This is a genomic window from Micromonospora sp. NPDC023644 (genome assembly GCF_040640115.1).
GTDB lineage: Bacteria > Actinomycetota > Actinomycetes > Mycobacteriales > Micromonosporaceae > Micromonospora.
In genome coordinates this window covers 1-111947 of the sequence record NZ_JBFABA010000010.1, presented here as the reverse complement: position 1 = coordinate 111947, position 111947 = coordinate 1, and the positions used below count along the sequence as shown (strand labels likewise).

Annotated in this window: 113 protein-coding genes, 1 tRNA gene, 1 pseudogene and 2 riboswitches (1 of these 117 running past the window's edge); of the genes and pseudogenes, 64 read left to right on the top strand and 51 right to left on the bottom strand. The window is 72.5% G+C overall.

Annotation, left to right across the window (positions count from 1 at the left end):
* The 5 genes from AB0G08_RS11070 to AB0G08_RS11050 form a co-directional block, all read left to right on the top strand.
* A protein-coding gene (locus AB0G08_RS11070) for a bifunctional glycosyltransferase family 2 protein/CDP-glycerol:glycerophosphate glycerophosphotransferase (protein ID WP_358086125.1) crosses the window boundary here: on the top strand, window positions 1-923 show its end. It extends 1339 nt beyond the left edge of the window; 923 of the gene's 2262 nt are visible here — the last part of the coding sequence; the start codon falls outside the window, past its left edge; the stop codon is at window positions 921-923.
* 136 nt (window positions 924-1059) lie between these two features.
* A complete protein-coding gene (locus tag AB0G08_RS11065) occupies window positions 1060-2358 on the top strand; it encodes an ABC transporter ATP-binding protein (RefSeq protein ID WP_358086123.1) in 1299 nt (432 codons plus the stop codon).
* 46 nt (window positions 2359-2404) lie between these two features.
* Window positions 2405-2869: a DUF4442 domain-containing protein gene (locus AB0G08_RS11060; RefSeq protein ID WP_358086121.1), complete on the top strand. Its 465-nt coding sequence runs from the start codon at window positions 2405-2407 to the stop codon at window positions 2867-2869.
* Between the two features lie 61 nt (window positions 2870-2930).
* A complete protein-coding gene (locus AB0G08_RS11055; protein ID WP_358086119.1) occupies window positions 2931-3683 on the top strand; it encodes an HAD-IA family hydrolase in 753 nt (250 codons plus the stop codon).
* Window positions 3680-6052, top strand: coding sequence for a glycosyl hydrolase family 65 protein (locus AB0G08_RS11050; RefSeq protein WP_358086117.1), 2373 nt, complete (start codon window positions 3680-3682; stop codon window positions 6050-6052). The genes AB0G08_RS11055 and AB0G08_RS11050 overlap by 4 nt, the downstream gene beginning before the upstream one ends.
* 199 nt (window positions 6053-6251) lie before the next feature.
* Here the strand turns inward: AB0G08_RS11050 and AB0G08_RS11045 are convergent, their stop codons facing one another.
* A complete protein-coding gene (locus AB0G08_RS11045; RefSeq protein ID WP_357878014.1) occupies window positions 6252-6431 on the bottom strand; it encodes a hypothetical protein in 180 nt (59 codons plus the stop codon).
* A 170-nt stretch (window positions 6432-6601) separates the two neighbouring features.
* Between AB0G08_RS11045 and AB0G08_RS11040 the strand changes: the two genes are divergently transcribed.
* A complete protein-coding gene (locus tag AB0G08_RS11040) occupies window positions 6602-7261 on the top strand; it encodes a dienelactone hydrolase family protein (protein WP_358086115.1) in 660 nt (219 codons plus the stop codon).
* Between the two features lie 119 nt (window positions 7262-7380).
* On the opposite strand, the gene AB0G08_RS11035 is transcribed toward AB0G08_RS11040, so the two are convergent.
* Window positions 7381-8511, bottom strand: coding sequence for an AI-2E family transporter (locus AB0G08_RS11035; RefSeq protein ID WP_358086113.1), 1131 nt, complete (start codon window positions 8509-8511; stop codon window positions 7381-7383).
* A 203-nt stretch (window positions 8512-8714) separates the two neighbouring features.
* Between AB0G08_RS11035 and AB0G08_RS11030 the strand changes: the two genes are divergently transcribed.
* The 3 genes from AB0G08_RS11030 (at window position 8715) to AB0G08_RS11020 (ending at window position 10540) form a co-directional block, all read left to right on the top strand.
* Complete coding sequence (locus AB0G08_RS11030; protein ID WP_357878023.1) at window positions 8715-8897, top strand: antitoxin; 183 nt, start codon at window positions 8715-8717, stop codon at window positions 8895-8897.
* 196 nt (window positions 8898-9093) lie between these two features.
* The gene (locus tag AB0G08_RS11025; RefSeq protein WP_358086111.1) at window positions 9094-10299 is read left to right on the top strand and encodes a cytochrome P450; all 1206 of its coding nucleotides are present in this window, start codon (window positions 9094-9096) and stop codon (window positions 10297-10299) included.
* 4 nt (window positions 10300-10303) lie between these two features.
* Entirely contained in the window at window positions 10304-10540 is a 237-nt protein-coding gene (locus AB0G08_RS11020) for a ferredoxin (RefSeq protein ID WP_358086109.1), read from the top strand.
* A gap of 227 nt (window positions 10541-10767) precedes the next feature.
* On the opposite strand, the gene AB0G08_RS11015 is transcribed toward AB0G08_RS11020, so the two are convergent.
* The 9 genes from AB0G08_RS11015 to eccB all read right to left on the bottom strand — a co-directional run bounded on the left by AB0G08_RS11015 (window position 10768) and on the right by eccB (window position 18460).
* Entirely contained in the window at window positions 10768-11370 is a 603-nt protein-coding gene (locus tag AB0G08_RS11015; protein WP_358086107.1) for a hemerythrin domain-containing protein, read from the bottom strand.
* 178 nt (window positions 11371-11548) lie between these two features.
* Window positions 11549-12262, bottom strand: coding sequence for a C39 family peptidase (locus AB0G08_RS11010; protein ID WP_358086105.1), 714 nt, complete (start codon window positions 12260-12262; stop codon window positions 11549-11551).
* Between the two features lie 426 nt (window positions 12263-12688).
* Complete coding sequence (locus AB0G08_RS11005; RefSeq protein ID WP_358086103.1) at window positions 12689-13096, bottom strand: TIGR03618 family F420-dependent PPOX class oxidoreductase; 408 nt, start codon at window positions 13094-13096, stop codon at window positions 12689-12691.
* Window positions 13097-13127: 31 nt separating this feature from the next.
* Window positions 13128-13451 carry a YkvA family protein gene (locus tag AB0G08_RS11000; protein ID WP_358086101.1) on the bottom strand — a complete coding sequence of 108 codons (324 nt, stop codon included), beginning with the start codon at window positions 13449-13451 and terminating at the stop codon, window positions 13128-13130.
* A 47-nt stretch (window positions 13452-13498) separates the two neighbouring features.
* Complete coding sequence (locus AB0G08_RS10995) at window positions 13499-14320, bottom strand: hypothetical protein (RefSeq protein WP_358086099.1); 822 nt, start codon at window positions 14318-14320, stop codon at window positions 13499-13501.
* Window positions 14321-14547: 227 nt separating this feature from the next.
* Window positions 14548-14916, bottom strand: a complete 369-nt coding sequence (locus AB0G08_RS10990; protein WP_358086097.1) for a hypothetical protein — start codon at window positions 14914-14916, stop codon at window positions 14548-14550.
* Window positions 14917-15097: 181 nt separating this feature from the next.
* Window positions 15098-16402: a WXG100 family type VII secretion target gene (locus AB0G08_RS10985; RefSeq protein WP_358086095.1), complete on the bottom strand. Its 1305-nt coding sequence runs from the start codon at window positions 16400-16402 to the stop codon at window positions 15098-15100.
* The gene (locus AB0G08_RS10980; protein WP_358086093.1) at window positions 16395-16763 is read right to left on the bottom strand and encodes a hypothetical protein; all 369 of its coding nucleotides are present in this window, start codon (window positions 16761-16763) and stop codon (window positions 16395-16397) included. Before AB0G08_RS10980 ends, AB0G08_RS10985 begins: the two co-directional genes overlap by 8 nt.
* A gap of 107 nt (window positions 16764-16870) precedes the next feature.
* Entirely contained in the window at window positions 16871-18460 is a 1590-nt protein-coding gene (gene eccB, locus AB0G08_RS10975) for a type VII secretion protein EccB (protein WP_358086091.1), read from the bottom strand.
* 259 nt (window positions 18461-18719) lie between these two features.
* On the opposite strand from eccB, the gene AB0G08_RS10970 reads away from it, so the two are divergent.
* Window positions 18720-19793, top strand: a complete 1074-nt coding sequence (locus tag AB0G08_RS10970; RefSeq protein WP_358086089.1) for a type VII secretion protein EccE — start codon at window positions 18720-18722, stop codon at window positions 19791-19793.
* Between the two features lie 9 nt (window positions 19794-19802).
* Here the strand turns inward: AB0G08_RS10970 and eccD are convergent, their stop codons facing one another.
* On the bottom strand, window positions 19803-21200 hold the full coding sequence (gene eccD / locus AB0G08_RS10965; protein WP_358086087.1) for a type VII secretion integral membrane protein EccD: 1398 nt from the start codon (window positions 21198-21200) through the stop codon (window positions 19803-19805).
* A 168-nt stretch (window positions 21201-21368) separates the two neighbouring features.
* Between eccD and eccCa the strand changes: the two genes are divergently transcribed.
* From eccCa to AB0G08_RS10915, 10 genes are all read left to right on the top strand, one after another.
* Window positions 21369-25331, top strand: coding sequence for a type VII secretion protein EccCa (gene eccCa, locus AB0G08_RS10960; protein ID WP_358086085.1), 3963 nt, complete (start codon window positions 21369-21371; stop codon window positions 25329-25331).
* An 83-nt stretch (window positions 25332-25414) separates the two neighbouring features.
* Complete coding sequence (locus AB0G08_RS10955) at window positions 25415-25837, top strand: YbaB/EbfC family nucleoid-associated protein (RefSeq protein WP_358086083.1); 423 nt, start codon at window positions 25415-25417, stop codon at window positions 25835-25837.
* Between the two features lie 18 nt (window positions 25838-25855).
* Complete coding sequence (locus AB0G08_RS10950; protein WP_358086081.1) at window positions 25856-26149, top strand: hypothetical protein; 294 nt, start codon at window positions 25856-25858, stop codon at window positions 26147-26149.
* Window positions 26150-26180: 31 nt separating this feature from the next.
* Window positions 26181-26906 carry a hypothetical protein gene (locus AB0G08_RS10945; protein ID WP_358086079.1) on the top strand — a complete coding sequence of 242 codons (726 nt, stop codon included), beginning with the start codon at window positions 26181-26183 and terminating at the stop codon, window positions 26904-26906.
* Between the two features lie 27 nt (window positions 26907-26933).
* The gene (locus AB0G08_RS10940; protein WP_358086077.1) at window positions 26934-27197 is read left to right on the top strand and encodes a hypothetical protein; all 264 of its coding nucleotides are present in this window, start codon (window positions 26934-26936) and stop codon (window positions 27195-27197) included.
* Between the two features lie 163 nt (window positions 27198-27360).
* A complete protein-coding gene (locus AB0G08_RS10935) occupies window positions 27361-27669 on the top strand; it encodes a WXG100 family type VII secretion target (RefSeq protein ID WP_121396950.1) in 309 nt (102 codons plus the stop codon).
* Window positions 27670-27697: 28 nt separating this feature from the next.
* A complete protein-coding gene (locus tag AB0G08_RS10930; RefSeq protein WP_089002279.1) occupies window positions 27698-27976 on the top strand; it encodes a WXG100 family type VII secretion target in 279 nt (92 codons plus the stop codon).
* Between the two features lie 118 nt (window positions 27977-28094).
* Entirely contained in the window at window positions 28095-29615 is a 1521-nt protein-coding gene (locus AB0G08_RS10925; RefSeq protein ID WP_358086244.1) for a S8 family serine peptidase, read from the top strand.
* 33 nt (window positions 29616-29648) lie between these two features.
* The gene (locus AB0G08_RS10920) at window positions 29649-30230 is read left to right on the top strand and encodes a hypothetical protein (RefSeq protein ID WP_358086074.1); all 582 of its coding nucleotides are present in this window, start codon (window positions 29649-29651) and stop codon (window positions 30228-30230) included.
* 17 nt (window positions 30231-30247) lie between these two features.
* Window positions 30248-31591, top strand: coding sequence for a hypothetical protein (locus tag AB0G08_RS10915; protein WP_358086072.1), 1344 nt, complete (start codon window positions 30248-30250; stop codon window positions 31589-31591).
* A gap of 116 nt (window positions 31592-31707) precedes the next feature.
* Here the strand turns inward: AB0G08_RS10915 and mycP are convergent, their stop codons facing one another.
* Window positions 31708-32955, bottom strand: coding sequence for a type VII secretion-associated serine protease mycosin (gene mycP, locus AB0G08_RS10910; protein ID WP_358086070.1), 1248 nt, complete (start codon window positions 32953-32955; stop codon window positions 31708-31710).
* A gap of 237 nt (window positions 32956-33192) precedes the next feature.
* Entirely contained in the window at window positions 33193-33534 is a 342-nt protein-coding gene (locus AB0G08_RS10905; RefSeq protein WP_358086068.1) for a MarR family winged helix-turn-helix transcriptional regulator, read from the bottom strand.
* A 223-nt stretch (window positions 33535-33757) separates the two neighbouring features.
* On the opposite strand from AB0G08_RS10905, the gene AB0G08_RS10900 reads away from it, so the two are divergent.
* On the top strand, window positions 33758-34510 hold the full coding sequence (locus tag AB0G08_RS10900; protein ID WP_358086066.1) for a carbonic anhydrase: 753 nt from the start codon (window positions 33758-33760) through the stop codon (window positions 34508-34510).
* A 243-nt stretch (window positions 34511-34753) separates the two neighbouring features.
* On the opposite strand, the gene AB0G08_RS10895 is transcribed toward AB0G08_RS10900, so the two are convergent.
* Complete coding sequence (locus AB0G08_RS10895) at window positions 34754-35770, bottom strand: hypothetical protein (protein ID WP_358086065.1); 1017 nt, start codon at window positions 35768-35770, stop codon at window positions 34754-34756.
* A gap of 3 nt (window positions 35771-35773) precedes the next feature.
* Window positions 35774-35905: riboswitch (cyclic di-AMP (ydaO/yuaA leader) on the bottom strand.
* Window positions 35906-36071: 166 nt separating this feature from the next.
* The gene (locus AB0G08_RS10890) at window positions 36072-37424 is read right to left on the bottom strand and encodes a YibE/F family protein (RefSeq protein WP_358086063.1); all 1353 of its coding nucleotides are present in this window, start codon (window positions 37422-37424) and stop codon (window positions 36072-36074) included.
* A gap of 360 nt (window positions 37425-37784) precedes the next feature.
* Between AB0G08_RS10890 and AB0G08_RS10885 the strand changes: the two genes are divergently transcribed.
* Together AB0G08_RS10885 and AB0G08_RS10880 are read left to right on the top strand one after the other, a co-directional pair.
* A complete protein-coding gene (locus AB0G08_RS10885) occupies window positions 37785-38333 on the top strand; it encodes a hypothetical protein (RefSeq protein ID WP_358086061.1) in 549 nt (182 codons plus the stop codon).
* Between the two features lie 80 nt (window positions 38334-38413).
* Window positions 38414-39043 carry a DUF305 domain-containing protein gene (locus AB0G08_RS10880; protein WP_358086059.1) on the top strand — a complete coding sequence of 210 codons (630 nt, stop codon included), beginning with the start codon at window positions 38414-38416 and terminating at the stop codon, window positions 39041-39043.
* A 200-nt stretch (window positions 39044-39243) separates the two neighbouring features.
* Here AB0G08_RS10880 and AB0G08_RS10875 read toward each other — a convergent pair whose 3' ends face one another.
* The gene (locus tag AB0G08_RS10875) at window positions 39244-39546 is read right to left on the bottom strand and encodes a metal-sensitive transcriptional regulator (protein ID WP_358086057.1); all 303 of its coding nucleotides are present in this window, start codon (window positions 39544-39546) and stop codon (window positions 39244-39246) included.
* A 150-nt stretch (window positions 39547-39696) separates the two neighbouring features.
* Here AB0G08_RS10875 and AB0G08_RS10870 point away from each other — a divergent pair, with 150 nt between their 5' ends.
* From AB0G08_RS10870 to AB0G08_RS10850, 5 genes are all read left to right on the top strand, one after another.
* The gene (locus AB0G08_RS10870) at window positions 39697-39906 is read left to right on the top strand and encodes a heavy-metal-associated domain-containing protein (RefSeq protein ID WP_358086055.1); all 210 of its coding nucleotides are present in this window, start codon (window positions 39697-39699) and stop codon (window positions 39904-39906) included.
* A gap of 29 nt (window positions 39907-39935) precedes the next feature.
* On the top strand, window positions 39936-40934 hold the full coding sequence (locus tag AB0G08_RS10865) for a hypothetical protein (protein WP_358086053.1): 999 nt from the start codon (window positions 39936-39938) through the stop codon (window positions 40932-40934).
* A 9-nt stretch (window positions 40935-40943) separates the two neighbouring features.
* On the top strand, window positions 40944-43199 hold the full coding sequence (locus tag AB0G08_RS10860; RefSeq protein WP_358086051.1) for a heavy metal translocating P-type ATPase: 2256 nt from the start codon (window positions 40944-40946) through the stop codon (window positions 43197-43199).
* 164 nt (window positions 43200-43363) lie between these two features.
* Window positions 43364-43537, top strand: coding sequence for a CsbD family protein (locus tag AB0G08_RS10855; RefSeq protein WP_121396938.1), 174 nt, complete (start codon window positions 43364-43366; stop codon window positions 43535-43537).
* 182 nt (window positions 43538-43719) lie between these two features.
* Window positions 43720-44217 (top strand): hypothetical protein, encoded by a 498-nt coding sequence (locus AB0G08_RS10850; protein WP_358086049.1) that lies wholly within the window; start codon window positions 43720-43722, stop codon window positions 44215-44217.
* Window positions 44218-44376: 159 nt separating this feature from the next.
* Here AB0G08_RS10850 and AB0G08_RS10845 read toward each other — a convergent pair whose 3' ends face one another.
* The 3 genes from AB0G08_RS10845 to AB0G08_RS10835 all read right to left on the bottom strand — a co-directional run bounded on the left by AB0G08_RS10845 (window position 44377) and on the right by AB0G08_RS10835 (window position 47338).
* Window positions 44377-45636, bottom strand: a complete 1260-nt coding sequence (locus AB0G08_RS10845) for a sigma-70 family RNA polymerase sigma factor (protein ID WP_358086047.1) — start codon at window positions 45634-45636, stop codon at window positions 44377-44379.
* Entirely contained in the window at window positions 45633-46001 is a 369-nt protein-coding gene (locus tag AB0G08_RS10840; RefSeq protein ID WP_358086045.1) for a YciI family protein, read from the bottom strand. The genes AB0G08_RS10845 and AB0G08_RS10840 overlap by 4 nt, the downstream gene beginning before the upstream one ends.
* Before the next feature lie 98 nt (window positions 46002-46099).
* Window positions 46100-47338, bottom strand: a complete 1239-nt coding sequence (locus AB0G08_RS10835) for a DUF2786 domain-containing protein (RefSeq protein ID WP_358086043.1) — start codon at window positions 47336-47338, stop codon at window positions 46100-46102.
* A gap of 209 nt (window positions 47339-47547) precedes the next feature.
* On the opposite strand from AB0G08_RS10835, the gene AB0G08_RS10830 reads away from it, so the two are divergent.
* Entirely contained in the window at window positions 47548-48033 is a 486-nt protein-coding gene (locus AB0G08_RS10830; protein ID WP_358086041.1) for a DUF2243 domain-containing protein, read from the top strand.
* On the top strand, window positions 48030-48887 hold the full coding sequence (locus AB0G08_RS10825; RefSeq protein WP_358086039.1) for a cytochrome c oxidase assembly protein: 858 nt from the start codon (window positions 48030-48032) through the stop codon (window positions 48885-48887). Before AB0G08_RS10830 ends, AB0G08_RS10825 begins: the two co-directional genes overlap by 4 nt.
* On the opposite strand, the gene AB0G08_RS10820 is transcribed toward AB0G08_RS10825, so the two are convergent.
* The 3 genes from AB0G08_RS10820 to AB0G08_RS10810 all read right to left on the bottom strand — a co-directional run bounded on the left by AB0G08_RS10820 (window position 48847) and on the right by AB0G08_RS10810 (window position 51267).
* The gene (locus tag AB0G08_RS10820; protein ID WP_358086037.1) at window positions 48847-49806 is read right to left on the bottom strand and encodes a sensor histidine kinase; all 960 of its coding nucleotides are present in this window, start codon (window positions 49804-49806) and stop codon (window positions 48847-48849) included. The two genes, AB0G08_RS10825 and AB0G08_RS10820, sit on opposite strands and share 41 nt — an antisense overlap.
* The gene (locus tag AB0G08_RS10815; RefSeq protein ID WP_358086035.1) at window positions 49803-50636 is read right to left on the bottom strand and encodes an MEDS domain-containing protein; all 834 of its coding nucleotides are present in this window, start codon (window positions 50634-50636) and stop codon (window positions 49803-49805) included. Before AB0G08_RS10815 ends, AB0G08_RS10820 begins: the two co-directional genes overlap by 4 nt.
* Window positions 50637-50811: 175 nt before the next feature.
* Entirely contained in the window at window positions 50812-51267 is a 456-nt protein-coding gene (locus tag AB0G08_RS10810; protein ID WP_358086033.1) for an ATP-binding protein, read from the bottom strand.
* Window positions 51268-51515: 248 nt separating this feature from the next.
* On the opposite strand from AB0G08_RS10810, the gene AB0G08_RS10805 reads away from it, so the two are divergent.
* The 4 genes from AB0G08_RS10805 to AB0G08_RS10790 all read left to right on the top strand — a co-directional run bounded on the left by AB0G08_RS10805 (window position 51516) and on the right by AB0G08_RS10790 (window position 55656).
* Window positions 51516-51923 carry a four-helix bundle copper-binding protein gene (locus tag AB0G08_RS10805; protein ID WP_358086031.1) on the top strand — a complete coding sequence of 136 codons (408 nt, stop codon included), beginning with the start codon at window positions 51516-51518 and terminating at the stop codon, window positions 51921-51923.
* A gap of 324 nt (window positions 51924-52247) precedes the next feature.
* On the top strand, window positions 52248-54218 hold the full coding sequence (locus tag AB0G08_RS10800; protein WP_358086242.1) for a heavy metal translocating P-type ATPase: 1971 nt from the start codon (window positions 52248-52250) through the stop codon (window positions 54216-54218).
* A 69-nt stretch (window positions 54219-54287) separates the two neighbouring features.
* Complete coding sequence (locus AB0G08_RS10795) at window positions 54288-54896, top strand: helix-turn-helix domain-containing protein (protein ID WP_358086030.1); 609 nt, start codon at window positions 54288-54290, stop codon at window positions 54894-54896.
* A gap of 1 nt (window position 54897) precedes the next feature.
* The gene (locus AB0G08_RS10790) at window positions 54898-55656 is read left to right on the top strand and encodes an SRPBCC domain-containing protein (protein WP_358086028.1); all 759 of its coding nucleotides are present in this window, start codon (window positions 54898-54900) and stop codon (window positions 55654-55656) included.
* Between the two features lie 152 nt (window positions 55657-55808).
* On the opposite strand, the gene AB0G08_RS10785 is transcribed toward AB0G08_RS10790, so the two are convergent.
* Window positions 55809-56741 (bottom strand): NADP-dependent oxidoreductase, encoded by a 933-nt coding sequence (locus AB0G08_RS10785; protein ID WP_358086026.1) that lies wholly within the window; start codon window positions 56739-56741, stop codon window positions 55809-55811.
* Between the two features lie 76 nt (window positions 56742-56817).
* Between AB0G08_RS10785 and AB0G08_RS10780 the strand changes: the two genes are divergently transcribed.
* The 10 genes from AB0G08_RS10780 (at window position 56818) to AB0G08_RS10735 (ending at window position 66302) form a co-directional block, all read left to right on the top strand.
* A complete protein-coding gene (locus tag AB0G08_RS10780; protein ID WP_151455135.1) occupies window positions 56818-57222 on the top strand; it encodes a helix-turn-helix domain-containing protein in 405 nt (134 codons plus the stop codon).
* 247 nt (window positions 57223-57469) lie between these two features.
* Entirely contained in the window at window positions 57470-59065 is a 1596-nt protein-coding gene (locus AB0G08_RS10775; protein ID WP_358086024.1) for an ABC transporter substrate-binding protein, read from the top strand.
* Window positions 59062-60105 (top strand): ABC transporter permease, encoded by a 1044-nt coding sequence (locus AB0G08_RS10770; RefSeq protein ID WP_358086022.1) that lies wholly within the window; start codon window positions 59062-59064, stop codon window positions 60103-60105. The genes AB0G08_RS10775 and AB0G08_RS10770 overlap by 4 nt, the downstream gene beginning before the upstream one ends.
* Window positions 60098-60967 (top strand): ABC transporter permease, encoded by an 870-nt coding sequence (locus AB0G08_RS10765; protein ID WP_357875034.1) that lies wholly within the window; start codon window positions 60098-60100, stop codon window positions 60965-60967. Before AB0G08_RS10770 ends, AB0G08_RS10765 begins: the two co-directional genes overlap by 8 nt.
* The gene (locus AB0G08_RS10760) at window positions 60964-62106 is read left to right on the top strand and encodes an ABC transporter ATP-binding protein (protein ID WP_358086020.1); all 1143 of its coding nucleotides are present in this window, start codon (window positions 60964-60966) and stop codon (window positions 62104-62106) included. The genes AB0G08_RS10765 and AB0G08_RS10760 overlap by 4 nt, the downstream gene beginning before the upstream one ends.
* Window positions 62107-62128: 22 nt before the next feature.
* Window positions 62129-62800, top strand: coding sequence for an ATP-binding cassette domain-containing protein (locus AB0G08_RS10755; protein ID WP_358086018.1), 672 nt, complete (start codon window positions 62129-62131; stop codon window positions 62798-62800).
* A 64-nt stretch (window positions 62801-62864) separates the two neighbouring features.
* A riboswitch (cobalamin riboswitch) is annotated at window positions 62865-63046 on the top strand.
* A gap of 28 nt (window positions 63047-63074) precedes the next feature.
* Window positions 63075-64088 (top strand): ABC transporter substrate-binding protein, encoded by a 1014-nt coding sequence (locus AB0G08_RS10750; RefSeq protein WP_358086016.1) that lies wholly within the window; start codon window positions 63075-63077, stop codon window positions 64086-64088.
* 5 nt (window positions 64089-64093) lie between these two features.
* Entirely contained in the window at window positions 64094-65173 is a 1080-nt protein-coding gene (locus AB0G08_RS10745; protein WP_358086014.1) for an iron chelate uptake ABC transporter family permease subunit, read from the top strand.
* Window positions 65173-65940, top strand: coding sequence for an ABC transporter ATP-binding protein (locus tag AB0G08_RS10740; RefSeq protein WP_358086012.1), 768 nt, complete (start codon window positions 65173-65175; stop codon window positions 65938-65940). Before AB0G08_RS10745 ends, AB0G08_RS10740 begins: the two co-directional genes overlap by 1 nt.
* Window positions 65937-66302, top strand: a complete 366-nt coding sequence (locus AB0G08_RS10735) for a hypothetical protein (RefSeq protein ID WP_358086010.1) — start codon at window positions 65937-65939, stop codon at window positions 66300-66302. Before AB0G08_RS10740 ends, AB0G08_RS10735 begins: the two co-directional genes overlap by 4 nt.
* Window positions 66303-66309: 7 nt before the next feature.
* Here AB0G08_RS10735 and AB0G08_RS10730 read toward each other — a convergent pair whose 3' ends face one another.
* The 4 genes from AB0G08_RS10730 to AB0G08_RS10715 all read right to left on the bottom strand — a co-directional run bounded on the left by AB0G08_RS10730 (window position 66310) and on the right by AB0G08_RS10715 (window position 70729).
* The gene (locus AB0G08_RS10730; RefSeq protein WP_358086009.1) at window positions 66310-68535 is read right to left on the bottom strand and encodes a bifunctional copper resistance protein CopD/cytochrome c oxidase assembly protein; all 2226 of its coding nucleotides are present in this window, start codon (window positions 68533-68535) and stop codon (window positions 66310-66312) included.
* A 126-nt stretch (window positions 68536-68661) separates the two neighbouring features.
* Complete coding sequence (locus AB0G08_RS10725) at window positions 68662-69237, bottom strand: copper resistance CopC family protein (protein WP_358086008.1); 576 nt, start codon at window positions 69235-69237, stop codon at window positions 68662-68664.
* 81 nt (window positions 69238-69318) lie between these two features.
* Window positions 69319-70074 (bottom strand): zf-HC2 domain-containing protein, encoded by a 756-nt coding sequence (locus tag AB0G08_RS10720; RefSeq protein WP_358086007.1) that lies wholly within the window; start codon window positions 70072-70074, stop codon window positions 69319-69321.
* Between the two features lie 88 nt (window positions 70075-70162).
* The gene (locus AB0G08_RS10715) at window positions 70163-70729 is read right to left on the bottom strand and encodes a sigma-70 family RNA polymerase sigma factor (protein WP_358086005.1); all 567 of its coding nucleotides are present in this window, start codon (window positions 70727-70729) and stop codon (window positions 70163-70165) included.
* Window positions 70730-70930: 201 nt separating this feature from the next.
* Between AB0G08_RS10715 and AB0G08_RS10710 the strand changes: the two genes are divergently transcribed.
* The 12 genes from AB0G08_RS10710 (at window position 70931) to AB0G08_RS10655 (ending at window position 83673) form a co-directional block, all read left to right on the top strand.
* Window positions 70931-72538: an amidohydrolase gene (locus AB0G08_RS10710; protein WP_358086003.1), complete on the top strand. Its 1608-nt coding sequence runs from the start codon at window positions 70931-70933 to the stop codon at window positions 72536-72538.
* Between the two features lie 119 nt (window positions 72539-72657).
* Complete coding sequence (locus tag AB0G08_RS10705; protein ID WP_358086001.1) at window positions 72658-73137, top strand: TrkA C-terminal domain-containing protein; 480 nt, start codon at window positions 72658-72660, stop codon at window positions 73135-73137.
* 123 nt (window positions 73138-73260) lie between these two features.
* Window positions 73261-76098, top strand: coding sequence for a Na+/H+ antiporter subunit A (locus AB0G08_RS10700; protein WP_358085999.1), 2838 nt, complete (start codon window positions 73261-73263; stop codon window positions 76096-76098).
* A complete protein-coding gene (locus AB0G08_RS10695; protein ID WP_358085997.1) occupies window positions 76095-76571 on the top strand; it encodes a Na(+)/H(+) antiporter subunit C in 477 nt (158 codons plus the stop codon). Before AB0G08_RS10700 ends, AB0G08_RS10695 begins: the two co-directional genes overlap by 4 nt.
* Window positions 76568-78145, top strand: a complete 1578-nt coding sequence (locus tag AB0G08_RS10690; RefSeq protein WP_358085996.1) for a Na+/H+ antiporter subunit D — start codon at window positions 76568-76570, stop codon at window positions 78143-78145. The genes AB0G08_RS10695 and AB0G08_RS10690 overlap by 4 nt, the downstream gene beginning before the upstream one ends.
* On the top strand, window positions 78142-78768 hold the full coding sequence (locus AB0G08_RS10685) for a Na+/H+ antiporter subunit E (protein WP_358085994.1): 627 nt from the start codon (window positions 78142-78144) through the stop codon (window positions 78766-78768). Before AB0G08_RS10690 ends, AB0G08_RS10685 begins: the two co-directional genes overlap by 4 nt.
* Window positions 78765-79028, top strand: coding sequence for a monovalent cation/H+ antiporter complex subunit F (locus AB0G08_RS10680; protein ID WP_089002241.1), 264 nt, complete (start codon window positions 78765-78767; stop codon window positions 79026-79028). Before AB0G08_RS10685 ends, AB0G08_RS10680 begins: the two co-directional genes overlap by 4 nt.
* Window positions 79025-79387, top strand: coding sequence for a monovalent cation/H(+) antiporter subunit G (gene mnhG, locus AB0G08_RS10675; protein WP_358085992.1), 363 nt, complete (start codon window positions 79025-79027; stop codon window positions 79385-79387). Before AB0G08_RS10680 ends, mnhG begins: the two co-directional genes overlap by 4 nt.
* A gap of 186 nt (window positions 79388-79573) precedes the next feature.
* Window positions 79574-80116, top strand: a complete 543-nt coding sequence (locus AB0G08_RS10670; protein WP_358085990.1) for a hypothetical protein — start codon at window positions 79574-79576, stop codon at window positions 80114-80116.
* A gap of 241 nt (window positions 80117-80357) precedes the next feature.
* Window positions 80358-81569 (top strand): low temperature requirement protein A, encoded by a 1212-nt coding sequence (locus AB0G08_RS10665; RefSeq protein WP_358085988.1) that lies wholly within the window; start codon window positions 80358-80360, stop codon window positions 81567-81569.
* Window positions 81570-81714: 145 nt separating this feature from the next.
* Complete coding sequence (locus AB0G08_RS10660) at window positions 81715-82947, top strand: serine protease (RefSeq protein WP_358085986.1); 1233 nt, start codon at window positions 81715-81717, stop codon at window positions 82945-82947.
* A 129-nt stretch (window positions 82948-83076) separates the two neighbouring features.
* Complete coding sequence (locus tag AB0G08_RS10655) at window positions 83077-83673, top strand: hypothetical protein (protein ID WP_358085984.1); 597 nt, start codon at window positions 83077-83079, stop codon at window positions 83671-83673.
* Window positions 83674-84415: 742 nt separating this feature from the next.
* Here the strand turns inward: AB0G08_RS10655 and AB0G08_RS10650 are convergent.
* Window positions 84416-85807, bottom strand: coding sequence for a reverse transcriptase family protein (locus AB0G08_RS10650; protein ID WP_358085982.1), 1392 nt, complete (start codon window positions 85805-85807; stop codon window positions 84416-84418).
* Window positions 85808-86787: 980 nt separating this feature from the next.
* Here AB0G08_RS10650 and AB0G08_RS10645 point away from each other — a divergent pair.
* Window positions 86788-87084 carry a helix-turn-helix domain-containing protein gene (locus tag AB0G08_RS10645; RefSeq protein WP_043326983.1) on the top strand — a complete coding sequence of 99 codons (297 nt, stop codon included), beginning with the start codon at window positions 86788-86790 and terminating at the stop codon, window positions 87082-87084.
* Window positions 87085-87565: 481 nt separating this feature from the next.
* Here AB0G08_RS10645 and AB0G08_RS10640 read toward each other — a convergent pair whose 3' ends face one another.
* Window positions 87566-88021, bottom strand: coding sequence for a hypothetical protein (locus tag AB0G08_RS10640; protein ID WP_358085980.1), 456 nt, complete (start codon window positions 88019-88021; stop codon window positions 87566-87568).
* A gap of 113 nt (window positions 88022-88134) precedes the next feature.
* Here AB0G08_RS10640 and AB0G08_RS10635 point away from each other — a divergent pair, with 113 nt between their 5' ends.
* Window positions 88135-88338 (top strand): cold-shock protein, encoded by a 204-nt coding sequence (locus AB0G08_RS10635; RefSeq protein ID WP_013283833.1) that lies wholly within the window; start codon window positions 88135-88137, stop codon window positions 88336-88338.
* A 908-nt stretch (window positions 88339-89246) separates the two neighbouring features.
* On the opposite strand, the gene AB0G08_RS10630 is transcribed toward AB0G08_RS10635, so the two are convergent.
* Window positions 89247-89807: a hypothetical protein gene (locus AB0G08_RS10630; protein ID WP_358085978.1), complete on the bottom strand. Its 561-nt coding sequence runs from the start codon at window positions 89805-89807 to the stop codon at window positions 89247-89249.
* Between the two features lie 528 nt (window positions 89808-90335).
* Between AB0G08_RS10630 and AB0G08_RS10625 the strand changes: the two are divergent.
* The 3 genes and pseudogenes from AB0G08_RS10625 to AB0G08_RS10615 form a co-directional block, all read left to right on the top strand.
* Window positions 90336-90749 (top strand): annotated as a pseudogene (locus AB0G08_RS10625) (IS110 family transposase); the annotation flags it as partial.
* A gap of 103 nt (window positions 90750-90852) precedes the next feature.
* Window positions 90853-91524, top strand: a complete 672-nt coding sequence (locus tag AB0G08_RS10620) for a transposase (protein WP_358085977.1) — start codon at window positions 90853-90855, stop codon at window positions 91522-91524.
* Between the two features lie 195 nt (window positions 91525-91719).
* Window positions 91720-91795 (top strand) — tRNA-Arg (locus tag AB0G08_RS10615).
* Between the two features lie 21 nt (window positions 91796-91816).
* Here the strand turns inward: AB0G08_RS10615 and AB0G08_RS10610 are convergent.
* The 15 genes from AB0G08_RS10610 to AB0G08_RS10540 form a co-directional block, all read right to left on the bottom strand.
* Window positions 91817-92965 carry a tyrosine-type recombinase/integrase gene (locus AB0G08_RS10610; protein WP_358085976.1) on the bottom strand — a complete coding sequence of 383 codons (1149 nt, stop codon included), beginning with the start codon at window positions 92963-92965 and terminating at the stop codon, window positions 91817-91819.
* Complete coding sequence (locus AB0G08_RS10605) at window positions 92965-93171, bottom strand: excisionase family DNA-binding protein (protein ID WP_358085974.1); 207 nt, start codon at window positions 93169-93171, stop codon at window positions 92965-92967. Before AB0G08_RS10605 ends, AB0G08_RS10610 begins: the two co-directional genes overlap by 1 nt.
* Before the next feature lie 16 nt (window positions 93172-93187).
* A complete protein-coding gene (locus AB0G08_RS10600) occupies window positions 93188-94966 on the bottom strand; it encodes a replication initiator (protein ID WP_358085972.1) in 1779 nt (592 codons plus the stop codon).
* Entirely contained in the window at window positions 94966-95229 is a 264-nt protein-coding gene (locus AB0G08_RS10595) for a hypothetical protein (RefSeq protein ID WP_358085971.1), read from the bottom strand. The genes AB0G08_RS10600 and AB0G08_RS10595 overlap by 1 nt, the downstream gene beginning before the upstream one ends.
* Window positions 95226-95984 carry a hypothetical protein gene (locus tag AB0G08_RS10590; RefSeq protein WP_358085969.1) on the bottom strand — a complete coding sequence of 253 codons (759 nt, stop codon included), beginning with the start codon at window positions 95982-95984 and terminating at the stop codon, window positions 95226-95228. The genes AB0G08_RS10595 and AB0G08_RS10590 overlap by 4 nt, the downstream gene beginning before the upstream one ends.
* Window positions 95981-96142 (bottom strand): hypothetical protein, encoded by a 162-nt coding sequence (locus tag AB0G08_RS10585; RefSeq protein WP_358085967.1) that lies wholly within the window; start codon window positions 96140-96142, stop codon window positions 95981-95983. Before AB0G08_RS10585 ends, AB0G08_RS10590 begins: the two co-directional genes overlap by 4 nt.
* Window positions 96139-96516 (bottom strand): RRQRL motif-containing zinc-binding protein, encoded by a 378-nt coding sequence (locus AB0G08_RS10580; RefSeq protein ID WP_358085965.1) that lies wholly within the window; start codon window positions 96514-96516, stop codon window positions 96139-96141. The genes AB0G08_RS10585 and AB0G08_RS10580 overlap by 4 nt, the downstream gene beginning before the upstream one ends.
* Window positions 96513-96812: a hypothetical protein gene (locus AB0G08_RS10575; RefSeq protein WP_334607469.1), complete on the bottom strand. Its 300-nt coding sequence runs from the start codon at window positions 96810-96812 to the stop codon at window positions 96513-96515. Before AB0G08_RS10575 ends, AB0G08_RS10580 begins: the two co-directional genes overlap by 4 nt.
* Window positions 96809-97243, bottom strand: coding sequence for a hypothetical protein (locus AB0G08_RS10570; protein ID WP_358085963.1), 435 nt, complete (start codon window positions 97241-97243; stop codon window positions 96809-96811). The genes AB0G08_RS10575 and AB0G08_RS10570 overlap by 4 nt, the downstream gene beginning before the upstream one ends.
* 87 nt (window positions 97244-97330) lie before the next feature.
* Window positions 97331-97540: a hypothetical protein gene (locus tag AB0G08_RS10565; RefSeq protein WP_358085961.1), complete on the bottom strand. Its 210-nt coding sequence runs from the start codon at window positions 97538-97540 to the stop codon at window positions 97331-97333.
* On the bottom strand, window positions 97537-98397 hold the full coding sequence (locus AB0G08_RS10560; protein ID WP_358085959.1) for an FtsK/SpoIIIE domain-containing protein: 861 nt from the start codon (window positions 98395-98397) through the stop codon (window positions 97537-97539). The genes AB0G08_RS10565 and AB0G08_RS10560 overlap by 4 nt, the downstream gene beginning before the upstream one ends.
* An 83-nt stretch (window positions 98398-98480) precedes the next feature.
* Complete coding sequence (locus tag AB0G08_RS10555) at window positions 98481-99419, bottom strand: hypothetical protein (RefSeq protein ID WP_358085957.1); 939 nt, start codon at window positions 99417-99419, stop codon at window positions 98481-98483.
* Window positions 99420-99529: 110 nt separating this feature from the next.
* Window positions 99530-99712, bottom strand: a complete 183-nt coding sequence (locus AB0G08_RS10550) for a hypothetical protein (RefSeq protein WP_334607474.1) — start codon at window positions 99710-99712, stop codon at window positions 99530-99532.
* Between the two features lie 28 nt (window positions 99713-99740).
* Window positions 99741-100169, bottom strand: coding sequence for a DUF3307 domain-containing protein (locus AB0G08_RS10545; RefSeq protein WP_358085955.1), 429 nt, complete (start codon window positions 100167-100169; stop codon window positions 99741-99743).
* Between the two features lie 227 nt (window positions 100170-100396).
* The gene (locus AB0G08_RS10540; RefSeq protein ID WP_089003163.1) at window positions 100397-100717 is read right to left on the bottom strand and encodes a hypothetical protein; all 321 of its coding nucleotides are present in this window, start codon (window positions 100715-100717) and stop codon (window positions 100397-100399) included.
* A 177-nt stretch (window positions 100718-100894) separates the two neighbouring features.
* On the opposite strand from AB0G08_RS10540, the gene AB0G08_RS10535 reads away from it, so the two are divergent.
* Window positions 100895-101653, top strand: a complete 759-nt coding sequence (locus AB0G08_RS10535) for an XRE family transcriptional regulator (RefSeq protein WP_334607476.1) — start codon at window positions 100895-100897, stop codon at window positions 101651-101653.
* Window positions 101654-101657: 4 nt separating this feature from the next.
* On the top strand, window positions 101658-102128 hold the full coding sequence (locus tag AB0G08_RS10530) for an NUDIX domain-containing protein (RefSeq protein WP_334607477.1): 471 nt from the start codon (window positions 101658-101660) through the stop codon (window positions 102126-102128).
* Here AB0G08_RS10530 and AB0G08_RS10525 read toward each other — a convergent pair.
* The 5 genes from AB0G08_RS10525 to hsdR form a co-directional block, all read right to left on the bottom strand.
* Window positions 102116-102682, bottom strand: a complete 567-nt coding sequence (locus tag AB0G08_RS10525; RefSeq protein ID WP_358085953.1) for an HD domain-containing protein — start codon at window positions 102680-102682, stop codon at window positions 102116-102118. The genes AB0G08_RS10530 and AB0G08_RS10525 overlap by 13 nt on opposite strands.
* A 106-nt stretch (window positions 102683-102788) precedes the next feature.
* Window positions 102789-103736: a hypothetical protein gene (locus AB0G08_RS10520; protein WP_358085951.1), complete on the bottom strand. Its 948-nt coding sequence runs from the start codon at window positions 103734-103736 to the stop codon at window positions 102789-102791.
* Window positions 103737-104569: 833 nt separating this feature from the next.
* Window positions 104570-106204, bottom strand: coding sequence for a restriction endonuclease subunit S (locus AB0G08_RS10515; RefSeq protein ID WP_358085949.1), 1635 nt, complete (start codon window positions 106202-106204; stop codon window positions 104570-104572).
* A 20-nt stretch (window positions 106205-106224) separates the two neighbouring features.
* The gene (locus AB0G08_RS10510; protein ID WP_358085947.1) at window positions 106225-107682 is read right to left on the bottom strand and encodes a class I SAM-dependent DNA methyltransferase; all 1458 of its coding nucleotides are present in this window, start codon (window positions 107680-107682) and stop codon (window positions 106225-106227) included.
* A 2-nt stretch (window positions 107683-107684) separates the two neighbouring features.
* The gene (gene hsdR / locus AB0G08_RS10505) at window positions 107685-110138 is read right to left on the bottom strand and encodes an EcoAI/FtnUII family type I restriction enzme subunit R (RefSeq protein WP_358085945.1); all 2454 of its coding nucleotides are present in this window, start codon (window positions 110136-110138) and stop codon (window positions 107685-107687) included.
* A gap of 1064 nt (window positions 110139-111202) precedes the next feature.
* On the opposite strand from hsdR, the gene AB0G08_RS10500 reads away from it, so the two are divergent.
* On the top strand, window positions 111203-111616 hold the full coding sequence (locus tag AB0G08_RS10500) for a hypothetical protein (protein WP_358085943.1): 414 nt from the start codon (window positions 111203-111205) through the stop codon (window positions 111614-111616).
* Window positions 111617-111947: the final 331 nt, after the last annotated feature.

Sequence of the window (111947 nt, the reverse complement as noted above, 5' to 3'; positions counted from 1 at the left end):
TCCCGGACTTCGTGCGCAAGCGGCCGGGCACGGTGCACGTGCAGACCCACCACGGCACGCCGGTGAAGGTGATGGGCCTCGACCAGCAGCGGTACCCGATCGGCGCGGTCGGGATGGACTTCGCCGGGCTGCTGCGCCGGGTGGACCGGTGGGACTACAGCATCAGCGCGAACAGCTTCTCCAGCCAGATGTGGGAGCGCGCGTACCCGGCCGCGTACACCACGTTGGAGGTCGGCTACCCGCGCAACGACCGGCTGGTCACCGCGACCGCCGAGGAGGTGGCCCGGCTGCGCGCCGGGTTCGGCCTCGGGCCCGGCGAGCAGGTCGTCCTGTACGCCCCGACGCACCGCGAGCACCTGCCCGGCTACCGGCCACCGTTCGACCCGGAGCGACTGCTCGACGTGCTCGGCCCGGCCGGCCGGCTGCTGGTACGCAGCCACTACTTCCACGACCGGGACCGCCGCGCCCGACGCCCGGCGGACCGCGACCGGGTACGCGACGTCAGCGGCCACCCGCGCGTCGAGGACCTCTACCTCGTGGCGGACGTGCTGGTCACGGACTACTCCTCGGCGATGTTCGACTACGCCGTGCTCGACCGGCCGATCGTCGTCTACGCGCCCGACTGGGAGGCGTACCGGCTGGCCCGCGGCGTCTACTTCGACGTGACCGCGGAGCCGCCGGGCGCGGTGGCGACCAGCTTCGCCGACCTGCTGGACCTGTTCCGCGCCGGCGGGGTCGACTCCGAGGCGGCGCGCAAGGCCCGGCAGCGGTTCCGGGCCCGGTTCTGCGCGCTCGACGACGGCCACGCCGCCGAGCGGGTGGTCCGTCGGGTCTTCCTCGGCGAGGAGTCCCCGGACGGCCGGCCGGCGCGCGGAGTCGGCATGCGGACCCCGTGGCGGCGGGCGGAAGGAAGTATTCCCTGACGGAGGGCCTCGTCCCGCCGGGTGGGCGTCACAGGGCCGTCACAAGCCGAACATGGAACGTTTACCCGATGTGCGAACCGGATGATCCTCGTCACAGTCATTCGGGGTTCGGCCGACGAGCTGGGGGGAGGGCACGGTGACAACCGTCGCGCTCAAGGATGTGACGAAGGTGTTCAGGGACGGCACCCTCGCCGTCGACAGCGTCAATCTCGACGTCAACGACGGCGAGTTCATGGTGCTGCTCGGCCCGTCGGGCTGTGGCAAGTCGACGGTGCTGCGGATGGTCGCCGGGCTGGAGGACCCGACGTCGGGCGCGGTGATGCTCGACGGCGAGCTGGCCAACGACCTGCCGCCGCGCGACCGGAAGATCGCCATGGTCTTCCAGGACTTCGCGCTCTACCCGCACATGACCGTCGGCGACAACATCGCCTTCCCGCTCAAGCTGGCCGGGTTGGAGCCCGAGCCGCGCGGCGAGCGGGTGACCGACGTGGCCAGCGCGCTCGGCATCGGCGACGTGCTCGGCCGCAAGCCCAGCCAGCTCTCCGGCGGGCAGCGCCAGCGGGTCGCGATGGGCCGGGCGATCGTGCGCCGTCCGGGCCTGTTCCTGATGGACGAGCCGCTGTCGAACCTCGACAGCGGGCTCCGGGCCGAGCTGCGCGCGGAGATCTCCGGCCTGACCCGGGAGCTGGGCGTCACCACCATCTACGTCACCCACGACCAGGCCGAGGCGCTGACCATGGCCGACCGGGTCGCGATCATGCGCAAGGGCGTCCTCCAGGACGTCGGCACCCCCACCCAGGTCTACGGCCGCCCGGCCACCCTCTACGTGGCCGCGTTCCTCGGCAGCCCGCGGATGAACCTGCTGGAGGCCTCGGTCTACGTCCACCTCGACCGCTACGTCACCCTCACCCTCGGCGACCAGTCGCTCCACCTGCCGTGGGACGACATCCGCAGCCGGGCGGTCGCGCACTACCACGGGGAGCGGATCGTGGTCGGGATGCGGGCCGAGGCGCTCACCCCGGTGGCGCCGGACACCCAGGGCGCGGTGCTGCACGGCCGGATCCGCTACCTGGAGCACCACGGGCACGAGTCGCTCGCCTTCCTCGACATCGGGGCCACCGCGATCGTGGTGGACGAGATGGGCGCCCGCGTCGACGCGCCCACCGGCCAGCGCGGCCTGCGCCGCTTCGGGCAGGTGATGCAGCGGCTGACCGGGCGCGCCGGCCAGGAGGAGGAGGCCACCCCGGCCGCCGCCAACCGCACGAGCGTGCTCAACGACCCGGGCCGGCACCACCGGCGCCCCGCCGAGCTCGCGGTCCGGCTCGCGCCGTACCCGGGGGTCGCCGCCGGCCACCCCCTGGCCATCTCCGTGCGCATGGACGCGCTGCACTTCTTCGACGAGCGCGGCGATCGCATCGACGTGGGCTGGCGCTGACGGGGGCGGCCTTGCCGGCGAAGTTACCGACTAGTAACGTCGGGTCATGACCATCGACTCGCGCCAGGTGGCGGCCGGCATCCTGGAGGCCGTGCCGTTCGCCCGCACGCTCGGCATCGAATTCGTCGAAGTGGCCCCCGAGGCGGAGGGCGGGGTGCGGGTGACCGTCCGGCTGCCCGACTCGCCGGCCACCCACAACCACGTCGGCGGCCCGCACGCCGGGGCCATGTTCACCCTCGGCGAGACCGCCTCCGGCGCGGTCGTGCTGGCCGCGTTCGCGCCGCTGCTCGACCGGGCCACGCCGCTGGCGGTGCGGGCCGAGATCGCGTACCGGAAGCTGGCGATGGGTCCGGTGCGGGCCACCGCGCGGCTCGGCCGACCGGTCGACGAGGTGGTCGCGGAGCTGGAGTCCGGCAGGCGGCCGGAGTTCCCGGTGCGGGTGGAGATCGCCACCGAGGAGGGCAAGCCGACCGGTGAGCTGACCGTGGTCTGGACGCTCCGCCCGAACTGAGCCGCGCGGCAAGCGGGCCGAAAGCGGTTTGCGGGCGCGGAGGTCTGGATAGATTCGTACCGTGTTGGGCCTGCCTGCTCACGTGACCGCCTGTCTCTTCGATCTGGACGGTGTGCTGACGCAGACCGCCCGGGTGCACAACGCCGCCTGGACCGAGACGTTCGACGACTTCCTGCGTCGACGCGCCGCGGCCACCGGCGAGGAGTTCCGCCCCTTCGACCCGGGGCCGGACTACAACCGCTACGTCGACGGCCGGCCGCGCGCCGACGGGGTGCGCACCTTCCTCGCCTCCCGGGGCATCGTGCTGCCCGAGGGGTCGCCCGACGACCCGCCGGACGCGGCCACCGTCAACGGCGTCGGCAACAGCAAGAACGTGCTGCTGCTGGAGCGGCTGCGCACCCACGGCGTGGACGTCTACCCCGGCTCCGTCGCCTACCTGGAGGCGGCGGTCGCCGCCGGCCTGCGCCGGGCGGTCGTCACGGCCAGCGCGAACGGCCGGGAGGTGGTCGCCGCCGCCGGGCTGGAACCGCTGCTGGAGGGCCGGGTGGACGGGCTCGTCGCCCGCGCCGAGGGGCTGCGCGGCAAGCCGCACCCGGACACCTTCCTGGCCGGCGCGAGGCTGCTCGGGGTCGACCCGCGCAACGCCGCCGTCTTCGAGGACGCCCTCGCCGGGGTCGCCGCCGGGCGGGCCGGCGGATTCGGGTACGTGGTGGGCGTCGACCGGGTCGGCCAGGCCGCCGAGTTGCGCGCCCACGGCGCCGATGTCGTGGTCACCGACCTCGCCGACCTGCTCGACTCCGGGCGGCCCGCGTGATCCGGGAACGCGCCTATCCGGTCGAGCCGTGGCACGTCCGGGAGACGCGGCTGGACATGGACGTCCTGGCTCAGTCCGAGTCGGTCTTCGCCCTCTCCAACGGGCACGTCGGGCTGCGCGGCAACCTGGACGAGGGGGAGCCGCACGGCCTGCCCGGCACGTACCTGAACTCGTTCTACGAGCTGCGCCCGCTGCCGTACGCGGAGGCCGGCTTCGGGTTCCCCGAGTCCGGCCAGACGGTCGTCAACGTGACCAACGGCAAGCTGATCCGGCTGCTGGTCGACGACGAGCCGCTCGACGTCCGCTACGGCGAACTCCTCGCCCACGAACGGGTCCTCGACCTGCGCGCCGGCACCCTGTACCGGGAGCTGCACTGGCGCTCCCCGGCCGGCCGCGAGGTCAAGGTCCGCAGCACCCGGCTGGTCTCGTTCACCCAGCGCGCCGTCGCCGCGATCAACTACGAGGTGACGGCGGTGGACGTCCCGCTGCGGCTGATCCTCCAGTCGGAGCTGGTGGCGAACGAGGCGCTGCCCCCGCAGAGCCGGGATCCGCGGGTCGCGGCCGTGCTGGAGTCGCCGTTGCAGGCCGAGGAGGAACTGACCACCCGCGACGGCGGGCTGCTCATCCACCGGACCAAGCTCTCCGGACTGCGGGTCGCCGCCGCGATGGAGCACGAGGTGTACGCCCCGGCGCGGAAGACCATCGAGTCCGAGGGGTACGAGGACTGGGTGCGTACCACGATCGGGTGCGTGCTCCAGCCCGGCGAGACGCTGCGCGTGGTCAAGTACCTCGGCTACGGCTGGTCGAGCCGCCGGTCCCTGCCGGCGATGCGCGACCAGGTCGAGGCCGCCCTGACGGGGGCGCGGCTGGACGGCTGGGACGGGCTCCGCCGCGAGCAGCGCGAGTACCTCGAGGAGTTCTGGGACGCCGCCGACGTGGTGGTGGAGGGCGACCCGGAGATCCAGCAGGCAGTCCGGTTCGGCATGTTCCACGTCCTTCAGGCGGGCTCCCGGGCGGAGCGGCGGCCCATCGCCGCGAAGGGCCTGACGGGCCCGGGGTACGACGGGCACGCGTTCTGGGACACGGAGATGTTCGTCCTGCCGGTGCTCACCTACACCCACCCGGCCGCCGTGCGGGACGCGCTGCACTGGCGGCACGGCACCCTGGCCGCCGCGCACGAGCGGGCCAGGACGCTCAACCTGGAGGGCGCGGCGTTCCCCTGGCGCACCATCGAGGGACCGGAGTCGTCGGGGTACTGGCCGGCGGGCACCGCGGCCTTCCACATCGCGGCCGGCGTCGCCGACGCGCTGCGGCGCTACGTGCAGGTCACCCAGGACACCGAGCTGGAACGGGAGATCGGGCTGGAGCTGCTGGTGGAGACCGCCCGGCTGTGGCGGTCGCTGGGCCACCACGACCGGCACGGCCAGTTCCACATCGACGGGGTCACCGGCCCCGACGAGTACACGGCGGTGAAGAACGACAACATCTACACCAACCTGATGGCGCAGCGGAACCTGATCAGCGCCGCCGACGCGGTGATGCGCTACCGGGACGAGGCGTTCCGCCTCGGCGTGACCGACGAGGAGGCGGCGGCCTGGCGGGACGCGGCGGCGTCCATGCACGTCCCGTACGACGAGGAGATCGACGTCCACGAGCAGGTCGAGGGCTTCACCCGGCTCCAGGAGTGGGACTTCGCGCACACGCCGCCGGAGAAGTACCCGCTGCTGCTGCACTACCCGTACTTCGACCTCTACCGCAAGCAGGTCGTCAAGCAGGCCGACCTGGTGCTGGCCATGCACTGGCGGGGCGACGCGTTCACGCCGGAGCAGAAGCTGCGCAACTTCCTCTACTACGAGCGGCGCACGGTGCGCGACTCCTCGCTGTCGGCGTGCACCCAGGCGGTGCTGGCGGCCGAGGTGGGCCATCCGGAGCTGGCACACCTCTACCTGCGCGAGGCCGCGCTGATGGACCTGCACGACCTCAACGAGAACACCCGCGACGGCGTGCACATGGCCTCGCTCGCCGGCGCGTGGATCGCCCTGGTGGCCGGGTTCGGCGGGCTGCGCGACCACGACGGCAACCTCTCCTTCGCGCCCCGGCTGTCCAGCCGGCTCGAGCGGCTGGAGTTCTCGCTCCAGTGGCGCGGGATGCGGCTGCGGGTCGACGTCCGGCCGCACGAGACCACGTACGCGCTGCGCCGCGGCGACCCGGGCGACGTGCTGGAGCTGCGTCACCACGGCGAGACGGTCCAGGTCACCTGCCGGGAGCCGGTGACGATGCCGATCCCCCCGGCGGAGGTGTCCGGGCCGGCCCCGGAGCAGGCCGCAGGACGCGCTCCGCTGCTCCGCCTGCCCGAGAACGAGCCGTGACCGGCCGCCGGCCCGCCGTGACGGAGGCGGGCCGGCGGCGTCGCTCAGCCCGGCCCACCCCGTGACGGGCGGCCGGCGGTGCGGTTCGGAGCGGCCTGCCCCCGTGCGGGGCGGCCGGCGGTGCGGGCGGGTCCGTCCCGCCCGGCGCGGGGCGGACCGGTTCGGCCCGTTCCCCGTGCGGTGGGGCCGGCGGTGCCGGTCAGAGCGGCCTGCCCTGCGACGGCCGGCCGGCCGCGTCGCGGGGCGCCATCGCCCGCGGGTCGTCGGCCGTGCGCGCCTGGGCCGCGTCGTCCGCCCAGTCCCGGCCGCGTTCGGTGTCCTGTTCCCGCCGGTCCCGGTCGGTGGTCTGCTGCCGGGTCTCCCGCTGCTGCTGCGCCATGGCGATCCTCGCGATCCGTCGGGGGCGCGGTTGCGCCGGTACGGTCTGCGGTCACCCGCCGCCTACCCGGGCCCTCCGGCGGCAAACGCCGGTGCGCCGGGGCCGCTTGCCGGCGCCGGGGGCGGGTATGCGGCCGGGACGCGGGACGACCGAGGACGTACGGAGGCGAGATGGACGCGCGCAGCAGTGCGGTGACGATCCCGGCGGGGGACGCCGAACTCCCGGCCGACCTGCTGGTCCCGGCGGAGCCGGCCGGCGTGGTGCTCTTCGCGCACGGCAGCGGCAGTTCCCGGCACAGCCCGCGCAACACGGCCGTGGCGCACGTGCTCAACCGCAGCGCCCTCGGCACCGTGCTGGTCGACCTGCTGACGCCCGCCGAGGACCGGGTGGATGCCCGGACCGCCGAGCTGCGCTTCGACATCCCCCTGCTCGCCGGTCGGCTCGCCGCGGTCGTGGACTGGCTGGCGGCGGAGCGGCCCTTCGGCGCGGTGCCGATCGGGCTGTTCGGGGCCAGCACCGGGGCCGCCGCCGCCCTGGTGGCGGCGGCGACCCGACCGGACCTCGTCGGCGCGGTGGTCTCCCGGGGCGGCCGGCCCGACCTGGCCGGCCCGGCCCTCGGTCAGGTGCGCGCGCCCACTCTGCTGCTGGTCGGGGGCCTGGACGAGCAGGTGATCACGCTCAACGAGCAGGCGCAGGAGGCGCTGCCGGAGACGGCCGAGCTGACGGTGATCCCGGGGGCGACCCACCTCTTCGAGGAGCCCGGCACCCTGGAACAGGTCGCCAACTGCGCCGCCGACTGGTTCACCACCCACCTCCCCACCCCCCACTGACGCCCGCCCCGCCCGGCCCGCCCCCACCTGGGCGATCATGAGGTTGGCGGCGGTAATGGAGATCCACTTCGCCGCCAACCTCATGATCACGCAGCCTGGACCGGGCGGGACCGGGTGGGTCAGGCGGGGGTGGGGGGTGGGGGCGTGGTCGTCGGGCGCTGGCGGTGCTGCTGGATGGTGTCGACGACCCGCCAGACGACGGCGGTGATCGGCACCGAGACGAAGGCCCCGGCGATGCCGGCGATCAGGGTGCCGGCGGTCACCGCCACCAGGATCACCGCCGGGTGCAGGCGCACCTGACGCTTCATGATCAGCGGCTCCAGCAGGTTGCCCTCGATCTGCTGTACGGCGATCACGGCGGCCAGGACGAGCAGCGCGGTCACCGGCCCCTTCGCCGCGAGCGCGACCAGCACCGCCACGGCGCCGGCGACGGTCGCCCCGATGATCGGGATGAAGCCGCCGAAGAAGGTGATGAGCGCGAGCGGGAAGGCCAGCGGCACCCGGAGCACCACCAGCGCCAGGCCGATGCCGATCGCGTCGATCGCGGCGATCATCATCGTGCCCCGGCTGTACGCGCCGAGCGTGCGCCAACCGACCCGGCCCGCCTCGGCGGTCACCGCCCGGTTCGGTCCGGTCGTCCGGGACAGCGTCCAGTGCCACATGGACCGGCCGTCCTTGAGCAGGAAGAACAGCAGCACGAGCGCGAGCAGCGCCGAGCCGACCACCTCCGCGGCCGTCCTGGCGCCGGAGACCGGGTCGACTGAGCCCTGCCCGACCCCCTGGCGGGCCTGCTCGAGCAGCCGGTCGAGCTGTTGGTCGCTGACCGGCAGCGTCGAGGTCACGAACTCCCGGGTCCGTCGCAGGCCCTGCCCCAGCTCCTGGCTCAACTCGCTGAACTGGCCCGCGGTGAGGCTCCACACCAGCGCGCCGACGCCGAACAGCAGGCCGAGCAGCAGCAGGACGGTGAGCAGGGCGGCCAGTGCGGCGGGCAGCCGGAGCCGGCGCAGCGCGAGCTGCACCGGGTCGAGCAGCGCGGTGAGGAAGATGGTGGCGGCCAGCGCGATGGCCAGCGGCGCGAGCAGCACGGCGATCTTCCCCAGCAGGTACAGCCCGGCGACGATCACCACCAGGCAGGCGCTCCACACCACCGCCGAGCGGACCAGCCAGGGAAGCGCGGCCCAGCTCTGTCGGGGACCCGTGCCCCGGCCCGTCGTCCCCTCGGGCGTACGCCCGGCATCGTCTGCGACCACGTCGGCCCTCCTCGATCTCCGGCGAGTCGGTACCCGGCCGGCGTCCCTCCGACACCCGCGTCCCCTTTCACGCTAGATGGGTGGCCGACGCCTCGGAGGGCTACCGACCGTTTCCCGGTCGCCCTCCGGCCGCCTCTCCGTCGCGTTTGCGCCCCCGACCTCAGGGAAGGCAGAGATCGGACCCGGATTCGAGGAGGACCCCGATGAGTGACTTCATGGACAAGGCCAAGGACTTCGCCGACAAGCACGACAAGCAGGTCGACCAGGGCCTGGAGAAGGGCGGCGACATGGCCGACCAGCGCACGGGCGGCAAGTACGACGAGCAGATCGACAAGGGCGTCGACCAGGCCCAGACCCGCACCGGGGAGGGCGACCAGGTCCGCTGAGCCCGTCGTGCCGTCCCGGGTCGCCGCGCGGTCGGTGGCCCGGGACGTTCGCTTCCTGACGGATCGACGCGTACCGCTAGCCAAGGATCGACCACTCTCGCTACTATCCGCAGTCGGAACATGACTCAAAGTGGAGTCGTCCCCGACCGGACCGGTGCCCACCCCTTGGGGTGCCGTGACGAGAGGAAGTCATCCGGTGACCGAGGCCCCCGAGACGACCGCCCCCCAGCGCTATCCGTTCAGCGACCCCGACCGGCTCAACCTCGACCCGCGCTACGCCCGGCTGCGCCGGGACGAGCCGCTCACCCGGATCCGGATGCCCTACGGCGAGCCGGCCTGGCTCGCCACCCGCCACGCCGACGTCCGCACCGTGCTCGGCGACCCGCGGTTCAGCCGGGCCGCCTCGGTGGGCCGGGACGAGCCCCGCAACACGCCGCGGCAGCAGGAGGGCGGGATCCTGTCGATGGATCCGCCGGAGCACACCCGGCTGCGTCGGCTGGTGGCGAAGGCGTTCACCGCCCGGCGGGTGGAGCAGCTGCGACCCCGGACCAGGGAGGTGGCCCACGAGCTGGTCGACGGCATGCTCGCCGCCGGCCCGCCGGCCGACCTGGTGGCGCACCTGGCGACCCCGCTGCCGATCCGGGTCATCTGCGACCTGCTCGGCGTCCCGGTGACCGACCAGGACCGTTTCCACACCTGGTCCGAGGCGATCGTGTCGACCACCTCGCTGAGCCCGGAACAGGCCCAGGAGTACATCGACAACCTGCTCGCGTACATGGGCGAGCTGATCGCGCGGCGACGTGAGCAACCCACCGACGACCTGATCGGCGCGATGGTCCGGGCCCGGGACGCCGACGACCGGCTCGCGGAGGACGAGGTCGTGCGGCTGGCCGCCGGGCTGCTCGCGGCCGGGCACGAGACGACCGTGACCCAGATCCCCAACTTCGTGTACGCCCTGCTCACCCACCCCGACGAGTGGGCCCGGCTGCGGGCGCGGCCGCACCTGGTGCCGGCGGCCGTCGAGGAGCTGATGCGGTTCGTGCCGCTCGGCGCGTCCTCGGCCTTCGCCCGCTACGCCACAGAGGACATCGAGTTCGGCGGCGTGCTGGTGCGGGCCGGCGAGCCGGTGGTGGTGTCGATCCCCTCGGCGAACCGGGACGAGACGGTCTTCGCCGAGGCGGACCGGCTCGACCTGACCCGGCAGGTGAACCCCCACCTGGGCTTCGGGCACGGGGTGCACCACTGCGTCGGCGCGCAGCTCGCCCGGATGGAGCTCCAGGTCGTCCTGGAGACGCTGATCGCCCGCACGCCCGACCTGCGGTTGGCCGTGCCGGAATCCGAGCTGACCTGGAAGAGCGGCCTGCTGGTCCGGGGGCTCGTCGCCATGCCGGTGAGTTGGTGAAGGGATGAGTGGGATGGACGAGCAGTGGCGGGTGCACGTGGATCCGACCCGGTGCATCGGGTCCGGGATCTGCGCGGGCACCGCGCCGGAGCACTTCGTGCTGGTGGGCGGGTTGGCCCGGCCGCTCGCCGAGCGGGTGGCGCCGGACGACGCGTTGGTGGACGCCGCGGACTCCTGCCCGATGGAGGCGGTCATCGTCTCCGAGGCGGACGGCCTGCGCCGGATCGCGCCGGAGCCCTGAGCCGGCCCGGCAACCGGAGACCCCTCGGCAGGCGCCGCGCGGGCCGGCAGGGGCCGCCCGAGGCGGCAAGGGCCTCCCGAGGCGGCAGGCGCTGCCCCAGGCGGCCGGCGCCGCGCGGGCCGGCAGGCGCCGCTCCGAGGCGGCAGGGGCCGCGGGCCGGCGTCGGCCGGTGGGTACGCCGGTGGCCACGCCCCGGGCCGGGCGTGGCCACCGTTGGTAGGGGCGGGTCAGCGCTGCTTCTCGCCGAGCTCCGCCATCGACGTGGTCCGGCCGCTCAGCGCGTCCCGCATCCGGTCCACCAGGCCGGCACCGGGGTTGAGCAGCTTGTTCGCCGGCGGTCGGTCGGGCGCGGCCGGGTGCGGTCGGGTCGGGGCGGTCTTCTTGGTCGCCTCCACCTTCCCGGCCAGCTCGACCATCTCCTCGTGGGCGACCGCGGCGCGCAGGCGGGGGAAGAGGTCGGACTCCTCGTCCTTGACGTGGTGCCGGATCGTGCTGGTCAGGTGCGCCAGCAGCTCGTCGAAGCGCGGGTCGGACGGGTCGAGCGACTCCAGCTCCTTCATGGTCCGCTCGGCGTCCGCGTGCTCGGAGATCTCGTGCTCGGCGATCTGGTCGCCGTCGGGCAACGCCTTGCGGGCGGTCGGATAGACGTGCATCTCCTCGGCGACGGCGTGGCGGACCAGCTCGGCGATCACCACGTCGGCCAGCTGCCGGCGGTGCTCGGGGGTGCCCTGCCGGCTCTCCAACTGCACGAAGAGTGACTCGACCTCACGATGGTCGGCGGTCAGGACGTCCACCACGTCCTGCCCGGCGGTGTCTTGTGGGTTGGTCATGTCTGCCCCTTACCGGTTGCGGAACGGTCGGCTGTGGGCCTGGTACCCGAGAACCGGCGACCGAACCCACCGCGCGCGATCGACGTGGCTCACCGTCGCGCCGGTCGCCGCCCCACCCGGCCGGACAGGACGCGCGAGGGCCGGCCCCCGCGCGGGGGCCGGCCCTCGTCGGGTCGGATCAGGACGAGTAGCCGCGCTCGGCGATCCAGTTGGCGACCTTCTCCAGGGTCATCCAGTACTCGCCCTCGGGGGCGGCCGGGTCGGCGATCCGGATCAGGTCGCCGCCGTCCCGGTAGCCCACCAGGGTCAGGTAGTGCCCACCCTCGTACGAGTGCGGGTTGCCGACGGTGTCGACCGCGGTGCCCTTGATGTTGGCCACCACCGGCCGGCCCTCGTCCAGGGCCGCGACGACGTCGGCCCGCAGCCGGTCGACCTGCTCCGGCGTGGCCACCGAATCCGGGATCTCGGTGGTCCGGTACCCGCGGTCGGTCAGCTCGTTGAGCACCCGGGTGGTGTCCAGGGCCGAATCGGTGCCGGCCTCGGTGGTGCCCAGCTTCCTGGCGACCTCGTCCTGGGGGAGCGCCTTGCCCAGCGCCGACAGGGCGATCCGGGTCGCGGCGGGGCCGCAGTAGTAGAAGTTGGGCTGCGCCTGGTACTGGATGCCCACCGTGCGCTCGGCACGCCGGTCGGTGCGACCGTTCTTGTCGGCACGGCCCTCCTTGGCGGCGCGACCGTTCTTGTCGGCGCGGCCGTCCTTGTCGGTGTGCACCGAACCGACCGGGGTGGTCGCCGGCGGCGCCGCCTGGGCGGCCACCGCCGGACCCGCGAGGCATCCGCCGGCCACCAGCAGGCCGGCGACGGAAAGGCCACTCTTCTGGACGATCGAATTCATGGTCGGGCTCCAATCGGGGGTCGGCGCCTCCGGGGGGACCGGGGGCGCGCAGCACCGGGAGAGGCGCTCGGCTCGGGGACTCGACAGGCCCGCAGCGGTCGGCCCACGGGCGTACTCGGGGATGCAACGGCCCTGCTCCGACGGGCATTCCGGGCCCTCGGCCGGGGCGTACCGGCCGCACGTCGAGGTTCAACCGGGCCACGGTCGGCAGGATTCCGGCGTACGGATGCCCCACGTCACACGCCCCGCGGGTGCCGTCCGCGCCGGGCCGGCCCGCCCACCGCCGGTCGCGCGGGGCGGGATGGACCGATCAAGGGCATCCGGCGGGCGTGGCGCGGGACGGACCGGTCGAGGGCACCCGGGGGCGTGGGACGGACCGGTCGACGGCGCCCCGGGGGCGTGCCGAGGGACGAACCGGTCAGACGGTTACAGGCTGCCCAGCAGGCGGGTGATCGCGATCTCGATGACCACCCGGTCCGGATTCGGGCGGGGCGTCCGGTAGCGCTCGGCGTACCGCCGTTCGGCCTCGGCGACGACGGGCCGGTCGGAGCGCACGACGGCCCGCCCCTCGATGGTCAGCCAGCGTCGCCCGTCGACGTGACACACGGCCACCGGGGCGCCCCCGGGGCCGGCGGCGGCGACGTGCCGCGCCTTGCGGGACGCCCCGCCGGTGATCACCCGGGCCAGGCCGGCCGACGCGTCGAAGGTGACCCCCACCGGTACGACGTGCGGGGTGCCGTCCGCGCGCAGGGTGGTCAACGTGGCCAGGTGCCGTTCCCGGCAGAACGCCACGACCCGCTCGTCGTGGGCCGTCAGCCGATGGTCGCCGGGCATGTCCGTCCCCTGTCTCGCGGTGCGGCGCCGGTCACGGCACGCGGCGGCGGGCCGGGTCGGGGTCGGCCGGTGCGCCGGGCAGCGGTGCGCTCGCGGCGCGGTGCTGCCGGACCAGCCGGCCGAGGTAGAGCAGCGCGCCCGTCAGCACCGCCATGTCGTCCAGGTAGATCGGGTCGGGCAGCAGGTCGATCGGCAGGACGGTGTAGAGCAGCGCGCCGTAGAAGGCGACCTTGCCGTTCACCCCGAGCGTGCCGAGCAGCCGGCGGGTGCGGATCACGCGGACGGCCAGCACCACCGCGCCGACCAGCGTGGCGACCGCCACGACGCCGACGACGACCCACGCCTCCCTGGACACACCGTCACGCTAGCCCAGCGGGGCCGGTTTCGCCCGGCTCCCGCCGGTCAGTACGCGGCGACCGCCGCCCGGCCCCGGGCCACCGCCGGCACCTCCCGGCCGGTCACCGTCGGGAACTCCCGGGTCTGCTCCGCCGCCGCGGCGCCCTCGATCAGCGGCAGCAGCGACTGCGACTCCTCGGGGCGGCGGTTGACCGCGGCGAACGCCTCGTCCCGCAGGCTGCGCGCCGCCTCGGCGGCGGTCTCGGCGGCCCGCCACGCGGCCTGCTCCCGCTCCCGGGCCGCCCGCTGCCGGGCGAGCAGGTTGTCCCGTACCGCCCGGCGCAGCACCAGTTCCTGCTCGACGGGGTGCAGCCGGGGGTCCCAGCCGTTGCGGTGCGCGAAGACGTCGCTGAGCTGCTCGACCGACAGCTCCTTCCGCCAGTACGCGTCGAGGGCGGCCCGGTGCAGGAAGCGCTCGCGCTCGGCGTACTCGGCGGGCGTCCGGACGGTACGCGGAAGGGGCATCGCCTCGGCGACCGCCAGCCGGTGGACGTCCGCCTCGGCGGCCTCGTACGCCTGCCAGGCCGCCTCCACCTCCTCCTGCGCGGCCAGCCAGTCGGCCCGCAACCGGGCGGCGGTGGCGGCGGCCCGTTCCGCGGCGACCGAGACCTCCCCGGCGTACCGGGACCGTTCGCGCGCCTCCTCGACCCGTTCCAGCTCGCTCGGCATCGCGGCGCGCCGGATCCGGGAACCGGCGTCGAACCGGAGGCGGCCGGGCCGCAGCAGCAGCAGGCCGGCCACGGCGACGGCGACGACGCCGAGCAGGCTCAGCCAGATCACGGCGGCCCGGGGCACGTCCAGCAGGACGGAGGAGAACACGTTTTGCATGGTCAGCACCTCGCGGTCGATCGAGGGGAATCGACAGGGTCTGTGCCCGGCGTACGGGCGGGTGGGCATCGTGGGCGCGCGTGCGGGGCGTACCAGCGGCGGCGGGCCGACGGGTGGACGCCGGTGACGTGGCGACCGGAGCACGGGGACCGGGCGGAGGGAACCGCGTCGCGCGACGGCGGCCCGTCGCGCCGGCGCCTCTGGGGTGCGAAACCGGTGGCCGACGGTCAGGCGGCGGGCGGACCGCGTCGGGCGGGGACGCCCCGGCCGGGATCGCGGGCGGGGCCGTCCGGACGGGTGACCGGAACGGCGGAGGTGTCGGCCCGACGGGCCGCCGGCGGGGCCGCGGAGTCGCTGGCCTGCTCGGCCACGGGCTCCCGGCGCGGCAGCGGCTGTGCGACCCGGGCGCTCGCGACGGCCGGAAGGGCGGCGGTGACGGCGGCCGGACCGGCGGCGGACGGCGTCGGGGCCGGGGCGGCGGTCGCGCCGCCGAGGCCCACGGCGAGCACCAGCGCGGCGACCGCCAGTCGGGTCAGCTCGCGCAGCGAGCGCAGCGTGACCGACCAGAACGGGTCGACGGACGCTACGGACGGCACCCGTCCAACCTATCGCCCGGGCCCGGGTCGTGCAGCGCGGCGACGGCCCGGGATCGGGTGACCGCCGCCACGATGTCCGAAGTGGATCGCGGCGGGCGCGTCCGCCGGGAACGACGCCGGACGTGCGACGGCCCACCCGGTGGTACGCCCGCCGGGTGGGCCGTCGTCGTGCGGGTGTGCGTCAGGCGTCGGTGCCGAGCACGGGTGGAGCGGCAGCCGCGCCGTCCCCCCAGACCATGTCGTCCTCCGTTAGCCAGGTCAGCCGGCCGTCGGCGGTGTCGTCGTCGTGCACTCCGTGGCCGCCGCCCAGGATGCCGGGGCGGTTCGCCCCGCCGGCCGCGCCGCGCGCGCCGCCGGCACGTCCGGTCCCGCTGGCCGCGCGGTCACCGGCGGTGCCCTGTCGTGCCCCGTCCCGGGCGTTGTCGAAGCGCCGGCCCATCCCGGTCGCGGACCGGTTGTCCGCCACCGGAGTGCCGCCCGCGGTCCGGACCGTCGAGGTCGGCGCGTTGCCGCTCGCGGCGAGGGCTCCGGTGCCGAGCACGCCACCCGTCGGGCCGCCCTGCGGGCCGAACTGGAGGCCCGTCCCGGCCGAGGCCGTCGAGGTGCCGCCCAACCCGGCGGGACCTGTCGTGGCGGTCGGGCCGGTCAGCAGCGTGGCGCCGGCGAGGGAGGTGCCGGCCACGACGCCGCCGGGAGTGCCGACGACCGTGCCGCCGGTTCCGCCGCCGCCCGGGTGCCCGCCGCCGACGGCGCCCGGGATGACCGTCCCGGTTCCGCCGCCGCCCGGTCCGGAGCTCGGCCGGTCGGGGGCCGCGACGGTGGCGCCGCCCGGCTGCCCGGCGAGGCCGGTGGTGCCCGGCGCGGCCGTCGGCGTGCGGGCGCCCGGGCCGCTGCGCGGGGTCGTCGAGGAATCGCCACTGGTCGTGCCCGGGGTGTCCGGGTGCGGTGGCGGCGGCGCGACGAGCCGGCCGTACGCGGAGAGGTCGTAGCCGGCGGCCAGCTCGGCCACCACCTTGACCATGCGCTGGTGCGCCTTCTCCTGCTCGGCCTTGTCCTGCTGGTGGCCCAGCAGCCCGCCGACGACCATGCCCGGCACGCCGAACACGGCGCCCTTGGCCGCGCCGGAGACCGCCTGGTCGTGGTCGTCGGTCTCGGCCGGGCTCTCCGCCTGCTCGCGGGCGGTGCGCAGCTCGCCGGCCATCAGGGTCAGGCCCCGGCTCACGTCCGCCATGCCCTCGCCGAGCTTGTCGGCGTATTCGGTGACGAGCGTCAACCGCCGCTGGAACTCCTGCGAGGCCGAGCCCGTCCAGGTGTTGGCGAGCTTGTCGAGGTCGCCGCTGAGCTCGCGGGACAGCCCGTCGAGCATGCCCTTGAGCGCCGTCCACTGCGCGGCGACGCCGTCGATCTGGCCCGGCTGGCCGGCCATCACGGAGTCGTAGAGCTGCTGGTGGCTGACGTGCTGGTAGCGCTGGGTGTACTCAGACACGCGGATCCTCCTTCCGCTTCAACGCGTCGTCGACCCCGTTCAGCGCGGCGGCGATGTCGGCGGAGTTGGCCGCGTTGCGCTCCTCGGCGGTGCGGTAGTTGGCCAGGATCGTCGCGGTGGCGCTCTGCGCCGCCTTCACGGCGGCACGCAGCCGGTCGACCTGGTCCACATAGGACTGGTGGATGTCGGAGTAGCGGCGGGAGTTCTCGGTGGCGTCGGCGAACGAGCCCAGCGCCGGAGGCCGGCACTGCATCTCGGTGCTCAGCTTCCGCAACGCCTTCTCCGCCTCGGTCAGCCGGTTGGCCAACTTCAGGTGGAAGTCTTCCAGGGACAGCAGGTCGACTGTCGTGCGCCCGGTCATGGCAGCATCCCCGTACGTCATCGTCGATAACCGTTGGCAGGGCTCAGGTTAGTCGACCGGCGCGACTCGGGCGACCCGCCGTCGGCGTCGATCCACGACGTGCCCGCTCAGCCGTCCGCCTCCGGGGTGGGGGACGACGAGTCGGACGAGTCGGGAGCCCCCGACGCGGGCTCGTCGGAGGGCGTCGCGGACGCGCCGGACCGGTCCGGCGCGGGGCTTTCGGTCGGCTTCGCGGGGCTTTCGGTCGGCTTCGCGGGGCTGCCGGTCGGCTTCGCCGGGCCGCCCGCCGGCGCCGACGGCGCGGGGCCGGGCGCGAAGTGGGAGAGCGCGTCGTCCCGTGAGAGGGTCGGCCCCGTGGGCACGAGGGCCAGCAGCGACGCGGGTACGGCCAGCGGGGTGACCCCCTCGTAGCCCAGCGCCGACATGGCGCCGACGCCGAGCGGGTAGCGGACGCCCTGCGCGCTGATCAGGTAGACGGTGGCGCCGGGGGCGGCGGTGCCGCTCTCGCCGGACCCGGGCGTGGCCTGCACGAGCACGCCCTTGCCGCCGGGCAGCAGCACGCCCTCGGCGGTGCGCACGCCGTCGCGCGCGCTCTGCCGCACCGGAACCGCGCCGGGGGCGGCCAGCTCCGCCGGCACGCGGTCGAAGACCTCCAGCGTGGTGGTGGGCGGCCCGCCGTCGGTGCCCGCCCGGTAGGTCGCGCAGACCGCCGTCCGGCCCTCGGTGACCGGGTGCAGCGCGGGCAGGGCCTGCGGCATCCCGGCCTCCTCCGCCCGCTGGTCGGTCAGCAGCTTGCCGGCCTGCGCCGGCGTGATGTCGGTGACCTGGCCGCCGTCGCGCAGCAGCAGCAGCGCGCTGATCTCGCCGATCGCGGAGAGGCCCTCCCGGGTGAGCACGTAGTGCTGGCCCGCCGCCCGGAAGACCTGACCGACCTTGGCCGGGCGCTCGGTCAGGGTGCTGGCCTCGTCCTCGCCCGTGATCGCCGGTTTGCGCAGGACCGGCCCGGCCGGCACGGCGTTGAGCAGTTGCTGCCCCACGGGCAGGCGGGGCGCGTTGGCCATCCGCAGCGCGGCGAGCGCGGAGTCGCCGCCCGTCACCTGCAACCGCGTGTCGCCGGTGAGCAGGTGCCGCTGGCCGTCGGCCTCCACCAGCACGGCCCGGTCGCCGAGCGGCGCACCGCCGGGCAGGGGGCGGTCGATCACCACGCGGGTGCCGGACCGGCGGGGATCGGCCGGGTCCGGGACGTCGCAGACGGACCAGGGCAGGCCCGTCAGGGACTTCCGGTCCGGCAGCGCGTCCGGGGCGCCGACGATGCCGACCGTACGCCCCCGGGGCCGGTCCCGGATCGACGCCTGGGACATCGTGCGCACCTGCGGGGCGGGCTCGTTGATGATCAGCCGGGCCGAGGCGTAGTTGAGGGTGGGGTGCAGCTGCCCGTCGACGAAGACGTACGTCGCCCCGGTCTCCCGCTCGATCACCAGGGTGTTCGGCTCCAGCGGCGCCGTGTTGCCGGTGAACTGCCCGTACGCGCCCACGCCACCGAGCACCACGGCCGCGGCGATGACGCTGCCGAACACCGCCATGCCGAGCCGCCGCATCGGCAGGTTGCTGGTCTCGGGGTCGCCCGACAGCAGCGCCGAGACGATCCGGCGGGTGACGAAGCGGTACGCCTGCACCTGATCGCGGCGGGTCCGCATGACTTACCTCCGGCGGGGGGTGGGTCCGCGACGAGCAGGTCCGAGTCGGTGTCGCGGGCTTCCCTACGATAAGGGGCCGTCGACGGGTCACCGGGACCAGCGCCCGACCTGATCCGGCGGACGCTCCGCCGTCCAGAAAGGACTGTCAGCGATGACGCAGGTTCAGGCGCCACCCGGTCGTCCGGCACCGCAGCCGTCCGGCGTCGCCCAGCGGCCGGTCGTCCCGGCCGACCGGCGCGACCGTGGTCGGATCGGACCCGTGGCCGTGGGGCAGCTCGTGGTGCTGGAACTCTGCGCCCTGGCCGTCTGGGCGGCGCTGGGCGGGCCGGTCTGGCTGGCCGGCGCCGTCGGGGCGCTGTCGCTGGCGGTGGTGGTCGCGGTCTTCGCCCGCCGCGGTGGCCGCTGGTGGTACGAGGACCTGCTGCTGCGCCGCCGGCTGCGGCGGCGCCGGGAGGCGGCCAGGAGCATCGTCGCGGCGGGCGGCGGGGCCGATCCGAGGCTGGCAGCCCTGGCCCCCGAGCTCACTGTGACTGAGCTCACGGACCGCGGCACCCGCCTCGGCATCGGGCAGGACGCGCAGGGCTGGTTCGCGGCGGTGGCGCTGCAGGGCCGGGCCGGGGCGGCCGCCGGGTCGGTCGAGGCGTCGGTGATGGACCGGGCACTGCGCGTGCTCGCCGACTTCACCGGCCCGGTCACCCGCACCCAGGTCGTCTCGCACACCCTGGTCTGGTACCCGGCGCCGGGAGCACCGCCCGCGGCGCACCGGACGGTCTGGCTGGCGCTGCGGCTCTCCGTGCGGGACGCCCGCGTCGAGACCGTCAGCCGGGGTGGCGGGATGCCCGGCGTGCACCGCACGCTCTCCGCCGGGATCGGCCGGCTGGGCAAGGCGTTGACCGCGGCCGGGCTCGACCACCGGCCGCTCAGCCGCGACGAGCTGCGCGCGGCGGTGGTCTCGGCGGCCGGGCTGGACCTCGCGCCGACGCCGCCGGCGGAGACCTGGACCGGCCTGCGCGGCGGCGGTTGGACCCAGCGTTGCCTGGTCCTGCGGCCCCGGGCCGACGCGCCGTTCGGCCCGCTGGTGGACGCGGTGACGGCGACGTCGGCCCCGTCGCACACCCTGGCCGCCGTGGTGCTGCCGGGCGGGCGCGTGGCCCCGCCGATGCTCCGGGTCGCGGCGCTCGACGACCACGTGGAGGCGCTGGTCAAGGCGGTACGGGAGGTGGCGCGCCGGTCCGGCTCGCCGGCCCGCCCGGTGGACGGCCAGCACGGCCCGGGCGTCTACGCCACGGCCCCGGCGGCCACCACCGTCACGACCCTGCACCCGACCGACTGAGAGCGCGGGTCAGGGGCGGAGGTTGACGATCCAGCCGTAGAGGCCGACGACCCAGAAGGCCAGCGGGACCAGCGCGATGATCAGCATGATCTCCACGATGTCGAGCAGCCGGCCCCAGACCGGGGAGATCCGCTTGCCGGCCACGGTGAGCCCGTAGATCAGGCTCACCACGGCCGCGAGCACCAGGCCGCCGAGGATCAGGCCGAGGCGTACCGCCGTCGAGCCGTTGCCGAACGTGGCGGCGGCGGTCAGGCCGAGCCCCGCCGTACCGGCGAACAGCACCGGGGTGCGCTGGGCGCGGCCCAGGAACGGGCGGGCCCGCAGCAGCGACAGCAGGGCCAGCACGAGGCAGAGCAGCACCGCCGGCAGGCTGCCGTGCAGCGCGAGCACGACCTGGGCGCCGAGCACCAGCAGCGACACCGTCCAGAGCAGGCCGGTCAGGAACTCGTCGGCCCGCTCGCTGAGCTGGAGGACCTGCCGGCCGTCCACCGACTCGGTGTCGCTCTTCAGGTCGTCGGGGCCGGTCGGGATGGACGGGACCGGCAGCCGGGCCAGCCGGTACGCCGCCATCGGCAGCGCCGGCACCGCGCCGAACGCGACCGCGGCGACGACGGCGGCGGCGGCCGGCGCGTCGGTGTCGAAGGCGAGGCTGACCAGCGCGCCGAGGCCGGTGGCCGCACCGACCGCGACCGCGCCGAAGAAGAGCGGGAGCCGGTCGCCGACGGCCAGCGCGGCCACCGCCGCGCAGAGCACCACCGCCGTGGCGCCGAGGAGCACGTGCGGGGCCGCCAGCTCGGTGAGCGGGCGGTCGCCGGCGAGCAGCAGCAGGCCGCCGACCCCCGCGTACGCCAGGCCGACGACCCCCAGCACCGACCCGGTCGCGCTGTCGGCGGCGGCCCGGGACAACACGGCCGCGGCGACCAGCAGGGCGACCGCCACGACCAGCGCGGCCAGCGCGCCGGGCAGGTGCGGCGGCCCGGTGAACAGCGCCGCCACCGCGCCGGCGCCGAGCGCCGCCGCGGCGAAGAGCACCGCGAAGGAACGGGTGGTGCCGACCTGCCAGGCGCCCGGGCGCTGGTTGGTGGCGGTGGCCACGGCGTCGACCACGTCGTCGAAGACGATCTCCGGCGCGGTGGCGGACCGGGGGTTGAAGTAGAGCACCTCGCCGTCGCGGATGCCGAGCTGCGTGGCGGTCCGGCCGCCGTCCAGCGGCTGGCCGCCCAGCCGGGCCAGGCTCCAGCCGCCGTGCCGCACCCCCTCGTCGGCCAGGTCCTCACCCGCGTAACGGAGCAGGGTCGGCAGCAGGTCGGCGAGCGGCACGTCCGACGGCAGCGCGAGGTCCATCCGCGTGCGGGGCGCCACGATGGTGATCCGGCTCAGGCCGCCGGTCGCCGTCTTCGTCGCCACAGTGGCCTCCTCGCGCTCTCTTCGATCACCCCTGGCCGGCGGTACCGACGCACGGGTTCCTGACGCCCACGGGAGATTACCTACGATGGCGGGCACGTACGATGCCCACCCGACGACTCCGGTCGCTCGCCGAACTTCATCAGGGCCGCTTCTGGGGAGGAGACAGCCGTGAGCACGGTGGTGTTCCGCCGGCTCCCGCGTCAGCCGGGGCCTGCGCTGCCGCGAGGCGAGGTGCTGCTGGAGTCGCCTCCGGAGCTGCCCGAGCCGACCCCGCGCGGGATGGGGCAGCTGCTGATGATCCTGCCCATGGTCTGCGGCGTGGGCGCCATGGCGTTCCTCTACGCCGGCCGGGGCGGCGGCACGATGACCTACATCGCCGGCGGGCTCTTCGGCGTCTCGATGCTGGGCATGGCGATCGGCTCGCTGAGCAACGGCAACAACGACAAGGCCGAACTCAACGCCGACCGGCGCGACTACATGCGCTACCTGGCCCAGATGCGCAAGCGCACCCGGCGCGCCGCCGAGCAGCAGCGGGCGGCGATGGCCTGGCGGCACCCGGAGCCGGACGCGCTCTGGTCGATCGCCGCCTCCCGCCGGCTGTGGGAGCGGCGGATCACCGAGGACGACTTCGGCGAGACCCGGATCGCCACCGGCCCGCAGCGCCTGGCCGTGGAGATCGTCCCGCCGGAGACCAAGCCGGTCGAGGACCTGGAGCCGATGAGCGCCATCGCGCTGCGTCGCTTCGTCCGCGCCCACTCGAGCGTGCCGGACCTGCCGACCGCGCTCTCCGTGCGGGCCTTCAGCCGGGTGGTGCTGCGCGGCGACCGGGAGCCGGTGCTCGACCTGACCCGGGCCGCGCTCGGCCAGCTCGCCACCTTCCACGCCCCGGACGACATGGTCGTCGCGATCGTCGCCGCGCCGGACCGGCAGCCCGCCTGGGACTGGGTGAAGTGGCTGCCGCACAACCACCACAGCGCCCGTACCGACGCGGCGGGCGCCCGTCGGATGGTCTTCGCGAGCCTCGCCGAGGCCGAGGAGGCGCTCGCCGGCGAGCTGGCCGGCCGGCCCCGGTTCGCGCCGGAGGCGAAGCCGCTGACCAGCGCGGCGCACCTCGTGGTGGTGATCGACGGGGGCGAGGTCTCGGCGGCCTGCCAACTCATGGGGCCGGGGCTGCTCGGCGCGACCGTGATCGACCTCTCCGGCACCGTGCCCCGGGACGCCGGCCGCTGGCTGCTCTGCCTCGACGTGGGCGACGGCAGCTCCCTCGAACTGGTCCGCGGCACGTCCTCGTCGCGGCTCGGCCGGCCGGACCGGCTCACCGAGGCCGCCGCCGAGGGGCTGGCCCGGCAGATCGCCCCGTACCGGCTGTCGCAGCAGCAGACCACGTCGGACGAGCCGCTGGCCAAGAGCATGGAGCTGCCGGACCTGCTCGGCGTCGGCGACGCCGCCGCCGTCGACGTGCAGCAGACCTGGCGCCCGCGCAGCCACCGCGACCGGCTGCGCATCCCGCTCGGCGTCGGGCCGGACGGCAACGTGGTCGAGCTGGACTTCAAGGAGTCCGCGCACGAGGGCATGGGCCCGCACGGCCTGATCATCGGCGCGACCGGTTCCGGCAAGAGCGAGCTGCTGCGCACGATCGTCGGCGCGCTGGCGGTGACGCACTCCTCCGAGGAGCTCAACTTCGTCCTGGTCGACTTCAAGGGTGGCGCCACCTTCGCCTCGCTGGACGCGCTGCCGCACACCAGCGCGGTGATCACCAACCTGGCCGACGAGCTGCCGCTGGTCGACCGCATGAAGGACGCGCTGGCCGGCGAGATGACCCGCCGCCAGGAGGTGCTGCGGGCCGCCGGCAACTACGTCTCCCGCTACGACTACGAGAAGGCCCGGGCCGCCGGCGAGCCGCTGGACCCGATGCCCAGCCTGCTCATCATCTGCGACGAGTTCAGCGAGCTGCTCGCCGCGAAGCCCGACTTCATCGACCTCTTCGTGATGATCGGCCGGCTGGGCCGGTCGCTCGGCGTGCACCTGCTGCTGGCCAGCCAGCGGCTGGAGGAGGGCAAGCTGCGCGGCCTGGACACCCACCTGTCGTACCGGATCGGTCTGCGCACCTTCTCGGCGGTGGAGAGCCGGATCGTGCTCGGCGTGCCGGACGCGTACGAGCTGCCCAACGCCCCCGGCCACGGTTACCTGAAGACCGACACCACCACCATGCTGCGATTCCGGGCCGCGTACGTGTCCGGACCGTACCGGGCCCCGGGGCAGGCCGCTGGGTCGTCACGGGCGCTGGTGCAGCGCCGGATCGTCCGGTACGGGGTGGACTTCGTGCCGGTGCAGAACCCGACCCTGCCGGTGCCGGACGCGCTCGAGCCGGAGCAGCCCACCGACGGCAAGGCCGTGGCGATGCTGGACGTGCTGATCGACCGGCTCAAGGGGCGGGGCCGCCCGGCGCACCAGGTCTGGCTGCCGCCGCTGGCGGAGCCGCCGGGCCTCGGCGAGCTGCTGCCGCCGCTGAGCGTCGACCCGAGGTACGGCCTCTGCACCGCCTCGTGGGTCGGGCGCGGGCGGCTGGCCGCTCCCGTGGGCATCGTGGACCGGCCGTACGAGCAGCGTCGTGACCCGATGCTCGTGGACCTGGCCGGCGCCGGCGGCAACGTGGTGATCGTCGGCGCCTCGCTCAGCGGCAAGAGCACCATGCTGCGTTCCATGCTCGCCTCGCTCGCGCTCACCCACACCCCGCGCGAGGTGCAGTTCTTCTGCCTCGACTTCGGCGGTGGCGCGCTGCGCAGCCTGGACGGGCTGCCGCACACGGCCGGCGTGGCCGGGCGGCGCGACACCGAGGCGGTGCGCCGCACGGTGGCCGAGGTGGTGGCCGTCCTGGACGAGCGGGAGAACCGGTTCGCCCAGCACGGCATCGACTCGGTGGCCAGCTACCGCCGGCGTCGGGCGGCCGGGGAGTTCGCCGACGACCCGTTCGGCGACGTCTTCCTCGTCGTCGACGGCTGGAACACCCTGCGCCAGGAGTACGAGGAGCTGGAGCAGACCATCACCACCCTGGCCAACCGCGGCCTGGGCTTCGGCGTGCACGTGGTGCTGACCGCCGTGCGGTGGGCGGAGATCCGGATCAACATGCGGGACCTGCTCGGCACGAAGCTGGAGCTGCGCCTCGGTGACGCCAACGAGTCGGAGATCGACCGGCGGGCGGCGGCGAACGTCCCGACCGGCTCGCCCGGGCGCGGCCTGACCCGCGACAAGCTGCACTTCCTGACCGCCATCTCCCGGATCGACGGCCGGCGCGACATCGACGACCTGACCGAGGCGTCCATCGCCCTGTCCCGGCACGTCGCGGAGGCCTGGAAGGGCCAGCCGGCGCCGAAGGTACGGCTGCTGCCGCGCCGGCTGCACCTCAGCGAGCTGGCCCGGGTCGTCGACCGGTCGGCGCCCGGCCTGCCGATCGGCGTCAACGAGTCGGCGCTGGCCCCGGTCTACCTCGACCTCGTCAACGAGCCGCACCTGACGGTCTTCGGCGACGCCGAGTGCGGCAAGACCAACCTGCTGCGGCTGATCGCGCGGGGCATCACGGAGCGGTACACGCCGGCGCAGGCGCGGCTGGTCATCGCCGACTACCGGCGCGGTCTGCTCGGTGCCGTCGAGGGGGACCACCTGCTCGACTACGCACCGTCGAACCAGGTGTTCGCGCAGGGGCTCGGCTCGATCCGCAGCGCGCTGTCCAACCGGCTGCCCGGCCCGGACGTCACCACCGCGCAGCTGCGCGACCGCAGCTGGTGGAAGGGGCCGGACCTCTACATCCTCGTCGACGACTACGACCTGGTCGCCTCGGGTGGGAACAACCCGCTCAGCGCCCTGCACGAGCTGCTGCCCCAGGCGCGCGACATCGGCCTGCACCTGATCGTCACCCGGCGGGTGGGTGGCGTGGCCCGGGCGCTCTACGAGCCGGTCCTGCAGCGCCTGCGCGAGCTGGACCAGCCCGGCCTGCTGATGTCCGGCAACCGGGAGGAGGGCGCGGTCTTCGGCACGCTGCGGCCGAGCCCGCAGCCGCCGGGCCGGGGGACGCTGGTGCGCCGGCGCGACGGCCAGCAGCTCATCCAGACCGCCTGGGCGGAGCCCGTCTGACGAGCCGGCCTGCTGCGGGGTCGGCCGGGGGGTGATCGCATCCGGTAACCTGCGGCACGAGCGCCGCAGCCGACGAGAGGACCGTGTTGAGCACATCGTGGACGCCGGGCGCGGGAGCGGCCGGACTCGAGGGCCTCCTGCGGCAGGCGCAGGAGCAGCAGCGCCGGCTGGCGGACTTCCAGCGGCAGCGCGCCGAGCTGCGGGTCACCGGGGAGAGCCCGGACGGCCTGGTCCAGGTCACCGTCGACGGTGACCTGAAGGTCGGCGACATCGAGCTGGACCCCCGGGCCATGCGGCTGGACAGCTTCACCCTGGTCGAGTCGCTCCAGGCGGCGATCGACGCCGCCTACGCCGCGCACGCCGAGCGGCAGCGCGAGCTGGTGGAGGAGATGGTCGGCGGTGCGGACCTGGTCCGGCGGGCCGAGGCGGGGAAGGTGACCCCGGAGGAGTGGTTCCGCCAGTTCGGGGTGGACATCAACGACCCGCTGCGCCGGCTGCGCGGCTGACGACGAAGGGGGAGGACAGTGGCGAACACGGTCGACGTCGGCGCGATCAGGGATGCCGCGAAGAAGCTGGCCGCCGAGGACGGCCCGAAGGCGTTCCTGCGGAACGCCAAGGAGAAGCTGGACGAGGTCAAGCTCTCCGGCATGTCCATGACCATCCTGGGCATCGGCACCGTGGGCAGGCACAACGCGGTGATCGACGAGCACGTCGACAACCTGAGCAAGGGCGTCGAGCACCTGCAGAGGGCGGCCGACAACCTTCAGCAGACCGCAAGCAACTGGGAGAAGTCGGACCAGCCCTGGGTGGTCAAGTGACCTCGCGGGCGCAGGACGCAGGGAGGCGCTGATGCCGGAGATCCTGATCGCCAATTCCTCGGGCTCGGTGGTGGGGACGCACAGTGTCGCGGCGCAGACCGCGCCGGTGCGTACGCTGGCCGGGGCGGCCCGCGCCAACTGGATGTGGCTGGCCGGCGCCGGCATCCTCGTCGCCGCCATCGTCCACCTCGAGTCCTTCGACAACGACGAGATCTCCAAGGCCATCAAGTCCTGGGGCGACGCGGCCGCGTATCTCGGCGGGGACCAGTTCGGCAAGGCGATGGAGAGCGTGCCGCCGTCCGCCGAGGAGTGGGACTTCGAGGACCGCGAGGCGTTCGACACGTTCGTGCAGCAGCTGAACATGGAGGTCGCGGCTCTCGCCGAGGCGCTCAACGCCAACAAGGACGCGTTGCAGGGCCTCCAGGACCACTACAACTCCGTGATCGACGCGCTGGTCGCCGTGTTGACGACGATCCTGATCGCGGTGATCGCGGCGGTGGCGCTCCAGGCGTTCCCGCCCACCATCCCGCTGGCGAACGCGATCGGGGTGGCCGGCCTGACCGCCAGCATGGCGATCATCGCGCTCGTCTTCCAGGACATCGGCTCGGCGCTCTCCACCATCACGAGCTCGTTCCGGGGGGCCGAGGTGCACCAGTTCACCGCCGAGTCCAAGCCGGGCTTCGCCTCGGGGCCCGATCCCGACATCAAGGACATCAAGATCGACTGGGTGCAGGATTCGGGGTTCTACGCGGCCTGAGCGGCCGCACGAAAGGTGGGCGGCGCCGTGGCGTGGCAGGCAGTCTTGTTCGGGTACGCACTCGTCGCCGTCATGCTCTTCGTCGTGCTGGGAGTGGTCGCGCAGCTGACCCGCTCGCGTCTGGCCCAGCGGTTGGCGGAGATCGCCGTGCTCAGCAGCGCGGCCGCGTTCGCGGTGGCGCTCGGTTCCGTCGCGGACGACGGACTGCAGTGGACCCTGGTGGCGCTGCTGGTCGTCATATTCGTGGGGGGCCTGGTGATGCACGTCCGCTCGTACTTCCGTTCCTCCTAGGGGCGCGGCCGTCGAGCGGCTGGCAGCCGGCCGGGGCAGGGCTGCGCGGACTGGACGGCGTCCGCTACGGTCTTGGCTGAGTGTCCGTCGGTGGGGTGATTGCCTTGCGGCGGGGGAGGACGCGGCGACTGCGCCGCCACAAGAAGACGGAAGGGTGTGAAGCATGGCGTTCGAGGTCGAAGCAGCGACTCTGCATACCGCCGCGGGTGACGTGCGCTCCACGCGCAGCGAGGTCGACGGCGAGCTGAAGAAGCTGTGGAACGTGGTCGACGACCTGGCCATCGCCTGGAAGGGGCAGGCGTCCACCGGCTTCCAGTCGCTGATGCAGCGCTGGAACGAGGACACGGGCAAGCTGCTGACGGCGATGGACAACATCGCCGACCTGCTCGACAAGTCGGGTACGACGCACCAGGTCAACGACGAAGAGCAGCAGCAGATGCTGGACAAGTTCCACTCTGCACTCAACCCGTGATCCGCCGAGACGAGCAGGGGAGGAACTCATGAGCATCAAGGTTGACTACGCGGTCCTCGAGAGCAGCAACCAGCAGATGATGGCCATCTCGCGGACCATCGACGAGAAGCTGGACACGCTGCGGTCGATGCTGTCGAAGCTCCAGTGGGACGGTGAGGACCGTGCCGCGTACGAGCAGCACCAGGCGCAGTGGGACGCCGCCGTCCGGGACATCAACAAGATCCTGAACGACATCGGTGGCGCGGTGGGCATCGCCCGCGAGAACTACGTCAGCACCGAGATGAGCAACGCCAAGGCGTGGAACTGACACAGTCGCCGACGCGGCTCCGGTCCGGTTCGACCGGGTCGGAGCCGCGTCGCGTTGTGCGCCGATAGGTCCTGGGAGAGTCATGCGTGCGAGGAAGCCTTCGCGGCCGTTGTTCAGGGTGGCCGTCGCCGCGGTGGCGTTGGCCGTCGGCGCCGGGACCGGCCCGCTGCTCGCGCCCGACCCGGCACGCGCCGACACCGTGCGCGGCCTCCAGTGGTACCTCGACTCGCTGAAGATCCCCCAGGCGCACAAGGTGACCAAGGGCAAGGGTGTCACCGTCGCCGTCATCGACACCGGCGTCGACCCGAACCTGCCCGATCTGCGCGGCCAGGTGCTGCCGGGCAAGGGTGTGACGGCCGGCGCGGCCCCCGACGGCCGCCGCGACGACGACACCAGGTTGGCCCACGGCTCGGCGATGGCCGGGATCATCGCGTCCAGGGGTGGTGGCGCGATGCGACACCTGGGCATCGCCCCGGAGGCGAAGATCCTGCCCGTCTCCATGGGCGACTCCTTCAACTCGGGTGACCTCTCGGAGGGCATCCGGTGGGCGGCCGACGCTGGCGCGGACGTGATCAGCATGTCTGTCGGCGCCGAGGCGCAACCCACCCCGGCCGAGATCGCGGCCGTCCGGTACGCCCTCGACAAGGACGTCGTGCTGGTCGCCTCGGCCGGCAACCGGAAGCAGGGCGACCGGCGTGTCAGCAGCCCGGCCAACATCCCCGGCGTCATCGCGGTGACCGGCCTGGCGAAGGACGGGGGGCACTTCGCCGAGAGCGTCGGCGGGCCGGAGGCGGTGCTCGCCGCGCCGATGGAGGACATCATCTCCCCCCGGCCGAAGTCCGTCTCGCCCAACGGGTACGGCCTCGGCAGTGGCACCAGCGACGCCGCCGCCATCACGTCCGGCGTGGCGGCGCTGGTCCGGGCGAAGTACCCGGACCTCGACGCGGCCAACGTGGCGAACCGGCTGATCCGCACCGCCCGCGACAAGGGCCCGGCCGGCCGCGACAGCCAGTACGGCTTCGGCGCGATCGACCCGCTCGCCGCGCTGACCCGGTCCGTGCCGGCGGTGGACGCGCACCCGCTGCTCGCCGGCGCCGCGACCGGTGCCACCCCGTCCGCCGGCGCGGTCGACCCGGCGGAGGACGACGGGCCAGCCGTGTCGTTCAGCATGAAGAAGGGCCCGGGTGCGCTGATCCAGGCGGCATTCTGCCTGGCCGTGCCCCTCGTCCTGCTGATCGTCGTGATCGTGCTGGTACGCCGGTCCCGCCGGAAGACGACGGCCGGCCCGCCCGGCTATTCCCCGTCGGCCGGCCCGCCCGGCTACCCGCCACCCGGCGGTCCACAGGCCGGCCCGCCCGGCTACCCGCCGCCTCCCGGTCACCCGCCGGGCGGCGCCCCGGGGGTGCCGCCCAACATCCCGCAGTTCGGTACGCCCGGACACCCGCCGACCGGCGGGGCACCGACGGGCCTGCCCGTTCCGCCCCAGGCGGGACCTCCGCCCGGGTACGGCCCGATGCCCACCGGCGGGCCCAATCCGTACGGCGTGCCCCCGGCGCCCCAGGCCGATGCCTGGCAGCCACCCGGCACCGCGCCGACGGCACCGCCACCTCCGCCGGCTCCCGGCGGGCACCAGCAGTAAGCCAGATTGTCAGTCGGCGACGGGGAGGAACCGATGACGGAAGACCGGACGAGCCCACGGGTGGACAGGACGGAGCAGCCGGACGAGCTCCGGGTGGACACCCCCTACATGCCCATCACCCCGCTGGCACCCACGGTGCACATCAGCGGCATCACGATGGACAACGTCAACCGGGCGCAGACCCCCTCCGGCCTGGTGCCGGGGGCGGGCGAGAGCGGCGACAACACCGAGTGGGACGCGTCCAGCCTGGACAGCGCCATCGAGTGGCTCGAGTCGCACGCCTCGTTCCTGAACAAGCAGTCGTACACGATGGTCGAGATCCAGGACAAGATGGGCGGCACCGCCGGCGGCGCCGGCGTGAACGCCGTGGGTGGCGGGGCTTCGAGCCCGCTCGGTGGCTTCGACCGGGCGGGGGACCTCGCCCGCAAGCACTCCAGCCTGTTCACCAGCACGCAGCAGAACGTCCGCAAGCTCGCCGAGGACCTCTACAAGGCGGCGAACGCGCTGCGTGAGGTCAAGGAGAACTACGAGACGGCGGAGAAGGCCAACGCCATGTCCGCGGCCGAGATGGAGCGCGCCTTCAGCGAAGCCGCCACCAGCGGATCCAACGGCTGAACGGAGAGGGTGACAGGATGCCGAGCTGGGAAGAGATGTGCCAGCAGGTCGTTATTGCGGGCCGGCCGGGCGACGTCGCCAGTGCCGCGCTGGGCTGGGACCAACTGCTGAAGAACCTGAACTCCGTGAAGGAGAGCCTGGAGAAGAACGTCAAGGACCTGGGCGAGGTGTGGAAGGGGCCGGCGTACGACTCCTTCAAGACCCACGTCGAGCAGATCGCGAAGGACACCGGCCGGATCGTCGAGGACGCCGAGGGCCAGAACGGCATCGTCCGGTCGCTCAACGACGCCGCCGACAAGCTGAGCGCCGCGCAGGCCGATTTTCCCATTCCGGCGAGCTGCGTCAACGACGTGCTGGAGGCGCGCAACGGCCGCCTCGTGATCAGCACCGGCTTCTTCGAGATGAAGGTCAAGCCCGACTTCCTCGGGCTGCTCGATCCGCTCACCTCGCTGGCGGACTGGATCAACGACAAGTCGGATGAGGCGGCCAAGGTCTACAACCAGGTCAGCGGCGAGTACACGACGATCGATTCGGGTACGCCCGGCCAGACCACGCCGCTCGGCGTCCAGAGCCCCGAGGTGGAGACGCCGAACCTCGGCGGTGGCCCCGGCGCCGGCAGCGTCGGCGGCGCACCCAGCATGGGCGGGATGCCCTCGACCGGCGGCATGCCGGGCGGCGGCATGCCGTCGCTCAGCGGGGCCGGCATGCCCGAGACCGGGACCACCGGGATCGGCTCCACCACGCACCCCGGCCTGACCAACGGCGGCTACGACCCCAGCGGCGGCTACGACCCGGGCGACGGCTACACGCCGAGCACCGACAGCCTCGCCGACGACTACGGCAGCGGTCTGGCCGGGGCCGGTGCCCCGACCGTTCCCGCCCTCGGCGGCGGCGGTGGCGGCGGCCTGCCCGGCACCTCCGGGCTCGGCGCCGGTGGCGGGCTGGGCGGCGGTGGCGGCGGCCTGGGCGGCGGTGGCGTGATCCCGGGCGGCGGCTCGCTCGGCCGGCCGGTGAGCCCGAACATGGGGCCGATGATGGGCGGCGGCGGGGCCGGCGCCAATCGCGGTGGCGGCCGAGGCGCCGGTGGCAAGCTCGGCGCCGGCGGAAAGCTCGGCGCGGGTGGCATGGCGCCGATGATGGGCGGTGCGGCCGGTGGGGCCGGCCGCGGTGGCGGCCGCGCGGGTGCCGCCGGCGTGGGCGCCAAGGGCGTCGGTGCGGGCGCACGGGGCGTCGGTGGCATGGCCGGCATGGGTACCGGCGCCGGCTACGGCGAGGAGGAGCTTCCTCGCAACACCTGGCTGGAGGAGGACGAGGACGTGTGGGGTGCGGACGGCGGCGGTACGCCCGGCATCCTGCGCTGACAGCGTCGGCTGAGCGCCGTCCACCGCACCGGTGGGCGGCGCTCAGCGCTGTCCGGCTGGGCGTGCCGCGGGACTTGCTCGTCCCGTTGGCGCGGTGGTGCCGGAACGAGGGGGCGTCAGCCGGTCGTGGCGTCCGCTCCGGACGGGCGGCGGCCCGGGCGCCAGCCCCGGCGTCGCCCGCGGATCAGGATCGGCTTGACGGAGAGCAGCAGCGCGGCGACGAGCGCGCCGACGACGGCGGCCCAGACCGCGACGGTGCCCTGCCAGGCGAGCGGGTCCGCGGTGGAGGGCGGTGCCGGCATCGCGCCGGCCGGCGGGTCGGTACGGGTGCCGAGCAGGCTCGCCACCGCCCGGTACGGATTCACCACCCCGTGGCCGACCTCGGCGTTCTTCCCCTCGGGCGGGCTGTCGGCCGTGCGGATCAGCCGGTCGGCGACCTGCTCCGGGCCGAGGTCCGGGTGGGCGGCCCGGACGAGCGCGGCCACCCCGGAGACGTACGCGGCGGCGAAGCTGGTGCCGCCCTGCGGCTCGGCCAGGTAGCCGTCGCCCCCGGGGGCCGGGCCGAGGATGTTCAGCCCGGGTGCCGCGAGGTCGACGTAGTCCCCGCTCACCGAGCTGCCCACGTGGCCGCCCTCCTCGTCGACCCCGGCGACCGCGATCACCCCTGGGTAGGCGGCCGGGAACGCGGGCCGGTCCTGCTGGTTCTCCTGGCGGTTGCCGGCGGCGGCCACCACGACCACCCCCTCGTCGAGGGCGTAGCGGACCGCGTCGGCCAGTTCCTGCCGGTCCAGGGTCACCAGCGACAGGTTGATCACGTCGGCGCCGTTCCGCACCGACCATCGGATCGCCTCGGCGATCTGCCCCGGCAGCCCCTCGTCAGCGGTGGTCTTGGTGTCGGGCAGGACGCGTACCGGAAGGATCCTGGCCTGCGGCGCGATGCCGCTGAACGACGCGCCGGCGCCCTCCTTCCCGGCGATGATGCCGGCGACGATGGTGCCGTGCCCGGCCAGGTCGCAGCGGCCCTCCTGCTGCGGCAGGCCGTTGAAGTCCCGGCCCACCCTGACCTGGCCCTTGAGGGCGGGATGGCTGGCGGAGACGCCGGAGTCGATGACCGCCACCGTGACGCCGGCACCACGGGAGATCCGCCAGGCCGACGAGGGTTCGAGTCTCCTCAGCGGCCACGGCGTCTCGGCGGGGGCGGCGACGCCGGGGGGCCCGCATCGCGGGACCGCCGCCGACGCGGGCGACGGAGCGACGACGGCGGTGCCGAGCAGGACCGCAGCCGCTCCACAGAGGACCGCGCGGGCACCGCGCCCGGGTCGGCGGGCCGGCTCGGTCCCGCCCGGTCGGAAACTCTCGCGCACGCGGTGAGATTACCGCCGCGGACCGGAGGCGCGCGCCGCCGCCTCCGCGGCGGCCGGCGGCGCGGCCGGCTGACGGCGGCCTGGTGGCCGGAAGCCCCGGCGGCCGGCGGCACGGGCCGGGAGCCGGTGGGGGCGGCCGACGCGGGTGCGGGCGTCCGGCGACGCTCCAAGGGCCCGAGGCCCCGGTGGTGCCGGTGAGATCGCGGGCTGCGGCAGCGGGCCGGGTGGGACCGGCCGTCAGGGGCGCTCGGTGGCCTCGGCCGGTTCCTGCTCGTCGGTGAAGAGGGCGAGCAGGTCGCCGACCTGCCGGTCCGCTTCGGCAGGGTGCCGGAACCGGCCGGCGGGGTTGAGCGTGTACTCGTTGCGTCGGCCCACCCGGGTGCGGTACAGGTAGCCGCCGGCCTCCAGGTCGGCGACGATCGCCTGGGCGGCCCGCTCGGTGACGCCCACCTCGTCGGCGACGTCGCGGAGCCGGGCGGTGGGGTTGCGGGCGATGGCGAGCAGCACGTGCCCGTGGTTGGTGAGGAACGTCCAGTTGCGGGTGCTCCCGTTCTCCCCTGTCGTCGCCATGTCCGTCATCGTATGGCCCTTGCTTCGTGTCTGCCCTGTGCCCTCGCGGCGGCCAGGTGGGCAGACGGGCGGGCGGCGAGCCGAGCGCCACCGCACCCCGGCCCGCCTAACGTATGAAACCCATATCACGTATCCCTTGACGTATCTTGCGTTGCGTGTGACGGTGGTGGCAGCCCGCGTCCAGCGTCGGCCCGGGTGACCAGGCCGTTCACGTGAGGTAGCGAGGTGTGGGATGAGTCGTCCCGGATCGCCAGGCACTCAACCGGGCCCGGAGCGGACGCTCCCGGTGTCGACCGCGGGCGATGCCCCGGCCGACGTCGGCACCCCGTTCGCCGCCCCCGCGAGTCCCGAGCAGGCGCTCGCCGAGCTGCACGCCGGCAACCGGCGGTTCGTGACCGGCGCCCCGCGCCACCCCAACCAGGACGCCGGGCACCGCGCCGCGGTCGCCGACGGGCAGCACCCCTTCGCGGTGATCGTCGGCTGTTCCGACTCCCGGCTCGCGGCCGAGATCATCTTCGACCGGGGCCTGGGTGACCTCTTCGTGGTCCGCACCGCCGGGCACACCATCGGCCCCGAGGTGCTGGGCAGCGTGGAGTACGCCGTCACGGTCCTGGGCACGCCGCTGGTGGTGGTGCTCGGGCACGACTCCTGCGGGGCCGTCCAGGCGGCGCGGGCGGCGGACGCCACCGGCACCCCGCCGGTCGGGCACCTGTGCGCCGTGGTCGACGCGGTGGTGCCCAGCCTGCGCCGGGCCGCCGCCGAGGGCGTGGACGACATCGACCGGATCGTCGACATCCACATCGCGCACACCGTCGAGGCGATGCTGGGCCGCTCCGCCGTGCTCGCCGCCGAGGTGGCCGCCGGTCGCTGCGGGGTGGTCGGCATGTCGTACCGGCTGACCGCCGGCGAGGTGCGGACGGTGGCCGCGGTGCCCTCCCGCGCGGTCGACGCGCCGGAGCCGGCGGCCAGCGCCGCGCTCGCCTGACACCCTCCGCCGCCCGGCCTACCCCGCGGCGCCCTGCCGCGCCTCGCTGCGCCGCGTCTCGCAGTGCCGTGCCCGGCCGTGCCGTGTCCCGGCGCGAGGGCCCGTCTCCCGCCCGTTCCTGCCTGCGGCCTGTCCCGACCCGCCGTTCCCGCGGCGGGCGGTCCCACGCGACGACAGGGCCGCCCCGCCGACGACACAGGGCCGCCCCGCGTCCGGCGGGGCGGCCCTGGGGGTGGGTCTCGGCTAGAGCAGTGAGACGTGCACGTGGTCGGTGTGGTTCGACGGGCCGCTGTAGGACTTCCAGCCGGTCGCCGGGAACCAGATCTGCCGGTTCCAGATCACGTAGTAGATGCCGAGCCGGTCGGCGTTACGGACCAGGAACGCGGTCAGGTTGTTGCCGTACATGTATGTGTCGTCGTTGTGCCAGGGGGAGAAGCCGCTGCGTTGCAGCGACCAGTCGCAGGCCCGGCCCTTCGGATGCTCGTACGGCCCGCCGGAGCGGTAGCAGCCGACGAACCGGTTGAAGCCGGCCCGCCTGACCTCCTTGTACATGTGCAGGGTGCGCGCGGTGATTCGGCCGGAGGTGGTCGGGTCGTCCTCGGTGGCTGACAGCGGCCGCCAGTCGCCGTCGGCCGTGCGACCCGGCGCCATCCGAGCCACCGGCGAGGTGGCGACCACCTTGCCGCTGGTCAACCCCCTGCCGCCGACCAGCGCGAGCGCCTTCTCCGCCTCGCGCTTGCCACGCGCCAGTTCGTTCTTCAGCTTCTGCTGCTCGCGCACCTCGGCGTCGACCGCCAGCTTGGCCTGCTTGGCGCGGTCCCTGATCGCGTTCACCTCGGCCAGCTTCTTGGAGTTGACCAGGTTGATCTCGTCGAGGGCGGCGGCGCGGCGGACGAACGAGTCGGGGCTGGCGGTGTCCAGCAGCATCGACACCGCGCCGATCCGCCCGGTTCGGTAGGACTGGGCGGCGATCTGGCTCACCTGCGGGGCCAGCGCGTCCAGCTCGGCCTGTGCCCGGTCGACCTCCAGGGCCAGTTCGAGCTGGCGCTCTTCCGACTTCTTCAGCTTCGCCTGGGCCTGCACATAGGACCGGTTGCGGGCCTCGATCAGGTCGTCGAGCAGCTTGGGCTCGTTGTCCCCGTGCCCGGAGGGCTTGGGCGGGGTGGGCGCGGCCGCCGCCGGGAGGGGCCCGGCAAAGACCGCCAGGGCGGCGAGCACGGCCACCACGGGCGTCAACCAGCGGCGTAGGGGTGCCGTCACAGTTTTCCCTTCCGTCGACCGCCGACCGGGTTAGCTGACGGGTTCGGGGCGGAAGTGGCCCCTACCGCTGTCGCGGATTCACCCCACGTACCTGGGTCCCCGGCTCGCCTGGCGGCGATTGGGCGGCGGCACCGCAGGCGCCGCTGCGCGCCTTCGGCGGTGACCGGCAGCGAGGTTACCTGAGAGCACTCCCGGGGATCTACGTCCCTAAGCCGACTAAATGCGTTATTTCGTGATGGCGGAGGGTGAGCAGTGACGCGTTTATCAGGTCGGACGTCCTGTTCGGTCACGCTGAGGAGTGTCACCATGCGGTGTCCGTGCTCCTGTTCCGACCGGGCCATCCGCCGGGAGCGGCGGACGGCGCGTCCGCGGCGCGCGGCCCGCTGAGCGCCTCCAGCGCCTCGGACCGGTCGGCCGCCGGCCGGGGCGCCGGCGCGGGCGCGGACGCCGCGCGGTCGGTGGCGTCCCCGCCGCGCCGGCCCGCCGCGGTCACCACGGCCGCCAGCCCGGTGGTCAGCGGCACGGCGGCGATCAGGCCCAGGGTGGCGACCGCGCTGCGGACGATCTCCTGAGCCAGGAACTCGCTGGTGAGGATCTGGGTCACCGCCCGCGAGTCGGCGGTCAGCAGGAGCAGCACCGGCAGCGAGGCGCCGGCGTACGCCAGCACGATGGTGTTCACCGTCGAGGCGATGTGCGCCCGGCCGACCCGGGTCGCCGCCCGGTAGAGCTGCATCCGGGACAGCCCGGGGTTGGCGTGCGCCAGCTCGGTGACCGTGGCGGCCTGGGTGACCGTGACGTCGTCGAGCACGCCGAGGGAACCGATGATGATCCCGGCCAGCAGCAGGCCGTGCAGGTCGACGTCGGCCTGGTACATCGACAACGTGGTGGCGTCCTCGCTGCCGAACCCGGTCAGGTGGGTCGCGGCGGTGGCGATCGTGCCGAGGACGCCGGTCAGCACCAGGCTGCCCAGCGTGCCGAGCACGGCGACCGAGGTCTGCGCGGTCACCCCGTGGGTCAGGTAGAGCACCACGAACATGATCAGAGCGGCGCCGACGACCGCGACCAGGAGTGGTGGGCTCCCGGCGCTGATGCCGGGCAGCACGAAGGTCAGCAGGATGGCGAAGCTCGCCGCCAGGCCCGCCAGCGCGGCCAGCCCGCGCCACCGCCCGAAGGCGACGATCGCCGCCGCGAAGAGCGCGACCAGCCAGAGCAGCGGCTTGCCGCGCTGGTGCTCCGCGATGTTGAAGGTGCTGGCCGTGGGATCGGCGGGGTCGGTGAGTTCGACCAGGATGATCTCGTCGCCCACGGCGACGCTCGGCGCGCCGGGCCCGGCCGGCACCGGCGTCTCCACCTGCTGGCCGGCGTCGGGGCCGTCCTCCACCCGTACGGTGACCGTGCCGCAGGGGCCCTGCGCCGCGTCCGGGCTCCCCTCCGGCGTCTCGGGGGCGGGCGGGCACGGCTCCGTCACCACCCGCGTCACCGTGCCGTGGTGGCGGGGCGGCTCGGTGCCGGCCGCGGGATCGCGCGCGTCCCACGGCCAGAGCACCAGCGCCGCGATCACCGTGGCGACGAAGAGGGGCACCACCGTCGCGACGAGGATCCGCCGCACCCCGGGCGGGGCGGACGGAGCGGGGCGGGTGTGGTCGGCGCCCATCGAGTGTGTCTCCCAACGAATCCAGGGCGGGGTACGTGCCGGCGGGCCGGTCGGTTCAGCGTCGCCGCGTGGCGGGGGACGGGGGAACCCCCGCGTGGCGGTGCGGTCACGTACCGCGGTCGTCGGCCCCGGTCCGGTCGTGAATGGTCACCGCCGCCGCCCAGTGGGGGCGCGGGACGGGCGGTGCGGAATCCGGAGGGCCATCGGCCGAATGGTAGCCATCCCGGGATGCGGGCGCAGGTGGTGCGGGGTGGTGTCGGGACGCGGACCGTCGACGGGCCACCTTCGGCGCCGGCTGTTCGCAGGGCGCGCCGCGCGGTGGCCCCCGTACGGGCGGGCCGACGCGCTAGCGTGACGGGTGTGCGGACGACGGTGACGGCGGCGCGGGGGGCCCGGCTCCTGCTGCTCGTCGGCACGCTGCTCGGCCTGGCCGCGATGCACACCATCGGCCACGACTCGCACCCGACGGGTCACCCCGCCGGCCCGTCGGCACACGCCGCCGCCGCATCCCGCCCGCACGCTGCCGCCGCGCCCGGCCCGCACGCCGTCGCCGCGCCCGGCCCGCACGGGGTCGCCGCGGACGCGCTCGTGCCGCCCCCGCACGGCACCGCCCTCCCGCACGCCGTCGTGGCGGCTCTCCGGGCCGTCGCGGGCTGCCCCGCGGGCTGCGCGTCCGACCGGCTCCTGCCGTTCGGCGACGCGGGGGGAGGACTGCCCGGGTGGGGAGTGTGCCTGGCCGTGCTGGGGGCGTTCGCCGCCTCGCTGCTGCTCGCCGCGCTGCTGTCGGCCCGCGTACGCGCCGTCCGCCCGGCGGGGCGCGGGCCGGTCTGCCCGCTCCCGTCGCCCCGGGCCCCGCCGCCCCGACCGGTCGGTCTGCGGCTCGCCACGGTCTCGGTGCTGCGCAGGTAGGACGCGTCCGACGCGGTGCGGCTCACGCCGTTCCGCGTCCCCGTCGTGCCGCGTACGTTCCGACACCGAAAGGCCCAGACATGACCACTCGTACCCTTGCGCGCCGTGCCGCCCTGGCCGGCGTCGCCATCACCGCAGCCCTCGCCGTGACCGCCTGCGGCGGCGACGGCCACTCGTCCCCGGAGGCCGGACACGGCCCGTCCGGCACCGGTGGGCCGGCGGCCACCGCCACCGGCGCAGCCGCGTTCGGCGACGCCGACGCGATGTTCGCCACGATGATGATCCCGCACCACCGGCAGGCGGTGGAGATGGCGGACCTGGCGGCGACGCGGGCGGCCGACCCGGAGGTCAAGCGGCTCGCCGTGGAGATCAAGGCGGCCCAGGCGCCCGAGATCGCCACCATGAGCGGCTGGTTGGCGGCCTGGGGACGGCCGGTGCCGTCGCCGGGAGCCGAGCTGCCGCACATGGACCACGGCATGCCCGGAATGATGTCCGAGGCCGACATGACGAAACTGGCGGCGGCCACCGGCCGGGAGTTCGACCGGCAGTTCCTGACCATGATGATCGCCCACCACGAGGGCGCGGTCACCATGGCCCGCGACGAGCTCGCCCGGGGCGCGAACGCGGAGGCCAAGGCTCTGGCCGGGCAGATCGTCAGCACCCAGCAGGCCGAGATCGACACCATGAGGAAGATCCTCGGCCGGCTCTGACCCGGTCGCCCCGGCGTTCCCACCGAGGGGCGCCGGGGCCCCGGCGCCGGGCCGCGACCTCCGTACGGGTCGGGACGGGCGCCCGGGAGGCCGGGGACGCGGCGGCTGGTCCGCCGGGAGGCGCCCGGCGGCGGTGTCGGCCGATTCAGCCCCGCTCTATCAGGCGGCCGAGTCGGTCCCGCTTCATCAGGAGGCCGACGTCAGCCCCGCTTCATCAGGCGGCCGACGGCGGCCATCATCTCGGTGGCCATCTCGTCGGTGCGGCCCTCGGCCGCGCCCTCGTGCATGCAGTGCCGGGCGTGCCCGTCGAGCAGGCCGAGCGCGACCTTGTCGAGGGCGGCCTGGATCGCGGAGATCTGGGTGAGCACGTCGATGCAGTAGCGGTCCTCGTCGACCATCTTCTCGATGCCACGGACCTGCCCCTCGACGCGGCGCAGCCGCGCGAGCAGCTGGTCCTTGGTGGCGGTGTAGCCCCTGGTCGGGGCGGGCGTCGGTGTGGTCATGGGGTCGAGGATACCGTACCCCTCGGGGGTATGGTACGGTCGTTCCTGGCCGGGATACCCCCACCGGGTACCGGTACGACGAACAGGCACCGGTCTGCCTCCGAATTACCCCTGGGGGGTATAGGCTGGAGGCGTCGAGAGGAGAGTTCGATGACCACCACGACGTACCAGGTGCAGGGCATGACCTGCGGGCACTGCGCAACCTCCGTCAGCAACGAGGTCGGCGCGATCCCGGGCGTCAGTGACGTCCAGGTCGACGTCGCCGCAGGTCGGGTCACCGTCACCAGCGAGGGCCCGTTGGACACCGACACCGTGCGCTCCGCCGTCGACGAGGCCGGTTACGACCTCGTCGGCGTCTGACAGCGAGCACGGGGGAAACGAGGCGCATCATGAACACGGCGACGAAGCTGAGCGGTTTCGCCCTCGGCCTCGCGGTGTTGTTCGGCGCGACGTACGGGGTCGGCCGGGTGGCCGACCCCGTGGCGCCGCCCGCCGAAGCCCCGCACGACGCCACCGGGGGGCACGGCAACGACGGCGGAGCCGGACACGGGGGCGACAACGGCGCGGCGGCGCACCTGCCCGGCGGTCTGCTCGTCTCCGACCGCGGCTACACCCTCCGTCCGGTGGACGCCCCGGCCGGGCAGTTCGCCTTCCAGGTCACCGGCCCGGACGGCCGGGCGGTCACCGCGTACGACGTGGCGCACGACAAGCGCATGCACCTGATCGTGGCCCGCCGCGACCTCTCCGGCTTCCGGCACGTGCACCCGGAGATGGCGCCGGACGGCACCTGGCGGGTCGACTCGCCGCTCGCCGGGCCCGGCGTGTGGCGGGCGTTCGCCGACTTCACCCCGACCGGGGGCGAGCCGCTGACCCTCGGCGTCGACGTGACCGTCCCCGGCGCACTGACCGGGCGGCCCCTGCCCGCGCCGGCGACCAGCACCACGGTCGACGGCTACACCGTCACGCTCGCCGGGGCCCCGCAGCCCGGCCGCACCGCCGAGCTGACCCTGACCGTGAGCCGCGGCGGCGCGCCGGTCACCGACCTGGAGCCCTACCTGGGCGCTTACGGGCACCTGGTGGCGCTGCGTCAGGGCGACCTGGCGTACCTGCACGTGCACCCCAACGGCGAGCCCGGTGACGGGCGGACGCGGCCCGGCCCCGAGGTGAGCTTCTCGGCCGAGGTGCCGTCGGCCGGCGCCTACCGGCTCTACCTGGACTTCAAGCACGGCGGCGTCGTGCGTACCGCCGAATTCACCGTCGTCGCCGGCAGCCCGACCGCGCCGGGTGTCCCGGCCACGACAGGCGCCCCGACGGCGGGCACGCCCGCCGCCACGAGCTCCCCGTCCGCCGACGCCGGCCACGGCGTCCCCGGTCACGGGCACGACTGAGGGACCGTGATGACGATCAGCAGCAAGCCCCTGGCGTACGCGCCGAACCAGATCGAGCTGGCGATCGGCGGGATGACCTGCGCCTCCTGCGCCTCCCGCATCGAGAAGAAGCTGAACCGGATGGACGGGGTGACCGCCACCGTCAACTACGCCACGGAGAAGGCCACCGTCCGCTACGCCGACGAGGTCACCCCGGACGACCTGATCGCCACGGTGGAGAAGACGGGCTACACGGCGGCCCTGCCGCCCCCGCCCGCGCCCGCCGGCGGCGAACCGGCCGCCGCGCCGGTGGACGAGCTGCGTGGCCTGCGTACCCGACTCTGGGTCTCGCTCGTGCTCACCGTGCCGGTGATCGTGCTGGCGATGGTGCCCGCCTGGCAGTTCGACTTCTGGCAGTGGCTGTCGCTGACCCTGGCCGCCCCGGTCGTGGTCTACGGCGGCCTGCCCTTCCACCGGGCGGCCTGGATCAACCTGCGGCACGGCGCGGCGACCATGGACACCCTGGTCTCGGTCGGCACCCTGGCCGCGTTCGGCTGGTCGGTCTGGGCGCTCTTCCTCGGCACCGCGGGCACGCCGGGGATGACCCACCCGTTCAGCCTTGCGATCAGCCGCACCGACGGCGCCGGCAACATCTACCTGGAGGCGGCGGCCGGGGTGACCGTGTTCATCCTCGCCGGCCGCTACTTCGAGGCGCGGGCGAAGCGGACCGCCGGGGCGGCCCTGCGCGCCCTGCTGGAGCTGGGCGCCAAGGACGTCGCCGTGCTGCGCGGCGGCACGGAGACCCGGATCCCGGTGGACCAGCTCGCCGTGGGGGACCGGTTCGTGGTCCGGCCCGGCGAGAAGATCGCCACGGACGGCGTGGTCGACGAGGGCACCTCGGCGGTCGACGCCAGCATGCTCACCGGCGAGTCAGTCCCGGTCGAGGTCGGTCCGGGCGACTCCGTGGTCGGTGCGACCGTCAACGCGGGCGGCCGGCTGGTGGTCACCGCCACCCGCATCGGTGGCGACACCCAACTGGCCCAGATGGCCCGGCTGGTCGAGCAGGCGCAGACCGGCAAGGCGGCGGTGCAGCGGTTGGCCGACCGGATCTCCGGCGTCTTCGTGCCGATTGTGATCGCGCTCGCGGTGGGCACCCTCGGCTGGTGGCTCGGCACCGGGTCGGGCGCCACCGCCGCGTTCACCGCCGCCGTGGCGGTGCTGATCATCGCCTGCCCGTGCGCCCTCGGGCTGGCCACGCCGACCGCCCTGCTGGTCGGCACCGGCCGGGGCGCGCAGCTCGGCGTGCTGATCAAGGGACCGGAGGTGCTGGAGTCCACGAAGCAGGTGGACACCGTGGTACTGGACAAGACCGGCACCGTGACCACCGGTCGGATGACCCTGGTGGACGTGGTCCCGGCGGCCGGCGAGGACCGCGCCGAGCTGCTCCGGGTCGCCGGGGCGCTGGAGTCCGCGTCCGAGCACCCGATCGCCCGGGCCATCGCCGCCGGGGCGGCTGAGGCGGGCACGCTGCCGCCGGTAACCGGCTTCGTCAACGCCGAGGGGCTCGGCGTGAGCGGGACGGTCGAGGGCCGGGAGGTGCTGATCGGCCGGCCCCGGCTGCTGCGCGAGCACGGTCTCGACGTACCGGAGGAGGTCGCGCGTGCTGCGGCCACGGCGGAGGCCGAGGGGCGGACGGCGGTGCTGGCCGGCTGGGACGGCCGGGCCCGCGGCGTCCTCGCGGTGGCCGACGTGGTGCGGCCGACGAGCCGGGCGGCGATCGCACGACTCCGCGCGCTCGGCCTGACGCCGGTGCTGCTGACCGGCGACAACACCACCGTCGCCCGCGCGGTGGCCACCGAGTTGGGCATCGACGAGGTGATCGCCGAGGTGCTGCCCGCCGACAAGGTCGACGTCGTGCGGCGGCTCCAGGGCGAGGGGCGGACGGTGGCGATGGTCGGTGACGGGGTCAACGACGCCGCCGCGCTGGCCCAGGCGGACCTCGGCCTGGCCATGGGCACCGGCACGGACGTGGCGATCGAGGCGTCCGACCTGACCCTGGTGCGGGGCGACCTGATGGCCGCCGTGGACGCGATCCGGCTCGCCCGGCGCACCCTCGGCATCATCAGGGGCAACCTGTTCTGGGCCTTCGCCTACAACGTGGCGGCCCTGCCGCTGGCCGCCGCCGGCCTGCTGAACCCGATGATCGCCGGCGCCGCGATGGCCTTCTCCTCGGTCTTCGTGGTCGCCAACAGCCTGCGGCTGCGCGGCTTCCGCCCGGTCGCCTGACCGTCCGCCAACCGCGCCGCCGGCCCCACCCGCGGGGACCGGCGGCGCGGCCGTGGCGGGGCCGGCGCGGGCGGCCCGCTGACCGTGGGTGACCGGGGACGGTTGGACGGCGGCGGGACGGGGTACATCAGCGGCGTACCGGCACCGCCAATCGGGAGGTTGACATGGGTTTCGACGACAAGATCAACAATACGACCGAGGATGCGGCCGGCAAGCTGAAGGAAGGCGCCGGCCGGGCCACCGACAACGAGCGGCTCGAGGCCGAGGGGCGCAACGACCAGGCCAGCGCCAAGCTCAAGCAGGCCGGCGAGAAGATCAAGGACGCCTTCAAGAGCTGACCCGCGTACGCGCCCTCCGCCGGATCGGCATCCAGCCGACCCGGCGGAGGGCGTACTGGCGCATCCGGCGGACGTGTCCCCCGGGTGGCGCCACTCGTTGGCAGGTCGACGTCCCGCCGCCCGGCGTCGGCCGAACCCGGGCCGTTCCCGCAGGACGGCCGAGAGCCCGAACGGGAGGTCCCGTGTCCCGATCCGTCGTCTACGCGCGGCGCGCCGCCGCCACGGTGGCGCTCGGGGTGCTCGCCGTGGGATGCCAGGACACCGCGCGGGAGGAGGCCGCCCGCACCGGCACGCCCCCGCCGAGCCCGACGGCCTCGGCGAGCACCGCCCCGAGCCCGTCCCCGGTCGCCACGACCGCCGCCAACACCGCCGAGGTCTGCCGCGAGGTCGACCGGGTGATCCTTGCCGGCAGCCGGAGGATCGCCACCGACTCGGCGGCCTCGGTGACCCGTGACCTCACCGGGGAGCAGGTTGCCGACCAGCTCCGGCGCAACCTGGCGGAGCTGGCCGACGACGTACGCGCCCAGGCCCGCCAGGCCGCCGACCCGGAGATCCGCGCCCTGATCGAGGAGACCGCCGACCGGATCGACGCCGGCTCCCGGGCGTCCCGGCCGGCCGCCTGGATGGACTCCACCTTCACCGGCATCCCGCCGAAGCTGACCCGCGAGTGCCGCGCCTGAGCGTGCCCGGCCGTCGCGCACCGCGACCACCGGCACGTCCCCCGGCACCGCCGCCCGACGTGGAACGCCCGCCGCCGTGCGCCGTGCCGACCGTCGGTCGCCGCGACCTTCGCGGGCAGCGGGACTGACGGGTCCCGGGCGGCGCCGCGCCGGACCAGCTCACGGGTGGCCGGGTGCCTCGGTGCCCGCGAGCCGGGCGGCCCGCAGCTCCAGGTAGCGCTGCTCGGGCAGGCTCGTCGTCCCCCGGGCCGCCGCCCGGTACGCCGCCCGCGCCCGCCGCGGCTCGCCCGCCAGCTCCCACAGGTGGGCGCGGACCGCGGCGAGCCGGTGGTGCCCGGCGGTGCGGTCGTCGTCGTCGAGCCCCGCGAGCAGGGCCAGGCCGGCGCGAGGACCGTCCACCATGGCCACCGCGACCGCCTGGTTCAGGGTGACCATCGGGCTCGGGGCGGTCCGGGCGAGCAGCCGGTAGAGCGCCACGATCTGTCGCCAGTCGGTCCGCTCGGCGGACGGGGCCTCGGCGTGCACGGCGGCGATCGCCGCCTGGAGCTGGTACGGGCCGGGCGGCGACCAGGTCAACGCCTCGGTGACCAGAGCGGTCCCCTCGGCGATGGCGGCGTGGTCCCAGCGGTCGCGGTCCTGCTCGGCGAGCGGGACCAGTTCCCCGGCCGGCCCGGTGCGGGCGGCCCGGTGCGCGTCGGTGAGCAGCATCAACGCCAGCAGCCCGGTCACCTCGCCGTCGTCCGGGAGCAGCCGGTGCACCAGCCGGGCCAGCCGGATCGCCTCGGTGGTCAGGTCGGCCCGGTGCAGCTCCGGCCCGCTGGAGGCGGTGTACCCCTCGTTGAAGATCAGATAGAGCACCTGGAGCACGGCCCGCAGCCGCTCGTCCCGGTCCCCGGGCGCGGGCATGGTGAAGCGCGCCCCGGCAGCCTCGATCCGCTGCTTGGCCCGGCGGATGCGCTGGCTCATCGTCGCCTCGGGCACGAGGTACGCCCTCGCGATCTGCGCGGTGGTGAGGCCGCCGACCGCGCGCAGCGTCAGCGCGACCTGGGCCGACCGGGCCAGCGCCGGGTGGCAGCAGAGGAACAGCAGGGCCAGGGTGTCGTCCCCCGCCGGCGGCTGGTCGTCGGCCGCCGGCGCCACCGTCGCGTACGCCGGCTCGCGGGCGGCCAGCGCGGCCTCCCGGTCGCGGCGGGCGCGCTCGCTGCGCCACTCGTCGGTCAGCCGACGCGTGGCGACGGTGAGCAACCAGGCCCGGGGGTTCTCCGGCACGCCCTGCTCCGGCCACCGCACGGCGGCGGCGAGCAGCGCCTCCTGCACGGCGTCCTCGGCGGCGGCGAACTGGCCGTAGCGGCGCACGAGCAGGCTGAGGACCTGCGGCGCCAGGTCGCGCAGCAGGTCCTCCAGGTGCCGACCGGTCACATCTCCGTCCCGGCCTCGTCCATGACCGCCCGCACCTCCAGCACGCCGAAGCCCCGTCGCACGTCCGGCCAGCTGGCGGCGATCTCGGCGGCCCGCTCGGGGCTGTCGCAGTCGACCATCAGGTAGCCGGCGAACTGCTCCTTGCTCTCCATGTACGGCCCGTCGGTCACCTCCGGCCGGTCACCGGCCAGCCGGACCGTACGCGCCTGCGACGGGTCCGCCAGGGCCTGGCCGCCGAGGAACTCGCCCGACTCGGTCAGCTCCCGCATGACCTCGTCGACCTCGCCGAAGAGCGCGCTGCGCTCCTGCTCCGACAGCCCTTCCACGAACCCCGGGCGGTTCCAGATCAGCAGCATGTACTTCATCGGGTGCTCCTCGTCGCGTCGGCCGCGCCCATCGTGGCGCGTCTTCGGCGAGGGGTCGGAGCCGACCCGCCGGTTCCGACAGCCGGCGGGGAGGAATCTCAGCGCCGGCCGCGTACCTGGCGCTTCGGGGCGGGGCCGGCGCCGAGCGAGGCGCGGTCGGCGGCGGAGGTGCCCGAGGACCAGCCGTCGGCGTCGCGGACGGTGAGCCGGCCCCGGGTGACGCCGGGGAAGAGCGTGTCGAGGCGTTCGCGTACCGCCTCGGCGCGGGTGGCGAGCACCGGCAGCAGCCGCTCAGGCCCCGCCTGCGCCGTCGCCTCCCGGTCGGCGGCGTCGGTGGCGGCCCGCAGCCGCTCGCCGATCCGCAGCGCGAAGGCGTTGAGGAAGGACTCGTCGTAGTCCCGGGTCCGCCGGCCGGCGCCCTTGGCCCGCCGTTCGCCCCGCCCGCGCAGCATGGCGGTGGTGGCCTGCACCAGCAGCGAGGTGTGGAGCAGCTCGACGGCCTCCAGGTCGGCCGGCCAGCCCAGCACGGTGGTGAAGCCGAGGTCGTCGGACCAGACGGCCTCGCAGCGGTTCGCCGCCGCCACCTCCTGCGCCAGCAGCGCCTTCGCGCCCGCGTACGGGGGGTCGGTGCCGAGGCGCACCCCGCCGGGCCGGTCGGCCGGCTCGGCGACGCCGGCCAGCAGTGCCTGGTCGATGCTGTGCCGGGCGATCAGCTCCTGGGCCTTGCCGGTCAGCGCCTCCGCCTCGGCCGGGTAGGTGGTCGACTCCGCCTTGGCCAGCAGCGCCCGCACCCGGTCGAGCATCCGGGAGCCGCTGCCCGGACCGCCGCGCGCGCCGCCCGCCAGGGGTGCGCCGGGCGGCGGGCGCAGCACGGCGATCGGCGGGAGCCCCTCCACCAGGGCCAGCGCGTCGACCGCCGCCCGCAGCGCGGTGAACCGGTCGCACCCCACGCGCGCCGACCAGGCGGTCAGGTGACCCTCGTCGGCGTCCCACCACACCCCCGCGCCCAGGTCGCGCAGCTGGTCGTCCCACCACGGCGGCACCGGCCCGGCCAGCTCGCGGCGCTGCGCGGCGAGCGCGTCGGTGACCAGTCCGGCCGCCCGGGGGCCGAGTCGGCGGGCGGCGAGCCGGCCGAGGTCCACCGGCTGCCAGCCGTGCTGCGCCAGCCGCGCGACGCCCCGGGCGAGCCGGCGCAGGAGCGCGGCGTCCACCGCCGCCGCGCCGTCCGCGGCGCCCGTCCCGATCATCAGCCGGTCCAGCTGTCGCTCCGCGAGGCGTACGTCGGTGCCGCGCACCGCCGCGAGCGCGTCGCTGATGAGTTCCTCGGCATCCGGCACGGCCGTGTCCTCCTGGGGTCTGCTTCTCCCGCGCCGGGAAACGATCGTCGCCCGCCCGCCGAAGGTACCTCCGGGCCCGCCCGCCGTCCGCCGGTCGTGACCGGTGCCACCGCGACCTCCCCGACCCGACCGCCCGGCCGGCGGGGAACTTCCGCATGGTTCGGCCGGTCCAGGGTAGTTCGGGGGCACGCGAGCGAGGCGAGGTGGAGATGGCGGGATCGTGGTTGCTGGGCAACGGTTCCGGCGCGCCCGACCTCCGCCGGTCCGTCCTCGCCGCCGCCGTGATCGGCGCGGCGGTGATGGCGGCCGTCGACGAGATCGTCTTCCACCAGCTCCTCGGCTGGCACCACTTCTACGACCGCTCCACCCCCTCCGTCGGGCTGCTCTCCGACGGGCTGCTGCACTCGGCGGAGCTGCTCGCCCTGGTCGGCGGCTTCTTCTGGTTCGCCGACCTGCGCCGCCGGGGTGCCCTGGTGCCCCGGGCCGCCTGGGGCGGGTTCCTGCTCGGCGCCGGGGCGTTCCAGCTCTTCGACGGCATCGTCGACCACAAGGTGCTGCGGCTGCACCAGATCCGCTACGGGGTGCACCTGCTCCCGTACGACGTGGTGTGGAACGTGGCGGCGGTGGTGCTGTTGCTGCTCGGCGCGTGGGTGACCTGGCGGGTGCGCTCCGGATCCGGCCGCGACGCCCGGTGACGGCGCTCGCGTACGCCGGTGCGGCCGCCGGGCCGGACCCGCTGCCGCTCGCGGCGGTCGCGGTGCTCGCCGCCGGCTACCTGCTGGCGGTGTCCCGGGACCGGCGCGGCTGGCGCCGCCGGCGTACGGTCGCCTGGCTGGCCGGCTGCGCGGTGCTCGCGGTCGCCCTCGGCCCGCTGGCCGGCGGGCCCGGCGACCCGCGCGTCCACATGGTCCAGCACCTGCTGCTGGGCATGGTCGCGCCGCTCGCGCTGGCCCTCGGCGCGCCGGTGACCCTGCTGCTGCGGGTCGTCCCGCCGCCGGTCGGTCGCCGGGTGGGCCGGTTCCTGCGGGCCGGGCCGGTGCACGTGCTCGCCCATCCGGTGACGGCGGCGCTGCTCACCACGGGCGGGTTGGCGCTGGTGCTGCTCACCCCGCTCTACGCGGCGGCCGAGCGGAACCCGGTGCTGCACCACGCCCTGCACGTGCACTACGTCGCCGCCGGCTACCTGCTCGCCTGGTCGGTGGCCGGCCCGGACCCGGCCCCGCGCCGGCCGGGCCTGGCGGTGCGGGCCGGCGCGCTGCTCGGCGCGGGCGCCGGGCACGCCGTGCTGGCGAAGTACCTCTACGCGCACGCCGCCACCCTGCCGCCCGGGCTGCCCGACCGGGACGTCGCGGCGCTGCGCGCGGCGGCCCGGTTGATGTACTACGGCGGCGACGTCGCCGAGCTGCTGCTCGCCACCGCCCTCTTCGCGGCCTGGTACCACCGGCGCCGGCCGGCGCCCGCCGGCGACGCGGACCCGCCGGGGCACGCGGCCGTCCGGGTCGGTCCGGTCAGCCGGCGTACGCGTGCCCGGCCGTCAGCCGCAGGGTGAAGCCGCCGTCGTCGCGCTGCCAGGTCACGTGGTTGCAGGACTGGTAGGTGATCCAGAGACCGAGCCCGCCGGGGGCCCCGCCGGACGCGGGGAGCAGCCCGCAGAACGGGTCGCCCGGCCCGTCGCCGCCGTCGCTGACCGTCGCCACGATGCGGTCGTCGCCGGCCCAGACGCGCAGTCGGACCGGCGGCCTGCCGTGGCGCAGCGCGTTGGTGACGATCTCGCTGACCGCGACGACCAGGTCCTCCACGTCGTCGGCCGGCAGCTGGCCCTGGTCGGCCTTGTGTACGGCGGCGCGCGCCTCGGCCGCCGTCGGGTCGGTCAGCTCGACGACCGGAGGCCGCGCCTGGAGGGGGTCGGGTACGACCCGGGGGCACTGCCGCAGGTACTCCGTGGGCGGCGTCCAGGTCGGGCTGGGCACGTGCCGCCCGTCGGCGGTGGCGAAGCGGGGGTGCGTCCGGGCCACGTCCGCCAGCACCTCCGGCGGCGTGATCCGGGTGTCGTACGCGCACATGCTCCACAGTGGGAAGTCGTCGTAGGCGTGGTTGATCGCCGACTCGTAGCGGGCCCACCAGTCCCAGGTCGCGCGGAACGAGGCCGGGGGCACCTCACCGATGATCCGGATCTGCCCGGCGCCGGCGGCCACCAGTTCGGCGAGGAGTTCCCGGTAGGAGCGGATGGCGGCGGCGGGCCGGGAGTAGAGGTCGCCGCCGGGCAGGAACTCGACCGGGGAACCGGTCGGCAGCGCGGCGCGGACCAGGTCGCCGGTGCGCTCGCCCAGCGCGACGAAGGTCGGCTCGCCCGCGTCGGCGCCGCCGAGCAGGAACGGCACCGCCACCGCGAGCAGCTCGTCGTCGGTGTCGTAGCGGACGGCCTCGTGGTAGTAGCCGTGGTGCTGGGCGGCCGCACCCGTCCTCATGGCGTGACCTCCACCCGGATCCCGGGCAGGTCCAGCAGGTCCACCAGGCGGGCCGCGGCCGAGCGGGGGGTGCGCAGCACGGCGGTCGCGCCGCGCCGGTGCGCGTACTCGGCCAGGTGGGTCAGGGCACGGTGGTCCACGAAGCGCAGGTCGGCCGCCGACAGCACCAGCTCGGCGTCGGTGGGCCGCAGGTCGGCGCGGTCCAGGGCGGTGCGGAGCAGCTCGTGGTTCGACATGTCCAGCTCGCCGGCGAGCGCGGCGTGCCCGTCGGCGGGCGGCACGGCGTACAACCGGAACAGCAGGTCCTCGACGTTGCTCCGCGGATGCATGCAGGCCAGCTCGGAGATCGCCCGGTCACCGAGCTTCAGCCGGTGGTAGGCGCACGCGGCCTTGAACGGCCGGGTGCGCATGTAGCGGTCGATGAGGTGCTCGTAGCGGGTGAAGACGTCCAGCTGGGCCGGGGTGCGGACCAGCTCGGTGGCCTCCGCGACCACGCGCAGCCCGCTGTGACCGGCGGCCAGCGCCTCGTCGGTGGCGGCCGCGTAGGCGGCGACCTGCGTGGCCGGATCGACGACGTGGTCGGGCGAGTAGGTCGAGACCAGGGGGACCACCGCGGCGGCGTTGCGGCGCACGGCGTCGGTGAAGCTCGGCAGGGCGTGCAGCCGCTCGGCCACCAGGTCCGAGGGGCGCGGTGTCACGTACCAGAAGCGTTCGCCGGCGGCGAGGCTCGCGGCGAGGTGGCGCTCCGCCAGGTCGGCGAGGGATTCCGGGTCGTCGTACGACCAGCAGATGTGGCCGCCCGGGGCGGCCCGCCGTTCGCTGCTGGTCATGCTGGTTGCCTCACGGCAGCCAGTGTAGGCCGGCCGGGACCGGGCACCCGGCCGGCGATCTGCCGGGACGCCTCGGGCGGCGGCCTGCCGCCCGGTTCGTCGCGCCTGGGCCGGTTCCTCCCGGCGGGCCGCTCCGTCGCCGGGGTCTCGCCGACCCCGGTCAGCCAGCGCCCGGTCAGGTCCTCCGCGCGCCGCTGAGGCGCGCGGTGCGGGGGAAGGACGCCCAGATGTTCTTGGTGGTGCCCGTGGCGTACCAGCCGACGTCGAGGGAGAGGGCGCGGGCCAGCTCCAGGCCGCGCCCGCCGTCGCCGACGGGCCGGGCCTCGGCGAGCTGCGGCAGGGAGTCCAGGTCGTGGTCGGCGACGTCGAGGATGAGGTACTCGTCGGTGGCGAGCAGTCGGACGACGGTCGGCGGGATCCCGTGGCGCAGGGCGTTCGTGGCGAGCTCCGTGGCGATCAGCGCGACGAGCTCGGGAACCTCCTCCAGGGCCTCGCCCTCACCGAGCACGTCGCCGGTCAGTTCCTCGTGCAGGGACGCCCGCAGGGCGCGCAGGTCCGCCGCCTCCGACAACGTCCACCGCCGCAGCTCGGTGGCCTGCGGCGGGGGTGGGGAACTGCTCAGCTGACCCATGGTCTCGTCCTACCCGATCTCCGGCCGGCTCATGCCCCGGCACAGCGGTCAGCGCACCGGGTCGTGGGTGCCCCGGGACGGCAGCGGCGCACCCGGTCGGCGGCCATCCGTCCCCCGACCGCCAGCCCGTGCCGCTCGACCGCCGTGACGTGGTGCGCCACCCCGGCGGGGCCGGGCCGGCGGCGGCCGGCCGCATGCCCCGCGGCGGTTGCGGGTAGTGCACAGGCAATGACCGAGAGGAGAACGCCGTGCCCAGCACCACGATGCCGATGCTCGAGACGTACCCCAAGTCGATCAACCTGGACCGGGCCAAGCTGGCCGCCGTCATCGACGCGCTGAACACCTGCGCCCAGGCCTGCACCGCCTGTGCCGACGCCTGCCTGAGCGAGGACATGGTCGCCGAGCTGACGAAGTGCGTACGGACGAACCTGGACTGCGCGGACATCTGCACGACGACCGCCCGGGTGCTGTCCCGGCACACCGGCTACGACGCCAACATCAGCCGCAGCATGCTGGAGGCGTGCGCCACCGCCTGCAAGTCCTGCGGCGACGAGTGCGCCGGCCACGCGGGCATGCACGAGCACTGCCGGGTCTGCGCCGATGCCTGCCGCGCGTGCGAGCGGGCCTGCCGCGACCTGCTCGCCACCATGAGCTGACCCGTCCGGGTGGTCGACGTGGTCGACCGCGCGCCGGCGCCGGCATCCCGTACGGGGTGCCGGCGCCGTCCTGTCCGTGGGTGGCCGGCGCAACCGGGCCGAACCGGTGCGATACCCCGAGGGGGTATGTATGGTGGTCGTGAGGAGGCGCAGATGCCCCACGAGACGCACCACCACGACGACCACCCGCCCCGACCGACGGGCGCGCACGCCGGCGAGGCCGCCCACGACGCGGCCGGACACGACGAGCCCGCCCGCGGCGCGGGTGGTCACGGCGCGGGCGGTCACGGCGGCCACGACAAGCACGCCGGGCACGACCCGGAGATGTTCCGCCGGAAGTTCTGGCTGAGCCTGGCGCTGACCGTGCCGATCGTGCTGACCAGCGACATGGTGATGGACTGGTTCGGCTACCGGCTGGAGTTCCCGGGTGTGGCATGGGTCGGCCCGGTGCTCGGCACGGTCGTCTTCTGCTACGGCGGCTGGCCGTTCCTGGTCGGCGCGGTGCGGGAGGTACGCGACCGGGCGCCCGGCATGATGCTGCTGATCGCGATGGCCATCACGGTGGCCTACCTCGCCTCGGTGGCCACCGCGCTCGGCGTCTTCGACCTGGACTTCTGGTGGGAGCTCGCGGCCCTGGTCACGATCATGCTGCTCGGGCACTGGCAGGAGATGAAGGCCATCGGGCAGGCGCAGGGCGCGCTGTCGGCCCTGGCGGCACTACTGCCCGACGACGCCGAACGGGTGACGGCGGACGGCGGGGTCGAGCGGGTCTCCGTGGCGGACCTGCGGGTCGACGACCTGGTGCTGGTCCGCCCCGGCGGGCGGGTGCCGGCCGACGGCCGGATCACCGAGGGCGGCGCCGAGCTGGACGAGTCCATGGTCACCGGCGAGTCGCGGCCGGTCTCCCGCGGCGCCGGGGACCGGGTGGTCGCCGGCACGGTGGCGACCGACGCCGCGATCCGGGTGCGCGTCGAGGCGGTTGGCGAGGACACCGCGCTGGCCGGCATCCAGCGCCTGGTGGCCCAGGCCCAGCAGTCCAGCGGTCGCGCGCAGGTGCTCGCCGACCGCTTCGCGGCCTGGCTGTTCTACGTCGCGACCGCGGTGGCCCTGGCGACCCTGGTGACCTGGGCAGTGCTCGGCGACCTCGGCGCGGCCGTGGTGCGTACCGTCACCGTGCTGGTGATCGCCTGCCCGCACGCGCTGGGCCTGGCCATCCCGCTGGTGATCGCGCTGTCGACCGCCGTGGCGGCCCGGGGCGGGATCCTGGTCAAGGACCGGCTGGCGCTGGAGCGGATGCGCACGGTCGACGCGGTGCTGTTCGACAAGACCGGCACCCTGACCCGGGGCGAACACGTGGTGGCGGGGGTGGCGGCCACGGGGGGCGGCAGCGAGGACGACGTGCTCGCCCTGGCCGCGGCGGTGGAGGCGGACAGCGAGCATCCGCTGGCCCGGGCCATCGTGGCCGCCGGGGCCGAGCGCGGCGTGGCCCGGCGGGCGACGGGGTTCCGCTCGCTGACCGGGCGCGGCGTCCGCGCCGAGGTCGACGCCACGGCGTACGCCGTCGGTGGGCCCGCCCTGCTCCGCGAGTTGGGCGCGGGGGTGCCCGACGACCTGGCCGACCGGCAGGCCGACTGGTCGCGTCGGGGCGCGGCGGTGCTGCACCTGCTGCGCCTCGACGGCGACACGGCCACCGTCCTCGGCGCCCTCGCGCTGGAGGACCAGGTCCGCCCCGAGGCCCGCGAGGCGATCGCCGAGCTGCGGGCGCAGGGCGTCGGCAAGATCGTGATGATCACCGGGGACGCCCGCCCGGTCGCCGAGGCGGTCGCCGCCGACCTCGGCTTCCGTCCCGGCGTCGACGAGGTCTTCGCCGAGGTGCTGCCCGCCGACAAGGACGACGCCGTGGCCGACCTGCAACGGCGCGGGCTGCGGGTGGCGATGGTCGGCGACGGGGTGAATGACGCCCCCGCCCTGGCCCGCGCCGACGTGGGCATCGCCATCGGCGCCGGCACCGACGTGGCGATCGAGTCCGCCGGGGTGGTGCTCGCCTCGTCCGACCCGCGCGGCGTGACCGGCGTGATCCGGCTGTCCCGGGCCTCGTACCGGAAGATGATCCAGAACCTGGGCTGGGCGGCCGGCTACAACGTCGTCGCCCTGCCGCTGGCCGCGGGCGTGCTGGCCTGGGCCGGGGTGACGCTCAGCCCGGCGGTCGCCGCGATCCTGATGTCCGCCTCGACGATCGTGGTGGCGCTCAACGCCCAGCTGCTGCGCCGCGTCCGCCTGGCCCCCGGGGACTGAGTCGCCGGTCCTCCTGCCGACCAACAGAATTGTCTTGACAGAAAAAATTGTCGGTGGGACGCTGTGGTCATGTTCGACATCGCAGTGATCGAGGACCCGGCGGCGGCCGAGGCGTCGCTGGACCCGATGCGGGCCCGGCTGCTGGCCGCGCTCGCCGAGCCGGCCTCGGCGACGATGCTCGCCGCCCGCGTCGGCCTGCCGCGGCAGAAGGTCAACTACCACCTCCGGGCGCTGGAGCAGCACGGCCTGATCGAGCTGGTGGAGGAGCGCCGCAAGGGCAACGTGACCGAGCGGGTCATGCGGGCGACCGCGGCGTCGTACGTGATCTCGCCGGTGGCCCTCGCCGCCGTGCGGCCCGACCCGGCGCAGTCGCCGGACCGGCTGTCGGCGCGGTGGCTGCTGGCGCTGGCCGCCCGCCTCGTGCAGGACGTCGGCGCGCTCGTCACCGGCGCCGAGCGGGCGAAGCAGCGGGTGGCGACGTTCGCCGTCGACGGCACCGTCCGGTTCGCCTCGGCGAGCGACCGGGCGGCCTTCGCCGAGGAGTTGGCCGCCGCCGTCACGGCCCTGGTCGGCAAGTACCACGACGAGCGCGCCCCCGGCGGCCGCGACCACCGGGTGGTGGTCGCCCTGCACCCCAGCGCCGACCCCGACGACAGCACCGCAAACGAGGAGCACTGACATGGGACACCACTTCGAGCTGCGCAAGGACGTCGAGCTGGCCGCCACGCCCGAGCAGGTGTGGGAGGCCATCGCCACCGGTCCGGGCATCGACTCCTGGTTCATGGGCCGCACCGAGGTCGAGCCGGGCGAGGGCGGCCGGACCCGCCTGACGATGGCCGGTCAGGTCGAGGAGTCGACGATCACTGTGTGGGAGCCCGGGAAGCGGCTGGCCGACCGCACCGAGCCGGCCCCGGACGGCACCTTCATGGCCATGGAATACCTCATCGAGGGCCGCGAGCAGGGCAGCACGACCCTGCGGCTCGTCCAGAGCGGCGTCCTCGGGGACAACTGGGAGACCGAGTACGAGGCGATGGGCATCGGCTGGGACATGTACCTCGGGACGCTGGCCGCGTACCTCGCCCACTTCCCCGGCCGGACCGCGGCCCCGGTCTCGGCGTTCCGTCCGGACGCCGGCGGCACGGACCGGGTGTGGGCGGCCGTGGCCGAGGCCTTCGGCGTCGCCGGCCCGATCGCCGAGGGGGACCGGGTCCGGTTCACCGTCGGCGGCCTGCCGCCGATCGAGGGCGTCGTCGACCTGGCCGGCCTCCCGACCTATGTCGGCGTCCGCACCGCCGACGCGCTCTACCGGTTCCTCTACTCCGGCGCCGAGCGCGGCGACGCCCTGGTCCTCGGCCACCACGTCTTCGCCACCGGGCAGGACCCGGCCCGGGCCGAGCGGGCCTGGCAGGACTGGCTGGCCGCCCTTCCCGTCGGCTGACCCGACGACAGGAACGCCCGGCGGACGGGCCCGGCCCGGACGCGCGGCGGACGGGGGCCGATCCGGACGCCCGGCAGGCGCTGCCCGGTGGGAGCACGGGCCGGCCCCGCCGGGCGTCCGGGTGTGGTCAGGGCGTGAGCGTCCGGGTGTGGTCAGGGCGTGAGGACGAGGCGCCCGCGCAGGCCGCCCCCGGCGAGGCGGTCGTGGGCCACGCCGACCTGGTCCAGCGGCAGGGTGTCCGCGACGCGCGGGCTGAGCCGTCCCGCGCCCACCAGCGCGGCCAGTTCGGTCAACCGCGCGCCGTCGGCGAACACCTCCTGCACGACGACGCGCGTGGCCCGCAGGGGCGGCGGCGCGAACGGTGCGACCAGGGCCACGAAGGTGCCCTCCGGCCGCAGCGCCTCGTGCGCCGCGACACCGACCACCGCGGCGTCGACCACCGCGTCGACGCCACCGGGCACCTCGCGGCGTACGGCCTCGGCGAGCCGTTGTGTGCGTGGCACGAACCAGGTCGCGCCCAGGCCGCGGACGAGCGCTTCGTCGTCGGAGTCGGCGACGGCCACGGTGCGCACGCCCCGCATGGCGGCCAGTTCGAGCAGCAGCCCGCCGACGCCGCCCGCGGCGCCGGTGACGAGCAGTGTCTGCCCGGCGCGCAGGCCCGTGAGGGTGAGCGACCGGTCGGCCGTGAGCCCGGTGAGCGGCAGGGCGGCGGCCCGCACGGCGGGGACGCCGGCCGGCGCCGGGGCCACCGCGCGGTCGTCCAGGACGACGTACTCCGCCTGGGTGCCGCCGGCCGACAGCACGTCGCGCAGGCCGATCACCTGGTCCCCGGCGGCGAACCGGGTGACGCCGGGGCCGACCTGGTCGACCTGCCCGGCCACGTCCCAGCCGAGCCACACCACCGGGGCGGGGGCGAGCAGGCCGGCCTCGCTGAGCGCCCCGTTGCGGGTGGACAGGTCGATCCGGTTGACCGCCGCCGCGGCCACGCGGACGCGCACCTGGCCGGGCCCGGCCTCCGGCACGGGTACGTCGACGATTTCCAGGACCTCGGGGCCGCCGAAGCGGCGTACGGCAACAGCCTTCATGCGGCTCACGCTAGGGCTGCTACTCTCCGGCGGTAAGTAGGTACCCGAAGGTGCGTAACCCTCCCGGAGGTCCGTCATGGCGACCCTCAGCGCCGCGCAGCTGCGGGAGCACCAGCGCGACGAGTACAACGCCTTCCTCGCGCAGTGCCCGGGTCACCAGCTGCTGGCGACGCTCAGCGACAAGTGGGTGACGCTGGTCCTCGCCGCCCTCGCCGACGGGCCCCTGCGCTACAGCGACCTGAGCCGCACCATCCCCGGCGCCAGCCAGAAGATGCTGACCCAGACGCTGCGCAAGCTGGAACGCGACGGCCTGCTCACCCGCACCGTCACGCCGTCGGTGCCGGTGCGCGTCGATTACGGGATCACCGCGCTGGGCCGTACCCTGCTTCCGATCCAGCAGGCGATCAAGAACTGGGCCGAGACGCACATCGAGCAGGTTCATCGCGCCCGCGCCGCGTACGACCGCGGCGCCGCCGGCTGACCGTCGCGCTCCGCGTGGACGGGGTGTGGCCTGGGCGACACCGCCGGGCCACGCTTGTTGCATAAGACTGGCAATTGCGGAATGCTGGCGTTAGTGGCCGGCTGCCCCGGCGCGCGATGATCAAGCCATCGCCGGGGCGTCCGCCCGCTCGTGACCGTGGACCGCTGCGGGCACGGTCGGCCAGACCAGGACGCCGACCTGGCGTGACGCCGGGCGGTCGTGCGGAGAACAGACCCGGGAGCATGTGATGGGTACGCCTGTGTCCAAGCGCGTGACGGCGATCGCCGTCGCCGGGGTCCTCGCCGTGGCCGGTTGCTCCTCGCCGACGACCACGGCGACGGGCGCGGGCGGCACCGGCCCCCTCGTCGTGGCGACGGCGGGCGAGCCGGACGCGCTGAACCCGGTGCTGAACTACGGCGTCGACGGCAGCTCCCTGATCTTCGACGGGCTGGTCGCCCGCGACGCCCGCAACGAGCTGGTGCCGGCGCTGGCGCGGGAGCTGCCGACCGTGTCGGCGGACGGCAGGACCGTCACCGCGAGGCTGCGCGACGGCGTGCTGTTCCACGACGGCAGCCCGTTCACCGCACAGGACGTGGTCTTCACCTACCAGGCGGTGCTGAACCCGAAGGTCGACTCCACGCTCCGCTCCGACCTGGACATGCTCGCCTCGGTCACCGCGCCCGACCCGTCGACCGTGGTGTTCACGCTGAAGTACGCCTACGCGCCCTTCCCGCAGCGGCTGGCCCTGGGGATCGTGCCGGCGAAGGCCCTGGCCGGGCAGGACATCAACAAGGCCGAGTTCAACCGCAAGCCGGTGGGCACCGGCCCGTACCGCGTGACGTCGTGGACCCCGGGCGACCGGCTCGTGCTCGCGGCCAACGACAGCTACTGGGGCGGCAGGCCCGCCAACAGCGGCGTGGTGGTGGCGTTCGTCGCCGACGACAACGTACGCGCGCAGCGGATGCGGGCGGGGGAGTTCGACGCGGCGGAGCTGGCCCCGAAGCTGGCCACCGGGTTCGACGGGCAGGCCGGCTACCGGGTGCAGCGGGTGCCCACCGCCGACTACCGGGGCGTGATGCTGCCGATGGGCAACCCGGTCACCGCCGACCTCGCGGTGCGCCGGGCGCTGAACGCGGCGGTGGACCGCGCGGCGATGGTCACCGGCCTGCTCGGCGGGGCGGGCGAGCCGGCGTTCGGGCCGGTCCCGCCGACGTCGGAGTTCGCCGAGCCGACGATCGTCGGCAAGCCCGCCGCCGACCCGGCCGCCGCGACCGCCGCCCTCGACGCCGCCGGCTGGAAGCCGGGCCCGGACGGGATCCGCACCAAGGACGGCCGGCAGGCGGCGTTCACGCTCATGTACCCGGCCACCGACAGCCTCCGCAAGGAACTCGCCCTCGCGGTGACCGCCGACGCGAAGAAGGTCGGCATCAAGATCACCCCCGAGGGGCTGACCTGGGACGCGATCACCCCCCGGATGAAGAGCGACGCGCTCGTCATGGGCTATGGCACCCCGTACGACCCGGACTTCGTCTCCTACAAGCTCTTCGGCTCCGTCTTCGCCGGCCAGGGCTTCTTCAACCCCGGCTCCTACCGGTCGCCCGTGGTGGACAAGGCGTTGCAGGACGGCCGCGCCAACGCCGACCCGGCCACCCGCAGGGCCGCGTACGCCACGTTCCAGAAGCAGCTCGCCACCGACGTGCCGTGGGTGTTCCTCACCTACCTCCAGCACACCTACGTGGTGAAGGACGCGGTCGCCGGGGTGACCCCGCGGGTGGAGCCGCACGAGCACGACGTCGCCAGCAGCCTCTGGTGGAACATCCACACCTGGACGAGGAAGTCGTGACGACGCCCGCCCCGACGACCGCGCCGGCCCCGGCGAAGACCACGGCCCGACGCCGGACGCGCCGGATGGCCGGAGCCGGCAAGGTGGTCCGCCGGCGGCTGCTGGTGGCCGTGCCCATCCTCGCCGCCACCAGCGTCGGCATGTTCGCCCTCGGCGCGGCCTCGCCGATCGACCCCGCCCAGCAGTACGCGGGCGCGGCGGCGTTCACCACCAGCGAGGAGAACCTGGCGCAGATCCGCGCCAACTGGGGCGTCGACGACCCGCTGCCGGTGCAGTACCTGCGCTGGGTGGGCAACCTGCTCCAGGGGGACCTGGGCTGGTCCACCAGCCGCCACGAGCCGGTCACCTCCGTGCTCGCCGCCCGCGCCGGCTGGACCCTGCTGCTCGTCGGCGCCGCCCTCGCCCTCGTCCTCGTGGCGAGCCTGCTGCTGGGCACGCTGGCCGCGTACCGGCGCGGGGGCTGGTTCGACCGGGGGCTGCGCGCCACCGCGTACGCCGTGCAGTCGATGCCGGTGTTCTGGATCGGGCTGGCCGCGATCGCCCTGTTCGCCCTCACCCTCGGGTGGCTGCCGGCGGGTGGGCTCACCGACATCACCGCCACCGGCACCGACCCCGCCGACGTGGCCCGGCACCTGATCCTGCCGGTGGGCGTGCTGGCGATCGCCCAGACGCCGTGGTTCGTCCTGTTCATCCGGGACGCCGTCGCCGACAGCCTCCGCGACGACCACGTCCTCGCCGCCCGGGCCCGGGGCCTGCCCGGCCGCACCGTCCTGTTCGGCCACGCCCTGCGTACCGCGCTGCTGCCGTTCCTCACCCTCGTCGGCACCCACCTGCCGGAGCTCATCGGCGGCGCCGTCCTGGTGGAGACCGTGTTCTCCCTGCCCGGCCTCGGCGCGGTCACCGTCCAGGGCGCGCTGGGCAGCGACTTCCCGTTGCTGGCCGCCACCACCCTGGCCACCACCGTCGTGGTGCTGGCCGCGAACCTCGGCACCGACCTCGCCTACGCCGCCGCCGATCCCCGGGTACGCCTCGATGACTGACCTCGCCCTGCCCGTCCGGGTCCGACGGCCGAAGCCGCGTACGGGCCGGGTCGGTGCCGCCGTCGCCTGGACCGTGCTCGTCGGCGCGGGCCTGGCCTGCCTCCTCGCCCCCGTCCTCTGGCCGCTCGACGAGAGCGCGGTGGACCTGGCCAGCACCCGGCTCGCGCCCTCCTGGGCGCACCCGGCGGGCACCGACGACCTGGGCCGCGACGTGGCCCACCGCAGCCTCTACGGCCTGCGGGTCTCGCTGCTCGTCGGCGCGGTCGCCGCGCTCGTCGCCACCGTGATCGGCGGCCTCGTCGGCGCGGTGGCCGGCACCCTCGGCGGCTGGGTCGACCGGGTGCTGATGCGGGTGGTCGACACCATCGCGGCGCTGCCGCACCTGCTGCTGGGCATCTTCATCGTCGCGATGCTGCGGCCGAGCCTGGGCGCGGTGATCCTGTCGATCGGGCTGACGCACTGGCTCTCCACCGCCCGCATCGTCCGGTCCGAGCTGCTCAGCCTGCGCACCCGGCCGTTCATCGACGCCGCGATCTCCGGCGGCGCCAGCCGCGCCCGGGTGATCACCCGGCACCTGCTCCCGCACGTGCTGCCCCGGCTGGCGCTGGCCACCACGCTGATGGTGCCGCACGCCGTCTGGCACGAGACCGCGCTGTCCTTCCTCGGCCTCGGCCTGCCCCCGCACCTGGCCTCGATCGGTAACATGATCAACGACGGGCAGCGCTCCCTGCTCACCGGCGCCTGGTGGGCCAGCATCGTGCCCGGCCTGCTCCTCGTCGTCGTCACGCTGGCCCTGGCCGCCCTCACCGGCCGGTGGCGCGACCGCCTCGACCCGCGCGTACGAGCGGAGCTGAACCTGTGACCACCACCCGCGAGCCCACCGCCGGCACCGCCGCCCCTCCCGACCCCGCCGGTACCGTCGCGACGGCCGGCACCGCCGGGACGGTCGCCACGGCCGGCACCGCCGCCCCGGCGGACTCCGCCGGGACCGTGGCCACGGCCGACTCCGTCGGCACGGGCGGCACCGCCGCCGACGGTCGGCCCGGGCTGCTGGAGGTCGACGGGCTGACCGTCCGCTTCCAGCTCCGCGACGCCGTGGTGCAGGCCGTCACCGACCTGCACCTGACCGTCCACCCGGGCGAACTCCTGGCCGTGGTCGGGGAGTCCGGCTGCGGCAAGTCGGTCCTCGCGCACGCCCTGCTCGGCCTGCTCCCCGGCAACGCCGCCGTCACGGGCCACGCCCGCCTGCGCCCGCCCACCGGGGCGCAGACCGACCTGGTCGGCGCCTCCGAGCGTCACCTCGCCCGCGCCGTACGCGGCCGGGCGGTCGGGCTGGTGCCGCAGAGCCCCGCCACCGCGTTGACCCCCGTGCGGACGGGCCGGCGGCTGCTGGAGGAGACCCTGCGCGCCCACGGGCACACCCGGCGCGAGGCGCCCGCGGCGGCCGAGCGGGTCGCCGCCGACGTCGGCCTCGACCCCGCCGACCTCGACCGCTATCCCCACGAGCTCTCCGGCGGCATGGCCCAACGCCTGGCCACCGCCCTCGCGCTCGCCCCCGACCCGCCGCTGCTGCTCGCCGACGAGCCCACCACGGGCCTCGACCGACCCCTGGTCGACCACACCCTCGACCTGCTGCGCCGCCGCTGCGACGCCGGCGGCGCCGTCCTGCTCATCACCCACGACCTGGCCGCCGCCCGCCGGGTCGCCGACACCGTCGCCGTCATGTACGCCAGCCGGATCGTGGAACGACGGCCCACCGCGGAGTTGTTCGCGGCGCCCGCCCATCCCTACACCGCCGGCCTGCTCGACGCCCTGCCCGAACGGGCCTTCCGGCCGGTCCCCGGCCACCCGCCGATGCTCACCGACCTGCCCCCCGGCTGTGCCTTCGCCCCGCGCTGCGGCCGCGCCACCGACGTCTGCCGCACCCCGCCCGCGCCCTCGGCGGGCCCCCCGGGCCGGGTCGCCTGTCACCACCCGCTGACCCTGGGAGCGCCGGCATGACCAGCACCGCCGGAGCGCCGGCATGACCAGCACCGCGCTCGCCGCCCACCAGGTCACGGTCTCCTACGGCCGCCGGCGCGTCCTCGACGGCGTCGACCTGCGCGTCGCCCCCGGCGAGACGGTCGGCCTGCGCGGGCCCTCGGGCAGCGGCAAGTCCACCCTCGCCCGGGTCCTCGCCCTGCTGCACGCCCCCGAGGCCGGGCACGTCACCCTCGACGGCCACCGGGTGGCGGGCGCCCGGCACCGGCTGCCCGCCGCCGTCCGCACCCGCGTCGCGATCCTGTTCCAGAGCCCCCGCGCCGCCACCGACCCCCGGCTGGGCCTCGCCGACATCATCGCCGAACCGCTCCGCGCCACCGGCACACCCGAGGCGCAGGCGCGGGCCCGGGCGGCGGAGCTGGCCGACCTGGTCGGCCTCACGCCCGACCTGCTCGCCCGCCGCCCGCACGCGGTCAGCGACGGGCAGCTGCAACGCGCCTGCCTCGCCCGCGCGCTCGTGCACCGGCCGGACTACCTGCTCTGCGACGAGGCCACCGCCATGCTGGACGCCTCCACCCAGGCGCACCTCGCGGCCGTCGTCACCGACTACCAGCGGCAGCACGCCGCCGGGGTCCTGCTCATCACCCACGACCCGGCGCTGATGGCCCGCTGGGCCACCCGGGTGGTCGACCTGCCGACCCCGCCGCAGCCCTGACCGCCCCGGCGGAACGACCGTCCCTCATGGTGTTCGTCACCGTGACTTCCGGGCGGGCCGGCGGCTAGGGTGACGCTGCCGTGGTGTTCGGGAAGCCGGTGCAAGACCGGTGCGGCCCTCGCCACTGTGATCGGGAAGTTCGCGGCCCTCGTCGTAAGAGGTCACTGGGCGTCACACGCCTGGGAAGGCCGGCCACGGACGCACCTCCCGTCAGCCAGGAGACCGGCCACGGCACTGCGATGACCCGTCCACGAGGTGCTGGAAGGCGGTCCCGATGCGCGTGCGCGCTGTGCGGCCCACCCTGTCCCGGCGCGTTGCCGCGCCCCTGTCCGTCCTCGTCGTCCTGCTCGGCGGCTGCGCCACGGACGATCCGGCCACGACACCCCCGCCGTCCGCCGCCCCGGTCACGCTGACCAACTGCGGTACGCCGGTCACCGTCGCCGCCCCGCCCGAGCGGGCGGTGACCCTGAACCAGCCCGCCACCGAGATCATGCTGGCGCTCGGCCTGGCCGACCGGATGGCCGGCACGGCGTACCTGGACGACGCGATCCTGCCGGAGCACGCCGCCGCGTACGCCGCCGTGCCGGTGCTGTCGGACCGGTACCCGGCGAAGGAGAAGCTGCTGGAGGCGGCACCGGACTTCGTCTACGCCTCGTTCCACAGTGCCTTCGGCGACGAGGGCGTCGGCGACCGCGCCGCGCTCGCGGGACTCGGCATCGGCACGTACCTCTCGCCGGCCGGGTGCCCGAAGCGGCACCGGCCGGCGAAGCTGACCGTCGAGGACGTGTTCGCCGAGATCCGGGACGTGGCGGCCGTCTTCGGGGTGCCGGAGCGGGCCGAGCAGCTCATCGCCGACCAGCGGGCCCGGATCGCCACGGCCGCCGCCCGGATCGGCGGCGCGCGGGACGTGTCCGTGCTCTGGTGGGACGCCGGCACCGACGCCCCGAGCGTGGGCGCCTGCTGCGGCAGCCCTCAGATGATCATGTCGGCGGTCGGGGTGGGGAACGTGTTCGCCGACCTCAGCGGCGGCTGGGCCGACACCAGCTGGGAGGCGGTCGTCGACCGCGATCCCGACGTGATCGTGCTGGTCGACGCGGGCTGGGACGCGGCCGCCGCGAAGCGGGCCTTCCTCACCCGGCACCCCAGCCTGAAGGATTTGCCCGCGGTGGCCGGGCAGCGGTTCGTCGTCGTCCCGTTCTCGTCCACCTCCGCCGGGGTGCGCGTCGTGCTCGGCGTCGAGGCGCTCGCCGCGGGCGTGGCGCAGCTGCCCGCCGGGGCGGACCGCTGACCGCCGTGGCCGGCCGCGCCGCCCCCGGTCCGGCCCGCCGTACCGCCCCCGCCGGGGCCCGCGCGGCCCACCCGGTCGGCCTGGCGGCGCTGCTGGTGGCGTTGCTGGCCGGGCTGGTCGTGTCGATCGGCGCGGCCGTCACCGTAGGTCCGGCCGACATTCCTCTGTCGACGGTCTGGTCGGTCGTGGCCGACCGCCTGGGGCTCCCGCACGCCGAGGTGCCGCTGCTGCGCGAGCACATCGTCTGGCGGCTGCGCCTGCCCCGGGTGCTCGGGGCCGCCGCGGTGGGAGGCGGGCTGGCGGCCGCCGGCGCCGTGATGCAGACCGTCACCCGCAACCCGCTGGCCGACCCGTACCTGCTCGGGGTCTCCTCCGGGGCGTCGCTCGGCGCGGTCGCGGTCCTCGTCCTGGGCTTCGGCGGCGGGGTCGCCGCGCTCACCGGGGGCGCCTTCGCCGGGGCGCTGGCCGCGTTCGTGGTCGTCGCCGCGGTGGCCGGTCGGCAGGCCGCCCTGGCCCCCACCCGGGTGGTGCTGGCGGGCGTGGCCGTCGCGCAGCTCTGCGGGGCGGCGACCTCGTTCGTCATCATCTGGGTCGCCGACCCGCACGCCACCCAGAGCATCACCTTCTGGCTCTCCGGTTCGCTGGCCCGCGTCGACTGGGCCGCCCTGGCCTGGGCCGCGCCGGTCCTGGCCGCCGTGCTCGCCCTGGTGGCGGCGTACGCCCGCACGCTCAACGCGTTCGCCTTCGGCGAGGACGCCGCCGCGACCCTCGGCGTCCCCGTCACCCGGGTCCGATGGCTGCTGCTGGTCGCCACCGCGCTGCTCACCGCGGCGCTGGTCGCCGTCAGCGGCGCGGTGGGCTTCGTCGGGCTGATCCTGCCGCACGCCGCCCGGTTCCTCACCGGGGCGGACCACCGGCGCCTGCTGCCCGTCGTCGTCCTTGCCGGCGCGATCTTCCTGGTCTGGGTGGACACCGCCGCGCGGACCCTCTTCGCGCCCCGGGAGCTGCCGGTCGGCGTGCTGACGGCCCTGCTCGGCGTGCCCGCCTTCGTGGTGCTGCTGCACCGGCGGAAGGTGCGTGGCTGATGCTCACCGTAACCGGCGTCTCCTCGTCCGTCGCGGCCCGGCGGATCCTCGACGACGTCACCTGCGCGGTGCCGCCCGGCAGCCTCGTCGGGCTGCTCGGCCCCAACGGCTGCGGCAAGACCACCCTGCTGCGGATCGTCGCCCGGCTCGCCGCGCCGGACGCCGGGCTGGTCACGGTCGCCGGCGACGACGTCGCCACCCTGCCCCGGGCCACGCTGGCCCGCCGTGCCGCGCTGCTCGCCCAGCACGCCGACACAGACTTGGACCTCACCGTCGGCGAGGTGGTGCTGCTCGGCCGTACGCCCCATCGCGGCTCGCGCTGGTCCGACAGCGCCGCCGACCGCGCCGCCGCGGCGGACGCGCTGGCCCGGGTGGACCTGGACGGGTACGCCGACCGCCGCTGGCACACCCTCTCCGGTGGCGAGCGGCAGCGGGTGCAGCTGGCCCGCGCCCTGGCCCAGCAGCCGCTGCTGCTGTTGCTCGACGAGCCCACCAACCACCTCGACATCGGCCACCAGCTGCACCTGCTGCACCTGGTCCGCCGCTCCGGGGTCACCACCCTGGCCGCGCTGCACGACCTCAACCTGGCCGCCATGTTCTGCGACGCGGTGGTCGTCCTGGCCGCCGGGCGGGTCGTCGCCGCCGGCACGCCCGCCGAGGTCCTCACCCCCGGGCTGCTCGCCGACGTCTACGGGGTGCGGGCCGACGTCGTGGCGCACCCGGCCACCGGAGGGCCCGCCATCACCTACCACCCGCCCGCGCCATGACCGTCGCACCGGGGTGCCTCGTCACCGTCTGCCGCGACTGCTGCTGCGGCAGCGCCCGCAAGCACCCGTCCGTCGACCACGACGCGCAGCTGCGGCGGCTGCGCGCCGGGCTGCCTTCACCGCACCGGGTACGGATCAGCGCCTGTCTCGACCTCTGCGCGCAGTCCAACCTGGTCGTCGTGCACCCCACCCCGGCGGCACGCCGCGCCGGCGCGCGGCCGGTCTGGTTCGGCCTGGTCCTGGACGACGCCGTCGTCGACGACATCGCTGGATGGGTCCGGGCCGGCGGGCCGGGCGTGGCGCCGCTGCCCGCCGCGCTGGAGCTGTCGGTGGTGGCCCCGGCGTTCGACCCCGGCCGGTGAGGCACCCTCAGGCGGTCCCCGCCGCACCGGCCCGACCGTCGCCGGTCCCCGCCGCCGGGCCGCCGTCACCGGTCGGGCCGTCACCGGTCGGGCCGTTGCCCACCCGGGCGTCGTCGGCGCGGTCGGGGGCGGTGGGACCGGCGCGGCCGGCGGCGGCGAGGAAGGCGTTGTAGCGGGCCAGGTCGTCCGGCTCGCCGCTGGCCTCGGCGCGCGCGGCGGCCCGGTCGAGGCGGGCCTGTTCCCGCCCGTCGGCGCGGATCCACTGGCGGACCAGCACGACCAGGACGACCGCGGCGGGGATCTCCCCGAACGCCCAGGCGATGCCCGCGCCCAGCTTCTGGTCCTCGATCAGCGACGACGCCCAGTCGGGGTGGACGGCGACGTACCAGTCCGGGGCGATGAGGGTGGTGGTCTGCATCAGCACGAGGCCGAAGAAGCCGTGCGCCATCATCGACGCGAGGTGGATGATCACCAGGAGGGGGTGGGCGAGCCTCGGCCGGCCCGGGTCGACCCCGATGAGCACCCAGAACAGCAGGTACCCGGCGACCACGAAGTGGGTGAGCATCGCCAGGTGGCCGAGGTGGGAGCGCATCAGCGTGCCGAGCAGGTCGCTCAGGTAGAGGCCGAAGAGGCTGCCGGCGTAGATGCCCAGCGCGACCAGGGGATGGGTGAGCAGCCTCGCGGGGCGGCTGTGCAGCGCCAGCAGCAGCCACTCCCGGGCGCCGCGGACCTGCGGGTCGGCGGGGCGACGCAGCGCGCGCAGCGCGAGGGTGACCGGGGCGCCGCCGACGAGCAGGATCGGCACCAGCATCGACAGCACCATGTGCTGCACCATGTGGGCGCTGAACAGCACGTACGCGTAGCGGGCCACGCCCAGGTTGGTGACGGCGGCCAGCAGCAGCAGGCCGGCCGACCAGCTCGCGGTCCGGGCCACCGGCCAGCGGTGGCCGGCCCGGTGCAGCCGCCACACCCCCGCCAGGTAGCCACCGATGCCGAGGACGGTGAGGGTCAGGAAGAACATGTCCGGCAGCGGCTGGCCGACCAGCCGTTCCGGGGTCGGCGCGGCGGGCATCGGGAAGCCGAGCAGCTCGGTGATCGGATCGGCGTCGAGCGGGTCCTGCGTCACCGGGGTGGGGCTGCGGGACAACGCCACCGCCAGCCCGACGGTGGCGGCGAACACGACCAGCTCCCCGGCGGCCAGCCGGGCGAACGCGCCGCGTCGGCCCGCGCGCAGGGCCGGCAGGGTCCGCGACCGGTGCACGGCGCCCAGGGTGCCCAGCACCGCCAGGGCGACGAGCTTGCCGAGGACCAGCCAGCCGTACCGGGACTGCCAGAGCTGGGCCACGTCGCCGAGGCGTACGGCGGCGTTGGCCGACCCGCTCACCGCGACGGCCACGAAGCAGCCCAGGGCGAGGCGGCCGTACCGGTCGGCGGCGTCGGCCAACTGTCGGCTGCGGCGGACCATCAGCAGCGCCACCAGCCCGCCGACCCAGAGGGCGGCGGCCAGCACGTGCAGGGCGAGGCTGGACACCGCGATCTGGTGGTTGCCCGCCCCGGCGGCGTGCCCGGTGAACGCGGGCGGCAGCACCCCGACCAGCGCGATCGACGCCGCCACGGCGGCGAGCCCGCGCGACACCCCCACCCGGGCCAGCACCGCCACCGCCAGCGCCAGCCCCGCCTGGAGCAGCAGCGCCTGCCCCTGCGAGATCGAGGTGGCGAAGCTGACCACGGTGGCGGCGCCGAGGCCGTCCACGGGGACGCCGAGCAGGTCCGACACCGTCAGCACGATCAGCGCCACCGCGGCCACCGCCCAGGCCGCGGCCGCCGCGCCCGCGCGACGCAGCAGCAGCCAGCCGTACGCCGAGACGCTCCGCCCGTCGCCGGGCAGCAGGAACGCCGCCGTCACCGCCATCCCGACCGTCAGGGTGGCGAGGCCGTCGGCGAGCAGCCGGACCACGGGCAGCGCCCACGCCGTGACCGGCCCCGGATCCGGCAGCCCGGGGATCGCGACCGCGAGCGCGTCGCCGGCACGCAGGCCGAGCAGGAGCACGGCCACCGCCGACGCCACGGCCGCGACGGGCACGAGCCACGCGCCACGGCCCCGCGCGCCGGGACGGCCGCCGGCGCCGGGCGGGGCCCCGGCGGGTACGGCGTCGCCCACCGCCGACGCCGCCATGGGGACGGCACCCGGGACCCGGGCGGGGTGGGCAGGGCGGGAGGTGGTGTCTGGCACGTCAATGTCCCTCGGTGTTCGGGGCGGGGCGGCGGTTCGCGACCCGGTGGCGCGGCGCCGGAGTGTCGGGGGCGGTTCGCGACCCGGTGGGGCGGCGCGGGGGTGTCGGGGCCGGGATGCTGCCGGTCAGTGGGTCTCGCGGCGCCGACGCCGTAGCAGCGCGGCCCCGCCGAGGACGGCCACCAGGACCCCGGCGGCCACCAGCGCGGCGGCGCCCGTCCCGAAGCCGCCGGAGCCGGTCCCGGGAGCGGCGGCGGGGCCGGCCGATCCGGCGGCCGGCGGGGCGGCGGTCGCCCCGGCAGCGGCGTCGCCGACGCCGCCGACGGTGAACCGGTACGAGCCCTGCACGGGATGCCCGTCGGCGGAGACGATCCGGTAGGCGACGGTGTAGGTGCCCGCGCCCAGCGTCTCGTCGACCGTCACCGTGCCCTTCGTCCCGTCGACGGTCGGCGCACCGGTGGGGACCTTCCGCCGGTCGGCGTCGGTCAGCGCGATGGTGGTGAAGGTCGGGTCGAGCCGCTGCGCGAACTCCAGCGTGACCCGCGTCGGCGGCGTCGTCAGGCGCTCGCCGTCGGCGGGGCTGGCGGCCCGCAGCGTGTTGTGCGCGGCGGCGGGGGCGGCCGGGACGAGCAGCAGCGCGGCGGCGGTCAACGCGGCGGCGACGAGGGCCGCGGCGGTCGGGCGGCGGAACCGGGTGTGCATGTCTGGTGCTTCTCCTGGTCGGTGGTGGTCGGCCGGGCAACTGGGGGCCGAGGAATTGCCGAGCCGGACGGGTGGTTCCCGTCAGGCCGCGCGGCGGTCGGAGGCGTGCGCGGAGCCGGGGTACGGCGACGGGAGCAGCCGCAGGCCCGGCGACTCCGTGGGCTCGTCGGCGGGCAGGCTCCAGCGGGGTTCGTCCGGACGGCTGCGCCGGATCGGGCCGTCGGGGCGCAGCCCCCGGCGGGACAGGGCGACGACGATGACGTAGCCCGCGAGCAGGAAGCCGTGGCTGACCAGCCGGGCGGTGTCCACCCGCCCGGTCAGCAGGTCGTTGACCGACAGCAGCGCGAGCATGCCGACGAAGGCGCTCAACGTCGGCACCAGCCCGGTCGGTCGTGTGCGCCGGGCCGCGACGAACAGGAAACCCGCGCCCACGGCGACGTTCCACGCCGCCGACTCGTGCCACAGGTGCCCCGACAGCAGCCCGTCGGCCGCCGCGTGCGCGTGTGCGCTCGCCGTGCCGCGTCCGACCTGCGCCAGGCCCAGCACGAGTTGCAGCGCCCCGACCAGACCCAGGACCGCCCGCAGGGTGAGCACGACCCGCTCCCGCCGGCGGCGCGGGGCCGGCGTGGGCAACGTGCCGAGGATGACGTCGGTGAGGTCGTCACCGGAGACGGCCACCGAGAGCCGGGCCCGGCGGGTCATCGCCGTGGCCTGGTCGTACCACGCCCGGCAGCCGCCGCAGCCGGTCAGGTGGGCCGCCACCGCCGTCCGCTCGGCGGCGGTCTCCTCCCCGTCCAACTGCGCCGACAGCACCTCGCGCCACTGCTCGCACCCCATGTACCGGTAGTCGCCCCGGACGCGTCGTTGGTTCCCGCGCAGTTTGGTGGACCGTCGCCTTCCCGCAGGTCAGCGCGGGGAGTGCCGCTCAGCCGGTGACGTTGCCGCCCCGGCGCGCGTCCGGCCCGGACCAGTTGCGCACGGCGGCGACCAGATCCTCCCGGGCTCGGGCCACCCGGGAACGGATGGTGCCCACCGGACAGCCGCACACCTGCGCGGCCTCGGCGTAGGACAGGCCGAGGACCTGGGTGGCGACGAACGCCTCCCGCCGGTCCCTGGGCAGCGCCGCGATGAGGCGTTCGAGCACGACCCGTCGGTCGAAGCCGCTGTGCGTCGGGTCGGGGACGTCGTACCCGTCCGGCATCGACACCGTGCGCGGCCGTGACGTCACGGTGCGGACGTGGTCCGCCGCGACCCGGCGGGCGATGGTGAGCAGCCACGTCCGCGTCGAGGAGCGTCCGGCGTACGACGGCAACGACCGCATCGCCCGCAGGAAGGTCTCCTGGGTCAGGTCGTCGGCCTCGCGGGGCGCCACCATCGCGGCGAGAAAGCGCCGGACCTGCTGCTGCGTCGCCCGGACGAAGCAGGCGGCGGCGGTCGGGTCACCCCGACCGGCGGCCAGCGCCCACGCGGTCAACTCCGCGTCGTCGGCCATCCGGCACCTCCGTGTCGGGCCGCCGGAGGGCGGGCGCCCGGCGACAAGCACGACAGGTCGTAGTAGTGACTGGCCGGTAGCGTACCGCAGGCGGCCCGGTGCCGGCCGACCCTCGGCGCCACCCCGCCCGGGTGCCCGGTGCCCGTCACCGGCGGCTGTCTAGCATGGTTGGCCCCCACCCGACCGTCGAAGCAGGCAGCCATGACCGCTACGGTTTTCGAGAACGCCCTGATCCACACGCTCGACCCCGCCCGGCCACACGCCGAGGCCATGCTGGTGCGCGGCGAGCGGATCGTCGCCGTCGGAGGCCTCGACGAGTGCCGCGACCGGGCCGGCGGCGGGGCGCGCCGGGTCGACCTCGGCGGGATGACCGTGCTGCCCGGGCTGATCGACAGCCACCTGCACTCGGCGCTCTACGTACGCGGCCTGGAGCAGGTGGACCTGCGTGGCACGACCAGCCTCGACGAGGCGTTGACGCGGATCGGGCGGCACGCCGCCACCCTGGCGCCCGACGCCTGGCTCCTCGGCGGGCGCTGGGACAGCCACAAGTGGGACCGGCCGGTGCAGCCGACCCGGGCCGACCTGGACCGCGTCTGCCCGGACCGGCCCGCCGTGCTGCCCAGCATCGACGGGCACACCACCTGGGTCAACACCGCCGCCCTCCGGCGGCTCGGCATCGACGCCGACACCCCCGACCCGGTCGGCGGGCAGATCGCCCGCGACGAACGCGGCGAGCCGACCGGCATCCTGCGGGAGGCGGCCGGGGACGCGGCCTACGACGTCCTGCGCTCCTCGCTCGCCGGTGACCTGGTCGCGCAGTTGCGCACCCACCTGCCCCGGCTGCTCTCCGTCGGCCTGACCAGCATCCACGACCTCGACGGGCAGGACTGCCGGGCCGCCTACGAGACCCTGTACGCCCGGGGCGAGCTGCCGCTGCGGGTGCACAAGTCGATCCCCTCGACCGCGTTGGACGAGGTGATCGACCTCGGCTGGGCGACCGGCGACGGGAACCGCTGGCTGAGCACCGGCCCGGTCAAGATCTTCACCGACGGGGCGCTCGGCTCGCACACCTGCCTGATGACCGAGCCGTACGACGGGGAGCCGCACAACCACGGCATCGCGGTCACCCCGGCGGAGGAGTTCGAGCGGCTGGTGGCGAAGGCTGCCGGGGCGGGCATCGCCGTCGCGGCGCACGCCATCGGCGACGCCGCGAACCAGATGGTGCTGCGGGCGTACGCCAACTGGCAGGAGTCGGCGCGCACCAACCCGACCGTCGCCGGGGCGGTACGGCGGCTGCGGCACCGGATCGAACACACCCAGCACCTGCGGCCGGCGGACGTGCCGCTGCTCGCCCGGCTGGGCGTGACCGCCTCGATGCAGCCCACCCACTGCACCAGCGACATTCCCCTGACCAGCAGGATGCTCGCCGGCCGGGACCTCGCCTCGTACGCCTGGCAGAGCCTGCTGGACGCCGGCGCGACGGTGGCGTTCGGCTCGGACGCCCCGGTGGAGGACCCGGACCCGTTCTTCGGCATCCACGCCGCGGTGACCCGGCAGCAGCCCGACGGCACCCCGCCCGGCGGCGTGGACCCGCACGAGCGGGTCAGTCTCGACACGGCGCTGCGCTGCTTCACCGAGGCCGGCGCGTACGCCTCCTACGAGGAGCACCTGAAGGGGCGGCTGACCCCCGGCATGCTCGCGGACTTCATCGCGCTGCCCACCGACCCGTACCAGGTCGAGCCGGCGGACCTGCGCGACCTCACGGTGGCGCTCACCGTGGTCGGCGGGGTCGTGCGCTGGCAGCGCTGACCGCCGCCCGCTGAGCGGGCCGTCCGCCCTGCTCACCGGGGTGGCAAGGGTGTCCGGAGGGTGGGCGATCGCCTCCTGATCATGATAGGGAGGAGGTACGCGAGGAACAGGGGGCGGCCATGCGGTTCGAACGTACGGTGATGGCCGGGATCGGTGTCTGTCAGCGCTTCACGACCGCGAAGGGCCAGCGGGCCGCCGTCATCTCGCACGTCAGCGGCCAGCGTGACCTGGTCGTCTACCACCCGAAGGACCCGGACACCGCGCTGCACACCCTGGTGCTGACCAGGAGCGAGGCGCAGGCGGTGGCGACCGTGCTGGACGAGGCGGTGACGGTGGACCACGTCGCCGAGCTCGAGCGGCGGCTGCCCGGGGTCTCCGTCGTGCGGATACCCGTCAGCGCGGGCTCGCCGGCCGACGGGCGGCCCCTCGCCGACACCGGCCTGGCCGGGCAGCCCCTGGCGCTGCTCGCGGTCGTCCGTGACGGCACGGTCGTGCCGACCCCCGGCGACGGGTACGTCCTGCACGTCGGTGACGAGGTCGTGGTCGCGGGCGCCGAGGCCGCCACGTCGGCCGCCGCTGACCTCCTCGCGGGCGGCTGACGAGCGGGGCGCCCGCGCGACGTCCAGGCCCGCCCCGCCGTCCGGCCGGTATCGCCCTAGATGCGGATTCGCTCCTTACCGGTTAGGGTTGGCTAACCGGCTGTCGAGCTCTGGGGAGGGTATGTGCTGGTTCTGGTGGCGGTCCACGCACTCGCAGCCGTGATCGCCCCGGGACTGATACGTATCTTGGGACGACGGGCCCTCTACCTGGTGGCCCTGGCCCCCGCGGCGACCCTGGTCTGGGCGCTGACCCGGACCGGAACGGTCCGCTCCGGCACCCCGGTCGTCGAGACGGTCACCTGGGTTCCCCAGCTCGGCCTGGAGATCGCCCTGCGCATGGGCACCCTGGCCTGGCTGATGGTGGTGCTCGTCGGCGGGGTCGGGGCGCTCGTGCTCGCCTACAGCGCCCGCTACTTCCGCTCCGACGACCCGGGCCTGGGCCGCTTCGCGGCGGTCTTCGTCGCCTTCGCCGGGGCGATGCTCGGCCTCGTGGTCTCCGACGACCTGCTGCTGCTCTACGTGTTCTGGGAGCTGACGACCGTCCTCTCCTACCTGCTGATCGGCAGCGACCCGACCCGGCGGGCAAGCCGGCGGGCGGCCATGCAGGCACTGCTGGTGACCACCCTCGGCGGCCTGGCGATGCTCGCCGGGTTTGTCATGCTCGGCCAGCACGCCGGCACCTACCGCTGGTCGGAGATCGCCACCGACCTGCCCGGCGGCGGCTACCTGGCCGTGGCCCTGGTGCTGATCCTGCTCGGCGCGCTGAGCAAGTCGGCGATCTTCCCCTTCAGCTTCTGGCTGCCCGGCGCGATGGCCGCGCCCACCCCGGTCAGCGCCTACCTGCACGCCGCGGCGATGGTCAAGGCCGGCGTCTTCCTCGTCGCGCTGATGGGGCCAGCCGTGGCCGGGGTCACGCCGTGGCGGTTGGTGCTGCTCGCCGGCGGGCTGATCACCATGTTCCTCGGCGGGTGGGCGGCGCTGCGGCAGGTCGACCTGAAGCTGCTGCTGGCCTACGGCACGGTCAGCCAGCTCGGCCTGCTGATGGTGGTCCTCGGCGCCGGCACCCGCGACACCGCGCTGGCCGGCGTGGCGATGGTGCTGGCCCACGCGCTGTTCAAGTCCACCCTGTTCCTCGTCGTCGGCGTCGTCGACCACGTCGCCGGCACCCGCGACCTGCGCGAACTCAGCGGCCTCGGGCGGCGGGCGCCGGCGCTCGCGGCGGTGGCCGTCGTCGCGGCGGCCTCCATGGCCGGCCTCCCGCCGCTGGCCGGATTCGTCGCCAAGGAGGCGGCGGTCGAGGCGTTCCTGCACGGCGGCACCGCCGACCTGGCGGTGCTCGCCGGCGTGGTGCTCGGCTCGGCGCTGACCGTGGCGTACACGCTGCGCTTCGTCTGGGGCGCCTTCGCCACCAAAGGCGACGTCCCCGCCACCCAGGCCCGGCCGGTCCGGTGGCCCTTCCTCGCGCCGGCCGTCGTGCTCGCCGCCGCCGGCTTGGCGGCGGGGCTCCTCGCGCCCGCCGTCGACGAGGTCCTCGCCCCGTACGCGGACCTCTACCCGAGCGCCGATCCCGGCTACCACCTCGCGCTGTGGCACGGGCCGACCCCGGCGCTGGGCCTGTCGGCGCTGGCGGTCGCCGCCGGCGTCGGGCTGTTCCTCCTGCGGCACCGGGGGCGGCTGGGCCCGGCGGTCCGGCTGCCCTTCGACGGGGCCGCGGTCTACGACCGGCTCATCGGCGGGGTGGACCGGCTGGCGGTGGAGCTGACCGGCGCCACCCAACGCGGATCCCTCCCGTTCTACCTCGGCGTCATCCTGCTGGTGTTGATCGCCTTGCCGGGTGGGGCGCTGCTGGCCGGGCTGCCCTGGCCGCAGCGGTTCCAGCTGTGGGACACCCCGCTGCAGGCCGTCGCCGCCGCGGTGGTGATCGTGGCCGCCGTGGCCGCCGCCCGCGCCCGGCGCCGACTGACCGCGATGATCCTCGTCGGCGTCGCCGGCTACGGCACCGCGCTGCTGTTCATCCTGCACGGCGCCCCGGATTTGGCCCTGACCCAGTTCCTGGTGGAGACCGTCACGATCGTCATGTTCGTGCTGGTCCTGCGCCACCTCCCGGCCAAGTTCTCCGAGCGGCCCATCCGGGCCAGCCGGCGCGGACGCGTCGCGCTCGGCGTCGCCGTGGGCGTGGTCACCGCCGGCATGGCGTACGTCGCGGCGGGAGCGCGGGTGGCCACCCCGATCTCCGTCGACTTCCCCGACGAGGCCGTCTCCTACGGCGGCGGCAAGAACATCGTCAACGTGACCCTGGTGGACATCCGGGCCTGGGACACCATGGGCGAGATCGCCGTCCTGGTGGTGGCCGCCACGGGCGTGGCCAGCCTCATCTTCCGCCACTCCCGGGACCTCGACCTGCGCCGGGGCATCCCCGGCGCCGGCCGCACCGAGTCGGCGCGGCCACGCTGGCTCACCACCGGCGCCACCACCCGCCAGCAGTCGGTCATCCTCCAGGTCGTCACCCGGCTGCTGTTCCACGCCATCGTGCTCTTCTCGATCTACCTGCTCTTCTCCGGGCACAACGCCCCCGGCGGCGGCTTCGCCGCCGGACTGGTCGCCGGGCTCGCACTGGCCGTGCGCTACCTGGCGGGCGGGCGTACCGAGCTCAACGGGGCCGCCCCGGTCGACGCCGGCGCGGTGCTCGGCGCCGGGCTGTTCGTCGCGGTCGGCACCGGCGTCGCCGCGATGCTCCTGGGCGGCGAGTTCCTCCAGAGCGCCCTGCTGGACCTGCACGTGCCGGTCCTCGGCCACGTCCACTTCGTCACGTCGGTCTTCTTCGACGTCGGCGTCTACCTCATCGTGGTCGGCCTGGTCCTGGACATCCTGCGCAGCCTGGGCGCGGAGATGGACCGCCAGCAGGAGACCGACCAATCCGAGACCGAACAGGCCGACGACCGGACGAAGGAGCTGGTGTGAACCCGAACCTGACCTACGTCCTCGTGGTCGGCGTCCTCTTCGCCGCCGGGGTGACGCTGCTGCTGGAACGCAGCCTCACCCGGGTGCTGATGGGCGTCATCCTGCTCGGCAACGGCGCCAACCTGCTGCTGCTCACCGGCGGCAGGGCCGGCGGGCCGCCGATCGTCGGCACCACCGCCGAGGGGGACATGAGCGACCCGCTGCCCCAGGCCATGGTGCTGACCGCGATCGTCATCACCCTCGGCATGACCGCGTTCCTGCTCGCCCTGGCGTACCGCAGCTGGCACCTCAACGGGCACGACGAGGTGCAGGACGACGTCGAGGACCGCCGCATCATGGAGCTGGCCGACCGGGACGAGGGGCCGGGCACCGACGACCCCGACACCGGTGACGGCGAGAGCGAACCGACCGCCGCACCCGACGACGAGGACCGGACGGCGAGCCCGGCCGGGAGCGCGGGGAGGGGCCGATGACCTGGCTCGTACCCCTGCCGGTGGTGATGCCGCTGCTCGGCGCGGCCCTGACGCTGCTGCTCGTCGGCCGGCCCCGCGCCCAGCGCTGGGTCAGCCTCACCGTCCTCACCGCCACCGTCGCCGTGGCGGCCACGCTGCTGGTCCGCTCCTCCGTCGACGGACCGCTGGTCGTCGAGGTCGGCGGCTGGGTCGCGCCGCTGGGCATCGTCCTGGTCGCCGACCAGCTCGCCGCGCTGATGCTCGTCGTCTCCGCCGCCGTCACCCTCTGCGTGCTGGTCTACTCGATCGGGCAGGGCACGGCCGACGGCAACGAGGAGACCCCGCTGTCGGTCTACCACCCGACCTACCTCGTGCTGACCGCCGGCGTGTGCAACGCGTTCCTCTCCGGCGACCTGTTCAACCTCTACGTCGGCTTCGAGATCCTGCTGGTGGCCAGCTACGTGCTGCTGACCCTGGGCAGCACGGAGACCCGGATCCAGGCCGGCACCACGTACGTCGTGGTCAGCCTGCTGTCGTCGTTGATCTTCCTGGTCGCGATCGGCCTGGTCTACGCGGCGACCGGCACGCTCAACCTGGCCCAGCTCGTCGACCGGCTCGACGCGCTGCCGGACGACCTGCGGCTGGTCCTGCAGGGGATGCTGCTGCTCGCCTTCGGCATCAAGGCGGCCGTGTTCCCGCTGTCGGCCTGGCTGCCGGACAGCTACCCGACCGCCCCGGCCCCGGTCACCGCGGTCTTCGCCGGCCTGCTCACCAAGGTCGGCGTGTACGCGATCATCCGCACCGAGACGCTGCTGTTCCCCGGCGGCCGCACGGCCGACCTGCTGCTGGTGGTGGCGGCGCTGACCATGGTGGTGGGCATCCTCGGCGCGGTCGCCCAGTCCGACGTCAAACGGCTGCTGTCGTTCACCCTCATCAGCCACATCGGTTACATGCTCTTCGGCGTCGGCCTGAGCAGCTCCCTCGGGCTCTCCGCGGCGATCTTCTACGTGGTGCACCACATCACCATCCAGACGACCCTGTTCCTCGCCGCCGGCCTGGTCGAACGCCGGGGCGGGAGCACCGCCCTGGACCGGCTCGGCGGGCTGGCCCGACTCTCGCCGCTGCTGGCCGTGCTGTTCTTCGTGCCCGCGCTCAACCTCGCCGGCATCCCACCGTTCTCCGGCTTCCTCGGCAAGCTCGGCCTCGTCCAGGCCGGCGTGGACGACGGCGGCGCGCTGGCCTGGACGCTCGTCGCCGGCGGGCTGCTCACCAGCCTGCTCACCCTCTACGCCATCGCCCGCGTCTGGAACCTGGCCTTCTGGCGTGCCCCGCACCCGGACATGCCCGACGCCGGCGACACCGCCCACGCCGCCCGCACCGGCGGCGCCGAGCAGCCGCACCGGGAACGGGACCCCGAGGCGTCGGGCGTCGTGCTGCCCCGGCTGATGATCGGGTCGACCGCCGCCCTGGTGGTGCTCGGCCTGGCGCTGACGGTGGTGGCCGGGCCGCTGTTCGACATCAGCACCGACGCCGCCGACGACCTGCTGCGCCGGACCCCGTACGTCGAGGCCGTCTTCCCGGACGGTGCCCCGTGACCGGCGACCCGACGACCCCCACCGGGCCGGCGAACCCGCCGCTGACCCGCAAGGCCCGCCGGCGCAACCGGATCGTCGCCGTGACCGGGCTGACCGGGGTCTGGGTGCTGCTGTGGGGCACCCTCTCCTGGGCCAACCTGATCAGCGGACTGGTGCTCTCCGTCGTGCTGCTGGCGGTGTTCCCGCTGCCGCCGGTGACCTTTGCCGGGCGGATCCGGCCGGTGCCGCTCGCGCGGTTCTGGGTGCGTTTCCTGCGGGACCTCGTGGTCGCCTCCGCCCAGATCGCCTGGCTGGCGGTGCGGTTCGGGAGCCCCCCGCTCAGCGCGATCATCGCCGTGCCGCTGCGGGTCAACACCGACCTCAACCTCACGCTGACCGCCGAGGCGCTCTCCCTGGTGCCCGGCAGCCTCATCATCGAGGCCGACCGGACGACCGGCACCCTCTACGTGCACGTCATCGGCGTCCGCAGCCGCGAGGAGGTCGAGCGGTTCCGGCAGGGCGTGCTGGACCTCGAAGCGCGGATCGTCGCCGCCATCGGCTCGCCCGACGAGCTGCGCCGCGTGACGCAACCCCACCCCGCCGGCCCGCCGGAGCCGGCCCACCCGGAAGGGGCACCCGCATGACCGTCGTCGCCGTCACCGTCGCCGCGCTGCTCGCCGTGGCCGTCGGCCTGACCCTCGTCCGCATCATCCGCGGACCGTCCATCCTCGACCGCGCCGTCGCCACCGACGTCCTGCTCGCCGTCGTCGTCGCCGCCATCGCCACCGAGGCCGCCTACAGCCGCGACGCCACCGCGCTGCCCGTGCTGGTCGTCCTCGCCATCCTCGGGTTCGTCGGCTCGGTCAGCGTCGCCCGCTTCGCCGCCCGGAGGAACGACAAGTGACGCTCGACGCCGTCCTCGACGTCACCGCCGCGGTCTGCCTGATCGCCGGCGCGCTGCTCTGCGTCGCCGCCGGGGCGGCACTGCTGCGCTTCCCCGACCTGCTCGCCCGGATGCACGCGGCGGCCAAGCCCCAGGTGCTCGGCCTGCTGCTCGTGCTGCTCGGCTGCGCGTTGCGCCTGCGCACCGGCGTGGACATCACCACCCTCGTCCTCGTCGGCGCCTTCCAGCTCGCCACCGCGCCCGTCGCGGCGCACATGGTGGGCCGGGCCGGCTACCCGCACGACGAGATCCGCCGCGACCTGCTGATCACCGACGAACTCGCGCCCAACCTGGACCGGATCAGCTCCGGCCGGTCCTGACCGGCACCCCCGGCCGGCGTCCGCAGGGGGCGGCGGGCCCGGGCGGACGTACGGTCGCCTCCCGTGCCCCCGCGCGGCGGGCCGCACCCGCGGCGGCTCTCTGGCAACCTGCTGGGGGCCCGTCGACCGGAACGGCGGCGCCATTCCCCGACGCCGGCAGCGACGTGGACCACCGGAGGCTGGACGATGGACGGAGCACCGGCGCAGTACGCCGACGCGTGGGGCGCGGACCGCACGCGCCAGAACGCCGCCTACACGGCCCTGATGGAGGCGACGAGCGAGCCGGTGCCCTGGGCCGACGACGTCTGGGACGACCTCGTCGGGCACCTGGGCGACGCCGACAACCACAACCGGGCCATCGCCGCGCAGCTCCTGTGCAACCTCGCCGCACGCCACCCGTCGGAGCGGATTCTGCGCGACCTGGACGCGCTGGTGGCGGTCAGCAGGGACGAGCGGTTCGTCACCGCCCGCCACGCCCTCCGGTCGCTGTGGAAGATCGGCCTGGCCGGGGAGAGCCAGCGCCGCGCCGTCGTGGCGGCCCTGGCCCGGCGGTACGGGGAAGCCGCCGACGAGAAGAACGGCACCCTGGTGCGCAGCGACATCGTCGAAGGGCTGCGGCACCTCCACGACGCCGTCGGCGATCCGGTCGTCGAGCGGACGGCACGGGAGTTGATCGACGCGGAGGCCGACCCGAAGTACCAGCGCAAGTACCGCGGGCACTGGCGGTGACGGGGCGCCCGCCCGAGAGGACCGTCGAGGCGCGGGCGCGTACCCGAGCTCCGTGACCGGCGCGCCCGGCCGCGAGGACGCCGACCCGGGCCGCCCCGCCCTGGCCCAGCTCGTCGTGCGCGCGCCGCCGAGGGCCTGGACGGCCCGAACCTACCCTCTCCTACCGGGTAGTTCTCTCCTACCGGGTGGAGCACCCCGAACGTGCCCGTACGGCGACGTGCCAGCCGCGAGCATGGGTGGCATGGGGCTTCGGGACGGTCAGGGGCGGAACCTGCTGGAACGGCGCGAGGACGTGCGGCAGGCGAACTTCTTGGAGCTGTTCTTCGACCTGGTGCTGGTGTTCGCCCTGTCCGGCGTGGTGAGCCGGGTCGTGCGGGACATCACCAGCGGCGATTCACTCGTGCGGTGGCGTTCCCTGGCGTACCTGCTGGTGCTGGCAATGCCGCTGATCTGGGTGTGGATCACCACCGCGCACATCACCAGCTGGTTCGACCCCCGCCGCGGCAAGATCCAGTTGGTGGTGCTGGCCAGCGCGTTCGGTCTGCTGATCATGGCATCGTCGATGCCCTACGCGTTCGGGGGCCGCGGCCTGGCGTTCGTGCTGCCGTACGTGATCCTGCACTGCGCCCGGCCGCTGATCCTCCTGCCCCTGCTGCGCGGGCACATCCTGCGCGGACTCTACGTCCGGTCGATGCTGTGGTGCGCGGTAAGCGCGGTGCTCTGGTTCGGGGGTGCGGCGGTCAGCGGCTGGCCTCGCGCCGCCCTGTGGGGTGTCGCCGTGACCGTGGACATCGTCGTCGCTCAGCGGCGCTGGCCGGTGCCCGGCATGGCCCGGCCACCTGTCAGCGCCTGGGCGATGCACAGCGGCCACCACCTGCCGCACCGTTACCAGCAGCTCCTGATGATCGCCCTCGGCGAGACCGTGCTCGTCGTGGGCATCACCCTCACCGACCTGCCGGTCACCCCGGCGACGTCGGCGGCGCTCGTGGTGGCGTACCTGTCCACGGTGCTGCTGTGGCGGATCTACTTCTACCGCTCCGGGCAGGTCCTCGCCGACGCCGTCGCCGGCGCCGGTGACCGCCTGGCCGCCGGCCAGGCCACCGGCATCGCCCACGTCGTCATGGTGATCGGCATCGTCGCCACCGCCGTCGGCTACGAGATCGTGCTCAAGCAACCGGGTGGCCGGCCGGAACCGGTGTGGCTCGCGGTGATCCTCGGCGGGCCGGCGCTGTTCCTCTACGGCCGCATCCGGCTGGAGCGTGTCGTGTTCGACCGGCTGTCGATCCGGCGGGTCGTGGCCATCGCGATCCTGGCCGCCACAGCCGTACCCCTCCTCCTCGCCCCACCGCTGGCCGCCTCGGCCGTGGCCGCGCTGGTCCTGCTGGGCGTCGCCCTCGCCGACGCCTCCCAGGCCGCCGGTCGCCCGCCGGAAGCGCCGTCACCGGCGCACTGACCGGAGCCGGTCCTCGGCACCTCGCCGTCGAACGGCGGCCTCGGTCGACCTCGGCCAAGCATCGATAAACTTGCATGTCTTGGTTGGTCTCGTGTATGAAGGCTGCACAGCACGTCTGGGTGCTGGTTCCTGGGGAGGAGCGACGATGAAACTTGCCCTACGCCGCCTGCGAACGGCGGCGGTCGCACTCGGCGCCTGCACGCTCGGGCTGAGTCTGATGTCGATGCCCGCCGCCGAGGCGTCCGCGGTCCAACCTCTCGCGCCGCAGTCCCAGCGGGCACCCGAGGCGGACCAGTTCTACGCGGAGGGCGTCACCACGGTCGGTGAGCTCCGCACCGTCGACGGCGCGCTCTCCGCCGCCGGCGACGGCCGGACGCAGATCATCCGGCACCCCGGCGCGTCGTACGTCAAGGTGCACTTCAGCTCGTTGCGCCTGGCCCACGGCGACTACGTCACGGTGTCGAGCCCCGACGGCCGGGAGAGCTACCGGTACGACCGCTACCTGAACCGGGCGACCGGCTCGGACTACACCACCGACGGGCAGCCGGGCTTCTGGGCGATGTCGGTGGACGGCGACACGGCGGTGGTGACGCTGCACAGCAGCCGCGCCTCGCGCGGCAACGTCGCGACCATCGACCGGTTCTGGCGCGGCTACGACCGCACCGAGATCACGCAGCACAACCTCTCCACGCAGTCCGTCTGCAGCACCGACGCCCGCCGCGACGTGGTCTGCTACCAGAACAGCCACCCCACGGAGTACGCCCGCGGCAGGGCCGTGGCGCGGCTGCTGATCAGCGGCGGTGGCATGTGCACCACCTGGCGGGTCGGCAACACCAACCGCATGCTGACCAACAAGCACTGCTTCTCCACGCAGTCCGCCGTCAGCGGCAGCGAGATGCAGTTCAACTACCAGTGCGCCACCTGCGGCGGCGCGAACCCCGGTGCCGGCACCAAGGTGAGCGGCGCCACCCTCTACAAGGTGAGCAGCGGTGGATCCGGCGAACTGGACTACGCCCTGTACTCGGTGAACAACTTCACCAGCATCCAGAGCTTCGGCACGCTGTACCTGGCGACGACCGCCACCAGCACCGGCACGCGGATGTACATCCCGGGCCACGGCGACGGCAGCCCGAAGCGACTGTCGATCTTCGAGGACACCCAGAACGGCGCGACGTGCACCGTCAAGAACGCGAACTACAACAGCTGGAACATCAGCTACAGCTGTGACACCTCCGGCGGCAACTCGGGCTCGCCCGTGCTGAACTCCAGCCACCGGGTGATCGCCCTGCACCACCTCGGCGGCTGCCCGTCGAACCAGGGCGCGAAGGCGCACCTGATCTACAGCCAGATCGCCAGCCTGATCGACAACAACGGCTGACGACGGCTGACCACGGCGGGCCGCCGGGGCGCGATCGCGCGCCCCGGCGGCCCTTCGGCATTCCGCACCTGCGCAACTACCGGCAACGCTGGTGTGGGTGGTCGTGCGTTGATGTGCTGAGCTCGTGCCGTGGGTATCGACATGGAGAGCATCGCTCTGCCGTTGGGCACCGATCCGGTACGGGCCATTCGTGCCGACCCCGTGCTGTGGGAGTTGGCCAGCGAGCAGCCGCCGTTCTGTCAGCCGTGGGCCGGCGAAACCCTGCCGGACATCAGCCGGGAGCTTCTCGCCGTGCTGCCGGCCGGAGCCGGTTGGGTCCACAGCTTCGGGGACCGCTCGTTCGAGCAGGCCGAGTATCTGCTCGACCCGAAGGGCTACCGCGCGACTCGCACGTGGGAGGAACGCGAGCGCTCGATGGCGTACCGCATCGTCCACGGCGATGAGGTCTTCGCCGAGCACGCCACCAGTGGGCAGGGCTTCCGGTGGCGGTGCTCGGGGACGGCGTTCCTCGCCGCGGCCGTCGAACGGATCGACAGGCTGGACGTCGTCGCGGTCCGGCGCGAGTTCTCCGTCGTCGAGATGAGCGAACTCGGGGTGTACAAGGTGCACGCTGAGGAGGAGGACGACCAGGCGTTCGCCCGCGTGCTGGCCGGGCTCCGTGCGTTCGCCGACCACTGTCGTATGGTCGTCGCGCGGGAGCTGGACTTGATCATCACCCTGTATTGACTGGGCGGGACTGGCGGCCACGCAGGGGTCGGACATGAGCTGGTTCGTGGACGACCCCGGCACGCTTCTCCGTACGGGGTGCGTGGCTGGGCCTGGGCGCGGGATGGTGTGAACGATTGGCTGGTTGCGGCGGACGGATCCGCCGTGGGAGGCGAAGAACGAGTCGGCCGCGCACGCCTGGTGTCCGGCGAGGTCGGTGGCGACCCGGTGGCCCTTCTGGTTCCGTCACCGATGTTCTCGCCACGTGGCCGCGCAGGGCACCGCCGTGGCGCTATGCCTCTTCGGGTACGACCCCGCTCGTCGTCTGCGCGCTGGTCGGTCTCGACGACCTGCTTTACGGGGGTGTGGCGGCGTAGTCCGACCAGGGTCAGACCCGGGGAGTGGTAGAGACCTCATCATCTTGGATGATTTGCGCGGTGTGTGCTCTCCACCGGTGCCACTTGGCCAACGATCGTGGTCACCTGCGCGCTCTGTGGTCTGCGTAGGGTCGTCGTCCGGCCCGTACAAGGCAGGTCAACGCAGGCCACTCCCTGCCACCCCGTGTCAGCCCGGAGGTCGCTAGACTGACGACTCGCGCCCTCGTATCTCAGGGGATAGAGCATCGGTTTCCTAAGACGACGCTCTATTTGTACCCAGAGGCTTACTGCCTGCGGGTTCCTATTCTGTCTTTACGTTAGTGGGTCGCACACGCGCATTGCTGCGCTCGCTTGCCGAAGATCGGCAGAACAGGCGTAAGTCCTGCTCAGGCCATGCTTCGGTTGGTCTGACGTGTCCTTGCCGGCCGAGATCCGGCGAAGCTGCCGCGCGGCGTCAGTCTAGGGTGCCGCAAGAGCTTGAGCCAGCAGCGCGGCGAGTTTGGCTGCGCGTGCTGGGTGGTGATGACCGACCCAGAGAACTCGTCCGATGAGGTATTGAGCGAAATCGGGGTGGCCGTTCCGGTTCTGCGAGGCGAGGCGAGGCCGGTGCGGGCGGCGTTGTGGAGGATGGCGCGGAGCCGGTCGTATTCGTCGCGTGGTGTGGCGGGGTGTTGGTTGACGACGAGTCCGGCGAGAAGTTGCCGGTCGGCGCGCTCGCGGATGCGGGTCTTACCTGGGTGGGCTTGGAAGCCCTCGTCGCGGGCGATGTCGGTGACGGCGGTGATCAGGTCGTGGATTCGGCGGGTGGTGAGGTCGCCGGAGAAGGCGAGGTCGTCGGCGTACCGGGTGTAGGTGATCTCGAAGGCGTCGGCGAGGCCGGTGAGGCGTCGGTCGAGTCGGTAGGCGCACAGGTTGGCCAGTGCGGGTGAGGTGGGCGCGCCTTGGGGCAGGTGGCCGGTTCGCAGCGTGGCGAGCCGCGTCGCCCGGTGCGGCAGGTGGGCTGGTGCGCGGCGGAGGACGGGGTGTGGGGTGCGGGTGGTGCAGAGTCCGGTGAGGGTGTGGGCGACGGGTTCGGGGTAGCCGGCGGCGCGGAGCAGACCGTAGACGCGGGTGGCGGGGATGTGGGTGAAGAAGGCGAGCAGGTCGATCCGGACGACGACCGGCTGCGCGGTGTGGGCGGCGGCGAAGGTGTGCGCGGAGCGGCCGGGTACGAAGCCGTGCGCGGCGGTGTGGACCGGGATGGGGCCGAGTATTTCGGCGAGGAGCCGGCGTTGCAGGGCGCGGAGCCGAGACTTCGGTGCCTCGATCAGCCGACCGTGGTCGGTCCACCGGTAGTGGTAGTGGTGCAGCCGGTGAGCGGTGGCGCGCCGGTTCATGGCGCGTCGGTCGGCGTACCAGTCGAGGTGCTCGATGCTCAGGTCGAGCATCGCGGCCAGGTCGCCGACGGTGTCGATGACGGGGGTGCGCCAGGGACGGCGGACGGTGCGGGTCGGCGTCACGGGCCGCGCGCGTATGACGATCGGCCGCTGGTGCTGGCGGGCGGCGGCGACTGCCGCGCGGAGCGGGTCGAGGGTGCTCAGGAACGTGGCCAGTTCGCGTGGCCGGTCGGTGGGTGGGTGCGGGTAGGCGGCCAGCACCGCGTCGGCGACCGGCCGCAGCCATCGCCGCCGGACCCCGAGGACGAGCCCACCCTGGCCGACGAGATCGGCGCGGCGCCAGCCCTCGCCGGCGAGGAACGCGTCGGCGAGCGCGGTGGCCAGGGCCTGGATGGTGGTCACGGGCAGGCCGGTAGGGGTGGCAGCGTGTCCCGACGATGCCCGGTCGTACGGGTGCACAGGCTCGCGGAGCGTGCCGACGCACCTGTGGTGTGGTGCCGAGGTGAGTGTCGCGTCCCCGGGGTTACCCCGGAGAGACCATGACCGGACCCCGCGTGGGGGAGCGGCCTGGTCAGCTCGGGACACGCTGCCATGGGAGCAGCGTAGAGAACGGAGACCGTCATCGGTGTCCGCGATGCTCGTGGCGCGGTGGAGAGAACCGTGCAGGGCCGGGTCTCGCTGTCGTGGGACAACGGGCGCGCCGGCCGGAGTGCGTCGCGACCGTTCGGCGCTGTTGATCGGTCGGTAGGCGGTACCGGTGTCGGGTCGATGCCGGCGCGGACCTCGCCGTGCCTGCCGGGGCACGCCGGTGACCCTGACGGCGGCGGACCAGGAAATCTAGGCTGGAACGACTAGACATCCTCGGCGGCGTGGAATACTCTTCTGCGAGTCGAGAGAGAAGATCCGTCAAGACGCAGACGGGGCCGCCCGGCCGTGAGGTCACGACGGACGGCAAGAAGCGGGATTCGTTCCGCCAGAACGGCAGTAGGAGCACGTCCGCCCCAACGTGTGATGCGCGATGGGGCACGCAGGTGGGGCCGAGGCTTGCTCAGGGCTCCAGCTGATGTCGCCGCACGTGTCGGGGCCATGAAGTCGCGTGGGCTCCGGCGCCGGCGGACCGCAAGGTAAGAAGACGCAGAGGAAAGGGAGGGCCGTACACCGTTGGATCGCCCGCCAGCAGCCGTCATTCCAGGCTCGGCGGACACCGCAGTTTCCATCGAACGAGAGGTGGTCTCCGGTCACGCATATGCGATCCTCGCACCCGAAGCCTTCAGCGGCTGGTGCGGATACGACAAGCCGACGTTCCTGTCGGTAGATGGTGTTCTGACCCGTAACCCTGGGCCCCGGCGCGTGAGCGCCGGGGCCCTCGACGTGGAGGTGACATGGGGCGAAACCCCGATGACATGTTCGGCGACGAGAACACTCCGGCCTACACCATCGGTCAGGCCGCGGAGATGCTCGGCACCACGCAGGACTTCCTGCGCCGCCTGGACGAGGCGAAACTGATCAATCCGCACCGCTCTGCCGGCGGGCACCGCCGCTACTCCCGCTACCAGTTGCGTCTGGCCGCCCGGGCCCGCGAGATGGTGGATCAGGGCACCGCCCTGGAAGCCGCCTGCCGGATCATCATCTTGGAAGACCAGCTCGAGGAAGCCCTGCGGCAGAACGAGAAGCAGTAGCGTGGGCCCTGGCGGCAGACTGGCCGGCCCGCTCTCGGCTGAGGTCGTCGGGCGATGAGCCGGCCGCCCGCCAGAGCGAGAGTCCCCGTCCCCGGCTCGGTCCTGGTAGCCCGTACTCCTGCTCGTCGCACCTCTTCGCATCCCGGCCATCGGCCGGGATGTTGCTGTTCGTGACCGGCGGTTCGAGGGCGGCCGTCGGCCGCCGGTGCTCGGGGCGCGGCGGGACGGACGACGTGGGTGCCAATGGCGCACCGCTCGTGGCGCCGACGAAGCGGCGTTGTTGTCGGAAGAGATCACCGTTGCGCGGGTGACCGCGCTGCGACACGCGGTCGCCGCGGCAGCCCGTTCGGCGGGTCTGGTGGGCCACGGGCTGGAGGACTTCGTGTTGGCGGTGCAGAGTTGGTCACCAACGTGGTGCGCCATGGCGGGGGTAGCGGCGAGGTGCGTCTGTGGCAGCACTCTGACCTGCTGACCTGCCAGGTCAGCGACGACGGGCCCGGGTTGGGTGAGGTAGACGTCGCCCTGCCGTCGCCGGGGGAGGTCGGCCACCGGGGGACTGTGGCTGGCGCAGCAGCTCGCCGAAGGACTGATGGTCGATATGGCAGTGACGCGGGCTGTGGCGGCGGGTGTGGAACGTGGCAAGCCTGTCGAGCAGGTCGGCGCGGTCGGTGCCGGTTGCGGTGTTGAGGGCGTCGAGGACGGTGAGGAGGTCGCGCATCTCGTCGAGGGGAGCGGCGTCACCCAAGGTGAGCGCGTCCACGATCGCCAGGCCCGCCGGGTTCGCCGAGCGCGGCGTGGATCCGGGCGCGCCTCCGCAGGGAAGCAAGCTCAGTGGCCAGGTCCACTTCCCGCCATGGAGCGACGACGGATCATGTGCTACGGTAGCCGAGTTGCAGTTTTGATTTCCGTAGACGTTTTCCGGCGCCTGATGGGGCATCTGAAACCCATCCAGGCGCTTTTCGTTTTTCGTGTCGTTTCGACGCGGGTGATCAACGCGGCGGCGTAAGGGTCCGCACAGTGCGGTCTCTAACAGCCTGCGAAGGAGCAGACATGACTACAGGTACCGTGAAGTGGTTCAACGCCGACAAGGGCTTCGGCTTCATCAGCCCGGACGACGGCGGCGCCGACGTCTTCGCCCACTTCTCCGCGATCTCGGCGAGCGGCTTCCGCAGCCTCGACGAGAATCAGAAGGTGGAGTTCGACATCACCCAGGGCCAGAAGGGCCCGCAGGCGGAGAACATCCGCCCGCTTTGATCCACATTCTGTGAGCGGCGGCCCGACTGGTTCAGCGGGCCGCCGTTCGGCGTTTCATGCGCTCACCACGGCATCGCGAAAATCGTCGATCGGCAGAAGGCCGGTCATCTCGGTGTGGAACCAGCTCAGCATTGCCCCCGTGTTCTCCTCCCTGGATCGATTCGGACCTCGGGCGCCAGTCTGCCAAGCATCGACCCTTATCTCTAGCGAGCCGAATTCCGCATCGCCGCCGCCCTGACGGTCGAGGCACGTACGGTCGCGGCCAGGTGGAACACACCATGGTCGGACTCGACGCCTTTCCACCTGATGACTGTCAGACAGACGGGACCCGGGGTGCACGGCGTTACATCCTGAGGGGCTGATGACTATGACGACGACCTACTCCGGTCCTGCGAGGCTGATCCTGGTCGACGGCGCCTGCATCTGCGGCATGGCCCCCTCAGCACCAATCAGCGCGGAGGACTCAACGGCTGGGGCGGCACGTTCCGTCCGGACGAGATCACGACAGACCTTCGCAACGCAGCCCAGGGGTTGCAATCGGAGCTGCCCTACGACCGGGTGGGGACAGTCGCCGTCACCGGCATACGCAAGCTACTCGCCACGCACGTATTGATGTCGTTGGCAGGCTGCGGACCCGCACCATTCTGATCGTACGCCGCTACATCGCCGCCGCGACGCGGTCAATCTGCTCTGACGCAGCGACGTGGGCAGGACCGTGTTGATCGGTAGACTCTGCCAGGAACCGTCAACTCTCTAGCCGCTGACCGAGCGTCCCGGGTGCGTTACGAGAGTGCGTGCAACGAACAGTAGTTCCTGCCCAGGAGAGTGCGCGCACCTGGCTCTGTCGGCCCCGCCTGAAAATGACCCCGTGGTTCCGGCTGACTCGACCGTCGCCAGCCTTCGGGGTGTCACTCGCGGGTCAGGCCCGGTGGCAGCGCGTCTTCGTCGGGTCGAACCCGGCGGGCGTTGGCCAGGGGATCTCGTTGGAGGGTGTTGATCAGCGGTTCCGGGCCCCCGACGCAGGTCCAGGTGTCGTCCCAGAGTGCGGAGACCAGCCATGATCGGTCTGCGGGAAACAACAGGTCGGGTAGCGATCCGCGGGGGTGGCGCATGTGACCACCGGTCCGCCAGGTGAGGGCCTGCTCGGGGCCGGCCTCGACCAGCACGTACGGCCAGTTCCAGTAGAGCGACACCCTGGGGGCGTGGGGGAAGACGACGTCGTGGGCGCCGGTGTCGAGGTAGGCCAGCCACCACGGCTGGTTGGGGGTGTGCGTGATGAGGTCTTCCACCAGGGTGTGCTCGTAGGCGGCGGCGGTGACGTCGTCGGCCTGGTACGCGGTGGCGTAGGCGTCGAAGACCGGCGGGATGGCGGTGGTGATCGAGACGCCGGCAGTGGTGTGACCAGCGATCCAGCCCACGTCGGCGGCGGCGCCGATGCGCCAGTCCCGCCCGCCCTTGCTGACCTGCACACCGCCATTCAAGCCGCTGCAGCGATGGTTGGCGTGGGAATCAGGCCAGTCAAGGAACGGCGGCCCCGCGTCCCCGTTATGGGCAGTCACGCCGTACGCCTTCCCCGCGCTCGATCGATCCCCGGCTCTCGCACATCGTGTCCGAGGCGCCGGCCGGCGACGGCGGGAGGCTGGGGTCGCCGTGCCCGCGGGGCCGGGAGTGGGATGGCTGTGTAGTTCCGCCGTGATCGTGGCTGAGCTTCGAGGTGCCACCCGCTCCCGCCTCGCTGACGCGTTGGTTGAACGGGCACGGCCCTCCTGGCCGTAGACCCCGATGCCCGGGAGGGGTGGGTATGGCTGCGTGTGTTTCGCCGAGATCGCTTGGCTGACGGTAGGAGATGCCACCCGCCGCTTGATCGTCTGCGAGATCCGGTAGACCGCTGATGGAGACCCGCGACCTGCGTTCGCATTGGTAGAAGGTGCCGGCAAATCCGAACCCACAGACGACGGCCCGACAGAAATCCGATCGAATGAAGGAGAGGCGCGAGGGTGGCGAAGCTGTGGATCGGCGTGGACATCGGTAAGATCCACCACCACGTCGCTGCTGTTGATGGCGACGGTCGGCTGGTCTACTCCCGTCGGGTCGCCAACGACGAGACCGCTCTCCTGATGGTCATGGCTGAGGTGTCGACGCACGGCCGTCCAGTCTGCTGGGCGGTCGACGTCACCACCGGCCTGTCCGCCCTACTGCTGACCCTGCTGTGGTGCAGGCAGGTCCCGGTCCGCTACGTCTCCGGCACCGTCGCGTTCCACATGGCTGCCGCGTTCGCCGGAGAGAACAAGACCGACGCCCGCGACGCGGTGGTCATCGCCCAGACCATCCGCATGCGCCCCGACATCCCCGTCCTGGAGCCCACCGACCGGCTCCTCGCCGAACTCACCGTGCTCACCAGCTACCGCGCCGACCTTGTCGGGCAGCGCGTCGCCACCCTGTTCCGGTTGCAGGAACTACTCACCGGCATCAGTCGCGCCCTTGAACGGGCCGTGGACCTGAACCGGAAGGCCGATGATGGTCCTCGCCTGCTGGCAGACCCCGGCGGCGATCCGGCACGCCGGCGTCGACCGGATCACCGCCCTGCTCCGCCGCGGCCACGTCAAGAACGCCATTCAGGTCGTCGAGGCGATGGTGGCCGCCGCCCGGCAGCAGGCCGTAAACCTGCCCGGGCAACGCGCCGCCGCCGTGGTGGTCGGGCAGATGGCCACCGAGATCCTCGCCCTGGAGCAGCGCATCGCCGCTGTCGACGACCTCATCGCCGAGCACCTCGACCAGCACCAGCGGGCGCCGATCATCGGGAGCCTGCCCGGCATGGGCGCCCTGCTCACCGCCGAACTGCTGGTCCACACCGCCGGCATGACCGAGCACGACAGCCCTGCGAAACTCGCCGCCCACGCCGGCCTGGCACCCGTCTCCCGCGACTCCGGCACGGTTTCCGGCAACCATCGGCAGCCTCGCCGCTTTCACCGTCGGCTGCGGCACATCCTGTGGATGGCCGCCTTCACCGCCGCCCGAGAATGCCCCACCTCCCGCGCCTACTACGAGAAGAGACGCGGCGAAGGAAAGGACCACCGCCAAGCCACACTCGCCCTCGCCCGACGACGCGTCGACGTTCTCTGGGCTCTTGTCCGTGACCAAAAGACCTTTATCCGACCGGCACCGGCGATCCGCGCCGCCGCCTGAACCAGCACGCTCCCCGCCGACGGAACCCCGGTCCCGCCGGACACTCGACCCCGCCCACCAAGATCAACCGGAGTCACATGGAGACTCCGGGTGTGGTCCTGGGCTGGGAGAACATGGGTCCGGGTGACGTGGGTGAACGTGGGCCACTCCCTGCCACCCCAGGTGAACCCGCAGGTCGCTAGACTAGGCCCTCGCGCCCTCGTAGCTCAGGGGATAGAGCATCGGTTTCCTAAACCGTGTGTCGCAGGTTCGAATCCTGCCGGGGGCACCAGGTCAGACCCTTGATCAACGATCATTTTCCTTCCTCTCGGCGCGTCCGTGCCCGTTGCGTGCCCGATCCGGTCCGACCGAGGTTGTCCAGGTGGGCAGCCACCTCGGCGTCGCGGGAGTCGATGGCGCGGGCGTAGTGACGGGTGGTGACGTTGGCGTTGGCGTGTCCGAGCCGTCGGGCGGCGACGAGCACGCCGTGAGAGTCAGCTACCCAGCTTGCGTGGGTGGCGCGTAGGTCGTGCGGAGTGACGTCGGCGAGCCCGGCGGCGGCCACGGCTTGAATGAAACGACGTCGGAAGCCGTAGTAGCTCTGCTGCCGGTGGGCGGTGTGCGTCTGCCGACCAGGGAATGCGAAGGCGTCGGGGTCGTCCGGGAGGGTAGCGAGGTGTTCCCCGACCAGCTCGGCGACGAACGCGGGCACCAGCAGTGCTCGCCGCTGATGGTTCTTCGGGGTGTCGATGACAGGGCCGCCCGGCAGCTCGCTGACTGCATCGGCGATGACCACTCTGCCGTTGGTGAGATCGATGTGACGGCGGCGCAGCGGCAGAGCCTCGCCGATGCGCAGGCCGCCGTAAGCGAGCAGCAGCACCAGGACCCGGTCAGCGAGACCGCAGTTCGAGGCGAGCCGGTCGACCTCCTCGACGGTGAGGATGTGCGGGTCGGCTTCCGGTATCCGAGGCAATTTGACACCTCGACATGGCGATGACGGGATCATGCCGTTGTCCACCGCCGAGGCCATGATCTGGGCGAGCAGTCGATACGCCTGACGTGTCTGCGAGGCGCTGAGTGTTCCCGCCAGAGTGCCGATCCACCGACTGACCGCGATCGGGCGGAGCATGGCCAACTGCGTACGGCCGAGGTGCGCGAGGACCAGGCGGTCGAGCACGGACCGATAGGTGTGCCTGGTCTTGGGCTTCCACCCGGACTCCGTGGCGGTGAACCATTGCTCGGCCCACTCGGCGATAGTCGTCCGGCCAGCCGATGGCGCGATCCACCGCCCCTGGGAGATGTCGGCTTCCACGATGCTGAGGAACCGTTCCGCCTCTGCCTTGCTGCGGAAGGTGCTCGGGGCAGGGTGGTCGAGCCCGTCTGGGCCGAGGTAGCGGACCTGGTATCGACCGGACGGCAGCTTGCGAAGCCGGCCGAAGCGGCGTTTCCGAGCGGCTCCCATCAGGCCACCGCCCCGTTACGCCAACGCACGGAGAGTGGTTCGACGGTCGATTCGGCGATGTAGGCGTTCAAGACACTCTCCCGGATCCGTACGTGGGTGCCGAGCTTGACGAACTCGATCCGCCGTTCGGCGATCAGCCTTCGGGGGAAGCGTTCGGTCGTGCCGAGGCGCGCAGCCGCTTCCTCGACGCTCAAGAGCCTGTCCATGTGATCTCCCTTCTTGTTATGCGGCGACGGGCCGCAGGTCAGTGCTGGCGCTGAGTTCGTGGGCAAGTTCTTCGCGGCCGGTGGCTTGTCGTTCGCGTGCCATGGCGGCGGCGGTGTTGGCGAGGAGTGCGTCTCCGGTGGTGTGCCAGCCGACGCCGGCGAAGGTGAGGGCGCCGACGATGAGGGTGGTGCCGTCGTCAAGGTGGTCGACGGCTCGCAGGGTGCCGGTGTGCTCGTGGTCCTGGTCTTCGTTCCGCCGGAAGGTGACCCGGGTGTCGCGCAGGAGTTGGAAGGTGACGGAGTAGCGGCGGGCTTTGGTGAGGAAGTGGCCGCCGAAGCCGAGCATGTGCGCCCAGCGACGTAGCCGGGCGTACGGGTTGGCCGGTGCTGAAGTCGTCGGTTTGGTGTCAAGGCTGGCTTGACGGTGAGCGACGCAGACGGGGCAGGCGGCGTAGCGGGTGTGGGTGCCGCAGTTAGGGCACTCCCAGCGGGCGACGAAGCCGGGCCGGGGCCGGGGGTCGCGAGGCCGCTCGCACAGCGGAACGGGCCGGCCGGTGGGGCGGCCGATGCGCCAGCAGGCGTCGATGAGGCGGGCGGTGTGGTCGCCGTCGGGGTCGGCGTAGTCGCCGATGGTGTCGGCGGTGAGCCTGACGGAGCGGTGCCCGGTTACCTCGGTGCTTTTGGTGGCGTACTTGGCAAGGTAGCCGGCGACCATGCTGTCAGTGACCTCACCGCCACCGGTAAGGGTGATGGGGCGGATGTCGAGCTGCTCGCCCCAGGCAATGGGCCAGCCGTCGGGCCGGTCGGGGTGGCCGGGGGTGGAGAAGGCGACCTGTGCGGCGTGCCGGAGGGCGTCTTCCAGGTCGGCGAGGGTGAACCCGGCCGGGGGTGGGATGACGGCGGTGGGGTCGGTGGGGTGGACGCCGTCGAGGCGCACCAGGGCGTGGAAGTGGACGGCTGCGCGTGCTTGGAACTCGGCGGCTTTGCCGTGCGACAGCCGCACGGGCGGGACGGTGCGGGTGTTGCCGGAGGCCGTGACAACCTCCACCCGAGGGATGCCGCGGCGTCGGGCGAGTTTGGCGAGCCACCGTTCCGCGGCTTGTTTGGTGCGATGCCACAGTTCGCCGGAGTAGAGGTTCCAGACGACCTGGTGGTCATGGGCGTAGCAGTCCAGGCACAGCGGTTGGCCGAGCACGGCATCGTCGGATTCGTGGCGTGCCCAGCACACGGCGGGGCGGCCGTGGGGGCACAGGCCGGCGTCGCGGCGGGCGTGGCAGGGCTCCGGTCGGCAGTCGCAGCGCTTCCGGTTGCCGCAGGTGTGCCGGCGGACTGCCCGGACGTGGACTGTGCCGAAGGACGGGGCGGTGAAAGTGGCGAACACGGCCGGATGCTGGGCGACGGTTTCCGGAACGCCTTTGCCGCCGACCAGGCCGGCGCGCAGCAGTTGGTAGGCGTCGCGTTGGTAGGTGTGGGCGCAGGACGGGCAGACGGTGGCGCGTCGGTTGCCGCAGGCGGTGTAGATGGCGGCGTCGGGCATGGCGTCGGTGTGCCGCTGATCGAGCACCCGGCCGGTGGAGGCGTCGATGGTGAGGAGTTGGCCGGCGAGGCGGATGGGGCGGGTACAGCCGGCGGCGGCCCGGACGTGCTCGATCCAGCCGTAGTAGTCCGGTTGGGTGGCGCGGGTGAAGGCGGAGCCGGCGGCAGTGTAGGCGTAGACGGGCGGGGTGGTGTCGGCGTTCGAGCCCACACCCCGGGCCGTGGTGGTCCGGGGTGTGAGGTCCAGCGTCGACGCCATCAGGCCGACACCTCGGGGGTGCGGGTGGTGATGGTGCGTTCGGTGACGATGACCCGGCAGGCGCCGCATTGGCGCGTGGCCGGCTCGTGCCGGTGACAGGGAATCTGCGTGGTGGTGTTGCCGCAGCGGATGGTGACCGGTGCGCGGCAGGGTCCGCCGGGGATGACGTCGACGAGGGTCCGGCGGATGTCGTACGGGTGCCCGTCAGGGTTGGCGGGGCAGGCGTGCTCGACGTGTTCGATGTCGACGAGGTGAATGGTCATCGGGCACCCCGCGCCATGGCGAGGAGTTGCCCGGCGACGGCCGGGGCGACGTCGAGCCGGTTGGCCAGCTCGTCCGGCGTGATGGGTGCCCCGGTGGACTGTTCGTGCTGCACGGCCGCGAAGCGCGCCATGGGCAGCAGGTGGGCAGGGACGTCGACCGGCTCAGGGGCCGGGGCGGTAACGAGTTCCGGCTCAACAGCCGGCTCAGCAGCCGGGGCCGGTTCGGCGGCCGGGGTTGGGGTCGGTTCGGGTGCGGGGGTGATGGCCGGCGGTGCCGGTTCGGTGGTGACCTGCTCGGCCACCTGAACGCGGATCGGCTCGACCTGCTCGACCTGCTCGACGGTCGGCGTGGTGTCTTCCGACCTGGTGGGGGTCGGGGCGAGGACGAGTTTGACCAGGGCCATGAACGCCAGAGCGGGAACGGCGGACAGGAGCCATCCGGAGATGCCTGGCTTGGCGACCGCGAGTTGTGCGGCGAGGGAGAGTCCGGCAGCGGCGATGAGCAGGAACAGCGGGTAGCCGATGGGTGCGCCGAGGCGGCGGCGTCGCCGGATGGTGAGTAGGCAGGCGATGGGGACGAGTTCGGAGATGACGGCGTTGGCCCAGCCGAACCACTGCCCGGTGCCGGCAGGGGAGTTGGCGAGGGTCCAGTCTTTGACGTGGGTGAAGGACGCGGCTCCGGCGAAGCCGGCGACGGTGAGGAGGATGAGGACCAGGACGATGCCCTCCAGGCGAGGGCCGGCGGTGGGTTTCATCGCGGGTCACCCCCGGTCGGTGCGAGGGCGGTCCAGCCGCAGACGTCGCAGTTGTAGAAGCCGCAGTATTGGCAGCAGTCGCGGCGGTCGATGGTGGTGAGCGGGGTGTTGTCGGCGCAGTAGTAGTCGCCGCAGGGGCAGGGGTTGGGCGTGTTCATCGGTGGCCTCCGTGGCAGTCGAGGCAACAGCCGTAGCGGCGGGGGATGTAGTAGGGCTGCACGAGCCCGCAGGTTCGGCAGGTCCGCCGGGCACGTAGCGCTTTGGCGATGGCCTCCCGCTGGGCGGGGGTGGCGACGCGCTTGGGTTGGGCGAGGTCGAGGCGGTAGAGGTAGGCGAGGCGCTTACCGCGACGCCAGAGGATCTGCGCGACGGGGTCATGACCGCCCGGACGTAGGCCGGCGGCGCGTAGTTGCCGGCGAGTAGCCAGCCCGGCGGGGGCGGACTGGAAGGGGTAGGTGGGGAACCCGTAGCGGCTGCCGGTCGGGTCGTAGAAGCGGGAGGCGAGCCCGGTCGGCTCGGTGAGGGTGGTCATGGGCGGTCTCCCCAGCGCTGCTGGGCGGCCTGGCGGGAGATGCCTAGCCGGGAGCCGATTTCGGCCCAGGAGTAGCCGAAGGCCCGCAGCCCGATGACGGCGTCAGTGATGGCCTGATCGAGGTCGGCGGACAGGGCAACCAGGTCGCGGAGGGCTTCGACGTCACCGGTAGCGACGCGGCGGCCGTGGGCGCGGATGATGCGCCGTGCGAAGGCGGCGAACTCGTCGTTCTCGACGACCTCCCGACGCCGCTGCTGTCGAGGAAGAGGCGTCAAGGACTTCTTGACAGTGCTCACCGGTTCTCGCCTCCTTGGGTGCGGAGGCGGTCCCACTCGTCAGCGGCCTTCTCAAGGGCGGTGATGACCTGCTCGGCGGTGCGGGTCGGGTCGTCGTTCCACGAGTACGGGGAGGTGTGCTCATCGAGCAGGTGGCCGTCTTCGTCGATGTGGAAGACGGGTGCGAAGGCGTCGAGGTAGTCGACGAGCGCGGCGATGCTCTGCCGGTAGATGTTCTCGTCGGCGGACGAGAGGAGGACCGGGTGCATGAGCGGCTTTCCGGCGCAGGCCATGCCGATGGCCCCGACGGCGCAGGCCGGCGAGGTGAGAGCGTCGGTGGTCGCGTAGTAGATGCCCTGGGCCCAGCCGTGCCGGCGTAGGTAGAGGGCAGCCATCCGCAGCAGGTCAGCCGGGCTGACCTGGACGGTGGGCGGTTGGTGGGTAGCCTTCATGGCAGCCACGTCCTTTCGGTAGGGCTGTTGGCGGTGGTCGGCAGGACCAGCTCTGCTGGCAGGCGAGTCACTGGTCCTGTCGGCCGACTAGTGGGTGCGCAGCCGCAGGTAGCGGCGGTGTCGGGTGTCGTCGCCGCCCATCTGGTGGGGTGCGGAGACGAAGACGAGCCGCCCGGTTCGGGAGGCGGCCTGGATCATCACGGCCAGGTCCTCGGGACTGCCGACGATCCACATTTCGGTGTACTGGTTGGCGCGTTGGTTGTTCGCCTTGGCGTTGGCGCGTTCGCGGGTGGTCATGCCGCCACCGCCAGATCAGGCGCGGTGGCGGTGAGGCGGCCGGGTCGGCGGATCCAGGCCGCGTAGTCGGCGATGCCAGCGATCTGCGCGTCGGTGAGGTAGGCGACCTTGATGCGGCGGGGTACGCCGCCTTCGGCGATGACGTAGGCCGCGCCCTGGTTGGTGGGCTGGATGTCGGTGGCGGAGTAGCCCTGCTCGGCCCAGCCGTGACCGAGCACGATGTTCGAGCTGTTCGGAGTCGTGCAGCGGAACGCGGCGCGGTAGCCGAACAGGTCCCGCAGGCTGGTGGGGATGATGTCGAAGGACGGCCGCTGGGTGGCGGCGACCACGGGGATGCCGGCGGCGCGGCCCCGGGCGACGAGGTCGCGCAGGAGAGCGACGAACTCTTCCTGTTCCTGCTTGCTGCCGACGGTGGCGGAGTAGAAGGCGATTTCGTCGACGAGGACGGTGATGACCGACAGGTTGTCGAGGGCGGTTACCTTGCGGCGCCCGTGCGCGCGCAGCCAGGCGTAGCGGTTGTTCATCACGGTTTGCAGCCGTCGCAGGACGGTGAGGGCTTCGGTGATGTCGGGGCCGATGAACGCGTCGGCGCAGTCTTCCCACTGCCCCAGCTCGACGAGCTTGCCGTCCAACAGGACCAAGCGGGAGTCGACGGAGAGGGCGGCGTGGGCGGCGATGGTGTTGAGCAGGCCGGACTTGCCTCCGCCGGGTTCGCCGCCGGCGAGGAGGTTGCGGTAGGCGAGGGTGATGTAGACGGGCTGACCGAACTCGTCGATGCCGACGAAGATGGGGTCGAACATCGACAGGCCAGGCCCCACCGGAACCCCGGCAGTCGGGGCGGTAGCGATGGTGGTCATGAGGTGCCCTCCTTGGGCTTGGTGGGCGCGAGGAACCACACGAGCGAGCCCGTAGGGCTCCCCGCGTCCGTTCTGTTGGTGGGTCAGATCCAGTCGGAGACGTCGTCGGCGTCGGTCGACGAGGAAGCCGCGGGCTTGCTGCCGTTGGCGGTGGCGGCCGGCGTCTTCGCGGCCGGCTTGCCCTGCGTGGGCAGGGTGACGGTGGGTGCGTCAACGTCGGGCAGGTCCAAGGCGGTCGGCACGACCGGCATCGGCCGGTCAGTGGCCGGGATGCTCGGGTCGATGACGTCGACCAGCGGGGAACCCACCTCAGCGGTGAGGACCTCGCGGCGTTTGATGTCGAACCGCAGGTACGCGGCGTTGCGGTCAGAGGCGCGCTCGACGAGAGCGGTGGAGGCGTGGCAGGTGACCGCGATGCGGTCGAGACGCCCTTCCAGATCAGCCAGGGAGAGGCCGGGGCGTAGGTAGACCCAGACCCGCTCACCGACCGGGGTCGGCTTGGCCCAGAGGATCAGCGGCAGGCTGCCGGACTGGTTGGCGATGATGAACTGCGCGAAGCACACGCGCAGCCGGTGGCGCACGATCAGGCACCAGGCCCAGGCGACTACGGCACGGCGGATGGTGGGGATGGCGGCGGGGACGCCGACGACCAGGGCGACGACGACGAGCGTGACGACCGCCGGGGTGTGGTTGGCCAGCTGCACCCAGAAGGTGAGCACCACGACCGTCAACACGATCTCGGGAAGCCACCACCACAGCAGCCGCAGCACCGGCCAGATACGCACGAGCACCCAGGCGAGCCCGCCGAGGGGAACACCGATAGCGACGGCGACGAACAGGGCCACGATGGGGTGCGTGTAGGAGGTCGCCACGGCGGCGGTCAGGATGCCGGTGATGACGGCGGTGAGGATGAACGCCAAGCGGGCGTTGCGGGCCGAGGAGCGGTGGACCTTGGCCTCGATGACGGTGATGGTGCCGTTGGACTTCCGTCCGAACGAGCGGCGAGGGCTAGACTTGGACACGACACGTCCTCCCAATCGCGAGTTGGGGTGGATGGGTTGGAGAGCACGGGGTCGGCAGGTGTAGGAGCCAGTACCGGCCCCGCGCTCGATTACCTGGGTGCTGACCGGGGTCAGCGGTTACGCAGCTGTTGGGCGATCAGGCCCATGCGGATGCGCTCGTCCTCGTCGAGGACGACGACCTCGTTGCCGGCGCGTTCCAGGTCGCGCTTCTGACGGTCGATGTGCTTCGGATCGGCCTTCACCTCATGCGATCGGCCGTTCGGGTCGGTGGCGAAGATGAACTTGCGGGCCACGTCAGGGCCTCCTTTTGGTGTGAGGGGTTCAGAGACAGGCGACGAGCAGGGCGGACACCCACAGGCACGCCGAGTGCAGGGACTGATCTGCCAGGTACATGCCGCAGATCGGCGACTGCCGGTCGGCGAAATCGGGGCTGCCGGTGTGGATGAGCAGCCAACGCACCAGCCAACGCCGGTCGAGCAACGCGTGAGACACGGCCGAGAAACCCATGCCGGCGCTCACGCCGAGGGCGGTGACGGGCAGGTCCAGCGCGGCGATGGCGACGGCCAGCATGACCGCCACCACGAGGTGATAGGCCAGCACGTGGCCCAAGAGATGACGCCAGCCGTGCCAGCCCGGCGCGGCCTTGTGGGCGGCTTGCTTGTCGGACTGGCCGAACACGTGATCGGCCACCTGGTGACCGGCGGAGAACGTCGCCGCGACAACGGCGAACACGACAGCGGAAACGAGCATGGCAACCACTCCCAGCGTGTGGGCAGACGGGTTGGAAAGGCAGGCGGGGCCGGCAGGTGTAGGAGCCAGTACCGACCCCGCGCCATATCGAAAGGGCAACCATCGGTTGCCAGGGCCGGGAGAGTAGGAGCCAGAAACACTCCCGGACCGATGGATCAGATCAGCGGACCATCAGGCCGCTTCACGTACGACACCAGAGGCTCACACAGCACGGGTGAGCGAAGGACCTACTTTGCCGCCGAGGTGCCAGCCTTCGGCTTCAGCGAGATCGCACGGAACGCGACGCCGTTACGCCCGTTGGTCGCCCACGGGATGGCCTCCAACTGCTCGACAGCGACGAGCTGTCCCACCGTCACGCCCGGCTTCTCACCCGCCGTGGTGATGGTGATGATCTCGCCGCCAGTCTCGTCGAGAACGAAGACCTGAGTCGACCACATGAGCCGGCCAGTGTTCTTCTCCGACCGCTGATTGCCGTTCTGGTCGTTCTTCGGCTCCGGGTCCTTCGTCACCTGAACCTGCTTGCTCTGGGTGTCCACGTACAGCTTCACGAGAAACCTCCTGTGTCTCGGGCCAGTTGTTGAGCTTGTCCCCGGTGGACTCTTGCTCGTGGCCTCTGCGGATAAGGCTCTCGAAAAGCGGAGGACACCCCATCCCATGAGCTGGACGACTATGGGACGTCTAGGTTACTGTCTACTCGTCCCTAGTCGTCCCTTGAGGAGGGTCGAATGGCAAACGACCGGCTACGCGATGCCATCCTGCGCAATGGGCTGACCCCGGGCACGGTGGCCGAAAAAATCGGTGTCGACCCAAAGACGGTAGAGCGGTGGATCACCCAAGACCGGACTCCCTATCCACGTCACCGGCACGCGATCGCGGCCGTGGTGCGCGAAGACGTCCCCTACCTCTGGCCCAAGGCGGTGACGCCGGAGAGGGCGTCGAGAATCGGACAGAGCGAGTTGCTCCAGATCTACTCCCGGCGATCCTCCGTACCGTACGACCTCTGGGGTCGCCTGATCGAGCGAGCAGAGGAGCGGATTGACATCCTGGCCTACGCCGGTCTTTTCCTCGTGGAGCAGGACCCGAGGCTTATCGACGTCCTGCGTCAAAAGGGTATTGACGGCGTCGAGGTGACGATTCTGCTCGGTGACCCGACCAGTGAGGCGATCGAGCGGAGAAGCGTCGAGGAGGGTGCGCCCGGCCTCATGGCCGCGAAGATCGGCCAAGTCCAGCAGTACTACAACCGGCTCGAAGGCGCGCCCGGGGTGACGGTGCTCTACCACGACACGACGTTGTACAACTCGATCTACCGGTTCGATGACGAGATGTTGGTCAACATGCACGTACTCGGGCGCCACGCACCTCACGCACCCGTGATGCACCTGCGGCGGCTCAACGGCGGCGACCTGTTCGGCACCTACTCCGACAGCTTCGACCGGGTCCGGAAGGCCTCGAAGCCCCAGCCGGGCAGCGAGGTGGCAGCCTAGGGCCATGGCGAGAACCGAGCACTACCACGACCCGAACGCGCCGAAGGCCAACAGCATCGTGGTGGCGGTCTCCGTCTTCGCCCGAGACGAGGCCGGCCGGGTGCTGCTCATCCAGCGCACCGACAACGGCCTGTGGTCACTGCCTGGAGGTGGCCAGGAGATCGGCGAGTCGGTCGCAGGAACCGCGGTCAGGGAGACCCAGGAGGAAACCGGCGTACGGGTCGAGGTGACCGGGATGGTCGGCGTCTACTCCGACCCTCGCCACGTAGTCGCCTACTCCGACGGTGAGGTACGACAGCAGTTCTCGCTCTGCCTCCGAGCGGTACCCGTCGGCGGCACCCCGACGCCGAGTGACGAGTCAAGCAACGTCCGATGGGTCGCCCGCGACGAGCTGGGCGCGCTCGACATCCACCCGTCGACCCTGCTCCGCATCACCCACGGCTACGAGGAACGCCCCGAGCCCTACATCGGCTGAGCGACGCTGCCCGAGAATCGGCGCTGAGTCCGTTGCACAGCGGCGACCATCTCCGGTTCCGCCCGGCAGATGAACCGAGTCACCAGGTGCTCCGGCCCGTACCGCGACCGGATCTCCGCCAACCGCTCCAACACCTCGAAGTCCTGACCGTCCGGCCCGGTCGTCATGTCCGAGAAGCAGAGCGCGTCAGTCACCGCGGTTTCCTCCCGAGGGAACTCGGCGGCCAGGACCTCACCGAGCCCGCGCTCTTCGGCTTCCAGCCACGCGCACGAGTGATGAGCCACCAGGGCGGAGATCCGCTCATCGAACCGTTCACGACGCAGCCAACGGCCACCGTCGAGGGAGTGGAAGCCGGTGTCGACCAGATCAGGGCTGTAGCCCACATCATGCAGCCACGCCGAGGCCACGAGCACCGCACGATCCTCGACCGGAACCGCCCCGCTGATTCTGTCCGCCTTGGCGGCCACCGCCTGGACGTGACTCCACCGACGAGGCAACGGAGTCTCCAACAGATGACGCGCAACTTCCCGGGCGGTATCGACGAGAACGACCATGACGTCAGCGTACGGAGAGCACCCAGCCCACGCCATCCCGTGTTCGCGGGGCCGACGACCCGACGCCGACCACCGTCGCAGATCATCTGGCGGACGCGCGTGACGTCTAGGCGGGCCACAGCCCTCGGGGCTCGTCTGGGATGCCGTACTTCACCTCAGAAAAGTGCGCAGGATCGAAATCCTCACCAAGATCCTGGATGTCAATGACATGGCGAGAGGATCGAAGCTTACCCTCGGCTAGCTCCTCGGGGCCTTGTAGAATCAACCGGCAGACATTGCAGGCAAATGCCTGCGGAGAGAACTCCACCGACCAGCCACCGATCGCGTATGATTCATACTCGCCGTTGCCTAGTGGCTCGACGTCAAAATCGACGTCGTAATCCACGTCCACATCGCCAAACAGCCGCCCACGTGATTTGCACTCTGGGCAATCGGCGTCAATTGCCCACAACCCAGTGCCGAAGTCCTCAGGATCCAGCACATCAGCCGCTAGTTCCTCAAGTCTCTCGGTGGTGTCGCTAAACATCTCGTCGCCGAGGCGTTCTTCTAGGTCGTTGAGGCGGCGACGTGCTCTTGCAAGTTTGGCTGCAACACGGTGTCCTACCTCCGTGCGCTTCGCGTCGAGCAGCGTGCGCGCGTTCACGTGGTGGTCCCCGTAAAAGGCCCGGGGATCCTCTCCTAAGTGCCCAAGGAGAACACCGCAGACCGTAACGCAGTCCATCAGAATGTGTCTGGACTCCGCTGGCAACCCGACGTGCATGGCACCGTTCCGCACCTCTACCATGCGAGTCCGCCGCTTCGAATCGATCGGAAGCCCACCATCAAGGAGTTGGTCGAGGCGACGAAGGAGGATGGCGAGGCCAACGGTCCGAAGCTTCGGGGATGTCAGGTCGGGTTGAGTGGCGAGGGTAAACAAGGAGGCTTCGTGCTCAGAGGACAAGGGCACAACAAGAACCGGGTTCTTGCGCCACAGCACAGCCTTGCCCAGATGCTCAACGGCGAGCGGAGCGAGGACGGCTACCTTCCCGAAAGCGTCTGAGATCCAGGCGTTCATCGCCTCGCGCATCCATCCAGCCGCTGAGCTGATTAGCTGCGCCTCCGCACGACGGGCGGGGGCGTCATCGAGCGCTGGGTTGCACGCGGGTGTGTCTTGGTCCTGGGCCATGAGTACAGCGTCCCACTGAGACCGTCAGGGGCATAGTGAGCATCCGTCGGCCGTAGTAGCGGCGGCGATGCAGCGCCATCATCTCGACCACCTAGCTGTGCAGGCCGGACACACGCACGGCCGCCTGCCGGCGAAGTGGTTCAAACTTTCTGTACGTCTTCAAGGCGGCCCTGAACGGGCCGCACGCGCCGCCGCCTGGGCGCGCGTCCGTCGCTCCGCTGGCGCTCCGACTCCGGCCACGCAACACGCCTGGCGGCTGGCGCGGGAAGCGGGAAGCCCGGGTAAGCCGCCGCAGCACGACAGCAGCGTTGACCGGTGGTGTGGTGGGCCGGCAGCCGGCCGGGCCGCGCGGCCACGAGCCCGCGCGGCGTAGGGGGGTGGACGCCGGCCGCGTCGGCGAGCTGGGGGCGGTCGCGGGGGCGCGGTTAGAGCGCCTCCGGCAGGGGCGCTCCGGCTCCAGGATGGCCGAAGATCGTCGGCGAGCGCCGGGCCCGTGGGTGGTTGCGGGAGGCCATCCCGCCCGCAGTCGACCCGGGCAAGCCGAGCAGTCCACCGCCCGGCGCGCCAGCGTCCGAACGAGCGTCAAGGCCCGCTTGACGTGGCGCACCGGGCGGTGGCCCGCTCCCTGAGGGGCGGGTCGACGGCGAACGGGATGGCAACCGGTGGTTGAGGCTAGCTAGCGTCTGCTGATCGGAACCAAGCAGCGACAGCCATTTCATTCCTCAGATACCGCCAATGGCATCGTGCAGGACCGCTCTAAGTAGGCGGTCGCGCGAAGAATCGGCGACCCCGATCTCGGCCTTCAATAGATCGATCGAATGGTTGAGTATGTCCAGCCGTTGCATGATGCGATGTTGTTCGAGAAGGGGCGGAAGGGGAATGAGTAGGGACGAGAGGCCCCTGCCAGTGAGGTGCTTGAACGTCACGCCCGTCACATGGGACAGGATTCTGCCGTCTCTGGCCGCTACCCGCAGGACTGTCACAAAATAGCGAGGATCAACTCCTCTAGGAAAGCGTACCCGATGTAGGGCCTTCTGAAAGTACATCTCAGTCTCGCGCCCATCCCAGACCGCAGCTCGTCCGGGCTCGCCACCTTCACAAACAAGCACATCGCCGGGTTCAAGAGCGAGTACTTCCACTTCGGAGTCTTCGATGGGCATTTCTCGAACATCCGAGAGGTCGAAGTCGAACCAGCGCACGTTAACGTTGCGCAGGTAGCGCCGGGACACACCTCTGTTCTTTGCCTTGTCGAGCATCTTGCCTAGGCGGGCTACACCAATCTCGCCGACTCTTACCCAAGCCCATGACTCGGGGATTGAGTAGGGCTCGCCGGCGCTGTCGACGATCTTCGAGTCATCAAGCCACTCTCGTGGCGACTCCTCAGCCTCATTCTGTTGAACCAGCCTGCCGCGCACGGCCAGATCGCCCAAGACTCCCCGAGCGGCCTCTACCTGCTCGTCGGTCGCTGTGAGGCGTGTCAGGTTATCCATACAAAAGCGGGAGTGTTCCACGAAGCCTGCGACATCGGAGCCAGCCAATTCAGTGAGTTTCGCAAAGGAAGAAGTAGTGAATCGATTGCCTAGCTTCCTCTTCTCGACCCTTGCAGCCTCCACTTTGTCCAACAGCTCCATTGTCGCCTGAACCTTGGCCACAATCCTCTCCTGCTCCGCGATCGGAGGAAGGGCCACCACCACGGAGTGGAGGTCGCTCAAGTTCAACTTATTTGTATGTGTGCCGCCGCCGATCTTAATTCGATCGAACTCCGCCTCAGTGGGGGGCGAGTTAAGCAGCATTCGGAAGAACTCGGGAAGCATGACTTCGTGACTGAACCGTATCAGCCCAACACTGACGAAGAGACTGAACTCGACGTCAGTGTTGACAAGCACTGCTTTGCCGATCGTACCAATACGGCCGATCAGAATGTCGCCACGACGTGGATCGCATCGCTTGTAGAGCTGGGCGTGCTCTTCGTAAGGTATAAATCGAGTGCTCGCTAGGCTCAGGGAACCGCTGCTAAAGTCCTTGACCGAGACGAAAGGCACCCCCTTGTCGACGTATGTCGGAGTTTTATGGGCACCGTCCGTGATCTTGACTGTCAGATCGCCTAGTGTCGAAAGAACCCAGCCCGAGGGTAGCTTAAAGCGATTTTCCTGGCTCGCGAACCGCCGTGACGCTTGGCGGACCGGCCGTCTGGCAGCTCCCAGCTTATCCTTGGCTTCTTTGGCCTTGCGTAGCAGTTCGGACGCAGGCTCATCCTGAGGGTCCTGATCGACTAACTTGCCCCGCATGGCTAGGTCAAGGACGAAGCGGCGTAGCTCCAGTACGGCACCTGGTGCTTCGCTGATCTGATCCATCATCTGAAATAGGTGTGTCGAATTCACCGGAGTAGCGCCTCCGCGAGCGCGGTTCGTAGCTGGTCACGGGTGGCAGCCACTCTTTCTTCTGCTGCCTGTAGCTCAACCAGGACCTCTTCTGGGTCCTCGCGCGAGTCCTCTACAACGTGGGGGTTCTTGAAGTCGAGGTTGTACCCCCGCTTCCTGACGTCGTCGGCTGTGACCTTCCAAGCAAAGGCTGTCTCTACGCGGTCATGACGCGAGGCACCACCCCACCAGTCAACGCATTCTTGAAAGTGCTCGGTCCGAATCGGCCTGGTCATCGAATAGGCCTTCTGGCCTGCGGGCACCCTATGTTCGTAAAACCAAGTCTCCTTGGTGGGTTCGCCCTTCTCAAAGAAAAGCAGATTAGTGCCGATGCTCGCGTATGGCCTGAAAGCGCTGTTGGGCAGGCGAACGACCGTGTGGAGGTTGCACTCGTTCATGAGATGCTCCCTCAGGCGAGCCTTCACTCCCTCTCCGAAAAGCGAACCATCAGGCAAGACCACCGCTGCCCGACCGCCAGGCTTAAGGAGGCGAATGATTAGCGCTAGGAACAGGTCCGCTGTTTCCTTAGTTTGGAACTGCCTGGGAAAGTTCGACTCAATGCCGTCTTCTTCTCTCCCCCCGAAGGGTGGATTGCTGAGGATGATGTCAAATCGATCTTTCGCGGAATAGCTCACATAAGGGCGGGCGAGCGTGTTGTCATGTCGGACAAAACTTGGGTCTTCTATACCATGCAGGAGCAAATTTGTAGCGCACAGCATGTGAGGGAGTTGCTTCTTCTCAACAGCTCTAAGTGCCTGTTGCATGCGACGCTCGTCGTCAGGAGTCCTGACGTAATGGTCTCTCATGTGGCGAATGGAGCAAGTAAGGAATCCCCCCGTGCCACATGCCGGATCGAGCAGACTTTCGCCAGGCTTAGGGTCGGTGCGCTCCGCCATAAAGGCGGTAACCGCCCTCGGCGTGTAGTACTCGCCAGCGTTTCCTGCACTTTGCAAGTCATTCAGCAGCTGCTCATAGATATCGCCGAAGTGCTGTCGTTCTGCTAGGTCGTTGAAGTCGACGGAGTTGATCTTATTGATCACCTGCCGAATCAGCTGGCCCGATTTCATGTAGTTAAACGCATCCTCGAAGACGCTACGGATCACACGCCCACGGTTGCCGCTGTTCGCCGTTACAGGGAGTTCCTTCAATTGAGGGAAGAGCTGTCCGTTGACGAAATCGAGAAGAGCGTCTCCCGTGATCCCTTCAGGGTCGGCCGCCCAAGCCCTCCACCTGAGCGGCTCGGGAATGGGAGACCGATAATCCTCCTGAAGGAGCTCAAGCTGAATGTCCTGGTCGTCAATAATCTTGAGAAAGAACATCCAGCAGAGCTGCGAGATGCGTTGTGCGTCGCCATCAACTCCGACGTCCTGCCGCATGATGTCCTGGATCGCTTTGACCGTTGTGCGTACTGACATTCTTAGCTAGCCTCCGGGTAAAGAGCGAGCTGGATCTCGTCTACCGCTCGAACGAAATCGGTCCGAGTGCCGAATGCTCTGACGATCTGGACCGGTGTTCCCATCGAAGAGAACGGCGCGATCTGAAGTATCCGAGGATTCTTAAGGTCCAACACACCCTCTGCTTCATACTTCTCGACTAGTGCTTCAAGGACTAGTCGGGCGAGCGACTGGTGCCGGTCTAGGACCTGGCGCTCGCGCAGCCTACCAGCACGATCGTTCCTAGTCATAGCTGGCATCCCGAAAGCTGCGTGACAGACGAAATCGAAGGGGTCGAGGTTCTCGCCGACAGCCTCAATCAGTGCATCCATCGGCAAACCCTGTGAATTCAGTTTGTCAAGGACGGCCTGCTTGTTATCGGCAGAACGCCATTCGTCATAAAACTCGTCGATTGTAGAAAACCGTTCTCTAAGTGCTGCACCCGCGAATTCGTAGATGTTTCGGGTTGCGGGTAGCCCTCTGTCGTCAAGGTATTCCACCTGCTCATCGCTAATCGTTACCTCGATTCCGTTAATATGTAGCTTCCTCTGGCGGTGGACTCTGCCCTTTGGAAAGCTCACGTCAGGAGGCTGCGGCGACTCTTTGTGATCTTCGCTGCCGTTATCATCTCGGTCAGATGTTGAGGCGTCAGTAGTAGAGGCATCGTCCGGAGGCACGAGGCACCCGTCTTTGCCAGGGACGTAGACCTGGGCTGGTTCGCCGTCGAAGCCAGGGTCAGCGAAATGGCTGGTTGCTCCACGGAAGTCTAGAACAGTGAATGTGAACTTGTTCGTATCTTCATGCACCCGAGTGCCTCGCCCCAAAATCTGTTTGAACTCTGTCATGGAGCCAATCGGGCGGTCAATTACAATAAGACGGCAGGTTTGGACGTCTACGCCCGTCGACAATAACCGTGAAGTCGTAACGATGACGGGATATGCAGATTCCGGGTCTATGAAGTTGCTTAGTTGCGCATTACCCGCCACGTCTCCACCAGTAATGCGCATAACGTACCGATGGTTGACCGAACACAAATCTCTGTTCGCATTTATAAGGGCTTGACGCATGCGGCTGGCGTGTTCTTGGTCAACGCAGAAGACGATGGTCTTCTGGAATCGGTCGCCACTCTGCTTAAGAAAGTCGGTTATTTTCTCCGCCACGAGCCTCGTGCGGTCATCGATCACGATCTTTCGGTCAAAGTCATCTACTCCGTAGGTTCGATCCTCGACTTCTTGACCGTAGCGGTCATAGGTCCCCTTGCCCGGCCGATAGCCGTCCAAGTCCACATTAATGCTGACCTTGACCACCTTATAGGGGGCAAGGAACCCGTCCGAGATGCCTTGCTTGAGCGAATACGAATAAACAGGATCGCCGAAATAAGCAATGTTTGAAACGTACTCAGTTTCTTTAGGTGTTGCGGTCAACCCTATTTGGGTAGCATCGGAGAAGTATTCTAGGATCTCCCGCCACGCTGAGTCTTCCGCAGCGCTACCGCGATGGCACTCGTCAACTACGATAAGGTCGAAGAATCCCCGCGTGAACTCGCGGTATAACTTCTGCCGATCGTCGGGCCCTGTGATCGCTTGGTACAGGCTCAAGTACACCTCAAAGGCCGTGTCGATGCTGCGCTTCCCGCCCACGGGGTTCTCGGCACCCGGACCTTTTCCTCTGTTGCGATCAATCGTCCTCGACCTGGTGCTGAGCTTAGCCATCGCTGCACCGAAGGGTCGGAAATCGTTAACCATCGTTTGATCGATTAGAATGTTGCGGTCGGCCAGGAATAGGATCCGCTTCTTGCGCCCAGACTTCCAGAGTCGCCATATGATTTGGAAAGCAGTGTAAGTCTTTCCCGTTCCCGTTGCCATTACAAGAAGCAGTCGATTTTGACCCTTTGTGATAGCTTCGAGTGCTCGATTAACAGCGGTGACCTGGTAGTACCGTGGCACCTTCCCGCTGCCGTCGTCAAAGTATTTCTGCAATATGAGGCGCTCGTCGGTAGTGCTCAACTTCTTCCAAGCGCAATATTTTTGCCAAAGGGCAGCCGGGGAAGGGAAGGCCTCCATCTCCAGCTCGGTTTCAAGGCGTTGGCTGCCGCCTGTTCGATCATGGAACAGGAAGGCGTCCCCGTTGGAGGAGAAGGCGAAAGGGATGTCGAGTGTCTCGGCATAGTCGAGCGCCTGCTGCATGCCGTCACCGACTGCATGCTTGTTGTCCTTTGCCTCCACTACGGCGATCGGCATATTCGGCCTATAGTAAAGGATGTAGTCGGCTCGCTTGCCTTTGCCGCGGGCTATCCACTTTCCTTGGACGGTGATTCTTCCCTTAGTGAAACGGACTTCCTCGCGGATCTGCGTCATCTCGTCCCAGCCCGCCTGTCTTAGGGCGGGAGTTATAAACTTGGTGCAGATGTCTCTTTCATTGAGGAGCCGTTTATCCATGGAAAATCCTCAGCAGAGTAGCTGCTAGGGCAGCAGCGTAGGGGTGAGCAAAAGGCCCGGATCATGCTCAACTGAGCGAGCAGAGATGGGGTTGGACTCGAACCACCTACCGACAGGCTGCGAAGCAGGCGGCCACTACGCGCTCCTGCGATGGGAGGCGGGATTAGATCGAGTCCCATGGGGAGAGTGTGTCAGGCTGACGGTCGTATGTCGCGGGTGACATGGTCGCACTGATCATGTTCCGGCGAGCCTTCCTAGAGTGCAACCACTATGAGAGGCGCGCCCCTTTGCTTTCGCCTGGCATGAACTGGGACACACCCGACAGGTTGTGTGTCCGTAACCTCCCAGCGGGGGCCGGCCGGAGTCGCCGGCGGAGGGCTGTCGACAGCAACGCTGACAGCAACCGCGCCGGACGGCAGCACGCTGGCGAGGGGCGGCGCGGACGACGCTTCGAGCTTGCAGCCGTTCCCGGACCTGTGCGGACGCGGTGCACAGAGCTTGTAAGCGAGACGTCTCGGCAGAGGATGGCGTGTGCCCGTTGCGTGCCCGATTCGACGGTTGCCGACGGGTAACGACGGTCAACGACTGGGGGCAGGGCAGGGCCTCCGCCAGCGGCAACAGCAGGTGACAGGCCCGTGCGACGCGCAGGGCCGAGAATTCCTAAACCGTGTGTCGCAGGTTCGAATCCTGCCGGGGGCACCTCGAAGATCAGCAAAAACGCTTCCTGACCTGCGGATACGTCCCTGTGTCGATCGGTCGACCTGTGCAACCAGATGCCACCCGAAGCCGCCGTTCGCAGCCCTCCGTGCAAATACGTGCAATGATCTTGGGCGGTTGAGCTGAAGATCCTCGTGCCGGCCCGCTTCCACACCAAGTAGGCAGGGGTCAGCCGCGATGGTGACGATGGGTCCGCTCCTCGTCCTACTCGAACGGGGTGGCCGCGCCGGGCCCCGCCGGGCCCACCGCACCCCGTTGCCGGTGGGTGACACGCTGGGGCGATGGTCACCCCGCACCCTCAGCCTGCGTCAACGTCAGGCCCGTTCACCGCCAACCCGAGACGGCGGATGCTGGCGCTCGTGCTCAGCGGTGCGCTGCTGGTCACTTGGGCGCTCTTTACGATCGGCCAGGGTCTCTATCTCAGCGCGAACGGCGTCAGCACGCCGGCCGAGGTCGTCAGGGCACGGCACGTCGGTCGCTCCGACCTCGTCCGGGTCCGGCTCGCCTCGGGGCACGAGACGGAGCTGTGGGCCTGGAAGGGGACTCCAGGGGTCGGGGAGAGGATGACCGTCGTCTACCTCGAAGAGCGGGACTGGGCCAAGGACGCCGAAGCGTTCGCTCCGATGCGACGCATCTGGGCCGGCCTGGGGATGGGGATCTGGTTACTCGTCGTGGCGCTGGTCGAGCGCTCCTGGCGGGCCCGGCAGGCCCGGGGTCGCACCGACCCACCGGCTGACGCCGGCAGCCCGGTCGGCGTCTAACGACTCCTAACGGAATGATGGTGGGCGTGTCCTCGGGACGTGAGGATCATTCTGTCTGGACATGAGGAAGGGAGAGCAGCCGCCGTGGATCGTCTCGGACGACCTGTGGGCCGAGATCGCACCGCTGCTGCCACCCCGCCCGCCCCGGCGGTACCGCTACCCCGGCCGTAAGCGTTCAACCAGTCCAGCCAAGTTGGCGCGGCTCAGGCTCCTCGATAGCTGGAAGAGATAGAAGGCTAAGGGACGTCTCGTAACTGACGGCCGGTCCATGGTGGATCATGTCCGGGTGCAGGTGATCTCGGCGGCCCGCCAGGAGTGGATCTTTCCGTTC

Excerpts from the sequence above, each read along its gene's own strand:
- AB0G08_RS10930 (WP_089002279.1), top strand. The coding sequence starts at position 27,698 with ATGAGCATCAAGGTTGACTACGCGGTCCTCGAGAGCAGCAACCAGCAG.
- AB0G08_RS10725 (WP_358086008.1), bottom strand. The coding sequence starts at position 69,237 with ATGCACACCCGGTTCCGCCGCCCGACCGCCGCGGCCCTCGTCGCCGCC.
- AB0G08_RS10590 (WP_358085969.1), bottom strand. The coding sequence starts at position 95,984 with ATGAAACCCACCGCCGGCCCTCGCCTGGAGGGCATCGTCCTGGTCCTC.
- AB0G08_RS10785 (WP_358086026.1), bottom strand. The coding sequence starts at position 56,741 with ATGAAGGCTGTTGCCGTACGCCGCTTCGGCGGCCCCGAGGTCCTGGAA.
- AB0G08_RS10750 (WP_358086016.1), top strand. The coding sequence starts at position 63,075 with ATGCGCGTGCGCGCTGTGCGGCCCACCCTGTCCCGGCGCGTTGCCGCG.
- AB0G08_RS10905 (WP_358086068.1), bottom strand. The coding sequence starts at position 33,534 with ATGACGGACATGGCGACGACAGGGGAGAACGGGAGCACCCGCAACTGG.
- AB0G08_RS10515 (WP_358085949.1), bottom strand. The coding sequence starts at position 106,204 with ATGATGGATCAGATCAGCGAAGCACCAGGTGCCGTACTGGAGCTACGC.
- AB0G08_RS10820 (WP_358086037.1), bottom strand. The coding sequence starts at position 49,806 with ATGAGGACGGGTGCGGCCGCCCAGCACCACGGCTACTACCACGAGGCC.
- AB0G08_RS10560 (WP_358085959.1), bottom strand. The coding sequence starts at position 98,397 with ATGACCACCATCGCTACCGCCCCGACTGCCGGGGTTCCGGTGGGGCCT.
- AB0G08_RS10860 (WP_358086051.1), top strand. The coding sequence starts at position 40,944 with ATGACGATCAGCAGCAAGCCCCTGGCGTACGCGCCGAACCAGATCGAG.
- AB0G08_RS10620 (WP_358085977.1), top strand. The coding sequence starts at position 90,853 with ATGATGGTCCTCGCCTGCTGGCAGACCCCGGCGGCGATCCGGCACGCC.
- AB0G08_RS11005 (WP_358086103.1), bottom strand. The coding sequence starts at position 13,096 with ATGCCCGGCGACCATCGGCTGACGGCCCACGACGAGCGGGTCGTGGCG.
- AB0G08_RS10865 (WP_358086053.1), top strand. The coding sequence starts at position 39,936 with ATGAACACGGCGACGAAGCTGAGCGGTTTCGCCCTCGGCCTCGCGGTG.
- AB0G08_RS10645 (WP_043326983.1), top strand. The coding sequence starts at position 86,788 with ATGGGGCGAAACCCCGATGACATGTTCGGCGACGAGAACACTCCGGCC.
- AB0G08_RS10680 (WP_089002241.1), top strand. The coding sequence starts at position 78,765 with ATGACCGTCGTCGCCGTCACCGTCGCCGCGCTGCTCGCCGTGGCCGTC.
- AB0G08_RS10670 (WP_358085990.1), top strand. The coding sequence starts at position 79,574 with ATGGACGGAGCACCGGCGCAGTACGCCGACGCGTGGGGCGCGGACCGC.
- AB0G08_RS10715 (WP_358086005.1), bottom strand. The coding sequence starts at position 70,729 with ATGGCCGACGACGCGGAGTTGACCGCGTGGGCGCTGGCCGCCGGTCGG.
- AB0G08_RS10535 (WP_334607476.1), top strand. The coding sequence starts at position 100,895 with ATGGCAAACGACCGGCTACGCGATGCCATCCTGCGCAATGGGCTGACC.
- AB0G08_RS10720 (WP_358086007.1), bottom strand. The coding sequence starts at position 70,074 with ATGGGGTGCGAGCAGTGGCGCGAGGTGCTGTCGGCGCAGTTGGACGGG.
- AB0G08_RS10775 (WP_358086024.1), top strand. The coding sequence starts at position 57,470 with ATGGGTACGCCTGTGTCCAAGCGCGTGACGGCGATCGCCGTCGCCGGG.
- AB0G08_RS10565 (WP_358085961.1), bottom strand. The coding sequence starts at position 97,540 with ATGACCACCCGCGAACGCGCCAACGCCAAGGCGAACAACCAACGCGCC.
- AB0G08_RS10840 (WP_358086045.1), bottom strand. The coding sequence starts at position 46,001 with ATGAAGTACATGCTGCTGATCTGGAACCGCCCGGGGTTCGTGGAAGGG.
- AB0G08_RS10855 (WP_121396938.1), top strand. The coding sequence starts at position 43,364 with ATGGGTTTCGACGACAAGATCAACAATACGACCGAGGATGCGGCCGGC.
- AB0G08_RS10995 (WP_358086099.1), bottom strand. The coding sequence starts at position 14,320 with ATGCAAAACGTGTTCTCCTCCGTCCTGCTGGACGTGCCCCGGGCCGCC.
- AB0G08_RS10710 (WP_358086003.1), top strand. The coding sequence starts at position 70,931 with ATGACCGCTACGGTTTTCGAGAACGCCCTGATCCACACGCTCGACCCC.
- AB0G08_RS10765 (WP_357875034.1), top strand. The coding sequence starts at position 60,098 with ATGACTGACCTCGCCCTGCCCGTCCGGGTCCGACGGCCGAAGCCGCGT.
- AB0G08_RS10800 (WP_358086242.1), top strand. The coding sequence starts at position 52,248 with ATGTTCCGCCGGAAGTTCTGGCTGAGCCTGGCGCTGACCGTGCCGATC.
- AB0G08_RS10980 (WP_358086093.1), bottom strand. The coding sequence starts at position 16,763 with ATGACCGGGCGCACGACAGTCGACCTGCTGTCCCTGGAAGACTTCCAC.
- AB0G08_RS10880 (WP_358086059.1), top strand. The coding sequence starts at position 38,414 with ATGACCACTCGTACCCTTGCGCGCCGTGCCGCCCTGGCCGGCGTCGCC.
- AB0G08_RS10510 (WP_358085947.1), bottom strand. The coding sequence starts at position 107,682 with ATGTCAGTACGCACAACGGTCAAAGCGATCCAGGACATCATGCGGCAG.
- AB0G08_RS10780 (WP_151455135.1), top strand. The coding sequence starts at position 56,818 with ATGGCGACCCTCAGCGCCGCGCAGCTGCGGGAGCACCAGCGCGACGAG.
- AB0G08_RS10915 (WP_358086072.1), top strand. The coding sequence starts at position 30,248 with ATGCCGAGCTGGGAAGAGATGTGCCAGCAGGTCGTTATTGCGGGCCGG.
- AB0G08_RS10935 (WP_121396950.1), top strand. The coding sequence starts at position 27,361 with ATGGCGTTCGAGGTCGAAGCAGCGACTCTGCATACCGCCGCGGGTGAC.
- AB0G08_RS11030 (WP_357878023.1), top strand. The coding sequence starts at position 8,715 with ATGAGTGACTTCATGGACAAGGCCAAGGACTTCGCCGACAAGCACGAC.
- AB0G08_RS10815 (WP_358086035.1), bottom strand. The coding sequence starts at position 50,636 with ATGACCAGCAGCGAACGGCGGGCCGCCCCGGGCGGCCACATCTGCTGG.
- AB0G08_RS10900 (WP_358086066.1), top strand. The coding sequence starts at position 33,758 with ATGAGTCGTCCCGGATCGCCAGGCACTCAACCGGGCCCGGAGCGGACG.
- AB0G08_RS10755 (WP_358086018.1), top strand. The coding sequence starts at position 62,129 with ATGACCAGCACCGCGCTCGCCGCCCACCAGGTCACGGTCTCCTACGGC.
- AB0G08_RS10520 (WP_358085951.1), bottom strand. The coding sequence starts at position 103,736 with ATGAACGCCTGGATCTCAGACGCTTTCGGGAAGGTAGCCGTCCTCGCT.
- AB0G08_RS10580 (WP_358085965.1), bottom strand. The coding sequence starts at position 96,516 with ATGACCACCCTCACCGAGCCGACCGGGCTCGCCTCCCGCTTCTACGAC.
- AB0G08_RS11040 (WP_358086115.1), top strand. The coding sequence starts at position 6,602 with ATGGACGCGCGCAGCAGTGCGGTGACGATCCCGGCGGGGGACGCCGAA.
- AB0G08_RS10605 (WP_358085974.1), bottom strand. The coding sequence starts at position 93,171 with ATGGACAGGCTCTTGAGCGTCGAGGAAGCGGCTGCGCGCCTCGGCACG.
- AB0G08_RS10665 (WP_358085988.1), top strand. The coding sequence starts at position 80,358 with ATGGGGCTTCGGGACGGTCAGGGGCGGAACCTGCTGGAACGGCGCGAG.
- AB0G08_RS10810 (WP_358086033.1), bottom strand. The coding sequence starts at position 51,267 with ATGGGTCAGCTGAGCAGTTCCCCACCCCCGCCGCAGGCCACCGAGCTG.
- AB0G08_RS11045 (WP_357878014.1), bottom strand. The coding sequence starts at position 6,431 with ATGGCGCAGCAGCAGCGGGAGACCCGGCAGCAGACCACCGACCGGGAC.
- AB0G08_RS10595 (WP_358085971.1), bottom strand. The coding sequence starts at position 95,229 with ATGACCATTCACCTCGTCGACATCGAACACGTCGAGCACGCCTGCCCC.
- AB0G08_RS10795 (WP_358086030.1), top strand. The coding sequence starts at position 54,288 with ATGTTCGACATCGCAGTGATCGAGGACCCGGCGGCGGCCGAGGCGTCG.
- AB0G08_RS10585 (WP_358085967.1), bottom strand. The coding sequence starts at position 96,142 with ATGAACACGCCCAACCCCTGCCCCTGCGGCGACTACTACTGCGCCGAC.
- AB0G08_RS10545 (WP_358085955.1), bottom strand. The coding sequence starts at position 100,169 with ATGCTCGTTTCCGCTGTCGTGTTCGCCGTTGTCGCGGCGACGTTCTCC.
- AB0G08_RS11060 (WP_358086121.1), top strand. The coding sequence starts at position 2,405 with ATGACCATCGACTCGCGCCAGGTGGCGGCCGGCATCCTGGAGGCCGTG.
- AB0G08_RS10635 (WP_013283833.1), top strand. The coding sequence starts at position 88,135 with ATGACTACAGGTACCGTGAAGTGGTTCAACGCCGACAAGGGCTTCGGC.
- AB0G08_RS10735 (WP_358086010.1), top strand. The coding sequence starts at position 65,937 with ATGACCGTCGCACCGGGGTGCCTCGTCACCGTCTGCCGCGACTGCTGC.
- AB0G08_RS11020 (WP_358086109.1), top strand. The coding sequence starts at position 10,304 with ATGAGTGGGATGGACGAGCAGTGGCGGGTGCACGTGGATCCGACCCGG.
- AB0G08_RS10690 (WP_358085996.1), top strand. The coding sequence starts at position 76,568 with ATGACCTGGCTCGTACCCCTGCCGGTGGTGATGCCGCTGCTCGGCGCG.
- AB0G08_RS10660 (WP_358085986.1), top strand. The coding sequence starts at position 81,715 with ATGAAACTTGCCCTACGCCGCCTGCGAACGGCGGCGGTCGCACTCGGC.
- AB0G08_RS11010 (WP_358086105.1), bottom strand. The coding sequence starts at position 12,262 with ATGAATTCGATCGTCCAGAAGAGTGGCCTTTCCGTCGCCGGCCTGCTG.
- AB0G08_RS10705 (WP_358086001.1), top strand. The coding sequence starts at position 72,658 with ATGCGGTTCGAACGTACGGTGATGGCCGGGATCGGTGTCTGTCAGCGC.
- AB0G08_RS10740 (WP_358086012.1), top strand. The coding sequence starts at position 65,173 with ATGCTCACCGTAACCGGCGTCTCCTCGTCCGTCGCGGCCCGGCGGATC.
- AB0G08_RS11015 (WP_358086107.1), bottom strand. The coding sequence starts at position 11,370 with ATGACCAACCCACAAGACACCGCCGGGCAGGACGTGGTGGACGTCCTG.
- AB0G08_RS10870 (WP_358086055.1), top strand. The coding sequence starts at position 39,697 with ATGACCACCACGACGTACCAGGTGCAGGGCATGACCTGCGGGCACTGC.
- AB0G08_RS10500 (WP_358085943.1), top strand. The coding sequence starts at position 111,203 with ATGCTGGCGCTCGTGCTCAGCGGTGCGCTGCTGGTCACTTGGGCGCTC.
- AB0G08_RS10640 (WP_358085980.1), bottom strand. The coding sequence starts at position 88,021 with ATGCCCCATCAGGCGCCGGAAAACGTCTACGGAAATCAAAACTGCAAC.
- AB0G08_RS10945 (WP_358086079.1), top strand. The coding sequence starts at position 26,181 with ATGCCGGAGATCCTGATCGCCAATTCCTCGGGCTCGGTGGTGGGGACG.
- AB0G08_RS10525 (WP_358085953.1), bottom strand. The coding sequence starts at position 102,682 with ATGGTCGTTCTCGTCGATACCGCCCGGGAAGTTGCGCGTCATCTGTTG.
- AB0G08_RS10600 (WP_358085972.1), bottom strand. The coding sequence starts at position 94,966 with ATGGCGTCGACGCTGGACCTCACACCCCGGACCACCACGGCCCGGGGT.
- AB0G08_RS10830 (WP_358086041.1), top strand. The coding sequence starts at position 47,548 with ATGGCGGGATCGTGGTTGCTGGGCAACGGTTCCGGCGCGCCCGACCTC.
- hsdR (WP_358085945.1), bottom strand. The coding sequence starts at position 110,138 with ATGGATAAACGGCTCCTCAATGAAAGAGACATCTGCACCAAGTTTATA.
- AB0G08_RS10570 (WP_358085963.1), bottom strand. The coding sequence starts at position 97,243 with ATGAAGGCTACCCACCAACCGCCCACCGTCCAGGTCAGCCCGGCTGAC.
- AB0G08_RS10920 (WP_358086074.1), top strand. The coding sequence starts at position 29,649 with ATGACGGAAGACCGGACGAGCCCACGGGTGGACAGGACGGAGCAGCCG.
- AB0G08_RS10890 (WP_358086063.1), bottom strand. The coding sequence starts at position 37,424 with ATGGGCGCCGACCACACCCGCCCCGCTCCGTCCGCCCCGCCCGGGGTG.
- AB0G08_RS10530 (WP_334607477.1), top strand. The coding sequence starts at position 101,658 with ATGGCGAGAACCGAGCACTACCACGACCCGAACGCGCCGAAGGCCAAC.
- AB0G08_RS10875 (WP_358086057.1), bottom strand. The coding sequence starts at position 39,546 with ATGACCACACCGACGCCCGCCCCGACCAGGGGCTACACCGCCACCAAG.
- AB0G08_RS10610 (WP_358085976.1), bottom strand. The coding sequence starts at position 92,965 with ATGGGAGCCGCTCGGAAACGCCGCTTCGGCCGGCTTCGCAAGCTGCCG.
- AB0G08_RS10790 (WP_358086028.1), top strand. The coding sequence starts at position 54,898 with ATGGGACACCACTTCGAGCTGCGCAAGGACGTCGAGCTGGCCGCCACG.
- eccB (WP_358086091.1), bottom strand. The coding sequence starts at position 18,460 with ATGCGGACCCGCCGCGATCAGGTGCAGGCGTACCGCTTCGTCACCCGC.